Origin of the sequence: Thauera carbonicopians (assembly GCF_025699485.1) — a bacterium.
In the GTDB taxonomy this organism is placed as follows: Bacteria; Pseudomonadota; Gammaproteobacteria; order Burkholderiales; family Rhodocyclaceae; genus Thauera.
Genome location: NZ_JANUXN010000004.1, coordinates 114,409 through 229,227, shown reverse-complemented (window position 1 = coordinate 229,227; position 114,819 = coordinate 114,409). Strand labels below are relative to the sequence as shown.

Annotated in this window: 99 protein-coding genes, 4 tRNA genes, 1 other RNA gene and 1 pseudogene (2 of these 105 cut by a window edge); 36 read left to right on the top strand and 69 right to left on the bottom strand. The window is 66.0% G+C overall.

Annotated elements, in window-relative coordinates; translation table 11 throughout:
• The 34 genes from rplF to NX068_RS08260 all read right to left on the bottom strand — a co-directional run.
• On the bottom strand, positions 1-472 hold the 5' portion of the coding sequence (gene rplF, locus NX068_RS08425; RefSeq protein WP_263460826.1) for a 50S ribosomal protein L6. 62 nt of this gene lie to the left of the window's left edge; only the first 472 of its 534 coding nucleotides appear in the window; its start codon is at positions 470-472; the stop codon falls past the left edge of the window.
• Positions 473-484: 12 nt separating this feature from the next.
• Positions 485-880, bottom strand: a complete 396-nt coding sequence (rpsH, locus tag NX068_RS08420; RefSeq protein ID WP_263460825.1) for a 30S ribosomal protein S8 — start codon at positions 878-880, stop codon at positions 485-487.
• 13 nt (positions 881-893) lie between these two features.
• Complete coding sequence (gene rpsN / locus NX068_RS08415; protein ID WP_263460824.1) at positions 894-1,199, bottom strand: 30S ribosomal protein S14; 306 nt, start codon at positions 1,197-1,199, stop codon at positions 894-896.
• Positions 1,200-1,206: 7 nt separating this feature from the next.
• Complete coding sequence (rplE, locus tag NX068_RS08410) at positions 1,207-1,746, bottom strand: 50S ribosomal protein L5 (protein WP_004258233.1); 540 nt, start codon at positions 1,744-1,746, stop codon at positions 1,207-1,209.
• A gap of 9 nt (positions 1,747-1,755) precedes the next feature.
• Positions 1,756-2,073 carry a 50S ribosomal protein L24 gene (gene rplX / locus NX068_RS08405; protein WP_263460823.1) on the bottom strand — a complete coding sequence of 106 codons (318 nt, stop codon included), beginning with the start codon at positions 2,071-2,073 and terminating at the stop codon, positions 1,756-1,758.
• Positions 2,074-2,084: 11 nt separating this feature from the next.
• Positions 2,085-2,453 carry a 50S ribosomal protein L14 gene (gene rplN / locus NX068_RS08400; protein ID WP_004332368.1) on the bottom strand — a complete coding sequence of 123 codons (369 nt, stop codon included), beginning with the start codon at positions 2,451-2,453 and terminating at the stop codon, positions 2,085-2,087.
• A gap of 152 nt (positions 2,454-2,605) precedes the next feature.
• A complete protein-coding gene (rpsQ, locus tag NX068_RS08395; protein ID WP_068638399.1) occupies positions 2,606-2,875 on the bottom strand; it encodes a 30S ribosomal protein S17 in 270 nt (89 codons plus the stop codon).
• On the bottom strand, positions 2,872-3,066 hold the full coding sequence (gene rpmC, locus NX068_RS08390; protein ID WP_068638397.1) for a 50S ribosomal protein L29: 195 nt from the start codon (positions 3,064-3,066) through the stop codon (positions 2,872-2,874). Before rpmC ends, rpsQ begins: the two co-directional genes overlap by 4 nt.
• Positions 3,067-3,068: 2 nt before the next feature.
• A complete protein-coding gene (gene rplP, locus NX068_RS08385) occupies positions 3,069-3,485 on the bottom strand; it encodes a 50S ribosomal protein L16 (protein WP_068638402.1) in 417 nt (138 codons plus the stop codon).
• On the bottom strand, positions 3,485-4,255 hold the full coding sequence (rpsC, locus tag NX068_RS08380; RefSeq protein WP_068638395.1) for a 30S ribosomal protein S3: 771 nt from the start codon (positions 4,253-4,255) through the stop codon (positions 3,485-3,487). Before rpsC ends, rplP begins: the two co-directional genes overlap by 1 nt.
• 9 nt (positions 4,256-4,264) lie before the next feature.
• Positions 4,265-4,594, bottom strand: coding sequence for a 50S ribosomal protein L22 (gene rplV / locus NX068_RS08375; protein ID WP_263460822.1), 330 nt, complete (start codon positions 4,592-4,594; stop codon positions 4,265-4,267).
• 10 nt (positions 4,595-4,604) lie between these two features.
• Positions 4,605-4,880, bottom strand: coding sequence for a 30S ribosomal protein S19 (gene rpsS / locus NX068_RS08370; protein WP_002931587.1), 276 nt, complete (start codon positions 4,878-4,880; stop codon positions 4,605-4,607).
• 10 nt (positions 4,881-4,890) lie between these two features.
• A complete protein-coding gene (gene rplB / locus NX068_RS08365; protein ID WP_263460821.1) occupies positions 4,891-5,718 on the bottom strand; it encodes a 50S ribosomal protein L2 in 828 nt (275 codons plus the stop codon).
• A 6-nt stretch (positions 5,719-5,724) separates the two neighbouring features.
• Positions 5,725-6,030 (bottom strand): 50S ribosomal protein L23, encoded by a 306-nt coding sequence (gene rplW / locus NX068_RS08360; protein ID WP_263460820.1) that lies wholly within the window; start codon positions 6,028-6,030, stop codon positions 5,725-5,727.
• On the bottom strand, positions 6,027-6,647 hold the full coding sequence (rplD, locus tag NX068_RS08355; RefSeq protein ID WP_263460819.1) for a 50S ribosomal protein L4: 621 nt from the start codon (positions 6,645-6,647) through the stop codon (positions 6,027-6,029). The genes rplW and rplD overlap by 4 nt, the downstream gene beginning before the upstream one ends.
• 10 nt (positions 6,648-6,657) lie before the next feature.
• Positions 6,658-7,296, bottom strand: coding sequence for a 50S ribosomal protein L3 (rplC, locus tag NX068_RS08350; RefSeq protein WP_263460818.1), 639 nt, complete (start codon positions 7,294-7,296; stop codon positions 6,658-6,660).
• A 112-nt stretch (positions 7,297-7,408) separates the two neighbouring features.
• Positions 7,409-7,720: a 30S ribosomal protein S10 gene (gene rpsJ / locus NX068_RS08345; protein WP_002931577.1), complete on the bottom strand. Its 312-nt coding sequence runs from the start codon at positions 7,718-7,720 to the stop codon at positions 7,409-7,411.
• A 63-nt stretch (positions 7,721-7,783) separates the two neighbouring features.
• The gene (gene tuf, locus NX068_RS08340) at positions 7,784-8,974 is read right to left on the bottom strand and encodes an elongation factor Tu (RefSeq protein WP_263460809.1); all 1,191 of its coding nucleotides are present in this window, start codon (positions 8,972-8,974) and stop codon (positions 7,784-7,786) included.
• A 45-nt stretch (positions 8,975-9,019) separates the two neighbouring features.
• Positions 9,020-11,119 carry an elongation factor G gene (gene fusA, locus NX068_RS08335; RefSeq protein WP_263460817.1) on the bottom strand — a complete coding sequence of 700 codons (2,100 nt, stop codon included), beginning with the start codon at positions 11,117-11,119 and terminating at the stop codon, positions 9,020-9,022.
• Between the two features lie 108 nt (positions 11,120-11,227).
• Positions 11,228-11,698, bottom strand: coding sequence for a 30S ribosomal protein S7 (gene rpsG, locus NX068_RS08330; RefSeq protein ID WP_263460816.1), 471 nt, complete (start codon positions 11,696-11,698; stop codon positions 11,228-11,230).
• 33 nt (positions 11,699-11,731) lie between these two features.
• Positions 11,732-12,109 carry a 30S ribosomal protein S12 gene (rpsL, locus tag NX068_RS08325; protein WP_004258162.1) on the bottom strand — a complete coding sequence of 126 codons (378 nt, stop codon included), beginning with the start codon at positions 12,107-12,109 and terminating at the stop codon, positions 11,732-11,734.
• Between the two features lie 133 nt (positions 12,110-12,242).
• Entirely contained in the window at positions 12,243-16,454 is a 4,212-nt protein-coding gene (gene rpoC, locus NX068_RS08320) for a DNA-directed RNA polymerase subunit beta' (RefSeq protein WP_263460815.1), read from the bottom strand.
• Positions 16,455-16,539: 85 nt separating this feature from the next.
• Positions 16,540-20,673, bottom strand: a complete 4,134-nt coding sequence (gene rpoB / locus NX068_RS08315; protein ID WP_263460814.1) for a DNA-directed RNA polymerase subunit beta — start codon at positions 20,671-20,673, stop codon at positions 16,540-16,542.
• A 191-nt stretch (positions 20,674-20,864) separates the two neighbouring features.
• Positions 20,865-21,239, bottom strand: a complete 375-nt coding sequence (rplL, locus tag NX068_RS08310) for a 50S ribosomal protein L7/L12 (RefSeq protein WP_068639516.1) — start codon at positions 21,237-21,239, stop codon at positions 20,865-20,867.
• Between the two features lie 66 nt (positions 21,240-21,305).
• Positions 21,306-21,806 (bottom strand): 50S ribosomal protein L10, encoded by a 501-nt coding sequence (gene rplJ, locus NX068_RS08305; RefSeq protein WP_263460813.1) that lies wholly within the window; start codon positions 21,804-21,806, stop codon positions 21,306-21,308.
• Positions 21,807-22,066: 260 nt separating this feature from the next.
• Entirely contained in the window at positions 22,067-22,765 is a 699-nt protein-coding gene (gene rplA / locus NX068_RS08300) for a 50S ribosomal protein L1 (RefSeq protein ID WP_263460812.1), read from the bottom strand.
• A gap of 2 nt (positions 22,766-22,767) precedes the next feature.
• Entirely contained in the window at positions 22,768-23,199 is a 432-nt protein-coding gene (gene rplK, locus NX068_RS08295) for a 50S ribosomal protein L11 (RefSeq protein WP_263460811.1), read from the bottom strand.
• A 146-nt stretch (positions 23,200-23,345) separates the two neighbouring features.
• Positions 23,346-23,879 carry a transcription termination/antitermination protein NusG gene (nusG, locus tag NX068_RS08290; protein ID WP_068639512.1) on the bottom strand — a complete coding sequence of 178 codons (534 nt, stop codon included), beginning with the start codon at positions 23,877-23,879 and terminating at the stop codon, positions 23,346-23,348.
• A gap of 1 nt (position 23,880) precedes the next feature.
• On the bottom strand, positions 23,881-24,228 hold the full coding sequence (gene secE, locus NX068_RS08285; RefSeq protein WP_263460810.1) for a preprotein translocase subunit SecE: 348 nt from the start codon (positions 24,226-24,228) through the stop codon (positions 23,881-23,883).
• A gap of 25 nt (positions 24,229-24,253) precedes the next feature.
• Positions 24,254-24,329: transfer RNA gene (locus NX068_RS08280), tRNA-Trp, on the bottom strand.
• Between the two features lie 60 nt (positions 24,330-24,389).
• Positions 24,390-25,580, bottom strand: a complete 1,191-nt coding sequence (tuf, locus tag NX068_RS08275; RefSeq protein ID WP_263460809.1) for an elongation factor Tu — start codon at positions 25,578-25,580, stop codon at positions 24,390-24,392.
• Between the two features lie 102 nt (positions 25,581-25,682).
• Positions 25,683-25,757 (bottom strand) — tRNA-Thr (locus NX068_RS08270).
• Positions 25,758-25,774: 17 nt separating this feature from the next.
• Positions 25,775-25,848, bottom strand: a tRNA-Gly gene (locus NX068_RS08265).
• Between the two features lie 96 nt (positions 25,849-25,944).
• Positions 25,945-26,029, bottom strand: a tRNA-Tyr gene (locus NX068_RS08260).
• Between the two features lie 252 nt (positions 26,030-26,281).
• Between NX068_RS08260 and NX068_RS08255 the strand changes: the two genes are divergently transcribed.
• From NX068_RS08255 to NX068_RS08245, 3 genes are all read left to right on the top strand, one after another.
• Positions 26,282-29,869, top strand: coding sequence for an indolepyruvate ferredoxin oxidoreductase family protein (locus NX068_RS08255; protein WP_263460808.1), 3,588 nt, complete (start codon positions 26,282-26,284; stop codon positions 29,867-29,869).
• A 341-nt stretch (positions 29,870-30,210) separates the two neighbouring features.
• Entirely contained in the window at positions 30,211-30,984 is a 774-nt protein-coding gene (locus tag NX068_RS08250) for a class I SAM-dependent methyltransferase (RefSeq protein WP_263460972.1), read from the top strand.
• Positions 30,985-31,086: 102 nt separating this feature from the next.
• Positions 31,087-31,791 carry a P-loop NTPase family protein gene (locus tag NX068_RS08245; RefSeq protein WP_263460807.1) on the top strand — a complete coding sequence of 235 codons (705 nt, stop codon included), beginning with the start codon at positions 31,087-31,089 and terminating at the stop codon, positions 31,789-31,791.
• 25 nt (positions 31,792-31,816) lie between these two features.
• On the opposite strand, the gene NX068_RS08240 is transcribed toward NX068_RS08245, so the two are convergent.
• Complete coding sequence (locus NX068_RS08240; RefSeq protein ID WP_263460806.1) at positions 31,817-32,461, bottom strand: response regulator; 645 nt, start codon at positions 32,459-32,461, stop codon at positions 31,817-31,819.
• A 161-nt stretch (positions 32,462-32,622) separates the two neighbouring features.
• Between NX068_RS08240 and NX068_RS08235 the strand changes: the two genes are divergently transcribed.
• Positions 32,623-34,572, top strand: a complete 1,950-nt coding sequence (locus NX068_RS08235; RefSeq protein ID WP_263460805.1) for a hybrid sensor histidine kinase/response regulator — start codon at positions 32,623-32,625, stop codon at positions 34,570-34,572.
• Between the two features lie 81 nt (positions 34,573-34,653).
• The gene (locus tag NX068_RS08230; protein ID WP_263460804.1) at positions 34,654-35,073 is read left to right on the top strand and encodes a PhaM family polyhydroxyalkanoate granule multifunctional regulatory protein; all 420 of its coding nucleotides are present in this window, start codon (positions 34,654-34,656) and stop codon (positions 35,071-35,073) included.
• 88 nt (positions 35,074-35,161) lie between these two features.
• Here NX068_RS08230 and NX068_RS08225 read toward each other — a convergent pair whose 3' ends face one another.
• From NX068_RS08225 to NX068_RS08190, 8 genes and pseudogenes are all read right to left on the bottom strand, one after another.
• Positions 35,162-36,352, bottom strand: coding sequence for a CaiB/BaiF CoA transferase family protein (locus NX068_RS08225; protein ID WP_263460803.1), 1,191 nt, complete (start codon positions 36,350-36,352; stop codon positions 35,162-35,164).
• A gap of 61 nt (positions 36,353-36,413) precedes the next feature.
• The gene (locus NX068_RS08220; protein WP_263460802.1) at positions 36,414-37,649 is read right to left on the bottom strand and encodes a phenylacetate--CoA ligase family protein; all 1,236 of its coding nucleotides are present in this window, start codon (positions 37,647-37,649) and stop codon (positions 36,414-36,416) included.
• A 49-nt stretch (positions 37,650-37,698) separates the two neighbouring features.
• Positions 37,699-38,538 carry an ABC transporter ATP-binding protein gene (locus NX068_RS08215; RefSeq protein WP_263460801.1) on the bottom strand — a complete coding sequence of 280 codons (840 nt, stop codon included), beginning with the start codon at positions 38,536-38,538 and terminating at the stop codon, positions 37,699-37,701.
• A gap of 95 nt (positions 38,539-38,633) precedes the next feature.
• Positions 38,634-39,950: pseudogene (locus NX068_RS21255) on the bottom strand (ABC transporter substrate-binding protein).
• 100 nt (positions 39,951-40,050) lie between these two features.
• Positions 40,051-41,115: a branched-chain amino acid ABC transporter permease gene (locus NX068_RS08205; RefSeq protein WP_263460800.1), complete on the bottom strand. Its 1,065-nt coding sequence runs from the start codon at positions 41,113-41,115 to the stop codon at positions 40,051-40,053.
• 30 nt (positions 41,116-41,145) lie between these two features.
• Positions 41,146-42,075, bottom strand: coding sequence for a branched-chain amino acid ABC transporter permease (locus NX068_RS08200; RefSeq protein ID WP_263460799.1), 930 nt, complete (start codon positions 42,073-42,075; stop codon positions 41,146-41,148).
• A gap of 14 nt (positions 42,076-42,089) precedes the next feature.
• The gene (locus tag NX068_RS08195; protein ID WP_263460798.1) at positions 42,090-42,920 is read right to left on the bottom strand and encodes an ABC transporter ATP-binding protein; all 831 of its coding nucleotides are present in this window, start codon (positions 42,918-42,920) and stop codon (positions 42,090-42,092) included.
• Between the two features lie 11 nt (positions 42,921-42,931).
• The gene (locus NX068_RS08190; protein WP_263460797.1) at positions 42,932-44,899 is read right to left on the bottom strand and encodes an AMP-dependent synthetase/ligase; all 1,968 of its coding nucleotides are present in this window, start codon (positions 44,897-44,899) and stop codon (positions 42,932-42,934) included.
• 352 nt (positions 44,900-45,251) lie between these two features.
• On the opposite strand from NX068_RS08190, the gene NX068_RS08185 reads away from it, so the two are divergent.
• A complete protein-coding gene (locus tag NX068_RS08185; protein WP_263460796.1) occupies positions 45,252-46,325 on the top strand; it encodes a flagellar motor protein MotA in 1,074 nt (357 codons plus the stop codon).
• A gap of 3 nt (positions 46,326-46,328) precedes the next feature.
• Complete coding sequence (locus NX068_RS08180) at positions 46,329-47,453, top strand: peptidoglycan -binding protein (protein WP_263460795.1); 1,125 nt, start codon at positions 46,329-46,331, stop codon at positions 47,451-47,453.
• Here NX068_RS08180 and NX068_RS08175 read toward each other — a convergent pair.
• Complete coding sequence (locus NX068_RS08175; RefSeq protein ID WP_263460794.1) at positions 47,440-47,871, bottom strand: DUF2721 domain-containing protein; 432 nt, start codon at positions 47,869-47,871, stop codon at positions 47,440-47,442. The two genes, NX068_RS08180 and NX068_RS08175, sit on opposite strands and share 14 nt — an antisense overlap.
• A 70-nt stretch (positions 47,872-47,941) precedes the next feature.
• The gene (locus tag NX068_RS08170) at positions 47,942-49,576 is read right to left on the bottom strand and encodes a methyl-accepting chemotaxis protein (protein ID WP_263460793.1); all 1,635 of its coding nucleotides are present in this window, start codon (positions 49,574-49,576) and stop codon (positions 47,942-47,944) included.
• 236 nt (positions 49,577-49,812) lie between these two features.
• Between NX068_RS08170 and NX068_RS08165 the strand changes: the two genes are divergently transcribed.
• On the top strand, positions 49,813-50,814 hold the full coding sequence (locus tag NX068_RS08165; RefSeq protein ID WP_263460792.1) for a YcjF family protein: 1,002 nt from the start codon (positions 49,813-49,815) through the stop codon (positions 50,812-50,814).
• A gap of 64 nt (positions 50,815-50,878) precedes the next feature.
• Here NX068_RS08165 and NX068_RS08160 read toward each other — a convergent pair whose 3' ends face one another.
• Positions 50,879-51,682, bottom strand: a complete 804-nt coding sequence (locus NX068_RS08160) for a YggS family pyridoxal phosphate-dependent enzyme (protein ID WP_263460791.1) — start codon at positions 51,680-51,682, stop codon at positions 50,879-50,881.
• A 3-nt stretch (positions 51,683-51,685) separates the two neighbouring features.
• Positions 51,686-52,912: a benzoate/H(+) symporter BenE family transporter gene (locus NX068_RS08155; protein WP_263460790.1), complete on the bottom strand. Its 1,227-nt coding sequence runs from the start codon at positions 52,910-52,912 to the stop codon at positions 51,686-51,688.
• Between the two features lie 110 nt (positions 52,913-53,022).
• On the opposite strand from NX068_RS08155, the gene pdxR reads away from it, so the two are divergent.
• Positions 53,023-54,504 (top strand): MocR-like pyridoxine biosynthesis transcription factor PdxR, encoded by a 1,482-nt coding sequence (gene pdxR / locus NX068_RS08150; protein WP_263460789.1) that lies wholly within the window; start codon positions 53,023-53,025, stop codon positions 54,502-54,504.
• A 223-nt stretch (positions 54,505-54,727) separates the two neighbouring features.
• On the opposite strand, the gene icmF is transcribed toward pdxR, so the two are convergent.
• On the bottom strand, positions 54,728-57,994 hold the full coding sequence (gene icmF / locus NX068_RS08145; RefSeq protein WP_263460788.1) for a fused isobutyryl-CoA mutase/GTPase IcmF: 3,267 nt from the start codon (positions 57,992-57,994) through the stop codon (positions 54,728-54,730).
• Positions 57,995-58,234: 240 nt separating this feature from the next.
• Here icmF and NX068_RS08140 point away from each other — a divergent pair, with 240 nt between their 5' ends.
• From NX068_RS08140 to NX068_RS08125, 4 genes are all read left to right on the top strand, one after another.
• Complete coding sequence (locus NX068_RS08140; protein ID WP_263460971.1) at positions 58,235-59,287, top strand: AraC family transcriptional regulator; 1,053 nt, start codon at positions 58,235-58,237, stop codon at positions 59,285-59,287.
• Positions 59,288-59,417: 130 nt separating this feature from the next.
• A complete protein-coding gene (locus NX068_RS08135) occupies positions 59,418-61,514 on the top strand; it encodes a PAS-domain containing protein (RefSeq protein ID WP_263460787.1) in 2,097 nt (698 codons plus the stop codon).
• Positions 61,511-62,239 carry a response regulator transcription factor gene (locus NX068_RS08130; RefSeq protein WP_263460786.1) on the top strand — a complete coding sequence of 243 codons (729 nt, stop codon included), beginning with the start codon at positions 61,511-61,513 and terminating at the stop codon, positions 62,237-62,239. Before NX068_RS08135 ends, NX068_RS08130 begins: the two co-directional genes overlap by 4 nt.
• Positions 62,240-62,335: 96 nt before the next feature.
• The gene (locus tag NX068_RS08125) at positions 62,336-62,815 is read left to right on the top strand and encodes a VOC family protein (RefSeq protein WP_263460785.1); all 480 of its coding nucleotides are present in this window, start codon (positions 62,336-62,338) and stop codon (positions 62,813-62,815) included.
• Positions 62,816-62,906: 91 nt separating this feature from the next.
• Here the strand turns inward: NX068_RS08125 and ypfJ are convergent, their stop codons facing one another.
• Positions 62,907-63,767, bottom strand: a complete 861-nt coding sequence (gene ypfJ, locus NX068_RS08120) for a KPN_02809 family neutral zinc metallopeptidase (RefSeq protein ID WP_263460784.1) — start codon at positions 63,765-63,767, stop codon at positions 62,907-62,909.
• Between the two features lie 97 nt (positions 63,768-63,864).
• Positions 63,865-65,271, bottom strand: a complete 1,407-nt coding sequence (locus tag NX068_RS08115) for a KamA family radical SAM protein (RefSeq protein ID WP_263460783.1) — start codon at positions 65,269-65,271, stop codon at positions 63,865-63,867.
• Between the two features lie 466 nt (positions 65,272-65,737).
• Here NX068_RS08115 and NX068_RS08110 point away from each other — a divergent pair, with 466 nt between their 5' ends.
• From NX068_RS08110 to NX068_RS08100, 3 genes are all read left to right on the top strand, one after another.
• Positions 65,738-67,618: a methyl-accepting chemotaxis protein gene (locus tag NX068_RS08110; protein ID WP_263460782.1), complete on the top strand. Its 1,881-nt coding sequence runs from the start codon at positions 65,738-65,740 to the stop codon at positions 67,616-67,618.
• 103 nt (positions 67,619-67,721) lie between these two features.
• On the top strand, positions 67,722-69,440 hold the full coding sequence (locus NX068_RS08105; RefSeq protein WP_263460781.1) for an MFS transporter: 1,719 nt from the start codon (positions 67,722-67,724) through the stop codon (positions 69,438-69,440).
• A gap of 65 nt (positions 69,441-69,505) precedes the next feature.
• Positions 69,506-70,621 carry an HlyD family secretion protein gene (locus NX068_RS08100; protein WP_263460780.1) on the top strand — a complete coding sequence of 372 codons (1,116 nt, stop codon included), beginning with the start codon at positions 69,506-69,508 and terminating at the stop codon, positions 70,619-70,621.
• A gap of 104 nt (positions 70,622-70,725) precedes the next feature.
• Here NX068_RS08100 and accC read toward each other — a convergent pair whose 3' ends face one another.
• From accC to scpA, 4 genes are all read right to left on the bottom strand, one after another.
• Complete coding sequence (gene accC, locus NX068_RS08095) at positions 70,726-72,714, bottom strand: acetyl-CoA carboxylase biotin carboxylase subunit (protein ID WP_263460779.1); 1,989 nt, start codon at positions 72,712-72,714, stop codon at positions 70,726-70,728.
• Positions 72,715-72,850: 136 nt separating this feature from the next.
• Positions 72,851-74,383 carry an acyl-CoA carboxylase subunit beta gene (locus NX068_RS08090; RefSeq protein WP_263460778.1) on the bottom strand — a complete coding sequence of 511 codons (1,533 nt, stop codon included), beginning with the start codon at positions 74,381-74,383 and terminating at the stop codon, positions 72,851-72,853.
• A gap of 58 nt (positions 74,384-74,441) precedes the next feature.
• On the bottom strand, positions 74,442-75,452 hold the full coding sequence (gene meaB, locus NX068_RS08085; RefSeq protein ID WP_263460777.1) for a methylmalonyl Co-A mutase-associated GTPase MeaB: 1,011 nt from the start codon (positions 75,450-75,452) through the stop codon (positions 74,442-74,444).
• A gap of 87 nt (positions 75,453-75,539) precedes the next feature.
• Positions 75,540-77,705: a methylmalonyl-CoA mutase gene (scpA, locus tag NX068_RS08080; RefSeq protein WP_263460776.1), complete on the bottom strand. Its 2,166-nt coding sequence runs from the start codon at positions 77,703-77,705 to the stop codon at positions 75,540-75,542.
• Between the two features lie 332 nt (positions 77,706-78,037).
• On the opposite strand from scpA, the gene NX068_RS08075 reads away from it, so the two are divergent.
• Both NX068_RS08075 and NX068_RS08070 read left to right on the top strand, forming a co-directional pair.
• Complete coding sequence (locus tag NX068_RS08075) at positions 78,038-78,733, top strand: GntR family transcriptional regulator (RefSeq protein ID WP_263460775.1); 696 nt, start codon at positions 78,038-78,040, stop codon at positions 78,731-78,733.
• A gap of 273 nt (positions 78,734-79,006) precedes the next feature.
• A complete protein-coding gene (locus NX068_RS08070) occupies positions 79,007-79,678 on the top strand; it encodes a choice-of-anchor E domain-containing protein (protein ID WP_263460774.1) in 672 nt (223 codons plus the stop codon).
• A 63-nt stretch (positions 79,679-79,741) separates the two neighbouring features.
• On the opposite strand, the gene paeA is transcribed toward NX068_RS08070, so the two are convergent.
• The 3 genes from paeA to NX068_RS08055 form a co-directional block, all read right to left on the bottom strand.
• Positions 79,742-81,034: a polyamine export protein PaeA gene (paeA, locus tag NX068_RS08065; RefSeq protein ID WP_268740100.1), complete on the bottom strand. Its 1,293-nt coding sequence runs from the start codon at positions 81,032-81,034 to the stop codon at positions 79,742-79,744.
• 187 nt (positions 81,035-81,221) lie between these two features.
• Complete coding sequence (locus NX068_RS08060; RefSeq protein WP_263460969.1) at positions 81,222-82,898, bottom strand: cation acetate symporter; 1,677 nt, start codon at positions 82,896-82,898, stop codon at positions 81,222-81,224.
• Complete coding sequence (locus NX068_RS08055; protein WP_263460773.1) at positions 82,898-83,218, bottom strand: DUF485 domain-containing protein; 321 nt, start codon at positions 83,216-83,218, stop codon at positions 82,898-82,900. The genes NX068_RS08060 and NX068_RS08055 overlap by 1 nt, the downstream gene beginning before the upstream one ends.
• A gap of 168 nt (positions 83,219-83,386) precedes the next feature.
• Here NX068_RS08055 and NX068_RS08050 point away from each other — a divergent pair, with 168 nt between their 5' ends.
• Positions 83,387-84,169 (top strand): enoyl-CoA hydratase/isomerase family protein, encoded by a 783-nt coding sequence (locus NX068_RS08050; RefSeq protein WP_263460772.1) that lies wholly within the window; start codon positions 83,387-83,389, stop codon positions 84,167-84,169.
• Positions 84,170-84,214: 45 nt separating this feature from the next.
• On the opposite strand, the gene NX068_RS08045 is transcribed toward NX068_RS08050, so the two are convergent.
• Complete coding sequence (locus NX068_RS08045) at positions 84,215-85,654, bottom strand: TolC family outer membrane protein (RefSeq protein WP_263460771.1); 1,440 nt, start codon at positions 85,652-85,654, stop codon at positions 84,215-84,217.
• Positions 85,655-85,863: 209 nt separating this feature from the next.
• Here NX068_RS08045 and NX068_RS08040 point away from each other — a divergent pair, with 209 nt between their 5' ends.
• From NX068_RS08040 to NX068_RS08005, 8 genes are all read left to right on the top strand, one after another.
• The gene (locus tag NX068_RS08040; protein ID WP_327084810.1) at positions 85,864-86,592 is read left to right on the top strand and encodes a transglutaminase-like cysteine peptidase; all 729 of its coding nucleotides are present in this window, start codon (positions 85,864-85,866) and stop codon (positions 86,590-86,592) included.
• A gap of 29 nt (positions 86,593-86,621) precedes the next feature.
• Entirely contained in the window at positions 86,622-88,547 is a 1,926-nt protein-coding gene (locus NX068_RS08035; protein ID WP_263460770.1) for an EAL domain-containing protein, read from the top strand.
• A gap of 211 nt (positions 88,548-88,758) precedes the next feature.
• Positions 88,759-90,957 (top strand): type I secretion system permease/ATPase, encoded by a 2,199-nt coding sequence (locus NX068_RS08030; RefSeq protein WP_442806711.1) that lies wholly within the window; start codon positions 88,759-88,761, stop codon positions 90,955-90,957.
• Positions 90,957-92,372, top strand: a complete 1,416-nt coding sequence (locus NX068_RS08025) for an HlyD family type I secretion periplasmic adaptor subunit (RefSeq protein ID WP_263460769.1) — start codon at positions 90,957-90,959, stop codon at positions 92,370-92,372. The genes NX068_RS08030 and NX068_RS08025 overlap by 1 nt, the downstream gene beginning before the upstream one ends.
• Positions 92,369-93,055 carry a LuxR family transcriptional regulator gene (locus NX068_RS08020; protein ID WP_263460768.1) on the top strand — a complete coding sequence of 229 codons (687 nt, stop codon included), beginning with the start codon at positions 92,369-92,371 and terminating at the stop codon, positions 93,053-93,055. The genes NX068_RS08025 and NX068_RS08020 overlap by 4 nt, the downstream gene beginning before the upstream one ends.
• Positions 93,056-93,128: 73 nt before the next feature.
• On the top strand, positions 93,129-95,834 hold the full coding sequence (locus NX068_RS08015; RefSeq protein WP_263460767.1) for a retention module-containing protein: 2,706 nt from the start codon (positions 93,129-93,131) through the stop codon (positions 95,832-95,834).
• Positions 95,835-95,909: 75 nt separating this feature from the next.
• Positions 95,910-97,136 (top strand): glycosyltransferase, encoded by a 1,227-nt coding sequence (locus tag NX068_RS08010; protein WP_263460766.1) that lies wholly within the window; start codon positions 95,910-95,912, stop codon positions 97,134-97,136.
• A 24-nt stretch (positions 97,137-97,160) separates the two neighbouring features.
• Positions 97,161-97,496, top strand: coding sequence for a hypothetical protein (locus NX068_RS08005; protein ID WP_263460765.1), 336 nt, complete (start codon positions 97,161-97,163; stop codon positions 97,494-97,496).
• Positions 97,497-97,601: 105 nt separating this feature from the next.
• Here the strand turns inward: NX068_RS08005 and NX068_RS08000 are convergent, their stop codons facing one another.
• From NX068_RS08000 to NX068_RS07975, 6 genes are all read right to left on the bottom strand, one after another.
• The gene (locus tag NX068_RS08000; protein WP_263460764.1) at positions 97,602-98,387 is read right to left on the bottom strand and encodes an NF038132 family protein; all 786 of its coding nucleotides are present in this window, start codon (positions 98,385-98,387) and stop codon (positions 97,602-97,604) included.
• 172 nt (positions 98,388-98,559) lie between these two features.
• On the bottom strand, positions 98,560-98,787 hold the full coding sequence (locus NX068_RS07995) for a hypothetical protein (protein ID WP_263460763.1): 228 nt from the start codon (positions 98,785-98,787) through the stop codon (positions 98,560-98,562).
• A gap of 107 nt (positions 98,788-98,894) precedes the next feature.
• Complete coding sequence (locus NX068_RS07990) at positions 98,895-99,551, bottom strand: DUF3299 domain-containing protein (protein WP_263460762.1); 657 nt, start codon at positions 99,549-99,551, stop codon at positions 98,895-98,897.
• Positions 99,552-99,553: 2 nt separating this feature from the next.
• Positions 99,554-100,840, bottom strand: coding sequence for an ABC transporter permease (locus tag NX068_RS07985; protein ID WP_263460761.1), 1,287 nt, complete (start codon positions 100,838-100,840; stop codon positions 99,554-99,556).
• On the bottom strand, positions 100,837-101,574 hold the full coding sequence (locus NX068_RS07980) for an ABC transporter ATP-binding protein (RefSeq protein ID WP_263460760.1): 738 nt from the start codon (positions 101,572-101,574) through the stop codon (positions 100,837-100,839). Before NX068_RS07980 ends, NX068_RS07985 begins: the two co-directional genes overlap by 4 nt.
• A complete protein-coding gene (locus tag NX068_RS07975) occupies positions 101,571-102,173 on the bottom strand; it encodes a DUF2796 domain-containing protein (RefSeq protein WP_263460759.1) in 603 nt (200 codons plus the stop codon). Before NX068_RS07975 ends, NX068_RS07980 begins: the two co-directional genes overlap by 4 nt.
• A 154-nt stretch (positions 102,174-102,327) precedes the next feature.
• On the opposite strand from NX068_RS07975, the gene NX068_RS07970 reads away from it, so the two are divergent.
• Genes NX068_RS07970 through NX068_RS07950 form a run of 5 tightly spaced genes read left to right on the top strand, consistent with a single transcriptional unit; the run spans position 102,328 to position 105,710 of the window.
• Entirely contained in the window at positions 102,328-102,786 is a 459-nt protein-coding gene (locus NX068_RS07970; RefSeq protein ID WP_263460758.1) for a Fur family transcriptional regulator, read from the top strand.
• The gene (locus NX068_RS07965) at positions 102,783-102,980 is read left to right on the top strand and encodes a hypothetical protein (RefSeq protein ID WP_263460757.1); all 198 of its coding nucleotides are present in this window, start codon (positions 102,783-102,785) and stop codon (positions 102,978-102,980) included. The genes NX068_RS07970 and NX068_RS07965 overlap by 4 nt, the downstream gene beginning before the upstream one ends.
• Positions 102,981-102,984: 4 nt before the next feature.
• On the top strand, positions 102,985-103,818 hold the full coding sequence (locus NX068_RS07960) for a metal ABC transporter ATP-binding protein (RefSeq protein ID WP_263460756.1): 834 nt from the start codon (positions 102,985-102,987) through the stop codon (positions 103,816-103,818).
• A 38-nt stretch (positions 103,819-103,856) separates the two neighbouring features.
• Positions 103,857-104,723, top strand: a complete 867-nt coding sequence (locus NX068_RS07955; protein WP_263460755.1) for a metal ABC transporter permease — start codon at positions 103,857-103,859, stop codon at positions 104,721-104,723.
• 33 nt (positions 104,724-104,756) lie between these two features.
• Positions 104,757-105,710, top strand: coding sequence for a metal ABC transporter solute-binding protein, Zn/Mn family (locus NX068_RS07950; RefSeq protein WP_263460754.1), 954 nt, complete (start codon positions 104,757-104,759; stop codon positions 105,708-105,710).
• Between the two features lie 36 nt (positions 105,711-105,746).
• Here the strand turns inward: NX068_RS07950 and NX068_RS07945 are convergent, their stop codons facing one another.
• The 5 genes from NX068_RS07945 to ilvD form a co-directional block, all read right to left on the bottom strand.
• A complete protein-coding gene (locus tag NX068_RS07945) occupies positions 105,747-106,553 on the bottom strand; it encodes a sulfite exporter TauE/SafE family protein (RefSeq protein WP_263460753.1) in 807 nt (268 codons plus the stop codon).
• A 111-nt stretch (positions 106,554-106,664) separates the two neighbouring features.
• Positions 106,665-106,847, bottom strand: a non-coding RNA gene (ssrS, locus tag NX068_RS07940) — 6S RNA.
• A 25-nt stretch (positions 106,848-106,872) separates the two neighbouring features.
• Positions 106,873-107,169: a cell division protein ZapA gene (locus NX068_RS07935; protein ID WP_068635893.1), complete on the bottom strand. Its 297-nt coding sequence runs from the start codon at positions 107,167-107,169 to the stop codon at positions 106,873-106,875.
• 10 nt (positions 107,170-107,179) lie between these two features.
• On the bottom strand, positions 107,180-107,374 hold the full coding sequence (locus NX068_RS07930; protein ID WP_068635894.1) for a hypothetical protein: 195 nt from the start codon (positions 107,372-107,374) through the stop codon (positions 107,180-107,182).
• A 36-nt stretch (positions 107,375-107,410) separates the two neighbouring features.
• Positions 107,411-109,261 carry a dihydroxy-acid dehydratase gene (gene ilvD, locus NX068_RS07925; protein ID WP_263460752.1) on the bottom strand — a complete coding sequence of 617 codons (1,851 nt, stop codon included), beginning with the start codon at positions 109,259-109,261 and terminating at the stop codon, positions 107,411-107,413.
• 98 nt (positions 109,262-109,359) lie between these two features.
• On the opposite strand from ilvD, the gene NX068_RS07920 reads away from it, so the two are divergent.
• The 4 genes from NX068_RS07920 to NX068_RS07905 all read left to right on the top strand — a co-directional run.
• Positions 109,360-110,064, top strand: a complete 705-nt coding sequence (locus NX068_RS07920) for a YceH family protein (protein ID WP_263460751.1) — start codon at positions 109,360-109,362, stop codon at positions 110,062-110,064.
• A gap of 48 nt (positions 110,065-110,112) precedes the next feature.
• Entirely contained in the window at positions 110,113-110,901 is a 789-nt protein-coding gene (gene lgt / locus NX068_RS07915) for a prolipoprotein diacylglyceryl transferase (protein WP_263460750.1), read from the top strand.
• Between the two features lie 143 nt (positions 110,902-111,044).
• The gene (locus NX068_RS07910) at positions 111,045-112,427 is read left to right on the top strand and encodes a malonyl-CoA decarboxylase (RefSeq protein ID WP_263460749.1); all 1,383 of its coding nucleotides are present in this window, start codon (positions 111,045-111,047) and stop codon (positions 112,425-112,427) included.
• Between the two features lie 62 nt (positions 112,428-112,489).
• On the top strand, positions 112,490-114,819 hold the 5' portion of the coding sequence (locus NX068_RS07905) for an EAL domain-containing protein (RefSeq protein WP_263460748.1). It continues 115 nt past the right edge of the window; only the first 2,330 of its 2,445 coding nucleotides appear in the window; the start codon lies at positions 112,490-112,492; its stop codon lies beyond the right edge, outside the window.

The window sequence follows — 114,819 nt, the reverse complement described above, 5'->3', positions numbered from 1 at the left end:
TGTAGGGTTCGGGAGCGCGGTAAGCTCTCACCTCGGCCGCAACCTGGCCAACCTTCTGCTTGTCGCTGCCCTTGATCAGGATCTCGGTCTGCGAAGGCGTTTCGACCTTCACGCCTTCCGGCATCTGGTGCACCACCGGATGCGAGAAACCGAGCGACAGATTGAGCTTGTCGCCTTGAGCCTGGGCACGGTAGCCCACGCCGACCAGGGTCAGCTTGCGCTCGAAGCCCTTGGTCACGCCGGTTACCATGTTGTTCACCAGCGCACGGACGGTACCCGACATCGCGCGGGCATTTTCCACGCCTTCGCGGGCCTTGCAGACCAGTTCGTCGCCTTCGCGCTCGACGCTGACCTGGCCGGTCAGCGGCTGGCGCAGCGTACCCAGGGGGCCCTTGACGGCGATTTCGGCGTCGGAGATCACGACCTCGACACCCTTCGGAATCGCCACCGGATTCTTAGCTACACGAGACATTGCATCTCCCCCTTACGCGACCAGGCAGATGACTTCGCCGCCGACGCGATTTGCACGCGCGCTGCGGTCGGTCATCACGCCGCGCGGCGTGGACACGATCGCGACACCGAGACCGTTCATCACGCGCGGCAGCTCGTCGCTACCCTTGTAGATACGGAGACCGGGGCGGCTGACACGCTCGATGCGCTCGATCACCGGGCGGCCCGCGTAGTACTTCAGCGTCACGTCCAGGGTCGGCTTGCCGGTTTCGTCGTTGACGGCGAAACCGTCGATGTAACCTTCGTCCTGCAGCACTTTCGCGATCGCGACCTTCAGCTTCGACGACGGCATCGACACGGATGCCTTCTGAGCCTGCTGGCCGTTGCGGATGCGCGTCAGCATGTCGGCGATGGGATCGGACATACTCATCTTCGAATTCTCCTTACCAGCTCGCCTTGGTCATGCCAGGCACTTCGCCGCGGAAAGCGATCTCGCGCAGCTTGTTGCGGCACAGACCGAACTTGCGGAACACACCGCGCGGACGACCGGTCAGCGCGCAACGATTGCGCTGACGCGTCGGGTTGGCATTGCGCGGCAGCTGCTGCAGCGCAAGACGGGCCGCCATGCGTTCTTCTTCGGACAGCTTGCTGTCCTGGACCTGCGCAACCAGCGCGGCACGCTTGGCGGCAAACTTGGCCACCAGCTTCGCACGCTTGGCTTCGCGGTTGATCAGAGCGAGTTTCGCCATATCACCCTCAATTCTTGAACGGGAACTTGAACGCACCCAGAAGCGCACGCGCCTCTTCGTCCGTCTTCGCCGTCGTCGTGATGCTGATGTTCATCCCGCGCAGAGCATCGATCTTGTCGTACTCGATTTCCGGGAAAATGATCTGTTCCTTGACGCCGAGGTTGTAGTTGCCACGGCCGTCGAAGCCCTTGGCACCGATACCACGGAAGTCGCGAACGCGCGGCAGCGCGATCGTCACCAGGCGATCGAGGAATTCGAACATGCGCGGGCCGCGCAGCGTCACCATGCAGCCGATCGGATAGCCGTCGCGGATCTTGAAGCCGGCGATCGACTTGCGAGCCTTGGTCGCGACCGGCTTCTGGCCGGCGATCTTGGTCATGTCGCCGATGGCGTGTTCCAGAATCTTCTTGTCGCCAACGGCTTCACCGACACCCATGTTCAGGGTGATCTTGGTGATGCGCGGCACTTCCATCACGGACTTGTAGCCGAACTGCTTCTGCAGTGCCGGCGCGACTTCGTCCTTGTAAACCTGTTGCAAGCGAGCCATCGTCACTCCTTAGGCGTTCACCAGCTCGCCGTTCGACTTGAAGAAGCGGACCTTCTGGCCGTCTTCAAGCGTCTTGATCCCGACGCGATCACCCTTCTGGGTGGCGGGATTGAACAGCGCGACGTTCGAGACATGGATGGGCATTTCCTTTTCGACGATGCCACCCACTTCACCCTTCAGCGGATTCGGGCGCACGTGCTTCTTGACCCGATTCACACCTTCGACCACGACGCGCTCGTCATCGACGCGGCGCAGCACGGTGCCACGACGGCCGCGATCCTTGCCCGTCAGCACCACCACTTCGTCACCCTTGCGGATCTTGTTCATCTAGCGACTCCTCAGAGCACTTCAGGCGCCAGCGAGACGATCTTCATGAACCGCTCGGAGCGCAGCTCGCGCGTCACCGGCCCGAAGATACGGGTGCCGATCGGCTCGAGTTTGTTGTTCAGGAGGACGGCCGCGTTGTTGTCGAACTTGACCAGCGAGCCGTCAGGACGACGAACACCCTTGGCAGTGCGAACCACCACGGCGTTGTAGACGTCACCCTTCTTCACACGGCCACGCGGTGCAGCATCCTTCACGGTCACTTTGATGATGTCGCCGACGCCGGCATAGCGGCGCTTCGAACCACCCAGAACCTTGATGCACATCACCGAGCGTGCGCCGGTGTTGTCGGCCACGTCCAGTCTGGACTGCATTTGAATCATGAAAATATCTCCAACTTATCCCGCATTCGCGGACAGTCTTGGAACCCGTCAGGGTAGGATGCCCCGAGCGAGCCCCGGAGCAAAGAGGCAAAATTATAACAGCCTGACGCCGAAGCGCCAAGCTGTTTTTTCGTTTGCTACTTACTCACCACTCAGATGACGCGTGCCTTCTCGAGCACCTTGGCGACACGCCAAGTCTTGGTGCGCGAGATCGGGCGGCATTCCTCGATTTCGACCAGATCACCGGCCGCGGCCGCGCCGTCTTCGACGTGCGCGTGGTACTTGGCCGAACGCGTGATGATCTTGCCGTACAGCGGATGCTTGACCCGGCTTTCGACCAGGACCGTGACGGTCTTCTGCATCTTGTCGCTCACCACACGCCCAACCAGCGCGCGACGAACCTTTTGAACCTGTTCGCTCATTGCTGACCCGCCTTTTCGCGCAGGATGGTGCGGACGCGCGCGATGTCGCGACGAACCTTCCCGATCTGACTCGTGTTACCCAACTGCTGCGTCGCGTGCTGCATGCGCAGCGAGAACTGCGCCTTCAGCAGTTCGACCAGCTCCGTGTTCAACTCATCAGCGCTCTTGGCGCGGAGTTCACTCGCCTTCATGCTCAAGCTCCCACCATGCGAGTCACGAAGACCGTCTCGATCGGAAGCTTGGCGGCTGCGAGCCGGAATGCTTCACGGGCGAGCGCTTCGTCCACGCCGTCCATCTCATACAGCACCTTGCCGGGCTGGATTTCCGCAACCCAGTACTCCGGGTTGCCCTTGCCGTTACCCATACGCACTTCGGCGGGCTTACGCGAAATCGGCTTGTCCGGGAAGATGCGGATCCAGATACGACCACCCCGCTTGATGTGGCGGGTCATCGCACGACGCGCCGATTCGATCTGGCGCGCGGTCAGGCGACCGCGACCGACCGCCTTCAGCCCGAACTCGCCGAAGGACACCTTCGCACCACGGGTAGCGATACCGGTGTTGCGGCCCTTCTGCTCCTTGCGATATTTCCTTCTAGTCGGCTGCAGCATCATTCACCCCTGCTTTCTTCTTGCCGGCCTTCGCCACGACGGGCGGGACGGCGACCCGGACGGCCTTCACCGTCACGCGGAGCGCCACGGCGGCCACGGCGGTTGTCGGCTTCAGGCTCGGCAGCGACCGGCTGCTCGTTGCGGCCAAGCATCTCGCCCTTGAACACCCAGACCTTGATGCCGATGATGCCGTAGGTCGTCTTCGCTTCCGAGACGCCGTAGTCGATGTTGGCACGCAGGGTGTGCAGCGGCACACGGCCTTCGCGGTACCACTCGGTACGGGCGATTTCGGCGCCGTTCAGGCGGCCCGAGCTCATGATCTTGATGCCCTGGGCGCCGAGGCGCATGGCGTTCTGCATCGCGCGCTTCATCGCACGGCGGAACATGATGCGCTTCTCGAGCTGCTGCGCGATCGAGTCGGCGATCAGCTTGGCATCGACTTCGGGCTTGCGCACTTCCTCGATGTTGACGTGGACCGGCACGCCGACGATCTTCTGCAGATCGCGCTTCAGCGCTTCGATGTCCTCGCCCTTCTTGCCGATCACGACACCCGGGCGGGCGCTGTACAGCGTCACGCGGGCGTTCTTGGCCGGACGCTCGATGACCACGCGGCCGACCGAGGCGTGCGCCAGGCGCTTCTTCAGGTACTCGCGCACCTTCAGGTCTTCGTGCAGCATACCGGCATAATCACGGCTGGAAGCGAACCAGCGCGAACCCCAGTCACGCGTGACGGCGAGACGGAAGCCAGTGGGATTGATTTTCTGACCCATGTTTACTCCTTACTCGCCGACGGTCACGTAGACGTGGCAGGTGGGCTTGAGGATGCGGTTGCCGCGACCCTTCGCACGCGCGGTGAAGCGCTTCAGCGTCATGCCTTCTTCCACGTGAATGGTCTTGACCTTCAGCGCGTCGATATCGGCGCCATCGTTGTGCTCGGCGTTGGCAATGGCCGACTCGACCACCTTGCGGATAATCTTGGCGCCGCGCTTCGGCGAGAACGCCAGGATGTTCAGCGCCTGCTCGACGGACTTGCCGCGAACCAGGTCGGCGACCAGGCGGCCCTTCTGGGCCGACAGCCGAACGCCACGGAGAATTGCTTTGGTTTCCATGTCGTCCCTCTTAGCGCTTGGCCTTCTTGCTGGCAGCGTGACCCTTGAAGGTACGCGTCAGCGCGAATTCACCCAGCTTGTGGCCGACCATGTTCTCGGTCACGAACACCGGGATGTGCTGCTTGCCGTTATGCACGGCAATCGTCAGACCGATGAAATCGGGCAGAACCGTGGAACGGCGCGACCAGGTCTTGATCGGGCGCTTGTCGTTGCTCGTCCGTGCCGCGTCGACCTTCTTCAGCAGGTGCGCGTCGATGAACGGGCCTTTTTTGATAGAACGTGCCATCTTTTACCCCTTAACGCTTGTGACGACGCTGCACGATCATGTTGTCGGTGCGCTTGTTGCTACGGGTGCGATAACCCTTGGCAGGCGTACCCCACGGGCTGACCGGCTCGCGAGCCTCGCCGGTGCGGCCTTCGCCACCACCGTGCGGGTGATCGACCGGGTTCATCGCCACGCCGCGGACGGTCGGGCGGATGCCGCGCCAGCGGTTGGCACCGGCCTTGCCGATCTTGCGCAGACCGTGTTCGCCGTTACCGACTTCACCGATCGTTGCACGGCACTCGACGTGCACGCGGCGGATTTCACCGGAACGCAGACGCAACTGGGCATAGCTGCCCTCGCGCGCCAGCAGCTGCACCGAGGTACCCGCGGCACGGGCGATCTGCGCACCCTTGCCCGGCATCATTTCGATGCAGTGGATCGTCGAACCGACCGGAATGTTGCGGATCGGCAGCGCGTTGCCCGGACGGATCGGCGCTTCGACGCCGCTCAGCAGTTGCTGGCCGACTTCGACGCCACGCGGCGCGATGATGTAGCGGCGCTCGCCATCGGCGTAGCACAGCAGCGCGATGTTCGCCGAACGGTTCGGGTCGTACTCGATGCGCTCGACCTTCGCCGGGATGCCGTCCTTGTTGCGACGGAAATCGACGATGCGGTAGTGCTGCTTGTGACCGCCGCCCTGGTGGCGGATGGTGATGCGACCGCTGTTGTTGCGGCCGGCATTCTTGCTCTGCTTCTCGACCAGCGAGGCGAGCGGACGACCCTTGTACAGGTCGGGATTGACCACCTTGACCTGGGCACGACGACCGGCCGAGGTCGGCTTGAGTTTTACGATTGCCATGATCTATTACTCCCCGGCCGCGAAGTTGATTTCCTGGCCGGGCTTCAGGCAGACGAAAGCCTTCTTCCAGTCCTTGCGGCGCCCCATGGTCTTGCCGAAACGCTTGGCCTTGCCCTTGACGTTCAGCACCTGAACGGACTTGACCTCGACCTTGAACAGCGACTCGACAGCCGCCTTCACTTCGGGCTTGGTGGCGTCGGATGCGACCTTGAACACCACTTGCTCATTCTTGTCGGCGACGAAAGTCGCCTTTTCGGAGATCTGCGGGGCGAGCAGCACCTGCAGCAGACGTTCCTGACTGATCGCGCTCATTGCCACGCTTCCTCCATCTTCGCCAGCGCACCCTTGGTGACCAGCACCTTCGGGAAACGCACCAGCGACACCGGATCCGCTTCGCTGACCGACAGCACCAGCACCTGGTGCAGGTTGCGCGAAGACAGGAACAGGTTCTCGTCGATTTCGTCGGTGATGACCAGGACGGAGTCCAGGCCCATGCCCTTCAGCTTCTGAGACAGCAGACGGGTCTTCGGCGCCTCGACGCTGAAGCTGTCGACCACCGCCAGGCGATCTTCACGCGCCAGTTGCGACAGGATCGCAGCCACACCCGCGCGATACATCTTGCGGTTGACCTTCTGGCTGAAGTTTTCGTCCGGCGTATTCGGGAAGACCTTGCCGCCTCCGCGCCACAGCGGGCTCGAAGCCATACCGGCGCGGGCATTGCCCGTACCTTTCTGGCGGAAGGGTTTGCGGGTCGACTTGGCGACCTCGGAGCGGCCCTTCTGCTTGCGATTACCCGAACGCGCATTGGCGAGATAGGCCGTCACGACCTGGTGCACCAGCGCTTCGTTGTAATCACGGCCAAACAGCACATCCGACGCCTGCAGCGTCGACGCGGCCTGACCCTGATCATTCAAGAGTTTCAGTTCCATTCCGCGCTCCTCAAGCCTTGACCGCCGGGCAGACGACGACGTCGCCACCCTTCGAACCGGGCACAGCACCCTTCACCAGCAGCAACTGGCGCTCGGCGTCGACACGAACGATCTCCAGACCCTGGGTCGTGCGCTGGACGTTGCCGTACTGACCGGCCATGCGCTTGCCCGGAAACACGCGACCCGGATCCTGCGCCATACCGATCGAACCGGGCGAGCGGTGCGAAATGGAGTTACCGTGGGAAGCACGGTTGGACGAGAAGTTGTGGCGCTTGATCGGGCCCTGGAAGCCCTTACCGATCGTCACACCGGTCACGTCGACCTTCTGCCCGACCTGGAACAGGTCGGCGCTGATCACGTCGCCGGCATTGAAGCCTGCGAGCTGGTCTTCGGCGACGCGGAATTCCTTCATGCCACGGCAGGGCTCGACGCCCGCCTTGGCCAGGTGGCCTGCCACCGGCTTGGTGATCCGGCTGGCGCGACGCTTGCCATAAGCGACCTGAACCGCGGCATAACCGTCGGTTTCAGAGGTCTTGATCTGGGACACACGATTATCCGACACGTCAAGCACCGTCACCGGGATGGACCTGCCATCCTCGGCGAAAATGCGAGTCATGCCGACCTTGCGTCCAACAAGGCCTAGACTCATTTTTTTCTCCTGAATCCCGGTTGCGATTGACCGGGGGTCACAATTAATGCGCCAAAAGGCACAAAGGCCGGATTATACCGGCCTGTTCCAAACTTTCGCAAGCAGGGATTGCTTACTGCAGCTTGATCTCGACATCCACACCTGCCGGAAGGTCCAGCTTCATCAGCGCGTCGACCGTCTTGTCGGTCGGATCGATGATGTCCATCAGGCGCTGATGCGTACGGATTTCCATCTGGTCGCGCGAAGCCTTGTTGACGTGCGGCGAACGCAGCAGGTCGAAACGCTCGATGCGGGTCGGCAGCGGTACGGGGCCACGAACGACGGCGCCGGTGCGCTTGGCGGTATCGACGATCTCGAGCGCCGACTGGTCGATCAGGCGATAGTCGAATGCCTTCAGACGGATGCGGATTTTCTGGTTCTGCATGGTATTTCCTAAAGAGCGAAAAGAGCGTTGGGCGGAATCAGGGGATTCCGCCCGCAACGAGTATTACTCGATGACCTTGGCGACGACGCCGGCGCCGACGGTGCGGCCGCCTTCACGGATCGCGAAGCGCAGACCTTCTTCCATCGCGATCGGCGCGATCAGCTTCACCGTGATCGACACGTTGTCGCCCGGCATCACCATCTCGGTGCCTTCCGGCAGCTCGATCGAGCCGGTCACGTCCGTCGTACGGAAATAGAACTGCGGACGGTAGTTGTTGAAGAACGGCGTGTGACGACCACCCTCTTCCTTCGACAGCACGTAGATCTCACCCGTGAAGTGCGTGTGCGGCGTGATCGAACCCGGCTTGCACAGCACCTGGCCACGCTCGACGTCTTCACGCTTGGTGCCGCGCAGCAGCACGCCCACGTTGTCGCCCGCTTGACCTTGATCCAGCAGCTTGCGGAACATTTCCACGCCGGTGCAGGTGGTCTTGACCGTCGGCTTGATGCCGACGATTTCGATTTCCTCGCCGACCTTGACGACACCGCGCTCGACACGGCCGGTCACCACGGTACCGCGGCCCGAGATCGAGAACACGTCTTCGATCGGCAGCAGGAACGGACGGTCGATCGCGCGCTCCGGCGTCGGGATGTAGCTGTCCAGCGCGTCGGCCAGGCGGAAGATCGCCGGTTCGCCGATGTCCGACTGGTCGCCTTCGAGCGCCTTCAGCGCCGAACCCTTGATGATCGGGATGTCGTCGCCCGGGAAGTCGTACTTCGACAGCAGCTCGCGCACTTCCATCTCGACCAGCTCGAGCAGCTCTTCGTCGTCGACCATGTCGCACTTGTTCAGGAACACGACGATGTAGGGCACGCCCACCTGGCGGGCCAGCAGGATGTGCTCGCGGGTCTGCGGCATCGGGCCGTCGGCGGCCGAGCACACCAGGATCGCGCCGTCCATCTGCGCGGCACCCGTGATCATGTTCTTGACGTAGTCGGCGTGGCCCGGGCAGTCGACGTGAGCGTAGTGGCGCGTCGCGGTTTCGTACTCGACGTGCGCGGTGTTGATCGTGATCCCGCGTGCCTTCTCTTCCGGCGCGCTGTCGATCGACGCATAGTCCTTCGCTTCACCGCCGAACTTCTTCGTCAGCACCGTCGTGATCGCGGCCGTCAGCGTCGTCTTGCCGTGGTCAACGTGACCAATCGTGCCAACGTTGACGTGCGGCTTGGTACGTTCGAACTTACCCTTTGCCATGTCTGTGAGTCCTCTGGTTTGTCGTTACTGTGAATCTGTGAATGATTACTTGCGGCTGCTGATGACGGCTTCGGCAACGCTCTTCGGAGCTTCGGCGTAGTGCTTGAACTCCATCGAGTAGGTCGCGCGACCCTGGGTCAGCGAGCGCAGCTGGGTAGCGTAGCCGAACATTTCGGCCAGCGGCACCTCGGCCTTGATTTCCTTCATGCCGCCCGGGATGTCGTCCATGCCCTGGACGATGCCACGGCGGCCCGACAGGTCGCCCATGACGTTGCCCATGTAGTCTTCCGGGGTCTCGACCACGACCGCCATCATCGGCTCGAGCAGCACCGGGCTGGCGCGGCGCATGGCTTCCTTGAAGGCCATCGAACCGGCCATCTTGAACGCATTTTCGTTCGAGTCCACATCGTGGTACGAACCGAAGTGCAGCGTGACCTTGACATCGACCACCGGGAAGCCGGCGAGGATACCGTTGTTGAGGGTTTCCTGGATGCCCTTGTCGACCGCCGGGATGTACTCGCGCGGCACCACGCCGCCCTTGACCGCATCGACGAACTCGTAGCCCTTGCCCTGTTCGGCCGGCTCGAGGTTGATGACGACGTGACCGTACTGGCCGCGGCCGCCGGACTGCTTGACGAACTTGCCTTCGACGTCGTTGGCAGCCTTGCGGATGGTTTCGCGGTAGGCGACCTGCGGTGCGCCGACGTTGGCTTCGACGTTGAATTCGCGCTTCATGCGGTCGACGATGATCTCGAGGTGCAGCTCACCCATGCCCGAGATGATGGTCTGGCCCGACTCCTCGTCGGTACGCACGCGGAAGGACGGATCTTCGGCAGCCAAGCGGCTGAGGGCCAGGCCCATCTTTTCCTGATCGCCCTTGGTCTTCGGCTCGACGGCGACGTGGATCACCGGATCCGGGAAGACCATGCGCTCGAGGATCACCGGCGCGGAAACGTCGCACAGCGTCTCGCCGGTGGTGACGTCCTTCAGGCCGACCACGGCGGCGATGTCGCCCGCCAGCACTTCCTTGATTTCCTCGCGGTCGTTGGCGTGCATCTGCAGCAGGCGGCCGATGCGCTCCTTCTTGTTCTTGACCGAGTTCAGCACGGTCGAACCCGACTCCAGCACGCCCGAATAGACGCGGATGAAGGTCAGCTGGCCGACGAAGGGGTCGGTCATCAACTTGAAGGCCAGCGCCGAGAACTTCTCGTCGTCCCGGGCATGGCGCACGACTTCCTTCTCGTCGTCATCGACGCCGGCGACCGGCGGAATGTCGACCGGCGACGGCAGGTACTGGATCACGGCGTCGAGCATGCGCTGCACGCCCTTGTTCTTGAACGCGGTGCCGCACAGCATCGGCTGGATCTCGCAGGCCAGGGTACGGGCGCGCAGACCGGCGATGACCTCTTCCTCGGAAAGCTCGCCTTCCTCGAGGTACTTGTTCATCAGCTCTTCGGACGCTTCAGCCGCCGCCTCGACCATGTTGGCGCGCCATTCTTCGGCCACGCCGACGATGTCGGCCGGGATTTCGCCGTACTCGAACTTCATGCCCTGGGAAGCTTCGTCCCAGATGATCGCCTTCATCTTCAGCAGATCGACGACACCCTTGAAGGTATCTTCCGCACCGATCGGCACGACGACCGGCACCGGATTCGCCTTCAGGCGGGTCTTCATCTGGTCGACGACCTTGAAGAAGTTGGCGCCGGAGCGGTCCATCTTGTTCACGAAGGCCAGACGCGGCACCTTGTACTTGGTCGCCTGGCGCCACACGGTTTCCGACTGGGGCTGAACGCCACCCACCGCGCAGTAGACCATGCAGGCGCCGTCCAGCACGCGCATCGAGCGCTCGACTTCGATGGTGAAGTCGACGTGTCCCGGGGTATCGATGATGTTGAAGCGGTGCTCGGGATAGGACTGATCCATACCCTTCCAGAAGCAGGTCACGGCCGCCGAGGTGATCGTGATGCCGCGCTCCTGTTCCTGCGCCATCCAGTCGGTAGTCGCCGCGCCGTCATGCACCTCGCCGAGCTTGTGGCTCACGCCGGTGTAGAAGAGGATGCGCTCGGTCGTAGTCGTCTTGCCGGCGTCGATGTGAGCGGAGATACCGATATTGCGGTAGCGCTCGATGGGAGTCTTGCGAGCCACGTTTTACCTGCCTTCTGTTATGCGCGCACTGGTCGCGATCAACGAATTTCTTGCGTTAGAAAACAATCGAGCCCTGTACAGGGCCCGAGATACCGCTACTGACGAGGATCAGAAGCGGAAGTGCGAGAATGCCTTGTTGGCTTCGGCCATGCGGTGTACTTCTTCGCGCTTCTTCATGGCGGCGCCACGGCCTTCGGCGGCCTCGAGCAGTTCGCCGGCGAGGCGCTGGGCCATCGACTTCTCGGCACGCTTGCGCGCGGCTTCGCGCAGCCAGCGCATCGACAGCGCCATGCGGCGCGACGGACGCACTTCGACCGGAACCTGGTAGTTGGCACCACCGACGCGGCGGCTCTTGACCTCGACCACCGGCTTGACGTTGCCGACCGCCGCCGAGAACACTTCCAGCGGATCCTTGCCGGCCTTGGCAGTGATGTGATTGAACGCGCCATAGACGATGCGCTCGGCAACGGACTTCTTGCCCGACTGCATGATCACGTTGATGAACTTCGAAACGTCCTGGCTACCGAACTTCGGGTCCGGCAGGACATCGCGCTTGGGTACTTCACGACGACGCGGCATGACAACCTCTCGCTAAATTTCTTGGGCCAACAATCAGGCTTTCTTCGGACGCTTCGCGCCGTACTTGGAACGCGACTGCTTGCGATCCTTGACGCCCTGCAAGTCGAGGGAGCCGCGAACGATGTGGTAGCGCACACCGGGCAAGTCCTTCACACGGCCGCCACGGATCAGCACGACGGAGTGCTCCTGCAGGTTGTGGCCTTCACCACCGATGTACGAGATGACCTCGAAACCGTTGGTCAGGCGAACCTTGGCGACCTTACGCAGCGCCGAGTTCGGCTTCTTCGGGGTCGTGGTATAGACGCGGGTGCACACACCACGCTTCTGCGGGCAAGCTTCCAGGGCCGGAACCTTGCTCTTCGAAGCTTCCATCTGGCGCGGCTTGCGGACAAGCTGATTGATTGTTGGCATAGCTTAAGAATTTCCCAAAAAACCGAGGCAGCCCACCACGGGCCGCCTCGGGCGGATGATTCCGGCTGCGACCGACTACGATTGGTCGGTCCACAAAAAGAGGCCGGATTCTAGTCCGAGACGGCAGAAAAAGTCAACCGGCCTCGATGTCCTGATTCGGTTCGACGGCGATCTCGGTCGCCCACGCATGTTCCGGTCCCAGATCGACCCCCTGCTCCTGCGCCTTGCGGCTGCGGTGGTAGGCCAGGCCGGTGCCGGCCGGAATCAGACGGCCGACGATGACGTTTTCCTTCAGGCCGCGCAGTTCGTCGCGCTTGCCCATGATCGCGGCTTCGGTCAGCACGCGGGTGGTTTCCTGGAAGGACGCCGCCGAGATGAAGGAGTCGGTCGACAGCGAAGCCTTGGTGATGCCGAGCAGCACGTTTTCGTACTGCGCCGGCAGCTTGCCTTCGGCTTCCATGCGGTCGTTCTCGTCCAGCACTTCGGAGCGCTCCACCTGCTCCTCGCGGATGAACTTGGTGTCGCCGGCATCGGTGATCACGACGCGGCGCAGCATCTGGCGGACGATCACCTCGATGTGCTTGTCGTTGATCTTCACACCCTGCAGGCGATAGACGTCCTGGACCTCGTCGATGATGTAGCGGGCCAGCTCGTTGATGCCCTGCAGGCGCAGGATGTCGTGCGGATCGGCCGGGCCGTCGACGATGAGTTCGCCCTTGTTCACCACCTGGCCGTCGTGCACCATCAGGTGCTTGTCCTTCGGGATCAGGAACTCGTGCGCAGTGCCGTCCGGCTCGGTGATCACCAGGCGCTGCTTGCCCTTGGTTTCCTTGCCGAACGAGACCGTGCCGGTGTACTCGGCGAGCATGCCGGCATCCTTCGGTGCGCGCGCTTCGAACAGCTCGGCAACACGCGGCAGACCGCCGGTGATGTCGCGGGTCTTGGCCGATTCCTGCGGAATGCGCGCCAGCACCTCGCCGACGCCGATCTGCTGGCCGTCCTTGACGGTGATCAGCGAACCGACCTGGAAGGTGATCGCCACCGCGTGGTCGGTACCGGCGATCTTCACTTCCTCGCCGTTCTCGTCCAGCAGCTTGACCTGCGGCCGCACGCCCTTGGCGCTGCCCGTCGCCGAGCGGCGCTTGGAGTCGATCACGACCAGGGTCGACAGACCGGTGATTTCGTCGATCTGCTTGGCGACGGTGACGCCTTCCTCGACGTTCTCGAACTTCACCGTGCCGCTGTACTCGGTGACGATCGGGCGGGTGTGCGGATCCCAGCTCGCCAGCTGGGTGCCGGCTTTGACCGCGGCGCCGTCCTCGACCAGCAGCAGTGCGCCGTAGGGCAGCTTGTGGCGCTCGCGCTCGCGGCCCATGTCGTCGGCAACCACGACTTCGGCCGAACGCGCGATGACGACCTTCTCGCCCTTGGCGTTGGAAACGTAGCGCATGTTGCCGGCGAAGCGGATGGTGCCGCCCGACTTGGCTTCGACGCCGCTGGCCGCCGCCGCCCGCGACGCCGCACCACCGACGTGGAAGGTACGCATCGTCAGCTGGGTGCCCGGCTCGCCGATCGACTGCGCGGCGATGACGCCGACCGCTTCGCCGGCATTGACCATCGAGCCGCGGCCGAGGTCGCGGCCATAGCACTTGGCGCACAGGCCGTAGCGGGTTTCGCAGGTCAGCGGCGTGCGCACCTTGACTTCGTCCACGCCCAGGCCTTCGATCGCGTCGACCGCGCTTTCATCGAGCAGGCTGCCCGCTTCGATCGCGGTTTCCTGCGTGTCGGGGTTGACCACGTCCTCGGCCGTGACACGGCCCAGGATGCGCTCGCGCAGCGGCTCGACGACCTCGCCGCCCTCGATCAGCGCCTTCATGGCGAAGCCTTCGCGGGTGCCGCAATCGTCCTCGATCACCACCAGATCCTGGGTGACGTCGACCAGGCGGCGGGTCAGGTAGCCGGAGTTCGCGGTCTTCAGTGCCGTATCGGCCAGACCCTTACGCGCACCGTGGGTCGAGATGAAGTACTGCAGAACGTTCAGGCCTTCGCGGAAGTTCGTCGTGATCGGCGTCTCGATGATCGAGCCGTCCGGTTTCGCCATCAGGCCGCGCATGCCGGCCAGCTGGCGGATCTGCGCCGCGGAACCGCGCGCGCCGGAGTCGGCCATCATGTAGATCGAGTTGAACGATTCCTGACGGACGGTCTTGCCTTCGCGGTTCACGACTTCCTCGGAACCGAGCTGTTCCATCATCGCCTTGGCGACCTGGTCGCCGCAGCGGCCCCAGATATCGACGACCTTGTTGTAGCGCTCACCGTCGGTCACCAGACCGGAGGTGTATTGCTGAGCGATTTCCTTGACCTCGGCTTCGGCGGCACGGATCAGGTCGTGCTTGGCGGTCGGCACCAGCATGTCCTTGACCGCGATCGACAGGCCGGCGCGGGTCGCCAGGCCATAGCCGAACTGCATCAGGCGGTCGGCGAAGATCACCGTCGCGCGCAGGCCGCAGCGGCGGAACGAGGCGTTGATCAGCTTGGAAATTTCCTTCTTCTTCAGCGGCTTGTCGATGACGCTGAAGGGCAGCCCGGCCGGCAGGATTTCCGACAGGATGGCGCGGCCGGCGGTGGTGTCGTAGCGCTTGATCTTCTCGATGCGCTCGCCGTTGGGGCCGAGGTCGGCTTCCTTCAGGCGCACGGTGATGCGCGCATGCAGCGCGATCTGGCCGGATTCGTAGGCGCGCTTGACCTCGCCGACGTCGGTGAACAGCATGCCTTCGCCCGGCACGTTCACCCCTTCGCGGGTGGCGTAGTACAGGCCCAGCACGATGTCCTGCGAAGGCACGATGATCGGCTCGCCGTTGGCGGGCGACAGCACGTTGTTGGAGGCCAGCATCAGGGTGCGGGCTTCCATCTGCGCTTCGAGCGACAGCGGCACGTGGACGGCCATCTGGTCGCCGTCGAAGTCGGCGTTGAAGGCGACGCAGACCAGCGGGTGGAGCTGGATCGCCTTGCCTTCGATCAGCACCGGCTCGAAAGCCTGGATGCCGAGGCGGTGCAGCGTCGGCGCGCGGTTCAGCAGCACCGGGTGCTCGCGGATCACCTCTTCGAGGATGTCCCACACCACCGGCTCCTGCGACTCCACCATCTTCTTGGCCTGCTTGATGGTCGTGGCCAGGCCCATCAGCTCGAGCTTGTTGAAGATGAAGGGCTTGAACAGTTCCAGCGCCATCAGCTTGGGCAGACCGCACTGGTGCAGCTTGAGCTGCGGACCCACGGTGATCACCGAACGGCCCGAGTAGTCGACGCGCTTGCCCAGCAGATTCTGGCGGAAGCGGCCGCCCTTGCCCTTGATCATGTCGGCCAGCGACTTCAGCGGACGCTTGTTGGCGCCGGTCATGGCCTTGCCGCGGCGGCCGTTGTCGAGCAGCGAGTCGACGGCTTCCTGCAGCATGCGCTTCTCGTTGCGCACGATGATGTCGGGCGCCTTGAGTTCGAGCAGGCGCTTCAGGCGGTTGTTGCGGTTGATGACGCGGCGGTAGAGGTCGTTCAGGTCCGAAGTGGCGAAGCGGCCACCGTCCAGCGGCACCAGCGGGCGCAGGTCGGGCGGCAGCACCGGCAGCACTTCCAGCACCATCCACTCCGGCTTGATGCCGGACTGCTGGAAGGCCTCCAGCACCTTCAGGCGCTTGGAGAACTTCTTGATCTTGGCTTCGGAATTGGTGGTCTCGAGGTCGCCGCGCAGCTTCTCGACTTCCAGGCTGACGTCGAGCGTGCGCAGCAGCTCGCGGATGCCTTCGGCGCCCATCACGGCGTCGAAGTCGTCACCGTATTCCTCGACCTTGGCGAGGTAGTCGTCCTCGGTCAGCAGCTGGCCGCGGTTGAGCGGGGTCATGCCCGGTTCGACGACGACGAAGGCTTCGAAGTACAGCACGCGCTCGATGTCGCGCAGGGTCATGTCGAGCACCATGCCGAGACGGCTCGGCAGGCTCTTCAGGAACCAGATGTGGGCGACCGGCGAGGCCAGCTCGATGTGGCCCATGCGCTCGCGGCGCACCTTGGACAGGGTCACTTCGACGCCGCACTTCTCGCAGATCACGCCGCGGTGCTTGAGGCGCTTGTACTTGCCGCAGAGGCACTCGTAGTCCTTCACCGGGCCGAAGATCTTGGCGCAGAACAGGCCATCGCGCTCCGGCTTGAAAGTGCGGTAGTTGATGGTTTCCGGCTTCTTCACTTCGCCGTAGGACCAGGTGCGGATCTTGTCGGGCGAGGCGAGCCCGATGGTGATCGCGTCGAACTCTTCCTCGTTCGGCAGGGTTTGCTTGAACAGGTCAGCGAGCAGGCTTTTCATCTATCACTCCATCCGGGCCGCCGCATCGTGTGCGGCGGCCCCGGGATTCAATCGCAGGCAGGTTGTTGGCTGGAAATCTCGGTTCTCAGTCGCGGTCGAGATCGATGTCGATCGCGAGCGAGCGGATTTCCTTCACCAGCACGTTGAAGGACTCCGGCATGCCGGAATCGATCTTGTGCTCGCCCTTGACGATGTTTTCGTACACCTTGGTCCGGCCGGTCACATCGTCGGACTTGACCGTCAGCATCTCCTGCAGCGTGTAGGCCGCGCCGTAGGCTTCCAGCGCCCACACTTCCATTTCACCGAAGCGCTGGCCGCCGAACTGCGCCTTGCCGCCCAGCGGCTGCTGGGTGACGAGCGAGTACGGGCCGGTCGAACGGGCGTGCATCTTGTCGTCGACCAGGTGGTGCAGCTTCAGCACGTGCTTGTAGCCCACCGTGACCTTGCGCTCGAAAGCTTCGCCGGTGCGGCCGTCGAACAGCGTGACCTGGCCGCCGACCGGCAGGCCGGCGAGTTCCAGCATCTGCTCGATCTCGGACTCCTTGGCACCGTCGAACACCGGCGTGGCGAAGGGCACGCCCTTCTTCAGGTTGCCGGCGAGATCCAGCACTTCTTCCTCGCTCAGGCCGGCGATGTCTTCCGACTTGCCGCTGCGGTTGTAGATCTGGTCCATGAAGCCGCGCAGTTCGTCGGCCGAGGCCTGCGCCTGCAGCATCTTGTCGATCTGCTGGCCCAGGCCCTTGGCCGCCCAGCCGAGGTGGGTCTCGAGGATCTGGCCGATGTTCATCCGCGACGGCACGCCCAGCGGGTTCAGCACGATGTCGAGCGGGGTGCCGTCTTCCATGTAGGGCATGTCCTCGACCGGCACGATCTTCGACACCACGCCCTTGTTGCCGTGGCGGCCGGCCATCTTGTCGCCCGGCTGCAGGCGGCGCTTGACCGCCAGGTAGACCTTGACCATCTTCTGCACACCCGGCGGCAGTTCGTCGCCCTGGGTGAGCTTCTTCTTCTTGATCTCGAAAGCCTGGTCGAAGTCCTTGCGGGTGTTCTCCAGGCCTTCGCGCACGGCTTCGAGCTGGGTCGCCAGGGTCTCGTCGGCCAGACGGATGTCGAACCAGTGGTAGAACTCGAGCGAGTCGAGGTATTCCTCGCTCAGCTCGGCGCCCTTGGCCAGCTTCTTCGGCCCGCCGTTGACCTTCTGGCCCAGGATCATGCGCTTGATACGGGCGAAGGCGTCGCGCTCGACGATGCGCATCTGGTCGGCCAGATCGGTCTTGAAGCTGCGCAGCTGGTCGTCGATGATCGACTGCGCGCGCTTGTCGCGCTCGATGCCTTCGCGGGTGAACACCTGCACGTCGATGACGGTGCCGACCATGCCCGAAGGCACGCGCAGCGAGGTGTCCTTCACGTCGGAAGCCTTCTCGCCGAAGATCGCGCGCAGCAGCTTCTCTTCCGGCGTCAGCTGGGTCTCGCCCTTGGGCGTGACCTTGCCGACCAGCACGTCGCCGGCCTCGACTTCGGCGCCGATGTAGACGATGCCCGATTCGTCCAGGCGCGACAGCTGCGCCTCGCCCAGCGAAGCGATGTCGCGGGTGATTTCCTCGGGTCCGAGCTTGGTGTCGCGGGCGACGACGGTCAGTTCCTCGACGTGGATCGAGGTGAAGCGGTCGTCGGCGACCACGCGTTCGGAGATCAGGATCGAGTCTTCGAAGTTGTAGCCGTTCCACGGCATGAAGCCGACCAGCATGTTCTGGCCCAGCGCGAGCTCGCCGAGGTCGGTCGAGGCGCCGTCGGCGACGACGTCGCCCTTGGCGATGCGGTCGCCCACCTTCACCACCGGACGCTGGTTGATGTTGGTGTTCTGGTTCGAACGGGTGTACTTGATCATGTTGTAGATGTCGACGCCGACTTCACCCGCCAGGGCTTCGTCGTCGTTGACACGCACCACGATACGGTTGGCATCGACGTAGTCGACCACCCCGCCGCGCATGGCCTGCACCGCAGTGCCCGAGTCGACCGCCACGCGGCGCTCGATGCCGGTACCGACCAGCGGCTTCTCCGGACGCAGGCAGGGCACGGCCTGGCGCTGCATGTTGGCACCCATCAGCGCGCGGTTGGCATCGTCGTGTTCCAGGAAGGGAATCAGCGACGCCGCGACCGACACGATCTGGCCCGGCGCGACGTCCATGTACTGCACCATGTCCGCGGTCGCCAGCAGGAACTCGCCCTTGTGGCGGCACGACACCAGGTCGCCGACGAGTTCGCCGGCTTCGTCGATCTCGGCGTTCGCCTGGGCGATCACGTACTGGCCTTCCTCGATCGCCGACAGGAAGTCGATCTGGTCGGTGACCTTGCCGTCCACCACCTTGCGGTACGGCGTCTCGAGGAAACCGTGGCGGTTGGTGCGGGCATACACGGCCAGCGAGTTGATCAGGCCGATGTTCGGACCTTCCGGCGTCTCGATCGGGCACACGCGGCCGTAGTGGGTCGGGTGCACGTCGCGCACTTCGAAGCCGGCGCGTTCGCGGGTCAGACCGCCCGGGCCGAGCGCCGAGACGCGGCGCTTGTGCGTGATCTCGGACAGCGGGTTGGTCTGGTCCATGAACTGCGACAGCTGGCTGGAGCCGAAGAACTCCTTGATCGCGGCCGAGATCGGCTTCGCATTGATCAGATCGTGCGGCATCAGGTTGTCGGATTCGGCCTGCGACAGGCGCTCCTTGACCGCGCGCTCGACGCGCACCAGGCCGGCACGGAACTGGTTCTCGGCCAGTTCGCCGACCGAACGCACGCGGCGGTTGCCGAGGTGGTCGATGTCGTCGATCTCGCCGCGGCCGTTGCGCAGCTCGACCAGCACGCCGATCACGGCGAGGATGTCGTCATTGACCAGCACGCCCGGGCCGTCCTCGCCCTGCGCGCCGACGCGTTCGTAGAAACGCTTGAGCCAGCCCGGCGCCTTGTCGTCGATCTTCTCGGGATAGGCGCGGCGGTTGAACTTCATGCGGCCGACCGAGGACAGGTCGTAACGCTCTTCGGCGTAGAAAAGGCCGTTGAACAGGCCTTCCACCGCATCCTCGGTGGGCGGTTCGCCCGGACGCATCATGCGGTAGATCGCGACCTTGGCGCCCCACTGGTCGGTGGTCTCGTCGATGCGCAGGGTCTGCGAGATGTAGCCGCCGCGGTCGAGGTCGTTGATGTACAGCGTGCGCAGGTCGGTGACGCCGGCCAGGCGCAGCTTGTCCAGCAGGTCCTCGGTCAGTTCGTCGTTGGCGCGCGCCAACACTTCACCGGTCTCTGGATCGGCGATGTCGTTGGCGATCACGCGGCCGAGGACGAATTCGTCCGGCACGCCGATGGTCTTGACGCCGGCCTGGTCGATCTCGCGGATGTGCTTGGAGGTGATGCGCTTGTCACGGGCGACGATGATCCTGCCGTCCGGCGTGACGATGTCGAAACGCGCCACTTCACCGCGCAAGCGGTCAGGCACCAACTCGAACTGGGCGCCTTCGCCCTGCAGGTGGAAGTTGTCGAAGTCGTGGAAGGTCGACAGGATATCTTCCGGACTCATGCCGATCGCGCGCAGCAGGATCGTCACCGGCATCTTGCGGCGACGGTCGACGCGGAAGTAGAGGTAGTCCTTCGGATCGAACTCGAAGTCGAGCCAGGAGCCGCGGTAGGGAATGATGCGGGCCGAGAACAGCAGCTTGCCCGAGGAGTGGGTCTTGCCGCGGTCGTGCTCGAAGAACACGCCGGGCGAACGGTGCAGCTGCGAGACGATGACGCGCTCGGTACCGTTGATGACGAAGGAACCGGTGGTGGTCATGAGCGGAATCTCGCCCATGTACACTTCCTGTTCCTTCACTTCCTTGATCGTTTCCTTCGGGGCTTCGCGGTCCATGATGACCAGGCGCACGCGCGCGCGCAGCGGCGAAGCGAAGGTGAGGCCGCGCTGCTGGCACTCCTTCACGTCAAAGGCAGGCTCGCCCAGCATGTACTGGACGAACTCGAGCCGAGCGTTACCGCTGTGGCTCGAGATCGGGAAGATCGAGGTGAAGGCCGCCTGCAGGCCCTGGTTGCGCCTTGCCTCCGGCAGGGTTTCGGCCTGCAGGAATTCGGCAAAGGACTCGATCTGGGTGGCGAGCAGGAAAGGCGCATCGAGCACGGCCGCGCGCTTGGCGAAGCTCTTGCGGATACGTTTCTTTTCGGTGTAGGAATACGCCATGGATGCTCCGGCTAGAGGGCTGACATCTAAAAACAGAACACAGCGTCCGCTTCAATCCTGGCCGCCATGCGGCCCGCAAACGCTCTGCTCTGGCTTCGTCCCTGGCCTGCCGGCGACGCCCGCAAGCTTCGGCACAAAGCACGAAAGGGCTGGCATTCCGAAGAATGCCAGCCCCGCTGGAAAGCCGGGTCTTACTTGATCTCGACCTTGGCGCCAGCGTCTTCCAGTTGCTTCTTCAGCGCTTCGGCGTCGGCCTTCGAAGCGCCTTCCTTCACGGTCTTCGGCGCGCCGTCGACGACGTCCTTCGCTTCCTTCAGGCCCAGGCCGGTGGCGGCGCGGACGACCTTGATGACTTCGACCTTCTTGTCGCCGGCGGCGGTCAGCACGACGTCGAACTCGGTCTTCTCTTCAGCGGCCGGAGCGGCAGCGCCGGCACCCGGGGCGGCCACGGCCATGGCGGCGGCGGAAACGCCGAACTTCTCTTCGAACGCCTTGACCAGGTCGTTCAGTTCCATGACGGTCATCGCGCCAACGGCTTCGAGGATGTCTTCTTTGGTGATTGCCATTTCAAAAACTCCAGAATCGATTATGTTCAGTTTGCTTGTGCGAACGAGGCGAAGGAAAGGCTGCGCTCAGGCAGCGGTTTCTTCTTCGCGCTTCTTGGCGAGTGCGGCCATGGCGCAGGCGAAGCCCGACACCGGCGCCTGCATGACGCCCAGCAGGGTCGACAGCAGTTCCTCGCGGCTCGGGATCGAGGCGAGCGCCTTCACACCGGCCTGGTCGAGCGTCTTGCCCGCGTAGGAACCGGCCTTCAGCACCAGCTTGTCGTTGCCCTTGGCAAAATCGTTCAGCACCTTGGCAGCAGCGACCGGATCGGTCGAGATGCCATAGATCAGCGGGCCGGTCAGTTGATCGGTCAGCCCCTCGAACGGGGTACCGGCGATCGCGCGACGGACCAGGGTGTTCTTCAGCACACGCAGGTACACGCCAGCTTCGCGAGCCTTTGCACGCAGCACGGTGAGATCACCCACCTCGACGCCGCGATACTCGGCCACCGCGATCGTCTGGGCGTTGGCCACCTGTGCCGACACCTCAGCCACTACGGCTTTCTTGTCATCCAGATTGAGACCCACAGGTCTTTCCTCCTTTTCAAGTCAACACACGAACCGGAAAGACACGGTTCGCACCCACGGCGACCTGGATCAGGAGCGCGGCTGCATCGCAGCCAGAATCCTGTTCTGGGCACACCATCTGCGCAGGCCGTCCGGAGACGATTAAACGCTCGGCCGAAATCGGATCCCGGCCTCCCGCACCTGCGGTCTTTGACGATCCGTGCCGGAGACCGGCACGGCCCAAAGTTCTGTTCGTGCCGCCCGGAGGCGGCACAGGTTCATCAAGCAGCGTTGACGCTGCCCGGATCGACGCGGACACCGGCACCCATGGTGCTGGAAACCGCGATGCGGCGCAGGTAGACACCCTTGGCCGCGGCCGGCTTGGCCTTGACCAGCGCGTCGACGAAGGCCGACAGGTTCTGCTGCAGCGCTTCGACGCCGAAGGAGGCGCGGCCGATGGTGGCGTGCACCAGGCCAGCCTTGTCGGTGCGGTACTGGACCTGACCGGCCTTGGCGTTCTTGACCGCGGTGGCGACGTCCATGGTCACGGTGCCGACCTTCGGGTTCGGCATCAGGCCGCGCGGGCCGAGGATCTGGCCCAGCTGGCCGACCACGCGCATGGCGTCCGGCGTGGCGATGCAGACGTCGAAGTCGAGCTTGCCGGCCTTGACCTGCTCGGCCAGATCGTCGAAACCGACGACTTCGGCACCCGCGGCGCGCGCGGCTTCGGCCTTGTCGCCCTGGGCGAACACGGCGACGCGGACGCTCTTGCCGGTACCGGCGGGCAGCACCACCGAACCACGGACGACCTGGTCGGACTTGCGTGCATCGACGCCGAGGTTCACGGCGATGTCGATCGACTCGTCGAACTTGGCGGTCGCGCATTCCTTGACCAGTGCCAGGGCATCAGCCACCGGGTAGCTCTGATTGCGATCGACCTTGGCGCGCAGCGCCTGAACTCGCTTGGAAAGTTTCGCCATGATTACAGGCCCTCCACGGTGATGCCCATGCTGCGGGCGGAGCCGGCGATCGTGCGCACGGCGCCTTCCAGATCGGCAGCGGTGAGGTCGGGCAGCTTGGTCTTGGCGATTTCCTCGACCTGGGCGCGGGTGATCGAACCGACCTTGTCGGTATGCGGCTTCGCCGAGCCCTTCTGCAGGCCGGCAGCCTTCTTGATCAGCACCGACGCCGGCGGCGTCTTCATGATGAAGGTGAAGGACTTGTCGGCGAACGCGGTGATCACCACCGGAATCGGCAGGCCCGGCTCGAGACCCTGGGTCTTGGCGTTGAAGGCCTTGCAGAATTCCATGATGTTCAGGCCGCGCTGACCCAGCGCCGGACCGATCGGGGGGCTGGGGTTGGCCTTGCCGGCCGGCACCTGCAGCTTGATGTAGCCAATGATTTTCTTTGCCATTGCGGCTTGCTCCTGTATTGAGTGCTAGCGCACCGGTCAGACCCGGCGCTCCTCGCCTTGCTTGCCGTCTACCAAGCCTCCTGGGCAATCTGCCCGAGACGGCCGTGAACGGGCTACGGCAGGCCAGACGGCCTGCCGCTCGACACTCAGGTCTTCTCGACCTGAGTGAAATCCAGTTCGACTGGCGTCGCGCGACCGAAGATGGTCACGGAAACGCGCAGCTTGCTCTTCTCGTAGTTGGCGTCTTCCACCGAACCATGGAAGTCGGTGAACGGGCCTTCCTTGACGCGGACGACTTCGCCGATCTCGAACAGCACCTTGGGACGCGGCTTGTCGACGCCGTCCTGCATCTGCTGCATGATCTTCTCGACTTCCTTGTCGGAAATCGGCGCCGGCTTGTTGGCCGTGCCGCCGACGAAGCCGGTGACCTTCGGCGTAGACTTCACCAGGTGCCAGCTCTCGTCGTTCATTTCCATCTCGACGAGCACGTAGCCCGGGAAGAACTTGCGTTCGGTGATGCTCTTCTGGCCGCCCTTCATCTCGACGACCTCTTCGACCGGAACCAGGATCTGGCCGAAGAAATCCTGCATGCCCGCGCGGTTGACGCGCTCGATCAGCGCCCGCTGCACCGACTTCTCGAAGCCGGAATAGGCATGAACCACGTACCAACGCTTCGTCATATCACTTCCAACCCAGAACGAGATCGTACAGAACCCATTCCAGGCTCTTGTCGGTCAGCCACAGGAAGATCGCCATCACGACCACGAAGGCGAACACGAGACCCGTGGTCTGAACCGTTTCCTTGCGGCTCGGCCAGACGACCTTCTTCGTCTCGACGACCGCCTCGCGCGCAAACTCGACGAAGCGGCGGCCCGGCGCGGAGAACCACGCCACGGCGATGCCCGCGGCCACGCCCAGCAGGACGGACAGCACACGAAGCACGAGCGGCTGCTCGGAAAGCAGATAGAAGCCGACAACACCGGCAGCCAGCAAAGCCAGAGCCAGCGCAAACTTCAACTTATCGGCCATTGCGGAAAACCACCCGAAAAAATTGTGGCAGGGGCAGAGGGAATCGAACCCCCAACCTTCGGTTTTGGAGACCGACGCTCTGCCAGTTGAGCTATACCCCTGCAGCAGAGACTACGAGGCGCATCCATCAGGATGCGCCTTTGCATCGGTCAGCGAGCGTATTACTCGATGACCTTGGCGACGACGCCGGCGCCGACGGTGCGGCCGCCTTCACGGATCGCGAAGCGCAGACCTTCTTCCATCGCGATCGGCGCGATCAGCTTCACCGTGATCGACACGTTGTCGCCCGGCATCACCATCTCGGTGCCTTCCGGCAGCTCGATCGAGCCGGTCACGTCCGTCGTACGGAAATAGAACTGCGGACGGTAGTTGTTGAAGAACGGCGTGTGACGACCACCCTCTTCCTTCGACAGCACGTAGATCTCACCCGTGAAGTGCGTGTGCGGCGTGATCGAACCCGGCTTGCACAGCACCTGGCCACGCTCGACGTCTTCACGCTTGGTGCCGCGCAGCAGCACGCCCACGTTGTCGCCCGCTTGACCTTGATCCAGCAGCTTGCGGAACATTTCCACGCCGGTGCAGGTGGTCTTGACCGTCGGCTTGATGCCGACGATTTCGATTTCCTCGCCGACCTTGACGACACCGCGCTCGACACGGCCGGTCACCACGGTACCGCGGCCCGAGATCGAGAACACGTCTTCGATCGGCAGCAGGAACGGACGGTCGATCGCGCGCTCCGGCGTCGGGATGTAGCTGTCCAGCGCGTCGGCCAGGCGGAAGATCGCCGGTTCGCCGATGTCCGACTGGTCGCCTTCGAGCGCCTTCAGCGCCGAACCCTTGATGATCGGGATGTCGTCGCCCGGGAAGTCGTACTTCGACAGCAGCTCGCGCACTTCCATCTCGACCAGCTCGAGCAGCTCTTCGTCGTCGACCATGTCGCACTTGTTCAGGAACACGACGATGTAGGGCACGCCCACCTGGCGGGCCAGCAGGATGTGCTCGCGGGTCTGCGGCATCGGGCCGTCGGCGGCCGAGCACACCAGGATCGCGCCGTCCATCTGCGCGGCACCCGTGATCATGTTCTTGACGTAGTCGGCGTGGCCCGGGCAGTCGACGTGAGCGTAGTGGCGCGTCGCGGTTTCGTACTCGACGTGCGCGGTGTTGATCGTGATCCCGCGTGCCTTCTCTTCCGGCGCGCTGTCGATCGACGCATAGTCCTTCGCTTCACCGCCGAACTTCTTCGTCAGCACCGTCGTGATCGCGGCCGTCAGCGTCGTCTTGCCGTGGTCAACGTGACCAATCGTGCCAACGTTGACGTGCGGCTTGGTACGTTCGAACTTACCCTTTGCCATATCGCCATCCTTAAGAATCAGAACCAGAAAAACCAGAACGGCGCCCATTCAGACCGGATTCCGGTCATCTTGGCCGCCGCGCCAGGCCAGGCAGAAAATGAGTGGTGCCCTTGACGTGGATTGAACACGTGGCCTCTCCCTTACCAAGGGAGTGCTCTACCACTGAGCTACAAGGGCGCCGAAAACAGCACATCTGGAGCGGGTGAAGGGAATCGAACCCTCGTCATAAGCTTGGAAGGCTTCTGCTCTACCATTGAGCTACACCCGCACAGCCACTGCATGAACTCGCAGCCGATTCTTCAACCCATTCACTGCTACGCCGACCGGACCGCGAACCGAACGCGCCGTCCGGCGTCTGTATCACTGGTGGAGGGAGAAGGATTCGAACCTTCGAAGGCTGAGCCGTCAGATTTACAGTCTGATCCCGTTGACCGCTTGGGTATCCCTCCACGCGAGAGCCACGCACTATAGGCGACGAGATTATCCATGTCAAACACTTTTTGCAGCTTTCCGCGCCGGCGTCGATCGTCGTCATTCATTCCGCAGCACGCCGGGGAATCTTGCGGGTTTTCCGGCATTGAAAGCGCCACGCGCGTTCGCTTAGCCTGATCGGGCCGGCTCCCTGCTGGCAGCGCCCACGAGGCCTGGCGCAGGCAGCCCGTGCCATTCCGGAAACCAAAGCTCTGGAAGGAGGAAGCGCCATGGCCGTACATGCCCCCCGCCCTGTTCACAAGCCTGCCAGCCTGGACGACAAGTACACCGCCGCCAGCGGCCGCGTCTATCTCAGCGGCTACCAGGCGCTGGTCCGCCTGCTGATGATCCAGAAGGCCCGCGACGAGGCTGCAGGCCTCGACACCGCCGGCTTCGTCTCCGGCTACCGCGGCTCGCCGCTCGGCGGCCTCGACCAGACGCTGTGGAAAGCGCGCCGCCACCTGGAACAGTACGGCATCGTCTTCCAGCCCGGCATCAACGAGGATCTCGCCGCCACCGCGGTCTGGGGCAGCCAGCAGGTGCAATTGTCGCCGGGCGCCCGCCATGACGGTGTGTTCGCGATGTGGTACGGCAAGGGCCCGGGCGTCGATCGCTGCGGCGACGTCTTCCGCCACGCCAATGCCGCCGGCAGCGCCCGTTTCGGCGGCGTGCTGGTGGTCGCTGGCGACGACCACGCCGCCAAGTCCTCCACCCTGCCGCACCAGACCGACCACTTCTTCAAGTCGATGATGATGCCGGTGCTCGCCCCCGCCGGCGTGCAGCAATACATCGATTTCGGCGTCCATGGCTACGCGCTGTCGCGCTATTCCGGCTGCTGGGTCGCGTTCAAAGCGCTCGCCGACACCGTCGAGACCTCCGCCTCGGTGGATATCGATCCCCAGCGCGTGCAGGTCGTGATACCGACCGACTTCGCCCTGCCGGCCGACGGCCTCAACCTGCGCTGGCCCGATCCGCCGCTGGTGCAGGAAAAACGCCTGCTGCACTACAAGCTGTATGCCGCGCTGGCCTACGCTCGCGCCAACCGGCTCAACCGGATCGTCATCGACTCGCCCAGCCCCAGGCTCGGCATCATCACCAGCGGCAAGAGCTATCTGGACGTGCGCCAGGCACTCGACGACCTCGGCATCGACGAGGCGCTGGCGGCCGAAATCGGCCTGCGGGTCTACAAGGTCGGCATGGTCTGGCCGCTCGAGGCCGACGGCGTGCGCAGCTTCGCCGAAGGCCTGGACGAGATCCTGGTGGTGGAGGAAAAGCGCCAGTTGCTCGAATACCAGCTCAAGGAAGAACTGTACAACTGGCGCGAGGACGTGCGCCCGCGCGTAGTCGGCAAGTTCGACGAGAAAGGGGAATGGGCGCACGTCCAGCGCCCGGACGGCACGATAGACCACGGCACCTGGCTGCTGCCTGCCGCCGGCGAGCTGACGCCGGCGATGATCGCGCGCGCCATCGCACTGCGCATCGGCCGCTTCTTCACCTCGGAGCGCATCGAAACCCGCGTCGCCTTCCTCCAGGCCAAGGAGCAGGCCCTGGCGCAGCGCAGCTTCAGCGCCGACCGCGTACCCACCTTCTGCTCGGGCTGCCCGCACAACACCTCCACCCATGTCCCCGAAGGCAGCCGTGCGCTCGCCGGCATCGGCTGCCACTACATGGCAACCTGGATGCCCGAGCGCCGCACCCAGACCTTCACCCACATGGGCGGCGAAGGCGTGCCCTGGGTCGGCCAGGCGCCGTTCACCGACGAAGCACACATCTTCGCCAACCTGGGCGACGGCACCTACTTCCACTCCGGCCTGATGGCGATCCGCCAGGCCGTCGCCGCACGGGTCAACATCACCTACAAGATCCTCTACAACGACGCCGTCGCCATGACCGGCGGCCAGCCCCACGACGGTCCGCTCGACGTGCCCACGATCGTGCGCCAGCTTCAGGCCGAAGGCGTGCACAACATCGTCGTCGTCACCGACGGCACCGAGCGCGCCTACGGCCCCGCCGACCTCGCCCACGTGCCGATCCGCCACCGCGACGAACTCGACCTGATCCAGCGCGAACTGCGCGCCTCGGGCGGCGTCACCGCGCTGATCTACGACCAGACCTGCGCCGCCGAGAAGCGCCGTCGCCGCAAGCGCGGCACCTACCCCGATCCGGCGCGGCGGGTGTTCATCAACGAGGCGGTCTGCGAAGGCTGCGGCGACTGCGGCGATCAGTCCAACTGCATGTCCATCCTGCCGGTCGAGACCGACCTCGGCCGCAAGCGCCGCATCGACCAGTCCTCGTGCAACAAGGACTATTCCTGTCTCAAGGGCTTCTGCCCCAGCTTCGTCACCGTCGAAGGCGGCGGCCTGCGCAAGGGCCAGGCCATCGCCGGCGACGAAGCCAGCCTGCCGCCGCTGCCCGAGCCGCAGCTGCCGGCGACGACCACGCCTTTCGGCATCCTGGTCACCGGCGTCGGCGGCACCGGCGTCATCACCATCGGTGCGCTGATCGGCATGGCCGCCCATCTCGACGGCAAGGGCGTCACCGTGCTCGACATGACCGGGCTGGCGCAGAAAGGCGGCTCGGTCTTCAGCCACATCCGCATCGCCGACCAGCCCGAGGCGCTGCACGCAGTGCGGATCGCCGCCGGCGAAGCCAACGCAGTGATCGGCGGCGACCTGATCGTCAGCGCCAGCGTCGAGGCGCTGGCCAAGATGGCCGCCGGGCGCAGCCGGGCCGTGATCAACACGGCCGAAATCCCCACCTCAGCCTTCGCCCACGACCCCGACTGGGGCTTCCCGCAGCAGCGCATGATCGCCACCCTGCGCGACGCCACCGCGGCCGACAGCGATTTCATCGATGCCCAGCGGCTGGCGCTTGCGCTGCTCGGCGACGGCCTGGCGATCAATCCCTTCCTGCTCGGCTTCGCCTGGCAGCGCGGCCTGGTGCCGGTGTCCGAAGCCGCGCTGATGCAGGCGATCGAACTCAACGGCGCAGCGGTCGACATGAACAGGCGCGCCTTCCGCTGGGGCAGGCGGGCGGCCCACGATCTGCAGAGCGTCGAAGCACTGCTGCCGCCGGCAGGCCCGGAAAAGCTGCCCGCACCGGGCCTGGACGCGCTGATCGAGCGCCGCATGGCGATGCTGGCGAACTACCAGGACGCAGCCTATGCCGAACGCTATCGCCGCCTGGTCGAACGCGTGCGCGAAGCGGAAGCACGCAGCATCGGCGCCGGCAGCACCCGCCTGGCCGAGGCCGTCGCACGCAGCTACGCCCGACTGCTCGCCTACAAGGACGAATACGAAGTGGCCCGCCTCCACAGCGCAGCCGCATTCCGGCAGCAGCTCGACGAGGCTTTCGAAGGCGACTACAGCATTCGCTTCCACCTCGCCGTACCGCTGCTGGCACGCCCCGATCCCCGCACCGGCCACATCACCAAGCGCAGCTTCGGCCCCTGGGTGCTGAGACTGTTCCGCCTGCTCGCTGGCTTCAAACGGCTGCGCGGCACACGTTTGGACATCTTCGGCCATACCGCGGAGCGGCGCGCGGAACGCGCCCTGATCGCGGAGTTCGAGACCGACGTCGAGGAACTGCTGAGCAGCCTGAGCCCGGACCGCCTGCCGCTGGCGATCCAACTCGCCGAACTGCCCGAGCGCATTCGCGGCTTCGGCCACATCAAGACCAGGAACATGGCCTGGGCTGCCCAGCAGCGTCGGCAACTGCTCGCCCAATGGCGGGCGGCCCCGGCGAACGCTGCCGGGCAGCAGAACTCCGGCACGGAAGCCGTTGCGGACACCAAGGCACGAACCGAAGTGACCGCCTGAAGCAGGCTGGCCCACACCGCCAGCCTCCACACTCGGGCCGAACAAGTAACCGAGCCGCCCGAGAAGTCCGGGATATCCCGGACTCCTCGGGCGGGCTGCAGCAGCCAGATGCCGTCTTGATCGTCGAGCGCTCGTTCGGATGATTGCAGCACCAGCGCAACTGTTCGTGGAAGCAGCGCTAGCCGGGGGCGCCGAGCCCAGCAGCATCCGAGGCGGCGGCGAGGCCGTATTCGCGGCTCGGCGCCCCGGATAAAGCCACTCCTACGGAGCCGGTTTCCCTTTTGAGCCGCAGGATGAGCCGGGTTGATAAGATCGGTGACTTTCGTTCCGCCCGCCAACCGATGCCGCCAGCCCTCAAAGCCCTTTGCGCCCAACTGCTCGGCGCCGCAGGCGCTTTCACCCTCGCCCGTGCAGGATTCGTCGGCGGCCTGTGGCCGCTGGTCGCCGCGCAGGCAGTTCTGGCCGCCCTCGCCAGCCTGCTGCTGCGCAGCGAACGCTGGTGGCTGCCGATCCATCTCGGCTTCCTGCCCGCCGCGCTGCTCGGCCATGGGCTGGCGCGGGCGCTGGACCTGCACCCGGGCTGGTTCCTGGCCGGCTTCGTGCTGCTGCTGCTCGTGTATTGGACGAGCTTCCGCAGCCGCGTTCCGCTCTACCTCAGCAACCGCGCGACCGCGGCGGCTCTCGGCCAACTGCTGCCCGCCGCACCGGCTCGCCTCCTCGACATCGGCGCCGGCACCGGCTCGGTGCTTCTCCCGCTCGCCCGCGCCCGGCCGGACTGCCGCTTCACCGGTATCGAGCTCGCGCCCATTCCATGGCTGCTCGGGCGCCTGCTGACACGCCGCCTGTCCAACATCGACTGGCGGCGTGGCGACATGTTCGCCTCGGCGTGGTCGGCTCACGACGTGGTGTATGCCTTTCTGTCGCCGGTGCCGATGGCGGCGGTCTGGGCCAAGGCCAGCGCCGAGATGAAACCCGGCGGCCTGCTCGTCAGCAACAGCTTCGCCGTGCCCGGCATCGCCGCGGAACGGATCGTCGCCGTCGGCGACCGGCGCGGCACGCAGCTCCACCTGTACCGGATCGGCGTCTCGGGCGACAGCGCCGATAGACCGAAATAGCGGGTCGAACCGGCGCTTTTCCACCGCTTGCCGGCGTCCCTGTCCCCGGATAATCCCGATCGTGCGGTCGACCGCGGCCGCCAGCAAAGGATGGACGGATTCATGGCTGAGATCATCTGCGTGATCGGCAACAAGGGCGGCACCGGCAAGACCACGCTATCGCACATGCTGTGCCAGGGCCTCGGCCTGCTCGGCCAGCGCGCCGCCTGCGTGCTCACCGACACCTCGCGCGAACCGCTGTCGCCCGCCGGCCGGCGCTACGTCACCGCCGATGCCCGTACCCGCGAGGCGCTGACCAAGGTCGTGGACAAGCTGCGCGGACTCGACAACTGGATCGGCATCATCGACGGCGGCGGCAACCGCACCGAGATGGACCGCAAGCTCTATGCGCTGTCGGACATCGTGCTGCTGCCGTTTCGCGAATCGCACGAGGACATCCGCACCGTGCTGCGCGACCTCGAGATGTTTCCGCGCGCCTACGCCGTGCCCTCGCAGTGGCCGAACAACGCCTGGCAGCGCGACGCCGCCGACCGCGCCGTCGCGCAGTTGATGCACACCCACCGCCACCGCATCCTGCGCCCGGTCAACGCGCTGTCCTCTTCGAAGCTGCTGCTGCAGCGGCAGATACCGGAACAGCTGCCGACACCGCTGGCCAACGCCTGCCGTTCGATCGCCCGCCAGGTGCTGCAGGTCCTCGAGATCGACTTCGCCGAAGCCGCCGACGACGAACACCTCGACGACATCGAGCCGCTGCCGGCGACGGAGCGGCCCCTGCGCCTGGCCAGCGCGCTGCGGCGCTCCCACTGAGCACCGCAGGACCGCCCGGCTCCGCTCAAAGCCGCGCGCCGCAGCGCGACATCACGACCAGCGCCTGGGCACGGCTCGACACGTCGAGCGCGCGGAAGATCGCCGTCATATGCACCTTGACCGTGCCTTCCGAAACCCCCAGCAGGTCGGCGATCTCCCGGTTGGTCTTGCCCGCGGCGAGCAGTTCGAGCACGCGCCCCTGGGCCGCGGTCAGGCTGTAGCGCTCGCTGGCCGGCAAGCGGGTCCGCTTTGCCGGCTGCGCCGCCGTTTTCGCCTCGGGCAGATGCACTCCGCCTTCGAGCACGTCCCTGACCGCCTGCAGCAGCACTTCGCTGGAACTGGACTTCGACACGTAGCCCGACGCACCGGCCTTGATCGCGCGCCTCACCGACGCCTCGTCGTCGATCGCCGACACCACGACGGCCGGAATCTCGGGAAACCGCTTCGCCATGATGGCGAGCAGGGAGAAGCCGCTCATGTCGGGCAGCATCAGGTCGATCACCGCCAGGTCGATGTCGCCGTCGGCATCGAGGCAGGCCAGCGCCTGGTCGGCGCTGCTCGCTTCGACGCACGTCAGCCCCGTCTGCAGCCGGGCCAGGCTCTGTGCCATGGCTTCGCGGACGAGGGCATGATCCTCGACGATGAGTATCCTGCTTGCATGCCGTTCCACCTGAAACACCACCCTCGCTGTCGTATGCCGGAGAAGAATAGCATGCAGGCCGGCAGGGGTTTTCACCCTGCACGGCCGAAAACGGCGACAATCGCTTCCCCTGTGCCCGGAAGCCGGCTGGCGGCGGCCGCGCGCACCTTGCACCAGGAGGAGAGCAGGCCATGATTTCGGGCTGGGGCGTCCGTTCGCGGGTGATGCTGGCGGCCGTGCTGCCGATGCTGATCCTCGCCGCAATCATGACCACGGTATTCACCGGCCTGCGCCTCTCCGATCTGGACGAGGCGCTCGCCGCGCGCGGCCGCGCCTTCGCGCGCCAGCTCGCGGCAGCGAGCGAACAGGCCATGTTCGCCGGCAACATCAAGGCACTGCAGCAGATCGCCTCGTCCGCGACCGGGGAGGACGACGTCCTGGCCGTGCACATCTTCGACCGCGACGGCCAGTTGCTGGCGCTCAGCCGGCAGTCCACCGACCTGCCGACGCCTCCGCTGCCGGAGCCGCAGCTCGCACCCCCGCTGGAAGCCCGCTCCACCTTGCTGCAGGACGGCATGCTGCTGCGGCTGGTCGAAACCATCCGGCCGATGCCGATCGACATCGACGACGGCATTTCGCTCGCGCCGGCCGCTGCGCCGCACATCGACCTGGTCCGCCCGCAAGGGATCGTGGTGCTCGATCTCTCGCTCGAACGCCTGCAGCAGCGCCGCGCCGAACTGCTGCTGGCCGGCATCGGCTCGATGCTGGTGGTGCTGTTCGCCAGCCTGCTGCTGGCCGCACGCCTGAGCCGCGGCGTCACCGGCCCCATCCGTGCCGTGGCCGACGTCGTGCTGCGCATCGGCCACGGCAGGCTGCACGAACGCGCCGCGGCCCGCGGCGGCGGCAGCCTGCAGCGCCTGGCGCGAGGCGTGAATGAAATGGCCGAGCGCCTCGAGCACGCGCACGACCACATGCGCCGCCAGATCGACGAGGCCACCGCCGAACTGCGTGCCCGCACGGCCGAAGCCGAACATGCCAACGCGTCGAAATCGCACTTCCTCGCCGCCGCCAGCCACGACCTGCGCCAGCCGATGCATGCGCTCAGCCTGTTCATCTCGGAGCTTTCGCAGCAGACGCTCGATGCGCGCAGCCGGCAGATCGTCGATCGCATCACCGCCTCGGCCAGCGCGATGGAGCAGTTGCTCGACAGCCTGCTCGACATCTCGCGCCTGGATGCCGGCGTGCTGGTGCCGGTCATCCGCAGCTTCGACCCCGTCCCCATCCTCGAGCGCATCCGCGACGAACAACGGCCCGCCGCCCGGGCACGCGGCATCCGGCTGTGCCTGCGGCTGCCGGCGACGCAGCAATACGTGCTCAGCGACCCGATGCTGTTCGAGCGGATCGTCGGCAATCTCGTCAGCAACGCCGTCCGCCATACGCGGGACGGCAGCATCCTGATCGCATGCCGCGGCCGCGGCGGCGCCCTGCGCGTGGAAGTGCGCGACAACGGCCCCGGCATCCCGGCCGAATTCCAGCAGGCGATCTTTCAGGAGTTCGTGCAGCTCGGCAACCCCGAGCGCTCACGCGACAAGGGGCTCGGCCTCGGCCTGGCGATCGTGCGCCGCCTGGTCGACCTGCTCGGCCACCGCCTGGAGCTGCGCTCGGCCCCCGGGCGGGGATCGGTGTTCGCCCTCGAGCTGCCCTTCGGCCCCCTCGAAACCGAGACTGCCGCACACGAGGAAGTCCGTGCTCTCGGCAGCCTCAGCGGCGTCCGTGTCGCCGTGGTGGAAGACGATCCGCTGGTGCGGGACGCCATGCTCGGCCTGCTCGTCTCCTGGGGCTGTGAACTGATCGTCGCCAACGACGCCGAGCACCTGCTCGAACAGCTCGAGGACGAAGCCGAACCGATCGAAATCCTCATCTCCGACCTGCGCCTGGGCGGGACGCTCGACGGCATCGAACTCGCATTGAAGCTGCGCCGGGAACGCCAGGCGCCGTCATTGCACGCGGTGCTGATCAGCGGCGACACCACCCCCGAAGCGCTCGCCCGCGCCCGCGCCGCCAGCCTGCCGCTGCTGCACAAACCGTTGCGTCCGGCCAAACTGCGCGCACTGATGCACCGCATGCTCGGCGGCCATTGAACTGCATGAATGCGAATGCAGCAGCGAGACGATCCATCGGTTACTATTCGTTCATCACCATAACTTATCGGGAGCGTGTCAATGTCTCAAGATCACAACGCGCAGGATCCGCTCGAATTCGTTCGCGGCATGTGGAGCAGCATGGGCTTTTCGCTTCCCGGCATGGTCACGCCCACCCTCGACGTCGACGAGCTCGACAAGCGCATCACCGACATGAAGGCAGTCGAAGGCTGGCTGAAGATGAACCTGAACATGCTGCAGATGAGCATCCAGGGCCTGGAGCTGCAGCGCGCCGCGCTCTCCGCGGTCAAGGCGATGAGCACGCGCTCCGACTCGGACGAGGCTCGGTCCGATAGCGCCAACCCCTTTGCCGCAGCGGCGGCGATGTGGCCCTGGAACCTGATGAATCCGACCGAGCAGCCGCAGGCCGACACCGCCACACCCGCCGAAGCCAAGGCGAGCACCCGCAGCACGCGCCGCAAGCCTGCCGGCGACAAGTAAGGCGGGCGCAAGACCTGCACCCGGCGGGCACCGTCCGGCTCCGGCCGGAGGTGCCCGTTTTTTCGCTCTGCCCGCAGCCCGCGTCGCCTCAGATGACGCCCGCCCCGCGCAGGCGGGCAATGTCGGCAGCGCTCAGCCCGACCTCGCCCAGCACCGCGTCGCTGTCGGCGCCCGCCACTATCGGCGCCGGCCGGAAAACCTGTTCCGGCATGCTCGACAGCTTCACCGGCGGGCCGAACTGGCGCACGCCGTCCACCTCGACCACCATGCCGCGTGCTTTCAGCTGGGGGTTTTCCAGGCTTTCCTCCAGGCTCAGCACCGGCGTCACGCAGCAATCCACGCCATCGAACAGCGCCACCCATTCGGCCTGGCGGCGGCTGGCGAAAATCGCCGCGAGTTCGGCCTTCGTCCCTTCCCCGATTTCGCCGGTCGCCAGGTGGAAAGGCTTCAGATCCGACCGTTCCAGCGTGTCGCAGACTAGGTTCCAGAACTTCGCTTCCAGCGCACCGACCGCCATGTAGCGGCCGTCGGCAGTGCGATACACGCCATAACACGGCACCTGTCCGGTCAGCAGGTCCTCGCCGCGCGGCCTCACCTGCCCTCGCGCCAGCACTTCGGCCAGCGGAAAGATGGCGTGGGCCATCACGCCATCGGTCATCGACACATCGACCATCCTCCCCTTGCCGCTCGCCCGGGCATCGACCAGGGCGGTCAGGATGCCGAACAGCGCGGTCATGGTGCCGCCGAGCAGATCGCCCAGTTGCAGATTCGAGAGTGCCGGCGCGCCACCGGCGGTGCCGATCTGGTCGAGCACGCCGGCATAGCCGATGTAGTTGAGGTCGTGCCCCGCGCGCTGCGCATAGGGGCCGCTCTGGCCGTAGCCGGAGATGCTGCAGAACACCAGGCGCGGGTTGATCCGCGCCAGCGCGTCGTAGCCGAGACCGAGCTTGTCCATGACCCCCGGCCGGAAGCCTTCGACCAGGATGTCGGCGCCGGCCACCAGCTTCTCGAACACCGCCCGGCCTTCCGGATGCTTGAGATCCAGGCGCAGGCTGCGCTTGTTGCGATTGACCACCTGATAGAACCAGCTGGTATCGCCGCCCATCGCCCCCATGCCGCGGGCGTAGTCGCCGGCGCCGGTGTCCTCGATCTTGACGACGTCGGCGCCGTAGTCGGCGAGATGCTGGGTCGCCAATGGACCTGGCAGCAGGCGCGTCAGGTCGAGCACGCGCACGCCGGCCAGCGGCAGCCGCGCGCCATCGCGAGAGTCTTCACTCATGGTCATCCTCATGTGACGGCGGCGCCCGCAGGCGCCGCAAGAAGGACAGGATAGCGCGGGCTCAGGCGTAGGTCCGCATGTCGTCGATCACCTTGCCGTCGTTGGCGAGCGCTCCGCCCGGCAGGAAGGCGACCTCGCCGCGCAGCTTGGTCAGCTCGCGCAGGCTGGTGGTGATCGCCGCCGCCAGCGTCTCGCTGCCGCCGCCGGCGACTTCGCACATTAGCGTCATGCGGTCGTTGAGGTCGGGGTTGTCCACCACCAGCCGCGCACGCGTGATCTCGGGATGGCGCTTGACGACCTGGGCGATCTGCCCCGGATGGACGAACATGCCCTTGACCTTGGTCGTCTGGTCGGCTCGGCCCATCCAGCCCTTGATGCGCAGGTTGGTCCGCCCGCAGGGCGAAGCGCCGGGCAGCAGTGCCGACAGGTCGCCGGTGCCGAAGCGGATCAGCGGATAGTCGGGATTGAAGGTGGTCACCACCACTTCGCCCACTTCGCCGGGCGCGACCGGGTCGCCGGTGCCGGGACGGACGATTTCGACGACGACGTCCTCGTCCACCACCAGGCCTTCACGCGCCTCGGTCTCGTAGGCGATCAGGCCGATGTCGGCGGTGGCGTAGGCCTGGAAAGCCTGGATGCCGCGCGCGGCGAAAGCGTCGCGCATGCTCGGCGGAAAAGCTTCGCCCGAGACGAAGGCCTTGGTGAAGGGCGGCCTGACGCCGAACTCGTCCGCCTTCTCCAGCAGGATGCGCAGGAAGGACGGCGTGCCGACGTAGGCATTGGGCTGCAGATCGGCGATCGCCGCCAGTTGCTGCTCGGTCTGGCCGGTGCCGGCCGGAAAGACCGTGCAGCCCAGTGCATGGGCCGCCGTCTCCATCATCGAGCCGGCCGGCGTGAAATGGTAGGAGAAGGTGTTGTGCACCAGGTCGCCGGCACGGAAGCCGGCCGCGAACAAGGCGCGGGCGAGACGATAGTAGTCGGCACGCGCGCCCTCGGGTTCGTACAGCGGTCCGGGCGAAGCGAACACCCGCCGGCAGCCCGCGCCCCAGCCGACCGCGGCAAAGCCGCCGAAGGGCCGCGCGGCCTTCTGCAGCTCCAGCAGTTCCGATTTGCGCGTGACCGGCAACGCGGCGAGCGCGGCGCGGCTCGACACCGCGGCGGGGTCGACGTCGGCGAGCAGCCTGGCGAAAGCCGGCGCGTTCGCGCGCGCATGGGCGATCTGTGCCGGCAGGCGCGCCATCAGCTCGCGCTCGCGTTGGTCTGGATCGCGGGTTTCCCGCTCGTCGTAGAAATTCATCTCGGCATCCCTGTTCGCTGCGTTGTGGAGTTCGCTGCGGCGCCCGTGCTCAGCTCAGCCAGCGCTTGCGGCGGCGGTAATGCTTGACCTCGCGGAAGCTCTTGCGCCCTTCGCCCGACAGGCCGAGGTAGAACTCCTTGACGTCCTCGTTGCTTGCCAGCTCCTGCGCCGCGCCTTCCATGACGATGCGGCCGTTCTCGACGATGTAGCCGAAATCCGCATAGCGCAACGCCACCATGGTGTTCTGTTCGGCGAGCAGGAAGCTCACCTTTTCCTTGGCGTTGAGGTCCTTGACGATCTCGAACACCTCTTCGACGATCTGCGGCGCCAGGCCCATCGAAGGCTCGTCCAGCAGCACCATGTTCGGGTTCGACATTAGCGCCCGGCCGATCGCGCACATCTGCTGCTCGCCGCCCGAGGTATAGGCCGCCTGGCTGCTGCGGCGCGTCTTCAGGCGCGGGAAATAGGTATAGACCTTGTCGAGGTTGGCGGAAATCTCGCCCTTGTCGCTGCGCGTGTAGGCGCCGGCGAGCAGGTTTTCCTCGATCGTCAGGTGGGCGAAGCAGTGGCGCCCTTCCATCACCTGGACGACGCCGCGACGCACCAGATCGGACGGCGACAGTGCTTCGACGCGCTCGCCGCGGTACTCGATCATGCCCTTGGTGACCTCGCCGCGCTCGCCCTTGAGCAGGTTCGAGATCGCCCGCAGCGTGGTGGTCTTGCCCGCGCCGTTGCCGCCGAGGATGGCGACGATGCGGCCTTCCGGCACCTGCAGCGATACCCCTTTCAGCACCAGCACCACGTGGTTGTAGATGACCTCGATGCCGTTTACGTTCAGGAGGATGTTGGACTCGGGAGCCAGAGGCGCATTCGTCGTGGAGGTGTTCATCGTCTCATCCGCTGTTGATGCGGGCGCCGCGCCCAGGCGGCGGCCCGTCCTGATTCATGGCAACCCTGGCCCCGCTGGGGGCCGGGGCGCAAGGCTCAAGCCTTGCAGTCGTCGGCGCTGCGGCGCTGGATGCGCTTCTCGGCGGCGTAACGGTCGGCCGCTTCCTTGACCAGGGGATCGATCACGCTCTTGTCGCCCTCGTACCAGGTCTCGCCCATCACCCACTTGCTGCCGTCCCACTGATGGACGCGCGCCCACGACGACCCCATGTGGTCGTCGCACGAGGTCTTGATCGGGCGCACCACGCCGGCCAGGCCCAGCTCTTCCAGGCGCTTGTCGTCGATGTCGAGGTTCTCGAAGCCCCAGCGCACCTGCTCGGGCGTCACCACCTTGCCCTGACCGTACTGTTCCTGGGCGCGGCGGACGGCTTCCACCGTGAGCATGGAGATGAGCATGCCGCGGGTGTAGAGCACCGAGCCGACCTCGTCGCGCGGGCCGGAGCCCTGGCCGGCGTCATGCACCTTCTTCAGGATGTCCTGGATCAGCGGATAGCCGGTGCCGTTGGGGTTCAGCGCCAGCGCGTTGTAGCCCTTGGCGTTGGCGCCGACGTCCTTGACGTCCGGCTCGGCGCCGGCCCATCACACGCCGTACATCTTCTCGCGCGGGAAGCCGGTGGCCACTGCTTCCTTCAGCGCGGTGGAGTTCATCACCCCCCAGCCCCACAGCAGCACGTAGTCGGGACGGTCGCGGCGCACCTGCAGCCAGGTGGCCTTCTGTTCCACGCCCGGCGCCGTCACCGGCAGCAGGTTGAGTTGGAAGCCGTGCATCTCGGCACGCTTCTGCAGCAGCGGGATCGGCTCCTTGCCGAACGGCGAGTCATGATAGACCAGCGCGATCTTCTTGCCCTTGAGCTTGTCCAGCCCGCCTTCCTTCTCGCCCAGGTGCTGGATCAGGATGTCGGCCGCGGTCCAGTAGCTGCCCATCAGCGGGAAGTTCCACTTGAACACGCCGCCGTCCTGCGACGCCGCCAGGCCATAACCCAGCGTGATCAGCGGAATCTTGTCGATCGGCGCCTTGTCGGTCAGCGCGAAGGTGATGCCGGTGGATTGCGGATCGAACGACGAGGCGCCGCGGCCCTTCAGGCGCTCGTAGCACTCCACGCCCTTGTCGGTGGCATAGCCGGTCTCGCATTCCTCATAGGCGATTTTGACGCCGTTCACGCCGCCGTTGGCGTTCACGTACTTTAGATAGTCCTGCTTGCCATTGGCCCAGGGGATGCCGTTGGGCGCATAGGCGCCGGTGCGGTAGGACAGCAGCGGAATGTACTGCTCCTGCGCCATGGCGGGGGTGGCGAAGGATGCCGCACCCAGGGTGACGAGCGTCGCTGCGAGAGCCAGAGGTTTGAATTTCATGGGTGTCTCCTCGTGTTTTTGGTGAGTGGTACGTACCGCGTACCCGGAAGCTGCAACGAAAACCCGAACTTCGCATCGATTCGGGCACCGCACCGGAAAATCAATGCGGGAAGGGCCATAGCCGCATCTTCTGCTTGCCTACGCTCCACAGCTTGGCCAGGCCGTGCGGTTCGACGATCAGGAAGAACACGATCAGCGCACCGAAGATCATGTGCACCAGATGGGAGACGGTGGCCGTGGAGATGGGAATGCCCAGCCAGTGAGGCAGCTGGTCGAGCACCACCGGCAGCAGCACCATGAAGGCCGCGCCGAGGAAAGCGCCGGAAATCGAGCCCAGGCCGCCGATGATGACCATGAACAGCAGTTGGAAGGAGCGGTCGATCGAGAAGGCGGCCGGCTCCCAGGCGCCCAGATACACGAAGGCCCACAACACGCCGGCCACGCCGACGATGAAGGAGCTGACCGCGAAGGCCGTCAGCTTGGCATAGACCGGGCGGATGCCGATCACCGCCGCCGCCACGTCCATGTCGCGGATCGCCATCCACTGGCGGCCGATGGCGCTGCGCGTCAGGTTCTTGGCCATCAGCGCGAACAGGCACACCACCACTAGGCAGAACAGGTACTTGCTCACCGGCGATTCGATCGGAATGCCGAACACGTTCAGGTTCGCCACGCTCACCGAGCCCGAGGTCGAGTTGTTGGTGAACCAGCCGATGCGCAGGAAGGCCCAGTCGGTGAAGAACTGCGCCGCCAGCGTCGCCACCGCCAAGTACAGGCCCTTGATGCGCAACGACGGAATCCCGAACAGCACGCCGATCACGGTCGCGCACAGCCCGCCCAGCAGCATCGCCACGATCAGCGGCATGCCGTCGATGCGGACCATGAAGTTGTAGGCAGCATAGGCGCCTACCGCCATGAAGGCGCCGGTGCCGAGCGAGATCTGGCCGCAGTAGCCGACCAGGATGTTGAGCCCGAGCGCCGCCAGCGCCAGGATCAGGAAGGGAATCAGGATGGCGCGGAAGAAGTACTCCGAACCCACCAGCGGCATCACCACGAAGGCGACCAGCAGCAGCAGGCCGAGGGCCCAGCGGTCCTGGAGGATGGGAAAGATCTGTTGGTCGGCCGCGTAGCTCGTCTTGAACTGGCCGTTTTCTCTGTACAGCATGCGGAAAGTCTCCCGAAATCGCTGAGGACGTCAGACGCGGTCGATGATTTTTTCGCCGAACAGCCCTTGCGGCCGCAGCAGCAGGAAGCCCAGCGCCAGCACGTAGGCGAACCAGATCTCGATGCCGCCGCCGAGCATGGGCCCGATGTAGATCTCGGACAGCTTCTCGCCCACGCCGATGATCAGGCCGCCGATGATCGCCCCGGGCACCGAGGTCAGCCCGCCCAGGATGACCACCGGCAGCGCCTTCAGCGCCACCAGCGACAGCGTGAATTGCACGCCCAGCTTGGAGCCCCAGATGATGCCGGCGATCAGCGCGGCGAAGCCCGCCACCGACCAGACGATCACCCAGATCCTGTTCAGCGGGATGCCGATCGACTGGGCGGCCTGGTGGTCGTCGGCCACCGCGCGCAGCGCGCGGCCGGTCTTGGTCTTCTGGAAGAACAGCGCCAGCACGATCACCAGCAGCGCGGAAACGGCCGCGGCGACGAGGTCTTCCTTGCTGATCATGACGCCGCCTTCGAACATGCTTTCCATGACGAAGGCCGGGTCCTTCGGCATGCCGACGTTGATGCTGTAGATGTCGCTGCCGAACAGGGTCTGGCCGAAGCCGTCGAGGAAGTAGGCGATGCCCAGCGTCGCCATCAGCAGCGTGATGCCTTCCTGGTTGACCAGCTTGGACAGGCAGAAGCGCTCGATCGCCCAGGCCAGCACCACCATCATCGCCATCGCCGCGACGAAGGCCAGCAGGTTGGCCAGCAGCAGGCTCTCGAAGCCGAACCACTTCGGGAACCACTCGGCGAAGCGCGCCATCGCCAGCGCGGCGAACAGCACCATCGCCCCCTGGGCGAAGTTGAACACGCCCGAGGCCTTGTAGATCAGCACGAAGCCGAGCGCGACCAGCGAATACAACATGCCGGCCATCAAGCCGCCGAACAAGGTTTCAAGAAAGAATCCCATGACTGTATCCCCGCTCAGTGCGACGTGCCGAGGTAGGCACTGATGACGTCTTCGTTGTTGCGCACCTCGTCCGGTGCGCCGTCGCCGATCTTCTTGCCGTAGTCGAGCACCACGACGCGATCGGAAATGTCCATCACCACGCCCATGTCGTGCTCGATCAGCACGATGGTGGTGCCGAACTGGTCATTAACGTCGAGGATGAAGCGGCACATGTCCTGCTTCTCCTCGACGTTCATGCCGGCCATCGGCTCGTCGAGCAGCAGCATCGACGGTTCCGCCGCCAGCGCGCGGCCCAGCTCGACGCGCTTCTGCAGGCCGTAGGGAAGCTGGCCCACCGGCGTCTTGCGCACGTTCTGGATCTCGAGGAAGTCGATGATCTCCTCCACCTTCTCGCGGTGGGCGATCTCCTCCTTCTGCGCCCGGCCCCAGTACAGCGCCATCTGCAGGATGTTGCTCTTCATCATCAGGTTGCGGCCGGTCATGATGTTGTCGAGCACGCTCATGCCCTTGAACAGCGCGATGTTCTGGAAGGTGCGGGCGATCCCCTGGCGCGCCGCCATGTAGGGCTCGAGCCGCTTGCGCTCCTGGCCGCGGTAGAGAATCCTGCCTTCCTGCGGGTGATAGACGCCGTTGATGACGTTCAGCATCGAGCTCTTGCCGGCGCCGTTGGGGCCGATGATCGAGCGGATCTCGTGCTCGCGGACGTCGAAGCTGATGTCGGTCAGCGCCTTCACGCCGCCGAAGCGCAGCGAGATGTTCTGCAGATCCAGGATCACGTCGCCGAAGCGGCGGCCCGAATCCGCGGCAGCATCCGAGGCGGCGGGGTTGATGTCGGTCATGTCCATTCCTCGTCTCCTCAGGCCGCCAACTGGCCGGCCTGCGGCGCAAAAGTCTTCGCTTCCTCGATGCGCAGGTCGGCCGAGACCTTGCCGACACGGCCATCCTCGTAGGTGACCTGGGTCTCGATGAACTGGCGCGCACGGCCTTCGAACAGCGCATCGACCAGCACGGCATACTTCTCGGCGATGAAGTTGCGGCGCACCTTGCGCGTGCGGGTGAGCTCGCCGTCGTCGGCGTCCAGCTCCTTGTGCAGCACCAGGAAGCGCTTGATCTGCGCACCGCTCATCTTCGGATCGGCGGCGAGATCGGCATTGACCTTCTCGACGCAGTCGCGGATCAGCGCATACACGGCATCCTGCGAGGCGAGGTCGGTGTAGCCGGAGTAGGCCATGCCTTTCTTCTCGGCCCAGTTGCCCACCGCCTCGAGGTCGATGTTGATGAATGCGGTGGCGAAATCCTTGCCGCTGCCGAAGGTCACCGCCTCCTTGATGTGCTGGAAGAACTTGAGCTTGTTCTCGATGTAGTTGGGCGCGAACATCGAGCCGTCGGACATCTTGCCGACATCCTTGGCCCGGTCGATGATCTTCAGGTGGCCGTCCTCGTCGAAGTATCCCGCGTCGCCGGTCATGAAGTAGCCGTCGGCGTTGATCGACTCGGCGGTGGCGTCCGGGCGCTTGTAGTAGGCCTTCAGCAGCATCGGCCCCTTGACCAGGATCTCGCCGTTGTCAGCGAGCTTGACCTCGACGAAGGGCGCCGGCTTGCCCACCGAATCCAGCTTGATCTGGCCGTCGGGCTGCAGGCAGACGTAGGCGCAGGTCTCGGTCTGGCCGTAGAGCTGCTTCAGGTTGATGCCGATCGAGCGGTAGAAGCGGAACAGGTCGGGGCCGATCGCCGCACCGGCGGTATAGGCGACGCGGATGCGGCTCATGCCCAGCACGTTCTTCAGCGGGCCGTACACCAGCAGATTGCCCAGCCAGTACTGGAAGCGGTCGCCGCCCGAAACCGGCTTGCCGTCCAGGATGTCGGCGCCGCAGCGGCGGGCGACGTCCATGAAATGGTGGAACATCCGGCGCTTGAGCGCGCTGGCGTCCTCCATGCGGATCATGACCTGGGTCAGCAGGTTCTCGAACACACGCGGCGGCGCGAAATAGTAGGTGGGGCCGATCTCGCGCAGGTCGGTCATCACCGTCTCGCCGGACTCCGGGCAGTTGATCGTGAAGCCGGCCACCGTCGCCTGGGCGAAGGAGAACAGATGATCGCCCACCCAGGCCATCGGCAGGTAGGACAGGATGTCCTCGCGCTCGGTCAGCGCGTCGAACTGGATTGCGCCGCGCGCCGCCGAGATGAAAGCCTCGTGGGTCTGGCACACGCCCTTGGGCTTGCCGGTGGTCCCCGAGGTGTAGAGCATCACCGAGATGTCGTCCGGCGCGCCCTTGGCGATCTCGCCATCGAGAAAGTCCGGCCGCTCCTGCGCCCAGGCACGGCCGGCCTCCTGCAGCGCATCCAGCGCCATCAGGAGGGGCTGGTCGTATTTGCGCAGGCCACGCGCATCGTCGTAGATCACGTGCTGGAGCAATGGCGCCTCGCCGGCGATCTCCAGCATCTTGTCGACCTGCTCCTGGTCCTCGACGATCGCGAACTTGACCTCGGCGTCCTGCAGCACATAGACCATTTCCTGCGCCACGGCGTCCTGGTACATCATCACCGGAATGCCGCCGAGGCACTGGCAGGCCATCACCGACCCGTACAGCCGCGGCCGGTTGTCGCCGACGATGGCCAGGCGGTCGCCGCGCTTGAAGCCGAGCTTCGCCAGGCCGCAGGCGATCGCCCGCACGTTGTCGGCAACCTGGCCCCAGTCGTAGGTCTGCCAGATACCGTATTCCTTCTCGCGCATGGCGGGCTGCTGCGGCCGCTGCCTGGCATGGTGCATCAGGTAGCGCGGAAAGGTATCCAGCCCCGCATCCCGCCGGTCGTTGTCGGACATGCCCTTCTCTCCTCCAGTGTCGTACTGCCTGTCTCCTCGGCCGCTGCTCTGGTTTCGTTCTGCGGTCCGGGTGCGACACGACATGCAGTCCGTGTCGATTCAGGCTGGAGTTTCGCAAGCCATGTTTGCGCAACTGTTTGCGGAATGTAGTGAATTGTTGCAATCGCCGGATTCGCCCCCGGACGTGGTCGGCTGTAGCCGGCGCCAGGCGCCCGGACGCCGTTCGCGCAGCGCTGGCATGCCGAATTCGCGCTAGACTTCAACGGCACGGAGAGTTTGCCCACGAGCGCTGGCCGGCAGGGGCTTGCCCGCCTCGGGCGCCGCCGCGTCCAGCAATGAGGATGTCGTCCCCATGGAACACAAGGTCTTCACCAAGCCGGTCCACGTCACGACCTGGATGGGCGTCTTCCTGGCGCTGGTGGCGCTGCTCGCCGCAGTGCTGGTACCGCAGCTCAAGCATGCCTTTCTCGCCAACCCCGGCTTCAACGGCGTGATCCTGTTCGTGCTGGCGATCGGCATCGCGGTCAATCTGCGCCAGGTCTGGCGGCTGCAGCGCGAAGTGCTGTGGATCGAAGCTTTCCAGCGCCACCCGGAAGCCGCACCAGACCTGCGTCCCGTGCTGCTGGCACCGATGGCACGGCTGCTGTCGAACCGCCGGCGCGGTGAATCGCACCTGTCGCCGGCCTCGATGCGCACCCTGCTCGACAGCGTGCAGATCCGCCTCGAAGAACAGCGCGACCTGTCGCGCTACATCGTCGGCCTGCTGATCTTCATCGGCCTGCTCGGTACGTTCTGGGGCCTGCTCATCACCATCCGCTCGATCAGCGAGATCATCAGCGACATGAGCGTCGGCACCGATCCGGTGGCGATGTTCGAGAGCCTCAAGGCCCATCTCGACGAACCGCTCGGCGGCATGGCGACCAGCTTCTCGACTTCGCTGTTCGGCCTCGCCGGTTCGCTCGTCGTCGGTTTTCTCGACCTGCAGGCGGGGCATGCACAGAACCGCTTCTACAACGAGCTGGAAGAATGGCTGTCGCACATCACCCGGCTGCCCTCCTCGACCGGCCTCGAAGGCGAGGCCAGCGTGCCGGCCTACGTGCAGGCCCTGCTGGAGCAGACCGCCGAAGGCATGGAGCGCATGCAGCGCACCGCGGCCGAATCCGAACGCGAACGCCGCGTCACCGCCGAGCACCTTGCCGAACTCAATACCCAGATCGGCCGCCTGGCCGAACTCATCGGCCGCGAATCGCGCGACCTGTCGGCGCTGTCCTCGTCGCAGGAAGACCTGCGCGGCCTGATCCGCCAGCTCGCCCAGCAGCCGGCACAGAGCACCCAGACCGCCCAGTTCTCGGAAGAACTGCGCGCCGAACTGCGCCTGCTGTCGCGCACCATCGCCGCGGCGCTCGGCGGGCAGAAGGCAAACTGAGCGATGGCCCGCCTGAAACAACGCCGCGCGCTGGACTTCTGGCCCGGCTTCGTCGATGCCCTGGCCTCGCTGCTGATGGTGCTGGTGTTCGTGATCCTGATCTTCGTCATCGGCCAGTTCGTGCTCAGCGACGCGGTCAGCGGACGCGACCGCGCGCTGGCGCGCCTCAACGCCGAGCTGGCGGCGCTGGCGCAGACGCTGAGCCTGGAACAGTCGGCGCGCGAGCGGGCCGACGCGCAAGTCGGCGAACTGAGCGCTTCGCTGGCCGCCACCGAGCGCGAACGCGAAGCGCTGTCCACCGAGTTGTTCAGCGCCCGCGACGAACTCCATGCCGCGCAGGACGAAGCCCGTGCGCAGCGCGAGGAAGCCGCCCGGCTGGGCGCCGACATCGCCGTCCTCGAACGCCTGAAGGCCGAGCTCGAAGCCGAAGTCGCGCGCTTGGCCAGCGATCTCGACACCAGCGAACGCGGCCTCAAGGAACAGACCGAGATGTCCGCCCAGGCCATCGCCCAGGTCGAACTGCTGAACCGCCAGCTCGCCGCCGTGCGCAGCCAGCTCGAACAGCTCAACATCGCGCTGGCCGCCGCCGAAGCGGCCGCGCGCGACAAGGATCTCAAGATCGATGAACTGGGCCGCGAACTGAACCTGGCGCTGGCCGCCCGCGTGCAGGAGCTGGCGCGCTACCGTTCGGAATTCTTCGGCCGCCTGCAGGCCGTGCTCGGCGAGCGCAAGGACATCCAGATCGTCGGCGACCGCTTCGTATTCTCGAGCGAAGTGCTGTTCCCGACCGCCTCGGACGAAGTCAGCGCCGACGGCATGGTCCAGCTCACCCGCCTGGCCGAAACGCTGAAGACGCTGGCCGCCGAGATCCCGGCCGACCTGCCCTGGGTGCTGCAGGTCGATGGCCATACCGACCGCCGGCCGATCTCGACGCCGCGCTTCCCATCCAACTGGGAGCTCTCCACCGCGCGCGCGCTGGCCATCGTCAAGATCCTGCGCGCCCAGGGCATTCCACCGCAGCGCCTGGCCGCCACCGGCTACGGCGAATTCCACCCGCTCGACACACGGACCAGCGACGAAGCCTACGCCCGCAACCGCCGCATCGAGCTCAAGCTCACGAGCCGCTGACTCGCTGGCTTCCATCCTGCTCGCTGCCCAAGGATTTCGCCGATTCCAGATCCCGAACCACCAGCGACAAGGCCTCGGTCGACAGCAGCACTTCGATCAGCGACAGCACCAGCGACAGGGCAAGCGCCAGGATGCTGGTTCCGAACAGCAGCTTGCCCGGCAGGTCGGCTTCCATGAACAGCGCGAACATCGACAGCGCGCACAGCAGGAAGCTGAACACGCCGAAGCCCTGCATGTACTGGGTCAGCATGATGCGGCGCTTGAGCCCGGGCAACTGGCATTGCACCAGTTCGCCGCCACGGTCGGATGACGAGTTCAGTTGGCGAATGACTTGCGCCAGCGTCAGGAAACGGTTGGTGTAGGCGAGCAGCAACAGCGAGATTGCCGGAAACAGCAGCGCCGGAGTGGTCAGGTTCATCATGGCCGGCAGTGTAACGCCGCTCGGCTCGCACAGTCTCGGCTCCCCGGCCCGCCGCCCGGCCCCCGTGTCAGACCTTTATCCGCGCCAGGGCGGCGTCGAGCCCGCAGGACACTTCGGCCAGGCCGCGCGACGCACCGGCAATGCCGCTCACCGCGACCGAGGACTCCCCGGCGCGACGGGCAATGCCCTCGACGCTGCCGGCGATCGAGGTCACCGCGGCCGATTGCTCGCGGGTGGCCAGCTCGATGCCGTCGATCAGGCTCAGGCTGTTCTCGGCCGATGCCCGGATCGCCGCCAGGGCCGCCTGGGTCTCTTCGATCAGGCCGACGCTGAGGCGCACCTGCTTACTGCCGGATTCGGCATTGCCGACCGCAGTCCGGGTTTCGTCGTGCAGCGAACCGATGATGGCGCCGATCTCGCCCGTCGCCGCCGTCGTCCTTTCGGCCAGCTTGCGCACCTCGTCCGCCACCACCGCGAAGCCGCGCCCCCATTCGCCCGCCCGTGCCGCTTCGATCGCGGCATTGAGCGCCAGCAGGTTGGTCTGATCGGCGATCTCCTTGATGACGATGGCGATGTTGCCGATCTCGCCCGAGGCCACCCTGAGCCTGTCCATGCTGGCAGCGGTTTCGCCCACCGTCCGCGCCAGTTGCCCGATCTCGCTCACGGCCCGTTCAGCCTGCGCCATGCCTTCGGCTGCGGCTCGCTGCGTCTCGCGTGCGGCCTCGGCGGAGGCGAGCGCATGCTCGGCCACTTCGCCCACTGCCACGGTCACCTGCTCGACCGCCGCTGCGGTGGACGACGCCGTCTCGCTCATGCCCGCTGCACCGTCCGACACCAGGCCGCTCGACTGCTTCAGCGTATCCGACTGCGCCACGATCCGCTCCGCCGCCTCGCGGACATTGATCAGGATTGCCTGCAGGTTGGCCATCATCGCGTTAAAGGCGTCTCCGATCGCACGCACTTCGCCGCCGCCTTCGACATGGACGACACGGCGCAGATCGCCATCCCGCTGTGCTGCCGACATGGTTTCGCGCAGGCGGGACAGATCCGCGCGCACGCCTCGCATCACGCCGAACTGCAGCCAGCCGATGACTGCGAGGACCACCGCCAGCACCGCCCACAGCCAGGCATCGGGCAAGGCCCAGCCACCGAATGCGGCCAAGGCCAGCAACACCGCACCGGCCGCCGCGACGCCCAGCCCGAGGCCGAAGCGCACCGCCAGCGACCCATCCGACAGTCGCCCCACCAGCCCGGCCCGGACCACGCGCCCGTCACGCACCTCGAAGCGGCCAGGATGGGCGCGCATCCGGCGATAAGCGGCATCGACCTCGGCAATCGTCGCCCGATCGACATGGCGCCGCACGGATTCGTAGCCGATCACCTTGCCGTTCTCGCGCACCGGCGAAGCGAACGCCCGCACCCAGTAGAAACCGCCGTCCTTGCGGCGGTTCTTGACGTAGCCACTCCAGGGTTCGCCCGCCTTCAGCGCCCGCCACAGGTCCACGTAGGCTGCCGACGGCATGTCGGGATGGCGGACGACGTTGTGCGGCTGGCCGATCAGCTCCTCGCGGCTGAAGCCCGACAGGGCGACGAAGAGATCGTTTGCCGCGACGATATTGCCCAGACAGTCGGTCCGGCTGTAGATGAACTCGCCTTCGGGCACCAGTGTCTCGACCGATGTAACGGGCTGGTTGTTTTTCATTCTTGTTTCCGCCAGGGAATGTTTTCAGGGTGCTTGCATCAACGGATGCTAAAACCATTTCTTTAGCAATGGCATTATCCATCTCAAATGCCCATTCTTGGTAATTTCATCTCCAGCTGTTGCCGGCTGGCGGAAACCTTGTACGACTGGATGGAGGAAGTGGAGAATCCGGTATCTTTTTGCCGGCTGCGCGAAATGGTCGGCATGAACGGCAACCCGATGCGACGAGGACTCCGATGCCCCCCGAAGAAACACGCGCCATTCTCACCGTCTGCCTGCTGGCCGCCTATGCCGACGGCGACAAGCACGATCGCGAGCGCGAGCAGATACGCCAGGTGGCACAAGGGCTGGCCGAGGACCAGCAGATCAACCTGCCCGGGCTGTACCAGGAAGTGTTGATGCGCCGCGTGCAACTGGCCGACGTGCTGCCGAAGCTGGCCAGCAGCGAAGCGCGTCAATTGGCCTACGAGATGGCCGTGTGCGTATGCGAGGCAGATGGCCGGACCAGCACGCAGGAGCAGGCCTTCCTGGCCCGGCTGCGTGAAGCGCTGGGCCAGGCGCCGACCGAGTTCGCCGCCCAGGCCGACACGCTGGCGAGCGCGCCGCTGGCTACGGCTGCCGCGGAACTGCCGGAGATCGTCGCGACGGGCGAAACCGCGCCGCACCCCACCGCAGTCGATGCGCTGCCGGACACCGCCGCACAGCGCCGCCCGGGAACGCTTTCCGTTGCCGACATGGACCGCAAGATCCTCAACGCAGCGATCCTCAACGGCGCCATCGAGCTGCTGCCCGAAAACCTGTCAACGCTGGCGATCATTCCGCTGCAGATGCGGCTGGTCTATCAGATCGGCCAGAGCTACGGCTACGAACTGGACGGTGGCCACATCAAGGATCTGCTCGCCACGCTGGGCGTGGGGCTGACCTCCCAGTACCTGGAACAGGCCGGCCGCAAGCTGCTCGGCGGCCTGCTGGGCAAGGCCGGCAAAGGCATCCTCGGCGGCCTGGGCCGCCAGGCCGTGAGCAGCGGCATGAGCTTCGCCGCCACCTACGCGCTGGGCCACGTCGCCAACCAGTACTATGCCGGCGGCCGCAACCTGAACACGCAGATGCTGCGCGACGCCTACCAGCGCGTGATGGCCGATGGCCGCCAACTGCAGGCGCAGTACCTGCCGCAGATGCAGGAAACGGCCCGCGGGCTGAATACCACCCGGATCCTGCAGATGGTGCGCGGCGGCTGAAACACGGGCCCCGGCCCGCACGAAAGGGACCGCCTGGCGGGCATCGGCCGCGGCAAAGCGCGCTTCACGGCTCGTCTGCCGCCGTACCCGCCGGCCAGTAATGGCTGTCCGGCAAGGCCCGCGCGCCGAAGATGGCCTGCCCCACGCGCACCACGGTCGCCCCTTCCTCGATGGCGATCTCGAAGTCGCCCGACATGCCCATCGACAGTTCGTCCAGCACGATGCCGGCCGGCGCCTCCTGGCGCAGGCGCTCGCGCAACTGCCGCAGCAGCACGAAGCAGCGGCGCACCCGCCCGGCCTCGGCGGAAAACAGCGCCAGGGTCATCAGCCCGCGCACGCGCAGCGAGGAAAACGCCGGCAGCTCCCTGAGGAAGGCCGGCACGTCCGCGGGCGCCAGGCCGTACTTGCTCGCCTCGCCCGAGGTATTGACCTGCACGAAGACGTCGAGCGCACGGCCCTCGGCCTGCAGGCGCCGATCCAGCGCGGCGGCCACGCGCAGGCTGTCCAGCGCCTGGAACTCGCTGGCGAAGCGCGCCACCAGCTTCGCCTTGTTGGTCTGCAGATGGCCGATCACCGACCACTGCAGATCGGCCAGATCCTGCATCGCCTCCCATTTGCCATGGGCTTCCTGCACCTTGTTCTCGCCGAACATGCGGCAACCGGCGGCATGGGCCAGGCGCAGGCTGGCGGCCGGCTTGGTCTTGCTCACCGGCAGCAGCCGCACGCCGGCCGGGTCGCGCCCGGCGCGCCGGCAGGCCGAGGTGATGCGGGCCTGCACGGCGGCGAGATTGTGGCGGAAGTCCTCGACCGTACCGGCCTGGGGATAAAGGCCGTGCTGGTCGTGGCGGGTCTGTGTCGTCCTTGTCATGATTCACCCCTTCCTGGTGGCGAGGCCGGCGGAGAGCCTGCGCCACGATGGCTGGCCGTCGAGGACGGCATGGGCCAGCAGGCCGATCAGCAGCCCCCAGAATGCGCCGCCGATGCCGAACATCGTGATGTTGGCGGCCGCGGCGAGAAAGGTGATCAGCGCGGCCTCGCGCGCCTTCGGTTCGGCCAGGGCATTGGCGAGGCTGCCGCCGATGGTGCCGAGCAGCGCCAGGCCGGCCAGCGTGGAGATGAAGGTGGCCGGAAAAGCCATGAACACCGCCGCCAGCGTCACGCCGAAGACGCCGACCAGAATGTAGCAGACCCCCGCGGCGATGCCGGCGATCCAGCGCCTGGACGGATCCTCGTGCGCCTCCCTGCCGGTGGCGATCGCGGCGGTGATGGCGGCGATGTTGAAGGCGTGCGAGCCGAACGGCGCCATCAGCAGCGAACCGAGGCCGGTGACGGCGACGATCGGGTTGGCGCTGGTCCTGAAGCCGTCGTTGCGCAGCACCAGCATGCCCGGCATGTACTGCCCGGTCAGCGTGATCAGGAACAGCGGCAGCGCGACGCTGAGCAGGGCGTTGAGCGAGAATTCGGGCATCGTGAACACCGGCGCGGCGAACTTCAGTTCCAGCCCGGACAGATCGACGCGCTGCTGCAGCAACAGGAAAGCCAGCCCCAGCACCAGGATGCCGACGACGGCATAGCGTGCGGAGACCCGCTTCAGCACCACGTAGGCCACGATCAGCAGCCCAGCCAGCGCAGGGTCCACGCTCATGCCGGCGAAGGCCTTGATGCCGAACTGCAGCAGGATGCCTGCCAGCAGCCCGGCAGCGACGCCCGGCGGAATCAGTCGGATGACGCGCTCGAAACAGCCCGACAGCCCGAGCACGACGAAGGCCGCCGCGGAAATCAGATAGGCGCCCACCGCCTCGGCATACGGCGTCGTCGCCAGGGTGGTGACCAGAAAGGCCGCCGCCGGCGTCGACCAGGCGGTGATGATCGGCTCGCGGGTCGCCCAGCTCAGGATCAGGCCCGTCACGCCCACGCCGATCGAGACCGACCACACCCACGAGGCGGTCAGCTCGGGGCTGAGCCCCGCCACCTTGGCCGCCTGGAACACCAGGATGAAAGTGCCGCCGTAGTTCACGATGACCGAGATCAGCCCGGCCACGACGGGATGGGTGAGATCGCTCCAGCGAAGGGGTGAAGATGAGTCCGGGGATGGCATGTAGGGCTCCATGGAAGTGATTGACCCGGCAGGGCAAGCTGTTTATATGGATTTATACGCCGTCAATGGCCGGATCATTCCTGCCACTTTCACCAAGGAGTGCCGACCAATTGTTCAAGCACGCCCAGCTCGAATCCGTCAAAGCCTGGATCTGCGACCCCGCCCATGGCGCCCTGCCGCTGCATGTCCGGATCCAGCGTGCGGTGCGGCAGCTGATCCTCGACGGTGCGCTCGAGGCTGGCCGGCCGCTGCCGGCGTCGCGCGCGCTGGCCCGCTCGCTGGGGGTCTCCCGCGACACCGTGGAAGCCGCCTACGGCCACCTGCATGCCGAAGGCTTCATCGAGCGCCGCGTGGGCAGCGGCAGCTTCGTGTCGGCGCAGGTACAACGCCTGCCGGGACGCGGCATGCCCAAGCCCGCGACCGTATCCCGGCCCGCGGCACGCCTGAGCCGGCGCGGCAAGGCCATGTTCGCCGGCGGCGGCGTGCGCGACTTCCTGCTGCCGCGCGCCTTTGCGCCCGGCGTGCCTGAAACGCGCAACTTCCCGCTGCACACCTGGGAGCGGCTGCAGCGGCAGGTGCTCAAGGAGTACGGCACCCAGGCGCTGCTGCACAGCCCGCCGCAAGGCGTGGAGCCCTTGCGCCGCGCCATTGCCGCCCATGTGAATCTGGAACGCGGCGCCCGCGCCACGCCCGAGCGCGTGCTGGTGCTGACCAGTTCGCAGCAGGCGCTGACGCTGTGCGCCAAGGTGCTGCTCGATGCCGGCGAGCGCATCTTCATCGAGGACCCGGTCTATCACGGCGCGCGCAAGGCCTTCGACGCCGCCGGCCTGGAGTGCGTGCCGGTGCCGCTGGACGCCGACGGCATGCAGGTGGCGCTGCTGCAGACGGCGCAAGCTGCCAGGGCGGCCTTCCTGACGCCGTCCCACCAGTTTCCAAGCGGCACGACGCTGGCGCTGGAGCGGCGGCTGGCCGCGATCGAGTGGGCGGAGCGGGAGCAGGCCTGGATCATCGAGGACGACTACGACAGCGAATTCCACTACGAAGGCAGGCCCACCGCCTGCGTGCAGGGACTCGATCCGCACGAGCGCACGATCTACATCGGCACCTTCAGCAAGTCGCTGTTCCCCGGCCTGCGCATCGGCTACATGGTGCTGCCGCCGCAGCTGGTGGCGCCGATGACGGTGGCGCGCACCCTGCTGGACGGGCATAGCGCCCCGATCCCGCAGCTGACGCTGGCGCGCTTCATCGAAGGCGGGCACCTGGGCGCGCACGTACGCACCATGCGCACCGTCTATGCCGAACGCCGCGACGTGCTGGCACGGCTGGTACGCGACGACTTGGCCGATTTCCTGGAACCGCGGGTGCCGGCCGGCGGCATGCAGATGCCTTGCGTGTTCACCCGCGCGACTCCCGAACGCGAAGCCGTCGACGCCGCCCGCCGCGCCGGCATCGACCTGCTGGGGCTGTCGACGCTATACGCCTCCCAGCCGCGCGAGACGGGTTTCCTGATGGGTTTCGCCGCCCATGCGCCGAGCGAGCTGGAAGCCGCGGTGGCCAGGCTGGCCGGGGTGCTGTGCGCCCTGCGGCCTTGATCGGGGCAAAAAAGCCCCCTACGCTCCACCGCTGCGCGGATCGCAAGAGGACCAGCTTTGCACAGCCGGCCCGTTCCGCAGGCGCGAAGCACTGCTCCGCGAAACCCCTGCCCCCCGAGGGGGTGTTTTTTTTGCCTTGGGACGGCCCGGCGGCAAAAAAAAAACGGCGCCGAAGCGCCGCATCCCAAGTGGGAGAGGGGAAGACTGAAACTGCCGTGTCCGATTACATGCTGCGGCGGTACTGGCCGCCGACCTTGTACAGCGCCTCGGTGATCTGGCCGAGCGAGCAATGGCGCACCGCTTCGACCAGCACCTCGAAGACGTTGGCATTGTCGATCACCGCCTGCTGCAGCCTGGCCTGCCACTTGGGCGATTCGGCCTTGTTGCGGGCATGGAAGTCGGCCAGGCGCTCGAGCTGGCTCTGCTTTTCTTCCTCGGTCGAGCGCGCCAGCTCGATTTCCTGCTGGACATGGCCCCTGGGGTTCAGGAAGGTGTTAACGCCGATGATCGGGTAGGAGCCGTCGTGCTTCTTGTGCTCGTAGTACAGCGACTCTTCCTGGATCTTGCCGCGCTGGTAGCCGGTTTCCATCGCGCCGAGCACGCCGCCGCGGCTGGCGATGGCCTCGAACTCCTTCAGCACCGCTTCTTCGACCAAGTCGGTGAGTTCCTCGATGATGAAGGCGCCCTGGTTCGGGTTCTCGTTCTTCGCCAGGCCCCATTCGCGGTTGATGATCAGCTGGATCGCCATCGCGCGGCGCACGCTCTCCTCGGTCGGCGTCGTGATCGCTTCGTCGTAGGCATTGGTGTGCAGCGAGTTGCAGTTGTCGTAGATCGCGATCAGCGCCTGCAGCGTGGTGCGGATGTCGTTGAAGTCCATCTCCTGCGCGTGCAGCGAGCGGCCCGAGGTCTGGACGTGGTACTTGAGCTTCTGGCTGCGCTCGTTGGCGCCGTACTTGTCCTTCATCGCCACCGCCCAGATGCGGCGGGCGACGCGGCCGATCACGGTGTATTCCGGGTCCATGCCGTTGCTGAAGAAGAAGCTCAGGTTGGGCGCGAAGTCGTCGATGTGCATGCCGCGCGCCAGGTAGCTTTCGACGTAGGTGAAGCCGTTGGCGAGCGTGAAGGCGAGCTGGCTGATCGGGTTGGCGCCGGCCTCGGCGATGTGATAGCCGGAGATCGACACCGAATAGAAGTTCTGCACCTTGTGATGGACGAAGTACTCCTGGATGTCGCCCATCATCTTCAGCGCGAACTCGGTGCTGAAGATGCAGGTGTTCTGGCCCTGGTCTTCCTTCAGGATGTCGGCCTGCACCGTGCCGCGCACCGTCGACAGCGTCCAGGCGCGGATCTTGGCGTATTCGTCCGCGGTCGGATCGCGGCCGTTGTCGGCCTTGAACTTGGCGATCTGCTGGTCGATCGCGGTGTTGAAGAAGAAGGCCAGGATGATCGGCGCCGGGCCGTTGATCGTCATCGACACCGAGGTCGTCGGCGCGCACAGGTCGAAGCCGTCGTACAGCACCTTCATGTCGTCCAGCGTGGCGATGCTGACGCCGGAGTTGCCGATCTTGCCGTAGATGTCCGGGCGCAGATCGGGGTCGCAGCCGTACAGCGTCACCGAGTCGAAGGCGGTGGACAGGCGGTGCGCCGGCATGCCTTCGGACACTTTCTTGAAGCGGCGGTTGGTACGGAAGGCGTCGCCTTCGCCGGCGAACATGCGGGTCGGATCCTCGCCCTCGCGCTTGAAGGCGAACACGCCCGCGGTGTAGGGGAAGGAGCCGGGCACGTTCTCCTTCATCAGGAACTTAAGCGTCTCGCCCTCGTCCTCGAAGTTCGGCAAGGCCACCTTGCGGATCTTGCTGCCCGCCAGCGAAGTGTGGGTCAGCCTGGTGCGGATCTCCTTGTCGCGGATCTTCACCACGTATTCGTCGGCGGCGTACAAGGCCTTCTCGGTCGGCCACTGTTCCAGCAGCTTCTTCGCCGCCGGGGTGAGTTCGCCGTCCTTCCAGTCGATCAGTTCGTCGAACGAACCCGCGTCCTTGCCGCGCTGCTCGAACAGCGCCTTCGCCGTCTTCAGCGACTGGCGCTCGCGGGCGACGCGGGCCTGCTGCTCGACGTGCTTGTGGTAGTCGCGCACGCTGTCGGCGATCTCGGCCAGGTAGCGGATGCGCTCGGCCGGCACGATGGCCCGGCCGGCGGAGGACGCCTTCACGGCGACCGCCGGCAGCTTGCTCTTGGCCGCTTTCAGGCCCTTGCCGACCAGCGCCGGCAGCATGCACTGGTACAGCGCGGTGACGCCGTCGTCGTTGAAGCGCGCCGCCATGGTGCCGAACACCGGCATCTCGTCCGGGCTCTGGCCGAACAGCTCGCGGTTGCGCTGGTACTGCTTGCGTACGTCGCGCAGCGCGTCCTCGGCGCCCTTGCGGTCGAACTTGTTGATCGCGACGAAGTCGGCGAAGTCGAGCATGTCGATCTTTTCCAGCTGCGACGCGGCGCCGAACTCGGGCGTCATCACGTACAGCGACAGATCGACGAAAGGCACGATCGCGGCATTGCCCTGGCCGATGCCCGAGGTCTCGACGATGACGAGGTCGAAGCCGGCCAGCTTGCAGGCGGCGATGACTTCCGGCAGCGCGGCCGAGACTTCGGAGCCGGTGTCGCGGGTGGCGAGCGAGCGCATGTAGATGTTGTCGTGCTCGATCGCATTCATGCGGATGCGGTCGCCCAGCAGCGCGCCGCCGGTACGCTTGCGCGAGGGGTCGATAGAGACGATCGCGAGCTTGAGCCGGTCGTCCTGGTCGAGGCGGAAGCGGCGCACCAGTTCGTCGGTCAGCGAGGACTTGCCGGCGCCGCCGGTACCGGTGATGCCGAGCGTCGGCACCTTGGTCTTGGCCGCGGCTTCGATCAGCGCCTTCCTGACGTCCTCGCCGTAGCCGCCGTTCTCCAGCGCGGTGATGATCTGCGCCAGCGCCCGGCGGTCGCCGGCGGCGAGCGCCTTCAGCACCGCGGCGGCCTTCTGCGGCGCGGCCGGAGCGAGATCGACGTCGCAGCGTTCGACGACGCTGTTGATCATGCCCTGCAGGCCCATCGTGGCGCCGTCCTCGGGCGAGAAGATGTGGGTCACGCCGTAGCCGTGCAGTTCCCTGATCTCGGCCGGCACGATCACGCCGCCGCCGCCGCCGAAGACCTTGATGTTCTCGCCGCCGTTGGCCTTCAGCAGGTCCATCATGTACTTGAAGAACTCGACGTGGCCGCCCTGGTAGCTGGTGATGGCGATGCCCTGCACGTCTTCCTGCAGCGCGGCCTTGACGATCTCGCCCACCGAGCGGTTGTGGCCGAGATGAATCACCTCGGAACCGGTCGCCTGCAGGATGCGGCGCATGATGTTGATCGATGCGTCGTGGCCGTCGAACAGCGCCGCAGCGGTGACGAAGCGCACCTTGTTCTTGGGCTTGTAGGCTTGCAACTTGTGGGCAACGCTCAGGTCGGTCATGTCGGTCTTCCCCCGGCAGGTGAATGATGCCGCGGCTTCGATGCGCCGCAGCTCTTATGAACGGAATGGTAGAAGGCGAACGGCAGCTTTGCCATTGCGCTTGCCGACGGCAATCGTGCAAAATCCGCCAATCTTCGCAAGCATGCGAATCCGCCCGGAGCACGTGCCGCCATGCCCCAGCCGCCCCTCCCCCGCCCACCTGCCCTGCCGCAGGCAAAAAGGCGCCAGGCCACGGTCGCGATGGGCTTCGTCGATGGCATGTTGTCCGGCATGCGCCGCCGCGGCCTCGATCCGGCGCCGCTGCTCGCCGCCACCGGCATCAGTCTTGCAGATACTGCCAAGCGCATTCCGGTGGACCGCTACGCCGCGCTGTACAACCTGATCATCGCCGAGCTGGACGACGAGGCGCTCGGTCTGTTTCCGCGGCCGATGCCGCCGGGCAGCTTCGAGTTCCTGTGCCGCGGCATGCTGGGCACGGCGACGCTGGCGGAAGCACTGTCGCGCGCCTGCCGCTTCCTGCGCCTGGTGTTGGCGGACTTGCGGGTGGAGGTCAGGCGGCAGGGCAGACATGCCGAAATCGAGATCGTCGAGCTTTCCGCCCCCGGCATGCCTCCGCCTTTCAGCGGCTGCGACGACCCTGCCCGCGTGTTCGCCTTCGAATGGCTGCTGCGCCTGGTCCACAGCGTCGCCTGCTGGTTCGTCAATCGCGGCATCGCGCTGGACGAAGTGCGCTTTCCCTACACCCGCCCCACCCATGCCGACGACTATGCGCTGGTCTATACCGAGCGTTCGAGCTTCGACGGCAGCACGCTGCTCGCGCACTTCCACGACAACCTGCTCGACCTGCCGGTGCGGCGCGACGACACGGCGCTGGCGCACTTCCTCGAAGGCGCACCCGGCCGGATCTCGATGCTGTACCGGCGCGACCGCGAAATGGTGGTGCGTGTCCGCGATCTGCTGCGTGCCGCGCTGCCGGTCAACCTGTCGATCGAGGACGTCGCCTGCCAACTCCACCTGTCGACCCGGACGCTGCACCGCCGGCTCGAAGACGAAGGCTCGAGCTTTCGCCTGATCAAGGAAGCCACCCGGCGCGACATCGCCTGGTCGCGCCTGGCCAAGACCCGCCAGCCGATCGCGCAATTGGCGGCCGACCTCGGCTACGCGGACACATCGGCCTTCTACCGCGCCTTCGTGTCCTGGTCGGGGCAATCGCCCGAGCAGTTCCGCGCCCAGTTGGCCGCACGCCAGAACGGCCATGCCGGGCCCCCGCCTTCACGCCGCAACGGAACGTGAGCCCGCGGTAAACGTCACAAGCGGGCAGCAGGTGCGCCGGCGGCGTGACACCTGCCCCTGCCCAGCACTGTCGAACTGTGCCAGCATTGACCCATAACAATACCGAACAGTATGGAGACGGATCACGACCATGGCGCAGCCACCCGCCGAAAACGACCCTCAACTGCCCGGCCCGTCGCCGGAACAGCGCCGCCGGCACGACCTGCTGATGGCCGGTCTCGACCTGCTCGACCAGGCGATCGCGGTGTTCGACGCCACGCCCAAGCTGGTGACGTGGAACAAGGCCATGCAACGGCTGCTCGACTTTCCCGAACCGCTGTTCCGGGTCGGCACTCCCTTCGAAGCTTTCGTACGCTTCAATGCCGAGCGCGGCGAATACGGCGAAGGTGACACCGAAAAGCTGGTCGCGGCGCGAATGGCCGCGGCGCGCTCCTTCGAGCCTCACTACGTCGAGCGCGTGCGCCCCAACGGCCGGGTGCTGGCTGTGCGCGGCGTGCCGATCCCCAACCTCGGCTTCGTTTCGCTGTGGACCGACATCACCGAGCAGCGCCGCGCCGAAGCGCTGATCCAGGAACAGAACGCCCGCCTCGAAGCCCGGGTTCACGAACGCACTGCCGAACTGGAGCAGGCCAACCGCGAGATCGACCAGATCGCCGGCGCGCTGCGCCTGTCCGAAGGCCGCATGCGGCTGATCCTGGACGCCATTCCGGCGATGATCGCCCATGTCGATGCCGGCCGCCGCTACCGCTTCGCCAACCGCGCCTACGCCGAATGGTTCGGCCTGACCAAGGATGGCATCGTCGGCCGTTCGGTCGAGGAAGTCTTCGGCCCGGAACTCTACCCCGTCATCGACGGCTATCTGCACGAGGCCGAAGCCGGCGAGCGCGTCAGCTACGAGTACGCACGCAAGAACGCCGGCGGCCAGACCGTGCATGCCCGCAGCGTGGTCGTTCCCGACGTCTCGCTCGAAGGCGGCTTTCGCGGCTATTTCGTGATGTCCACCGACATCACCGAGCAGAAGGCCAGCCAGGCCGCGCTGGTGCAGGCCCAGAAGATGGAAGCGGTCGGCCAGTTGACCGGCGGCCTGGCGCACGACTTCAACAACCTGCTGACGATCATCATCGGCAACCTGTCGGCGCTGCAGGGCAGGCTGGCGGGCAGCGACGGCGTCAAATACGTCGATCCCTCGCTGCAGGCCGCACAGCGCGGCGCCGAACTGATCCGGCGCCTGCTCAGCTTCTCGCGCCGCCAGACGCTGGAGCCGGCCGCCATCGAAGTCGGCGAACTGGTGCGCAACATGACGCAGCTGCTGATGCGCACGCTGGGCGAGACGGTCACCGTCGGCCTGAACCTGCCGGACACGCCGATCCACGCCCTCGCCGACCCTCACCAGCTGGAAAACGCCATCCTCAACCTGGCGATCAACGCACGCGATGCGATGGCCGGCAACGGCACGCTGTCGATCGCCGTCCAGCCCCGCCACATCGACGGCGCCCTCGCCCGGCTCGTCGAAGTGGCGCCCGGCGACTACGTGCAGATCGACGTCAGCGACACCGGCAAGGGCATCGAGCCCGCCGTGCTGGCGCGCGTCTTCGAGCCCTTCTTCACCACCAAGCCCTTCGGCAGCGGCAGCGGCCTGGGGCTGTCGATGGTGTATGGCTTCGTGCGCCAGTCCGGCGGCAACATCCGCATCCTGAGCACACCGGGCAAAGGCACCAACGTCCGCTTCGTGCTGCCGATGACGCAGCCGGCCGCTTCCCTCCCTTCGCCGCAGGCTGCCGCGCAGCCTCTCCCCGCCTACGAAGGCGGCCCGGTGCTGCTGGTGGAAGACGAACCCGAAGTGCGCAAGGTCATCCGCATGCAGCTCACCGAGCTGGGCTATCCGGTGATCGAGGCCGGCGACGGCGTCGAAGCCCTGGCGCTGCTGGAGAACATCGACGACATCGCGCTGCTGGTCAGCGACACCGTGATGCCGGGCGGCCTGGATGGCCACGAACTCGCCCGGCGGGCACGCATGCTGCGCCCGGCACTGCCCATCCTGCTCGTCACCGGCTATACCGGCGAACGGCCGGAAGGCGGCGACACCGCCGCGCAGTTGCCGGTGCTGCGCAAACCCTTCGACCCGCCGGCGCTGGCAGCCGCGCTGGCTGCGCTTGCGACGCAGGTCGCCGACACCGACACCTCCATCCACTCCACGAATCCGGCCACGAAGGAAAGCCCGACATGACCACGAGCCTCCCGGACTCCCCCTCGCCGCTGATCTTCGTCCTGGAAGACGAGCCGGACATCGCCCGCCTGATCTGCGCCAGCCTGGCGGAATACGGCTTCCGCCACGAACACCTGAGCACCGGGCGCGAGCTGTTGGCACGTGCCCGCGTCCAGTCGCCCGACCTGTGCATCGTCGATCTCGGCCTGCCCGACATGGACGGCATGCAGGTCGTGCGCCAGTTGCAGGACGGCACGCCCTGCGCGGTGCTGATCCTGACCGGCCGCAACGACGTCACCGACCGCGTGCTCGGCCTCGAGCTCGGCGCCGACGACTACATCGTCAAGCCTTTCGAGCCGCGCGAGCTGATCGCCCGCGTTCGCTCGATCCTGCGTCGCTACCAGCGCTCGGCCGCGCCGGAAGGCACGGGAGAAACGCACATCGCCCGTTTCGCCGGCTGGGAATTCGACGGCAACCGCCACACCCTGACCGCCCCCGATGGGCGCGAGATCAGCCTGTCGGCCGCCGAGGCCGGCCTGCTCGCGACCTTGCTGCGCCGCCCCAACAAGATCCTGTCGCGCGAGCAGTTGCTGGGCGAACGCGACGTCGATCCCTTCGACCGCAGCATCGACGTGCGCATTTCGCGGCTGCGGCGCAAGCTCGACGACGACCCGCACAATCCGAAGCTGATCAAGACCGTCTACGGCGCAGGCTACCTGTTCGCCGCACAGGTCGCCTGGCGTTGAGGGTCATGTCCCAGGGCTTCCAGGCGCCGCAGTTTTCAAGCGCGGGCTTCCGGTTCATAATTATGAGTTATTGATTAACGAACTTCGGAGTCCTGCATGCCCTCCCCGCGCCCGTTCAAGATCCTCGGTATCCAGCAGATCGCCATCGGCGGCCCCAGCAAGGAAAAGCTCAAGACCCTGTGGGTCGACATGCTCGGCCTGGAAGTGACCGGCAATTTCGTCTCGGAGCGCGAGAACGTCGATGAGGACATCTGCGCGATGGGCAGCGGCCCGTTCAAGGTCGAAGTCGACCTGATGCAGCCGCTCGATCCGGAAAAGAAGCCGGCCGTGCATGCCACGCCGCTGAACCACGTCGGCCTGTGGGTGGATGATCTGCCCAAGGCAGTGGAGTGGCTCGGCGCCAACGGCGTGCGCTTCGCCCCCGGCGGCATCCGCCGCGGCGCCGCCGGCTACGACATCACCTTCCTGCACCCCAAGGGCAGCGACGAGTTCCCGATCGGCGGCGAAGGCGTGCTGGTCGAACTGGTGCAGGCGCCGGCGGAAGTGGTAGAAGCCTTCGCCAGGATGGCAGGCTGAACGCCGCGGCAGAACGCGCCGCGGATGATCGGAAGAAGGGCTCCCGCCACCACCGGGGGAGCCCTTCTTCTTGCCCTGCCCGAAGCCCGGTTTACAGCGCAGCCGCCGAGAAGGTGTCGCACTCGCGCAGATCGCCCCGCTCCAGCCCGGTGCGGAACCAGCGCACCCGCTGCGCAGCGCTGCCGTGGGTGAAGCTGTCGGGCACGGCGTAGCCCTGGGTCTGCTTCTGGATGTGGTCGTCGCCAATGACCGTGGCAGCGCGCAGCGCCTCTTCGACGTCCCCCTCCCTCAAGATGATCTGCTGCTGACGCACGGCATGGTGGGCCCACACGCCGGCTAGGCAGTCGGCCTGCAGTTCGAGCCGCACCGACAACTGGTTGCCCTCGCGCTCCGGCAGGCGCTGGCGGGCCTGCTGCACCTTGCCCGAGACGCCCAGCAGGTTCTGCACATGATGGCCGACTTCGTGCGCGATCACGTAGGCTTGGGCGAAATCGCCAGGTGCTCCGAAGCGCCGGCTCAGTTCGTCGAAGAAAGACACATCCAGATAGAGCTTGCTGTCGGCCGGGCAATAGAACGGTCCCATCTGGGCTTGCCCCACGCCACAGGCGCTGCGCGTCGCCCCCGTAAACAGGACCAGCGTCGGCTCCTGGTACCGCTGCCCGGAAGCGCGGAAGATCGCCCCCCAGGTCTGCTCGGTTTCGGCCAGCACCTTGGCAGAGAAGCTGGCAAGCTCGTTCTCGGCTGCCGGCCGCCTGGCATCGGGCTGAATCCCCGAAGGCGACTGCACCACCGCAGCGTTGTCGAGCACCACGCTCGGGTCGACGCCGAAATACATCGCCACCAGCGCCAGCAGGATGGTGCCGATGCCGATCTTGCCGCGTCCGCCCAAGCCGGCGCGCTGGCCGCGCCTGTCCTCGACGTTGCGGCTTTCCCTGCCGTTACGAAAATCCATCGCTCGCTCCCGCATGCACGTGGGCGGATGCTACTCCGCCGCCGCGCAATGCGGGAGAGGGAAAAGCCCCGAACACTCGGGACCGAGCACTACTGCTCTATTCGGCGAGCCCGGCCGCAGCGAGCTTGTCGCTGCGGATCGCTTCGTACTCGTCTTCCCAGAACCACTTTTCCTCACCGAAGGCGGGCTTCAGGTGGTGCAGCCAGGTCGCCTCCTCGTCATAGCGGGCGAAGAAGGGGCGCTGCACCCAGTCCGGGTTGCGCCCCTGGATGAAGCGCAGCACGAAGACTTTCTCGCCGGCGATCTCGGCCACGCCCTGAATCTCGACCTTGCCGGGGCTGGCGCTCATGCTCGGGCCGCGTGCGGTGCGGCCGAGGCCGGACACCTGCTGCATGGCCTCGCGGTAGATTTCCCATGCACGCGCCAGCGGCACTTCGAAGTAGGCGCGCGCGCCGGTGTCACGCTCGGCGAACATGTAGTAGGGCACGATGCCGAGCCTGACCTGCAGCTTCCACATCTTCGCCCACACCGCCGGATCGTCGTTGATGTGCGCCAGCAGCGGGCCTTGCGCACGGATCACCGCGCCGGTGCTGCGGATGCGCTGGATCGCCGCCTGCGCGGCCTCGGTGTCGAGCTCCTTCCAGTGGTTGTAATGCGCCATCAGCGCGACGTGCTTGCCTGCCTCGGCCAGTTGCGTCAGCAGCCGGATCAGGTCGTCGGCATCCTCCGCGCCCAGGAAGCGGTGCGGCCAGAAGGTCAACGCCTTGGTGCCGATGCGGATGGTCTGGATGTGGTCGAACTCGGGCTTGAGCAGCGGTTCGAGATAGTCGCGCAGATGACGCGTCTTCATCACCATCGGATCGCCGCCGGTGAACAACAGGTCGGTGACTTCGCTGTTGCGGCGCAGATAGTCGTGCAGGGTCCTGGCCTCGGACGCGGCGATGCGCAGTTCCTTGTCACCGACGAACTGCGCCCAGCGGAAGCAGAAGGTGCAGTAGCTGTGGCAGGTCTGGCCCTGGCTGGGGAAGAACAGCACGGTCTCGCGGTACTTGTGCTGGATGCCGTCGAGCCGGTTGCCATGCTCGTCGCGCGGCATGTTCATTTCCATCTGGTCGGCCGGATGGGGATTGAGCTCGTGGCGGACTTCGGCGATGGCCTGATCCAGCTCGGCCTTGTCGGCGCCCTTGCGCAGCAGCGCGGCGATGCGGTCGAAATGTTCCGGCGCGAGCATGCCGCGCTGCGGGAAGGTGAGCTGGAAGATCGGATCGGCCGGTATGTTGCTCCAGTCGATCAGTTCGTCGATGACGTACTGGTTGACGCGGAAAGGCAGCACCGAGGACACCACCTTCATTTCGAAACGCCGTTCGGCGGAGAGCCTGCCAAGCTGCACGATGCGATCGAGATCGCGCTGGGTATATACCTTGAACGGCACCGGCTCGAAAGCTGCCTGCGCCGCCTCCTCGATGCTCCAACGCGGCTTCAGGGTCTGCACTTGCGCATTCATCTATCGTCTCCTTTCAGTCTGGTCTGACGATGCGCGGGCCGCTGCGGATACGGCGCCCACAGCTCCACTACCGGGGCCGTTCGGGCTCAGGCCTGGCAGTCGTCAGGGAGTAGGGAGGCAGTCCGGCGGCGCAAATGAGAGAGGCACCAGAGTCCGGACCAGCATGCGCCCGCGTTGCGGGCTTGATGGAAACGGGCGCATGTTATTTCACAAAGTATATTTGTGTAAATGCGACTGATGAGCCAGCGTTTGGTTCCGCATGCCACATTAACCGGCCCGGCTCATCGCCGTAACGCCCGTCCGCGTGACCCACTTCACGCCCGGCCGCCGAAAAATGCCGGCTTCGCGCGGCTTTCGCAGGCCGACCTAAAGCCCGCACGAATCGGGCCGATAAGCTGTCGGCCGGGACCCTGCATCCGTCCCGCCGCCACACCAACTCCGTCCCCTGCCTCCCAACGGAAACGCCATGAAAATAGCCCACAAGGTCGGCATTGCAGCCGCCACCGTCCTGTTCCTCACCACCAGCCTGCTGTCGCTGACCCAGGTCGGCCAGGTGCGCGACACCCTGCACGGCCAGACGGAATCCAGCATCGCCGAAACCAGCGCCACCCTCGCCCGCCAGATCGAGAACTGGCTCAACGCCAAGCTCCGCCTGATCGACCTGGCGGCGCAGACCATTGACAGCAGCTACAGCCCCGAGGAAAACCGGCGAGTCTTCAGCGCTCCGCTGCTGAAGGACGAGTTCATCCTGGTGTTCGGCACGCTGGAAGCCGACGGCAAGCCCATCGGCAACCTCGACAGCTGGAAACCCTCGGCCAGTTGGGACGGACGCCAGCGCCCCTGGTACGCCACCGGCAAGAACAACAGCCAGGCGGTGCTGACCGAGCCTTACGTCGATAGCACCACCAACGAACTGCTGATCTCGGCCGTGGCCAGAATCAGCGACGCCGGCCGCTTCCTCGGCGTGTTCGGCGGCGACATCCGCCTGCAGCAGGTCGCCGACGCGATCAACACGCTCGATTTCAACGGCGCCGGCCATGCCTTCCTGCTCAATCGCTCGGGCAAGATCATTTCCCACCCCAGGGCCGAGATGAACGGCAAGCCCTACGCCGAACTGTTCGACAGCGCCTCGCCTGCGCTGGACGGCGCGCTGCGCGAAGTGTCCGGCGGCGGCAAGACCCTGCTCGTCTCCTTCACCCCGCTGACCAGGCTGCAGGGCATGGACTGGTACATCGGCGTGGTGCTGGACAAGAGCATCGTCATGGCCGAGGCCGACCGGCTGACCAGGATGGCGGTCATCGGCACCGCCATCGGCGTCGTCGTCAGCCTGGTGCTGCTGATCCTGCTCGTGACCCACCTGCTGCGCCCGCTCGGCTGCGAGCCGGGCGAGGCCGCGGCGATCATGGAGAAAGTGGCGAGCGGCGACCTCACCACTCACATCGCCCAGGCCCGGCCCGGCAGCCTGCTGCACACGCTCGGCAACATGGTCGTCTCGCTACGCGGCATGATCAGCGAAATCCACCGCGACGCGACCCAGTTGGCTTCGGACGCGCAGCGGATCGCCAGCGCCTCCGACGACGTGGCCAGCGCGGCCGAGCAGCAGTCCGACGCCACCGCCTCGATGGCCGCCGCGATCGAGGAGTTGACGGTCAGTTCCAGCAACATTTCCGACAGCGCCCGCGAAACCGCGCAGGACTCCGTCGCCGCGGTCGAGCTTTCCGGCCAGGGAACGGAACGCGTCGGCCAGGCAAGCCAGTCGATCCAGCAGATCGCCAGCACGGTCACCGACGCCTCGGCCCGCATCCGCGCACTCGACGAACGCGCCCGCCAGATCTCCGATATCGCCAACGTCATCAAGGAAATCGCCGGACAGACCAACCTGCTGGCACTCAACGCCGCGATCGAGGCCGCCCGCGCCGGCGAGCAGGGCCGCGGCTTCGCCGTGGTGGCCGACGAAGTGCGCAAGCTGGCCGAACGCACCTCGACCGCGACCACCGAAATCGAGCAGATGATCGTCGGCATCCAGAGCGATACCGTGGGCGCGGTCGACGCCATGAACGCCGCCTTGCCGGAAGTGCAGCAGGGCGTCGAACTGGCCGCCTCGGCGACGGCATCGCTGAACGCCATCGAACAAGGCGCGCGGCGCACCCTCGAACGCATCGGCGACGTCGCCGACGCCACCACCGAGCAGAGCGCGGCCAGCACCGCGATCGCCCAGCGCGTCGAGCAGATCGCCAAGATGGTCGAGGAAACCACCGCCACGATCCAGAACACGGCCACGACCGCACACGATCTGCAGGGCATCGCCACCAACCTGCAGGCGCTGGTCAGCCGCTTCCGCATCTAGCCCCGCCGGGCGCACACTCGCCCGGCGGGACGGCCGACAGGGCCGTTCCTTTCCGGGCGACATCAGGCATCATGGCGGGTCCAGACAGTCGTCCGCACCGACCATGAGCGCTCCCGTCTATCTGCGCCGCCCACCCGACTGGGAAGAGCACGAGAAGCCCACGCTGCCCGGCTCGCCGGCGATGATCGACCACCCGCCCTGGGAGCGGGCCTGCTACGCGCTGGTGGCCGTGCTGGTCGGCCTCGCCGGCGGGCTGGGCAACGCGCTGTTCACCGCCAACCTGCCCACCATCCAGGGCCAGGCCGGACTGACGCCCAGCGAGGCGATGTGGCTGCAGGGCGCCTACATCGGCTTCAACGTCACCGCCAACCTGCTGATCTACAAGTTCCGCCAGCAGTACGGCATGCGCTTGTTCACCGAGCTCGGCCTCGGCGCCTATGCGCTGCTGTCGGTGCTGCACCTGCTGCTCGGCAGCCCGCAGAGCCTGCTGCTGCTGCGCGCCGCGAGCGGATTCGCCGCAGCGGCCTGCACCACCTTGTGCACGCTGTACATGCTGCAGGCCGCGCCGCGCATCCACGTGCCGAAGATGCTGGTGCTCGGCATCGGCATCACCCAGCTGGCCGCGCCGCTGGCCTGGATCATCTCGCCCGGCCTGCTCGACCACGGCCAATGGCACAACCTGTACCACCTCGAAGCCGGCCTGGCGCTGATCGCCTTCGCCGCCGTGGTGCTGCTGAAACTGCCCACCGGCGTCCACATCCAGAGCTTCGAGCGGCTGGATTTCCTCACTGCGGCACTGCTGATTCCCGGCGTGGCACTGCTGGTGGCGGTGCTGGTGCAGGGCACCACGCGCTGGTGGTTCGATGCACCGGAACTGGCCTGGATGCTGGTCGGGGCGATCATCCTGCTGACCGCCGGGCTGTACCTGGAGCACCATCGCCGCAACCCCATGCTGCAGACGCGCTGGTTCACCCAGAGCGCCAGCGTGCGCTTCGTCATCGGCGCCATCGTGCTGCGCTTCCTGACCACCGAGCAGAGCTATGGCGTGGTCGGCATGCTGCGCACGCTGGGCATGACGGCCGACCAGATGCAGCCGCTGTTCGGCGTCATCCTGGCCGGCACGCTTGCCGGGATCGCCGTATCGGCCCTCACCATCAGCATGGAAACCATGCGCCGCCAGTTGATCGCGGCCCTGCTGCTGCTCGGCACCGCGGCGCTGCTGGATTTCGACCGCAGCAGCCTGGACCGTCCGGGGGATTTCTACCTCAGCCAGTTCCTCGCCGCCGTCGGCGCCGGCATCTTCATGGGGCCGCTGATGCTGCTCGGCCTGGTGCAGGGGCTCAAGCAGGGCCAGAACTACATGATCACCGTCATCATCACAATCTCGATGACGCAGACGCTGGGCGGCCTGGCCGGCTCCGCCGCGCTCGGCACCTACCAGATCTACCGCGAACAGGCGTATTCGGTCGCCATCACCCGGCACCTCAACCCCGCCGATCCTCAGGTCGCCGCCCGCCTGCAGCAACAGCAGCAGGCACTCGCCAGCCAGATCACCGATCCGGCGCAGCGGGCCGCACAGGGCACAGCCCAACTGGCGCGGATCGTGCGGCAGGAGGCCAACGTGCGCGCCTTCAACGACGTCTTCCACGTCGTCGCGCTGATCGGCTTCGGCTACCTGGCCTGGGCGCTGTTCCAGGCCCGCCGGGCCAAGTGGGCTGCCGGCATCGCGGCCCTGCGCAAGCGCTGGCGTCCCTCCGACGATGCCGAGATCGGCACCGACGCCACACCGGTGCAGGCGGCCCCGCCAGCCCCTGTGCGATAGTACAAATGCATGCCCCCTGCGCTTCCCGCCCCTCATCCGCTCTCACCACATAACTCCAAGACATCATGAGCGACGACACCCGACAGCCCCCGTCCCCGGCCTCCGCGCCCGCCTCGTCCCCATCGCCCACGCCCAAGAAGCTGCGGCCGACACTGGCCAGTGCGCTGGTCGCCGTCCTCATCGCCACGGTCGGCATCCTGCTGGTGCTGCGCGCCTGGAGCCTGCCGCCCTTCCAGACCGGCCGCATTTCCACCGACAACGCCTACGTGCGCGGCCAGGTGACGGTACTGGCGCCGCAGGTCAGCGGCTACGTGAGCGAAGTCCTGGTGCAGGACTACGAGCAGGTCGAGACCGGCCAGGCGCTGGTGAAGATCGACACCCGCAACTACGAAGCGGCGCTGGCGCTGGCACAGGCCCAGCTCGCCAACGCCAGGGCGCAGTTGGCGAACTCCGAGCAGACCCAGGCGCAGAACCATGCCGCCTTGCAGGCCAGCCGCGCCGCGCTGGCCGCTGCCGAGGCCGAAGCCGAGCGCGCCCGGACCGACCTGAAGCGCAGCGCGGTGCTGGCCAAGGATGGTGCGGTATCGGTCAGCCAGCTCGACCACGCCCGTGCCGCCGCCCGGCAAGCCGACACCCGCGTCGAACAGGCTCAGGCCGACATCGCCATCGCCAGCGAGCGGATCAAGGCCACCATGGTGAATCGCGATGCGCTGCAGGCCCAGGTCGAAATGGCCGACGCCCAGCTAGAACGTGCCCGCCTCGATCTCGACAACACCACCGTGCATGCGCCCAGCGACGGCCAGGCCAGCGAGATCGGCGTGCGCAAGGGCCAGTACGTCACCGCAGGCTCGCAACTGCTGTTCGTCGTGCCGCGTACGTTGTGGGTGATCGCCAACTTCAAGGAAACGCAGATGGCCCGCGTGCAACCGGGCCAGCCTGCCAGCTTCACCGTCGACGCGCTGGAAGGCGCGCGGCTGAGCGGCCGGGTGCTGGAAATCGCGCCCGCCACCGGCTCGGAATTCAGCGTGCTGAAGGCCGACAACGCCACCGGCAACTTCACCAAGGTCGTGCAGCGCCTGCCGATCAAGATCGCCCTCGATCCCGATCAGCCGCTGGCCGAACGCCTGCGCCCCGGCATGTCGGTGATCGCCGAGGTCGATACCCGCGGCGCGGCGCAGTAGCCACAAAAAAACGGGCCTGCTTGCGCAGGCCCGCTGATCCGACAGGCACCCGGACTGACGTCCGGATCTCCCTCCCTATCGATCAAAAACGTCCATCGCTCGACTCATTCGAACTCGACGATGACTTCGTCCACCGACAGGCTGGCGCCCGGCCTGGCGACGATCTTCTTGACCTTGCCGTCCTGCTCGGCCCTGAGCAGGTTCTCCATCTTCATCGCCTCGATGACGGCGAGCTTCTCGCCCGCCTTCACTTCCTGGCCTTCGGCCACGGCGACTTCGCGCAACAGGCCCGGCATCGGCGACAGCAGGAACTTCGACATGTCCGGCGGCAGCTTCTCGGGCATCAGCGACAGCAGATGGGCGGCACGTACCGTCATCACCATCGGCTCGACCTGCAGGCCGAAGTGCGAGATGCGGTAGCGCAGGCCGCGGCGCTCGATCTGCAGCGCAAGCGGCTTGCCGTTGACGGTGCCGGTGAACAGCAGGTTGCCGAAGGTCCAGTCGGACAGGATGTCGTAGGTCCTGCCTTCGTAGGTGATCGACAGGCCGCCATCGATGTGCTGGGCCGTCACCGGATAGTGCTTGCCGCCCATCACCACGACCCAGTTCTTCGGCACCTTGCGGCCATGGCCGGCGAGCTGGTTGTCGATCTGCACCGCGCGCTCGATGTAGCGCATGCGGGCGAAGGTGGCGACCGCCGCCAGCAGCGCCGGATCGTCGTGCGGCACCATCGAGGCGTCGAAGCCCTGGGGGTACTCTTCGGCGATGAAGCCGGTGTTGAAGTTGCCCGAGCAGAAGCGCGGATGCTGCAGCAGCGCGGCCTGGAAGGGGATGTTCGAACTGATGCCGCGAATCACGAAGTGGTTCAGCGCGTCGCGCATCAGTTGGATGGCTTCGTTCCGGTCCTTGCCGTGCACGATGAGCTTGGCGATCATCGAGTCGTAGTACATCGAGATCTCGCCGCCTCCATACACGCCGGTGTCGACGCGCACGCCATTGCCTTCGGCCGGCGGCTGGAACTTGACCAGGCGGCCGGTGGAGGGCAGGAAGCCGCGGAACGGGTCTTCGGCATTGATGCGGCATTCCATCGACCAGCCGTCGAGCTTGACGTCGACCTGCCCGAGCGGGAGCTTCTCGCCATGGGCCACGCGGATCATCTGCTCGACCAGGTCGAGACCGGTGATCAGTTCGGTGACCGGGTGCTCGACCTGCAGGCGGGTGTTCATCTCCAGGAAGTAGAACTCCTTGGTCGCGCCGCTCACCACGAACTCGACCGTACCGGCCGACTCGTAATTCACCGCGCGCGCCAGCGCCACGGCCTGTTCGCCCATCGCCTTGCGCATCGCGGGGTCGACGAAGGGGCTGGGCGCCTCTTCGATCACCTTCTGATGGCGGCGCTGAATCGAGCAATCGCGCTCGTTCAGGTAGACGTAGTTGCCATGCGAATCGCCCAGCACCTGGATCTCGATGTGGCGCGGCTCCAGCACGTACTTCTCGATGAACACACGATCGTCACCGAAGGCGTTGCGTGCCTCATTGACGCAGGCGGAGAAGCCTTCGTGCGCCTCCTTGTCGTCGAAGGCCACGCGCAGGCCCTTGCCGCCGCCGCCGGCCGAAGCCTTGATCATCACCGGATAGCCGATCTTCTTCGCGATCTCGACCGCCTCGTCCGGGCCGGAGATGGCTTCGTTGTGGCCGGGGATGGTGTTGACGCCGGCTTCGATCGCCAGCTTCTTGGATTCGATCTTGTCGCCCATCTTGGCCACCGAGTAATGCTTGGGGCCGATGAACTTGATGCCTTCCTCTTCCAGACGGCGGGAAAACTCGGCGTTCTCGGACAGGAAGCCGTAGCCCGGATGCACCGCCTCGGCGCCGGTCTGCTTGCAGGCGGCGATGATCTTGTCCATCACCAGGTAGGATTCCTTGGACGGTGCCGGGCCGATGCACACGCCCTCGTCGGCCATTTCGACGAACAGCGCATCCTTGTCCGCCTCGGAATACACCGCGACGGTGGCGATGCCCATCCTGCGGGCGGTCTTGATGACGCGGCAGGCGATTTCACCGCGGTTGGCAATCAGTATCTTTTTAAACATGCGTGGTCTCCGCGGTGAAATCGCTGCGTGCTTCGCCCGCAAGGCAATGTGACTTCGTCGCTGCGCCGCTTCGCGGCTGGTCACCGCGGTTTGCGATCAGAATCTTCTTAAACATGAATATGTCCTCGTGCGCGGATCAGAGCGGGATGTTGCCGTGCTTGCGCCACGGGTTTTCCAGTTCCTTGTCCTTCAGCATCGCCAGCGAACGGCACACGCGCTTGCGGGTTTCGTGCGGCATGATGACGTCGTCGATGAAGCCGCGCGCGCCGGCCACGAAGGGGTTGGCGAAGCGCTGCTTGTACTCGGCTTCGCGCTCGGCGATCTTGGCGGGGTCGTTCTTTTCTTCGCGGAAGATGATCTCCACCGCGCCCTTCGGCCCCATCACCGCGATCTCGGCGCTCGGCCAGGCGAAGTTCACGTCGCCGCGCAGGTGCTTGGACGACATCACGTCGTAGGCGCCGCCGTAGGCCTTGCGGGTGATGATGGTGACCTTGGGCACCGTGCATTCGGCGTAGGCGTAGAGCAGCTTGGCACCGTGCTTGATGATGCCGCCGTATTCCTGCGCGGTGCCGGGCATGAAGCCGGGCACGTCGACCAGCGTCACCACCGGGATGTTGAAGGCGTCGCAGAAGCGCACGAAGCGCGCGGCCTTGATCGAGCTCTTGATGTCGAGGCAGCCGGCCAGCACCAGCGGCTGGTTGGCGACGATGCCCACCGGCGAGCCTTCCATGCGGGCGAAGCCGATGATGATGTTCTTGGCATAGTCGGGCTGCAGCTCGAAGAAGTCACCGTCGTCGACCATCTTGAAGATGACTTCCTTCATGTCGTACGGCTGGTTCGGGTTGCTCGGCACCAGGGTGTCGAGCGACTGGTCCAGGCGGTCGGCCGGATCGATGGCCGGCACCGCGGGTGGCTTCTCGCGGTTGCTGCCGGGGATGAAGCCGACCAGGCGGCGGGTCATCATCAGCGCTTCGACGTCGTTCTCGAAAGCGAGGTCGGCCACGCCCGACTTGGTCGTGTGGGTCACGGCACCGCCCAGCTCCTCGGCGGTGACTTCCTCGTGCGTCACCGTCTTCACCACTTCGGGGCCGGTCACGAACATGTAGGACGAGTCCTTGACCATGAAGATGAAGTCGGTCATCGACGGGCTATACACCGCACCGCCGGCGCACGGCCCCATGATCAGCGAGATCTGCGGCACCACGCCGGACGCGAGCACGTTGCGCTGGAACACGTCGGCATAGCCGCCGAGCGAATCGACGCCTTCCTGGATGCGGGCGCCGCCCGAGTCGTTGAGGCCGATCACCGGCGCGCCGACCTTCATCGCATGGTCCATGACCTTGCAGATCTTCTCGGCGTGGGTTTCGGACAGCGAGCCGCCGAACACGGTGAAGTCCTGCGAGAACACGAACACCAGACGGCCGTTGACGGTGCCGTAGCCGATCACCACACCGTCGCCCGGCGTGTGGTCGGCATCCATGCCGAACTCGCTGCAGCGGTGCTCCTTGAACATGTCCCACTCTTCGAAGCTGTCGTCGTCGAGCAGCAGCTGGATGCGTTCGCGGGCGGTCAGCTTGCCCTTGGCGTGCTGCGCGTCGATGCGCTTCTGGCCGCCACCGAGGCGGGCCTTCTCGCGCTTCTCCTCCAGTTGGCGAATGATGTCTTGCATTGATGATCTCCTGTCAGATCGTATGGATCGGGTGCCTGTGGCCCCCGCTTTCTTCGATTCAAAGATGGCCGAGCAGGCGCTGGGCGGCGAGCGAGGGCGTGGTGCTGCCCTCCTTCACTGCGCGCGCCAGTTCGGGCAATTCCTGCTTCACCAGCGGGTGGTTGCGGAAGCGGCTGCGCAAGCCCGAGTCGATCAGCTCCCACATCCACGCCATGGCCTGCTGCTGGCGCTTGGCGGCGAATTCGCCCGACGCAGTCAGCGCCTTGCGGTAATCCGTCACCGCCGTCCAGAACTCGGTGACCCCCTGGTTGTGCAGCGCCGACAAGGTCAGCACCGGCACCGTCCAGTTGGGGCTGGCCGGGCGCAGCATGTGCAGCGCGGTCTTGATCTGCGAGCGGGCCCGCATCGCCGCGGCCGGGTCGATGTCGGCCTTGTTGATGACGATCAGGTCGGCGATCTCCATGATCCCCTTCTTGATCGCCTGCAGGTCGTCGCCGGCATTGGGCAGTTGCAGCAGGCAGAAGATGTCGGTCATGCCGGCCACCGCGGTCTCGCTCTGGCCGACGCCGACGGTCTCGACGATGATGACGTCGAAACCCGCCGCCTCGCACACCAGCATCGACTCGCGCGTCTTCTCGGCCACGCCGCCCAGGCTGCAGGCCGAAGGGCTGGGGCGGATGAAGGCGGCGGGGTTCTGGCTGAGCAGCTCCATGCGCGTCTTGTCGCCGAGGATCGAGCCGCCGGTGACCGAGGATGACGGGTCGACAGCCAGTACCGCGATGCGCAGGCCCTGCTCGATCAGGTACAGCCCGAGCGCCTCGATGAAGGTCGACTTGCCCACCCCCGGCACGCCGGAGATGCCCACCCGCATCGCCTTGCCGGTATGCGGCAGCAGGGCTTCGAGTACGCGCTGGGCGCGCAGCTTGTGATCTTCGCGCTGCGACTCGATCAGCGTGATGGTCTTGGCCAGCGGACGCAGCTGGCCCGCGGTCACGCCCTCGACGAGGCTGCGGTCGGCGGCATCGAGACCGGCGTTCGCGGTGTTCGTTGGGGACGGAAGTTCAGGCATGTTCATCGGCTTCGGGGCTGCTGGTGCATCGGTCGGCGCAGGCCGCGTGGGCAGTTCAGCCTCACGCGACCATCGGCATGCGCCGGCTCAGGCGCCCTTGCGTGCGGCGCGGATCTGCTTCAGCACCTCGCGGGCGGCGGTCGGGATCGGCGTGCCCGGGCCGAAGATGCCCTTGGCGCCGGCGGCATACAGCGCATCGTAGTCCTGTGCCGGAATCACGCCGCCGACGAAGGTGATGATGTCGTCGGCGCCCAGCTTCTTCAGTTCGTTGACGATCTGCGGCACCAGGGTCTTGTGGCCGGCGGCGAGGCTGGAGCAGCCTACCGCATGGACGTCGTTCTCGACCGCGTGGCGCGCGGCTTCTTCCGGCGTCTGGAAGAGCGGGCCGATGTCGATGTCGAAACCGAGGTCAGCGAAGGCCGAGGCCACCACCTTGGCGCCGCGGTCGTGGCCGTCCTGGCCGAGCTTGGCGATCATCACCCGCGGGCGGCGGCCCTCTTCGGCGATGAAGGCTTCGATGTCGGCCTTCAAGGCCTTCCAGTCTTCCTGTTCTTCCACGACGGCTCCATAGACACCGGACACGGCTTGCGGGTTGGCGCGGAAGCGGCCGAAGACCTTTTCCATTGCATCCGACACCTCGCCCACCGAAGCGCGCAGGCGGATCGCCTTCACCGTCAGGTCGAGCAGATTCCCCTCGCCGGCCTCGGCGCACCTGGTCAGCGCATCCAGCGCAGCCTGCACCGCGGCACTGTCGCGCGTCGCCCGCATCTTGTTGAGGCGGGCGATCTGCGCTTCGCGCACCGCATGGTTGTCGATGTCGAGAATCTCGATCGGGTCTTCCTTCGCCAGCTTGTACTTGTTGACGCCGACGATGACGTCCTTGCCCGAATCGATGCGCGCCTGCTTGTCGGCCGCGCACTCCTCGACCTTCATCTTGGCCCAGCCGGACTCGACCGCCTGGGTCATGCCGCCCATGGCTTCGATCTCCTCGATCAGCGCCCAGGCCTTGTCGGCCATGTCCTGGGTCAGCTTTTCCATCATGTAGGAACCGGCCCAGGGATCGACAACGTTACAGATGTGGGTTTCTTCCTGGATGATGATCTGGGTGTTGCGCGCGATGCGGGCCGAGAACTCGGTCGGCAGCGCGATCGCCTCGTCCAGCGCGTTGGTGTGCAGCGACTGGGTGCCGCCGAACACCGCCGCCATCGCCTCGATGGTGGTGCGGACGACGTTGTTGTACGGATCCTGCTCGGTCAGCGACCAGCCCGAAGTCTGCGAGTGGGTGCGCAGCATCATCGACTTGGTGCTCTTGGGATTGAACTGCTTCATGATCCGCCACCACAGCAGGCGCGCGGCGCGCATCTTGGCGATCTCGAGATAGAAGTTCATGCCCACCGCCCAGAAGAAGGACAGGCGGCCGGCAAAGGTGTCAACGTCCATGCCCGACCTGATGCCGGTGCGCACGTATTCCAGGCCGTCGGCCAGCGTGAAGGCCAGCTCGATCGCCTGGTTCGCGCCCGCTTCCTGGATGTGGTAGCCCGAGATCGAGATGCTGTTGAACTTGGGCATGTGCTCCGACGTGTACTTGAAGATGTCGGCGATGATCTTCATCGATGGCGTCGGCGGGTAGATGTAGGTGTTGCGGACCATGAACTCCTTGAGAATGTCGTTCTGGATGGTCCCCGACAGCTTGTCCTGCGGCACGCCCTGCTCTTCGGCGGCGACGATGTAGCCGGCCAGGATCGGCAGCACCGCGCCGTTCATCGTCATCGACACCGAGATCTTGTCGAGCGGAATACCGTCGAACAGGATCTTCATGTCCTCGACCGAGTCGATCGCCACGCCGGCCTTGCCGACGTCGCCGGTCACGCGCGGATGGTCGGAGTCGTAGCCGCGGTGGGTAGCGAGGTCGAAGGCCACCGACACGCCCTGGCCGCCGGCGGCGAGCGCCTTGCGGTAGAAGGCGTTGGAGGCCTCTGCAGTGGAGAAGCCGGCATACTGGCGGATCGTCCACGGCTTCACGGCATACATGGTCGGCTGCGGACCGCGCAGGAAAGGCTCGAAGCCGGGCAGCGTATCGGCGTGCAGCAGGTTCTCGGTATCGGCCTTCGTATACAGCGGCTTGACGCTCAGGCCTTCGGGCGTGATCCAGTTGAGCTTTTCGATGTCGCCGTCGGGGGCATGCTTGGCGGCGGCCTTCTTCCAGGCCTCCAGATCGGGCTGGGGGTAGATCGGCTCATTGGCGTTCGACATGGAAACCTCTTGGACTCAGGCGCCGCTACTGCGGCAGTTCAATATCAGGGTGGTGACGCAACCCGGTCGGCGCTTGCGGCGACGGCGCCGCTCGCGGCGCGATGCCACGAGCGGCCGTCGACGCCCCATCGCACTGCACGGTCCCTCTCCTGCTCGCCGGTTCATCGCCCGACGCCTCCCATGCCGTGCAGCGTGAGGGAGTGACTGGTTGCAAACCCTTGAATAATACTTTATCCATAATTATGAACGCAAACACGATGCAACAGGGCGATAATGGCTACCTCCAAAAGCCGGCCAAGACACGGTAAACACTCTCTGTCCACATGCCACCCATGAAAGCATCCCGCATCGCTCCACTCGCCCTCTATCAGGAAGTCGCCGAACGCCTGCGCGAACGGATCTTCTCGCATGAACTCCCTCCCGGCACCTGGGTGGATGAACAGGCGCTGGCCGAGCACTACGGCATCTCGCGCACGCCGCTACGCGAAGCGCTGAAAGTGCTCGCCTCCGAAGGACTGGTGACCCTCAAGCCGCGCCGCGGCTGTTACGTGACCGAGATATCGGAGCGCGACCTGGACGAGGTGTTCTCCGTCATGGCACTGCTCGAAGGGGAATGCGCGCGCACGATCGTGGGCCGCGCGAACGACAAGCAACTGGAAGAGCTCAAGACGATACATGCGGAACTCGAGCGTGCTGCCGCAGCCCATGACATCGAAGGCTTCTTCGAAGCCAACCAGAGCTTTCACCGCGCCATCCAGGAGTTCGCCGACAACCACTGGCTGATGCACGTGATCGAGGACCTGCGCAAGGTCATCAAGCTGTCGCGCCACCACTCACTGTTTTCGGAAGGCCGGCTCGAACAGTCGCTGGCCGAGCACCGCGCCATCCTCGGCGCACTGACGGCCCGCGACGCCGACGCGGCCGAGTCGTTGATGCGTGCCCACATCCGCAGCGGCCGCGAGGCCGTGGCACGCATCGCGGCCGCCCGAACGAAGCAGCCCGAGCGTGTCGCAACGCCGGATGGCTAGGCGGTGCCGCGCCAGTTCTCTTCATTGGCATGATTGAAATGCTGACGCCAGCCGGATTGCATCACGCGGCAAGACAGCGTCACCTGTGACAGGCACATTCGGCATGAACGGAGATCGATGTCGGCTTTCTTTACAACGAGAGCATCTGAATCTCATGCCAAAAAAATAAACCATTTGCCAACAAGCACTTAATAAATATGGCACGGTCCATGCTTAGATGAGCCAGCATTCCACTCAACGGCCCTGAGCCATTTGAACAGGTACCAAAAAGTCATGAAAAAAACCGCTTTTGCCATCGCTCTCGCCACCCTGGCTGCCGGAGCCAACGCTGCCGTGATCTCGTACGACGTTCCGCTGTCGCTGCAGACCACTGAAATCAATCAAAATCTCGGCCTTAGCCAGTTCGACTCCAGCCTTGGCACGCTCAACTCGGTTTCGATCGAACTGTTCGGTCAAGCCATTTCGTCGGCTTCGATTCTCAACAGCGCAGCCCAAGCCCAGAACTTCGGCTTCACCAGCACACTGTTCCTGACTTTCTCGGGCAGCTCCATCGGCGACATCATTTCGCTCGAGCTGTTCAACACCGGCACCATCCCGGGCTCGAACGCGCTCGGCCAGATCAGCATCGCTGCCGGTCAAACTTACGACTTGGGTACGACCGATGTCAGCGACTCGGTCATCCTGAGCGTTGACGCCGCAAACTTCGCTGCATTCATTGGCAGCGGCGCTCTCGATCTGAAGTGCGAAAGCCTGGTGAGCAACAACCAAGTCGGTGGTGGCGGCAACATCACTGTGACGCAAGAAACCGTTGCCGGTTGCGGTGCCAAGGTGACCTACACCTACGACGATACCCCGCCGACCAACAACGTGCCGGAACCCGGTTCGCTGGCTCTGCTGGGCCTCGGTCTGATCGGCCTCGGCGCCCTGCGTCGCAAGAAGGCCTGACAAGCCAGCCGCGACAGCGCAGCAAAAACCGCCCTCTCGGGGCGGTTTTTTTTCGTCTACGGCTCACTCGACCGGCCCCGCCTCCCGCGTCACCAGCACTTGGTCGATGCGGTAGTTGTCGATATCGACGACTTCGAATTTGTAGCCCGCATAGAGCACCGAATCGGTTCTGCGCGGCACCTTGCGCAGGCGGTACATCAGGAAGCCGGCCACCGTCTCGTAGTTCTCGAAACCCTCGAAGACCTCGATATCGAGCGCCTGCATGACGTCCTCGATCGGCGTGACGCCGTCGATCAGCCAGGAGTGGTCGTCGCGGCGCACGATCAGTTCTTCCTGGAAGGGGCTGACCAGATCGCCCATCACGGTGTTCATGACGTCCTGCAGCGACAGCAGCCCGACCACCAGCGCATATTCGTTGATGACCAGGGCGAAATCCTCCTTGGCGTCGCGGAAGCGCTCCAGTGCCTCGAACAGGGTCAGCGTATCCGGCAGCATCAGGATCTTGCGCACGATCGGCTGGGTGCGCAGCGACAGATCCTGGCCCTGCACGATGCGCGGCAGGATGTCCTTGGAGTCGACGTAGCCGATCACGCTGTCGATGCCGGTTTCGCATACCGGGAACTTGCCGTGCGGATGCTCGGCGATCTTGCGCCGGATACTCTCCTCCGATTCGGACAGGGTCAGGAAGACGATGCTCTCGCGCGAAGTCATGGCCGAGGGCACGATGCGCGAGTCGAGTTCGAACACGTTGCTGATCAGGTGCTGCTCCTGGCGTAGCAGCGCGCCGGTCTGCGCGCCGGCGTCGGCCATCGCGACGATGTCGTCGGCGGTGATGTCCTCGACACGCACGCTGGGCACTTTCAGCCAGCGGAAAAGCGCGTCGGCAATGCCATTGAAGATCCACACCAGCGGCGCGAACACCCACACGCACACGAGCATCGGCCGCACCACGGCGACGGCGATGCGCTCGGGCCTCACCATCGCCAGCCGCTTGGGCATCAGGTCGGCGAACAGCACGAACAGGGAAGTCACGAAGACGAAGGACAGGGCGAAACTCAGCGTCCCCAGCATCGGACCGTCATACAGCGGCCGCAGCAGGCCCTCGACATGCGGTGACAGCGCCTGCTCGCCGACGATGCCGCCGAGGATACTGACCGCATTGAGCCCGATCTGCACCACGGTGAAGAAATTGCCCGGGCTGTCCTGCAGCGCGAGCACGCGCTGCGCGTTGACGTCGCCGCCCTCGGCCATCAGGCGGAGCTTGACCTTGCGCGATGCTGCCAGCGAAATTTCGGACATCGACAGGAAGGCGCTGACTGCGATGAGCAGCAGGATGAACAGCAACTGGTCGAACAGCACGATGGCTCCTTCGGGATGGACCTCTGGATGGATCGCCCGGAAGTCTATCACCCCGCCATCCGGCCCTCTCCGGGCGCTCCCGGCGCATGGCTCCATGACTGCAAAAGCCCGCCGCACATTGTCGTGCGGCGGGCTTTCCCGATCAGCAGCGCGGGGCAGCAAGGCCTCCGCGCCGGATGCAGCATCAGTGTGCCGAAGCCGTGGCTGCGCCGACACCCGTCTGGGCGCGCACGTACTGGTCTTCGAAGGCTTCGATCTCGGCCTTGGCCTCGGCGCTGCTGTCCATCTTCGACACCAGGATGGTGGCGAGGAAGGCGAGCGGCATCGAGAACAGCGCCGGCTGGGTGTAGGGGAAGATCGGCGAGGCGAAGCCCAGCACGTCGACCCACACCGACTTCGACAGCACGACGAAGGTCACCGCGCTGAACAGGCCCAGATAGCCGCCGGCCAGCGCGCCCTTGGTCGTCAGCCCCTTCCAGTACATCGACAGGATCAGCACCGGGAAGTTGGCCGAAGCGGCGACGCCGAAGGCCAGCGCGACCATGAAGGCGACGTTCATCTTCTCGAAGGCCATGCCCAGCAGCACGGCGACGATGCCCAGGCCGATGGTGGCGAACTTGGAGACCTTGATCTCGGTCGTTTCGCTGGCCTTGCCCTTCATGATGACGCGGGCGTAGAGGTCGTGCGAGATCGCCGAAGCGCCCGCCAGCGCCAGGCCGGCCACCACCGCCAGGATGGTGGCGAAGGCCACGGCCGACAGGAAGCCCAGCAGCAGGTTGCCGCCGACCGCCTGCGCCAGGTGCATGGCAATCATGTTGCCGCCGCCGATGACCTTGCCGCCGATCTCGCCGCCTTCGAAGAACTGCGGGTTCTGGCCGACGATGAGGATCGCGCACAGGCCCATGATGGCGATGACGTTGAAGAAATAGGCGACGATGCCCGACGCGTACAGCACCGACTTGCGCGCTTCCTTGGCGTCGGTGACGGTGAAGAAGCGCATCAGGATGTGCGGCAGGCCGGCAGTACCGAACATCAGGCCCAGGCCGAGCGAGATCGCGGTGACCGGATCGGCGAGCAGGCTGCCGGGGTTGAGCAGCTTCTCACCCAGCTTGTGCACTTCCATCGCACGAGTGGTCAGTTCGTCGAACGAGAAGCCGAACTGGCTGAAGGCCAGCACGCCCACCGTGGTGCCGCCGATCAGCAGCATGCAGGCCTTGATGATCTGCACCCAGGTCGTCGCCACCATGCCGCCGAAGGTGACGTACACCATCATCAGAGCACCGACCACGAACAGCGCGATGTTGTAGTCCAGGCCGAACAGCAGCTTGATGAGCTGGCCGGCGCCGACCATCTGCGCCACCAGGTAGAAGCACACCACGGTCAGCGAGCTGATCGCCGCCATCGTCCGCACCTTGCCCTGGTTGAGGCGGTAGGCGGTGATGTCGGCGAAGGTGAACTTGCCCAGGTTGCGCAGGCGTTCGGCCATCAGGAACAGGATGATCGGCCAGCCGACGAAGAAGGACAGCATGTAGATGTAGGCATCGACGCCCTGCATGTACATCATCGCCGTCAGGCCCAGCAGCGTCGCGGCGGACATGTAGTCGCCGGCGATCGCGAGGCCGTTCTGGAAGCCGGTGATGCCGCCGCCCGCGGTGTAGAAGTCGGATGCCGACTTGGTGCGGCTGGCCGCCCAGTAGGTGATGCCGAGCGTCAGCAGCACGAAGACGAAGAACATCACGATGGCGTGCAGGTTCAGCGGCTGCTTCTCCACTTCACCGATGGCCGGTTTGGCCAGCGCGAGCGCCGGAATGGACAGCGCGAGCAGGCTTGCGCCGAGGCGCGATACGAATCGGGTATTCATCATTTTTCCGCCTTCCATGCAGCCTGGACGATTTCCTTGTTGATGTCGTCGAATTCGCCGTTGGCGCGACGGACATAGACCAGGGTCAGGATCCAGAAAACGATGAACTGCACCAGACCAGCGACGATGCCGAAAGTCCAGTTGCTGCCTTCGGACAAACGCATGCCGATCAAGTCGGGGGCGAACGCCACCAGCAGGATGAAACCGTAGAACACCACCAGAACGATGGCCGCCAGAACCGCCGCGAAGCGGGTCCGCTTGGCCACCAGTTCCGTGAACCGTGGATTGCGCCTGATGTGCGCATAGACTGAGCTAGACACTTTCTCCCTCCTCAAGGAAAAGCAACGTTGTGAAACGCCGCCCCCTCCACCCCTCCTTTGTCCGGGCAACCGTCTGACGCAGCGTCCCGATCCGGCGGATGATATATCATTCATAAGATTCCATACACGTCCGTATGGAAATTTTTTATTTGTTTGCACGCACATACCATGGATTCGAACATTTCACTCGACTGCGTCGAGGGCGTCGCCACCATCGCGCTGAACAACCCGGCCAAGCTCAACGCGGTGAATGCGGCGATGTGGCGCGGCCTGTCCGCCGCCATGCAGCGCGTGGCGGACGACCCGTCGATACGCTGCGTCATCCTGCGCGGTGCCGGCGACGAAGCTTTCGCCGCCGGCGGCGACATCGAGGAATTCCTGACCGTGCGCGCCACGGTGGACGACGCCCTGCACTACCACGAGGAACTGGTCGCCGGCGCGCTGGAGGCGGTCCGCAATTGCGCGGTGCCGACGGTGGCGGCGATCCGCGGCGCCTGCATCGGCGGCGGGCTGGAGATCGCCGGCTGCTGCGACATCCGTATCGCCGGCGAGTCGTCGCGCTTCGGCGCGCCGATCAACCGGCTGGGCTTCTCGATGTATCCGGGAGAGATGGCCGGCCTGCTGGCGCTGGTCGGTCCGGCGGTGGTGCTGGAGATTCTGCTCGAGGGCCGCATCCTCAGCGCAGGCGAGGCCCTGCAAAAGGGCCTGCTGTCACGCGTCGTCGAAGACGGCAAGGTGTTCGACGACGCGGCAGCCTGCGCCGCGCGCATCTGCGCCGGCGCGCCGCTGGTGGCACGCTGGCACAAGCAATGGGTGAAGCGGCTGATGGGTGGTTCGCCGCTATCCGCAGCGGAGAAGCGCCAGGCCTTCGACTTCCTGGCAACGGACGATTACCGCGAAGGGCTGGATGCCTTCCTGAACAAGAGAACGCCCCGATTCACGGGGCGTTGATCCCAGCTACGAGACGGAACGAATGGCGGAGGAAATGACGGACGCTCAGCGCTCGCCAGCTTCCCTCAGCGCGGCCCGGAACAAGGCCTCCTTGTCGATTTCCAGCGGCAGCGGCGCATCCGGCGGGCAGATCGTTGCCGGATCGATCGTCTCGTCCTCTGCATTCAGCTCCGCCGGCGTCGGCATGTTGTCGCGAGCGATGTCGAGCGTGCTCATCAGGCTGCCCATGCCGTTGAGCGTGCGCGCCTGGGCCACGGACAGGTCGTAGCGGGCATTCACGTAGGCCCGCCGGGCCTGGAAATACTCGTTCTCGCTGTCGAGCAGATCGAGCAGCGTGCGCTGGCCGATGTCGAACTGCGCCCGATAGGCTTCACGCGCCTTCTCGATCGATAGTTGATGCTGGTCCAGATACGTCAATTGCTCCTGCAGGCGCTGGCTATCGTTGTAGGCGATCGACAGCGTCTGGCGCAGATCGCGGCAGGCTTTCTCGCGCAGATCCTTGCTCATGTTCAGCTCGTCGGCCGCCTGGCGGATGCGCGCCTGATCGGCGCCGCCCCGGTACAGGTTGTAGGTGAACACCAGCTCGACCACGCCTTCGCGGGTATTGCCCCGCACGCCGTCGAGGTTCCGGTCCAGCGCCTGGTGGGCACGCAGATCGAGACGCGGATGGTTGGCCGCACGGCGGACATCGACCATCGCCTGGCTGGCGCGCACGTTCTCCACCGCGGCGTAGAGTGCCGGATTGATCGTGAATGCGGTACGCAGCGCCTCGCGCGCCGAGGCCGGCAGCTTGTCGCGCCCGAGCACCTCGGGCAGCGCAGTCAGGGTCTCGTCCGGCTCGATGCCGACGATGCGCAGGTAGCGGGTGCTGACGTCGTGCAGGTTGGACACTTCGGTCAGCAGGTTCGACTCGGCCAGCGCCAGACGCCCGGTCGCCTGCTCCAGGTCGACCCGCCGTCCCACGCCCGCATTGGTGCGTTCGGCGATCTGATCGTGCACCCGCTTGTGCTCGACATAGTTCTGCTTGGCCAGCGCCACCAGTTCGCGGTAGCGGAGCACGTCGGCATAGGCACGCACGGATTCCAGTGCGGCGTTCTCGGCCGCATCGACCAGCTCGTGGTAGCGCACCAGCCGGGCATGGCCGAGGTGCTTGACCTGATTGCGGGTGAAGAAGCCGTCATAGACCATCTGCTTCAGCGACAGCATCGCACCGCGGCGGGTATAGGTTTCGGTGTCCTCGCCCGGGCGCTTCAGCCTGTCGCGCCCGATGCCGGCAGCCAGATCGACTTCCGGCAGATAGCCGCCGCGGGCGGCATCCTGCTCGGCCCCCGAGGCGTTGAAGGCGTTCCAGCGTGCCTGCACTTCGGGGTTCGACACCACCGCCTGACGCGCCGCATCGCGCAATTGCTCCGGCACCTGGGCCGCAGACAACGAAGGCAGCGCCGCCAGCACGGCAGCCGAAATCAACGTATATAGTCTTTGCATTTTTCTTGTTTCCCCTGGGTACTCGTCCGGCGCACATCGCACATACGCCATGCGCATGAACCCGCAGCAAGCATCGGCAACGATGGTAATGGCCAGATCCTGGAGCATCTGCCAATTAATTAACGTCGCCGCTCAACTAGGGACAATGCCACGATTCCGTCGCCGCGCCGATCCACCATAATCGCCCCCACAGCCCTCCTCCCCCGTCCATGCCTGTCACCGCCACCACCCGCCGCCGCTCAGGACTCGCTCCGCCAGCGTTCGCGGCCTGGCTGTGCGTGCTGAGCTTCAGCGCTCTCGTCGACGCAGTCCCCTCCTTTCCGGGCTTCGAGCGCATGCAGCAGATCGCAGCGCAGCGCTACGAGCCGTCGGCGGTGAAAGCCGTGCTCGCCTGGCGGCAGTTGCTCACCGATCTGCAGCAGGAGGAGCATTCGGTCGACGACAAGCTTGCGCGCGTGAATACCTTCTTCAATGCACGCATCCGCTTCGACGACGACATCGCGGTATGGCGCGTGGCCGACTACTGGGCGACCCCGCTCGAAACACTGGCCCGCGCCGCCGGCGACTGTGAAGACTTCACCATCGCCAAATACATGACGCTGCGCCTGCTCGGCATCGACGACAGCCGCCTTCGCCTGATCTACGTACGCGCCCGCATCGGCGGCCCGGGCAGCCAGGTATCGCAGGCCCACATGGTTCTGGGCTATTACCCCGAGCCGGGGGCGGAACCGCTGATCCTCGACAACCTGATCCGCGACATCCGGCCGGCCGCGCGGCGCCCCGATCTGTTCCCGGTATTCAGCTTCAACGCCGATGGCCTGTGGGTGGCCGGCGCCCGGCAGCCGTCGGCCGACCCCGGCGCCCGGCTGTCGCGCTGGCGTGACGTGCTCGACCGTGCCCGCGCCGAAGGCCTCGTTCTTCCAGACAAACAGCCATGACCGCCCATTTTTTCCGGAGCCGCCGCACCATGTCCCTGATCAAGCAACTCTGGCTCGCGATCGCCCTGGTCACCGCGCTGTCGCTCGGTGGCAGCTTCATCGTCAGTACCTTGTCGGCCCGCCACTACCTACAGCAGGAGCTGGCGCTCAAGAACATGGACAACGCCACCTCGCTGGCCCTGTCCCTGTCGCAGATGCCCAAGGACGACGTCACCGTCGAACTGCAGATCGCCGCCCAGTTCGACGCCGGACACTATCGCCTGATCCGCTTGACGAGTCCGGGCGGCGACGTGCTCGTCGAACGCGAATACAGCGGCGAGGCGGCAAAAGCGCCACGCTGGTTCATGACCCTGGTGCCGATCGAAACCCATGCCGGCATTGCCCAGGTGCAGGACGGCTGGCGCCAGTTCGGCACGCTGCAGGTCGAGACGCACGACCGCTACGCTTACGACTCGTTATGGGCGGCAAGCCTGCAACTGCTGGGGTGGTTCCTGGGAGGCGGCCTGCTGACGGGGCTGATCGGCACCCTTGCTCTGAAGCGCATCACCCGCCCGCTCGCAAGCATGGTCGAGCAGGCAGAAGCCATCGGCAATCGCCGCTTCATCACCATCCCCGAACCTCGCACCCTGGAGTTTCGCAGCGTCGTGCGCGCCCTGAACGCCTTGTCCGAACGCATCCGCACGATGCTGACCCAGGAATCGCAAAGGCTGGAGCAATTGCGCCGCCAGACCCAACACGACGAACCGACCGGCCTGTTCAACCGCTCGCAGTTCCTGAATCAGCTCGACGCCGCCCTGTCGCGCGACGACGCCGATGCCAGCGGCTTCATCTACGTGCTGCGGATCACCAACCTGGTCGAGCTGAACCGGCACGCCGGGCGCGCCAGGGTGGACGAAACACTCGTTCGGCTGGCGGCCGCGCTGCGCGCCTTCCCACTCCCCGCCGCCCGGCTCGACCATGGCCGCCTGAACGCATCCGAGTTCGCGCTGCTGACCCAGGGTGAAGGCGAAGACAGCCTCGGCATGCTCGACACCCTGACCGCGCAATTGCATGCGCTCGTGCGCGAGCAATTGCCGGAAGCGGAGCTCTTCGCCGCGAGCGCCCACTACACCGCCGGCGAGGCACGCGGACCGCTGCTGGCATGTCTCGACGGCGCCCTCGCCAGGGCTGAACAGAGCGGCGCCCGCCACAGCGTGATCGCCGACGCACGACCACCGCTATACACCAGCGTCGACGCCTGGCGGGCGGCCATCGTCGAAGCGCTGGAGCACGACGGCCTGGCCCTGCATCGCTTTCCGGTGCTCGACATGGGAGGCCAGGTGCTCCACTACGAATCTCCGGTCCGGCTCCGCCTGGCAGGCAACTGGCTCGATGCCGGACAGTTCCTGCCCTGGGCTGCCCGCTGCGGCCAGGCCAAGCAGATCGATGCGCGCGTGCTCGCCGCGGCTTGCGCAACACTCGCCAGAGACCCTGCCTGCCCGGGGCTGGCGATCAACCTCTCCACCGAGGCGCTCGGCCACACCGGCATGCGCGAGCACTTCATCTCCACCCTGCAGGCCCATCGCCAGATCGCCCACCGGCTGTGGGTGGACGTGCAGGAATGCTCCGCGCTCCGCCACCCGACCGAGTTCCGCATGCTCTGCGCCGCGCTGGGCGCGCTCGGCTGCAAGGTCGGACTGAAGCATGCCGGGCAGGACTTTGCCCGTTTCCCCGAGCTGCACGAACTGGGGCTCGATTACATCAAGATCAGCGCAGCCTTCATCCGCGACATCGACCACACCCCGGGCAATCAGGCCCTGGTGCGCAGCTTATGCACGCTCGCCCACTCCATCGGCCTGAAGGTGATTGCCGAGGGCGTCGGCAACGGCGACGAAGCCTCGGCCCTCGCCGGACTCGGCCTGGACGGCATGACCGGCCCCGGTCTGCCGGCTGCTCCCGCCCGAAGCATGCCCTGAGCCCACGCAGATACCCCGGTCCACGATGGCGACAGCGCCTTTCTTTGCCCAGCCGAGGAACACGATCACGCTGTGCGATGGCAGCCGCATGCCAGAATTCCGGGTGTAGCCGGCACTTCCCGGCAACACCCGGCCGATGCCACGGACATCGCATCGGGTCGTGCCCGAACGTGCTTGACTCACCATTTCTTTCTGAAAGGTTGCCTGACTCGTGGCTGAAGGATCTGTAGCGGACTTCCCGCTCGAGGTGACACCGCCGGAGCCCGCCGGAGCGGCTGCAGACGCGCCGTCCGGCACCACCGACGACCTGCTCGACTGCCTGTTGCTGGTGGCGCGCACCCACGGCCGCGCGACGACGCGCGACGCGGTCCTCGCCGGCCTCCCCGTCGGCGCCGAAGGCCTGAAGCCTTCGCAGTTCGAGCGCGCAGCCAAGCGGGCCGGCTTCACCAGCCGCATCGTGTGCAAGCCGCTCGACAGGCTCAACGACGCACTGCTGCCGACCATCCTGCTGCTGCACGGCAACACCGCCTGCGTGCTGATGGGCTGGAGCGAGGATCGCAGCCATGCCCGCGTGGTCTTCCCCGAGCTCGGCGAAGCGGTGGTCGACCTCCCCTTGCCGGAATTGCAGGCGCGCTGGAGCGGCCGCGCGATCCACATGCGGCCGAAGATGCATTTGGATGCGCGAACCCCGGCCGTGCGCAGCCACCGCGGCGAACACTGGTTCTGGGGCGCGATCATCGAGAACCGCTCGCTGTACCGGGACGTGCTGCTGGCCGCCTTCATGATCAACGTCTTCGCGCTCGGCGTGCCGCTGTTCACGATGAACGTGTACGACCGCGTGGTGCCCAACAACGCGGTCGAAACCCTGTGGGTGCTTGCCGCAGGCGTCATCGTCGTACTGGTCGGCGACCTCGTGCTGCGCACGCTGCGCGGCTATTTCGTCGACCTGGCCGGCAATCGCGCCGACCTGCGGATCTCGGCGCTGATCATGGAGCGCGTGCTCGGCATGCGCATGGAAGAGCGCCCCGCCTCGGCCGGCTCCTTCGCCGCCAACCTGCGCGCCTTCGAATCGGTACGCGACTTCATCGGCTCGGCGACGGTGGTGGCCTTCATCGACGTGCCCTTCGCCGTGGTCTTCCTGGTGGTGATCGGCTGGATCGCGTGGCCGATGCTGCTGCCCTTCGTCGTCGGCGTCGCCATCGTGCTGCTCTACGCGCTGAGCGTGCAGCACCGTATGCACGAGCTGTCCGAGCTGACCTATCGCGCCGGCGCCCAGCGCAACGCCACGCTCATCGAAGGCCTGGTCGGACTCGAAACCGTCAAGTCGCTCGGCGCCGAGGCGCCGCTGCAGCTCAAGTGGGAAAAGAGCGCCGCGCTGCTGGCCCGGGTCGCAGCCCAACTGCGGCTGCTGTCGGCCACCGTCAGCAACGGCACCTCGACGGTGCAGCAACTGGTCAACGTGTCGATGATCGTGCTCGGCGTCTATCTGATCGGCCGCGGCGAACTGTCGATGGGCGGCCTGATCGCCTGCTATCTGCTGTCATCGCGCGCGATGGCGCCGATCGGCCAGGTCGCCGGCCTGCTGATCCAGTACCACAATGCCTCCACCGCGCTCGAATCGCTCGACCAGATGATGAAGCGCGAAGTCGAGCGCCCCGAAGGCAGCAGCTTCATCAGCCGCGGCAGCTTCCGCGGCGAGATCGAGTTCCGCGACGTCAGCTTCACCTACCCGGGCCAGGAAACCGAGTCGCTGCGCGCGGTGTCGCTGCGCATCCGTCCGGGCGAGCGGGTCGGCATCCTCGGCCGCATCGGCTCGGGCAAGACGACGCTGGAAAAGCTCATCCTCGGCCTGTACCGGCCCACCGCCGGCGCAGTGCTGATCGACGGCATCGACCAGCGCCAGCTCGACCCCGCCGAGCTCCGCCGCCACATCGGCTACGTGCAGCAGGACAGCACGCTGTTCTACGGCACCCTGCGCGAGAACATCGCCATCGCGGCGCCGCAAGCCGACGATGCGGCCGTCATCCACGCCGCCGAAACGGCCGGCATCCTCGACTTCGTCAACTCGCATCCGCGCGGCTTCGACATGCTGATCGGCGAACGCGGCGAATCCCTCTCCGGCGGCCAGCGCCAGGGCGTCGCCATCGCCCGCGCAGTCATCAACGACCCGCCCATGCTGCTGCTCGACGAACCGACCGCGTCGATGGACCACTCGAGCGAGGAAACGATCAAGCGCCGGCTGGCCGAATTCGCCCGCGACAAGACGCTGCTGATCGTCACCCATCGCACCTCGCTGCTCGACCTCGTCGATCGCGTCATCGTGCTCGACGGCGGGCGCATCGTCGCCGACGGGCCCAAGGCCCAGGTGGTCGAAGCCCTGCGCCAGGGCCGCATCGGGAGGGGCGCGTGATGGGAGCCATCGAAGAACGCGCCTTCAAGCGCATCGGCGAGCTCTCCGGCCGCCCCGCAAATGCCGGCAGCCGGGTGTTCAGCGGGCTGCTGTCGCGGCTGAGCGCGATCGAGCGCGACGACAGCCTCGACTGGTCGAGCGATGCCGACTGGGCCCGCCTGCAGCAGGAACCACTGCGCGCCCGTGTCCTGCTGCGTATCGCCGCGGTGGTGGTGCTGTTGCTGCTGATCTGGGCGGCCTTCGCCAAGGTCGATGAAGTCACCCGCGGCGAAGCCAGGGTCATCCCGTCGCGCCAGTTGCAGATCGTGCAATCGGTCGACGGCGGCGTGGTCGACAGCATCGAGGTGCGCGAAGGCCAGGTCGTCGAAGCCGGCGAACTGCTGCTGAAGGTCGACCCCACCCGCTTCATGTCCTCGCTGCTCGAAAACCGTGCCGAATATCTCTCGCTCGAGGCCAAGCGCACGCGGCTCGAGGCGCTGACCCAGGGCACCCCGTTCTCGCCGCCGGCGGAAGTCGAGCAGGAAGCAGCGGACATCGTCGCCCACGAACGCCGGCTCTACGAGTCGTCGCAGGCCGAGATGGAGGCACAGCTTTCGATCGCCCGCGACCAGCGGCGCCAGCGCGAACAGGAGCTGAACGAGGTCCGGGCGCGCCATTCGCAAGCCAGCAGCGCCCTCGGCCTCGCCCAGCAGGAACTGAAGGTGACCAAGCCGCTGGCCTCGTCGGGCGCGGTTTCCGAAGTCGAACTGCTGCGCCTGGAACGCGACGTCGCGCGCCTGCGCGGCGAGCGCGACCAGGCTGCGGCGCAGATATCGCGGGTGCAGTCGGCGATCGCGGAATCGACGCGCAAGATCCAGGAGGTCGAGCTGAACGTCCGCAACCAGTTGCGCGGCGAACTCTCCGAAACCATGTCGCGGCTGAGCAGCCTGTCACAAGGCAGCCGGATGCTGGCCGACCGCGTCAAGCATGCCGAGATCCGCTCGCCGGTGCGCGGCACCGTGCAGCGCCTGCGGGTGAACACCGTCGGCGGTGTGGTCCAGCCGGGCAAGGAAGTGGTGGAGATCGTGCCGCTCGACGATGCGCTGATCCTCGAAGCCAGGATCAAGCCGAGCGACATCGCCTTCCTGCGCCCGGGCCAGCAGGCGCTGGTCAAGTTCTCCGCCTACGACTTCGCGATCTATGGCGGGCTCGAAGCCGAGGTCGAGCACATCTCGGCGGACACCGTGGTCGATGAAAAGGGCAACGCCGCCTATGTCATTCGCGTGCGCACGCACGAATCGACGCTGGGCGAGGACCTGCCCATCATCCCGGGCATGATGGCCGACGTCGATATCCTCACCGGCAAGAAAACCATCCTTTCCTATCTGCTCAAGCCCGTGCTGCGGGCAAAAGCCAACGCGCTGACAGAACGATGAACCGAGACATCTTCATCAGCGGCCATGCCATCGCGGCCGCTCGCTGGCAACAAGCCCTCCCCCACGCGCTGATCGCCGAATCCGGCCGCGGCTTCGGCATCGGCCCGAACGATCTGGTCTGGTTGAGCGCCGAGCTGCCCGACTGGCGCAGCCGGATCGCCGAGCTGGTCAGGCAGAACGGCTGCAGCGTGGTGGTGCTGTCGCTGCAGCCCGACCAGCACGAAGCGATCGCCGCGCTCGAACTGGGCGCCCGCGGCTATGCCCATGCCCTCGCCGCGCCGTCCCTGCTGCGCGAGATCGCCACGGTGGTGCGGCACGGCGGCCTGTGGGTCGGCGAGGAACTGATCAGCCGGCTGCTGGGCGCGCTGCAATCCCGCCTGCCGGCGGCGAACCACGGCACGCTCGCCGCGCTGTCGCAGCGCGAACGCGAAGTGGCGCAGGCAGTGACTTCCGGCATGAGCAACAAGGAGGTCGCACGCGTGCTCGGCATCACCGAGCGCACGGTCAAGGCCCATCTGGGCGCCATCTTCGAGAAGCTGGGCGTACGCGACCGGCTGCAACTGGCACTGCGCGTCGGCGCCGCCGCCACGATGCCGGCCGGCAGCGCCCCGGCGCCGGTTTCCGGCGCAAGCTCCCCTGCCCTGTCCTTTGGTCCAATGGCCCTGGCCGCCGGCGCGGCATAGGATCGGATCATATTGAAATCCTGACCGGGCGCACTGGTGCCCGGGTCGCTTCCAACTCCAGAAGAGGCGTGCAATGGCTACCAGCCTTCCTCCCGTCGCAACCGTCGTCACGATCCATGGCGCTGCATTTGCGCGCGACGCCGACGGCAACACCCGTCCACTCAAGACCGGCGATACGCTGCGCGAAGGCGAAACCCTCGTCACTTCCGCCGGCAGCCGCGTCGAACTGGCCATGGCTGACGGCAGCCAACTGGCAATCCCCGAAAACCAGACCATCGCCATCGGCACCGAGATGGACGAGAGCACTCGCCCGGCAGCGGCCGACGCCCAGCTTGCCAGCGCAGACATCGAAAACGTGATCCAGGCGCTGGAACAGGGCGGCGATCTCGGCGACGCGCTCGAAGACCCGGCGGCCGGCCTGGCCGGCGGTGGTGGCGGCGAAGGCAACAACTTCGTGCGCCTGCTCCGCATCGCCGAAGGCGTGGCTCCACTCGAATTCGAGTTCGGCATCCTGCCGCCGGAAGAGCCGCTGTTCTTCCTGGGCGGGCCGGACGGCTCCGACGACACGCCGGAACCGCCCACCACCCTGGTGCCACCGTCGACGGAGAACGTCACCGAAACCATCACCGTCACGCTCACCGACACCATCACGCTGACCGAGACCGTCACCCAGCCGGTCACCGACACCGTGAGCGGCATCATCACCGACACGATCACCGGACAGGTCACACAGACGACGGCTTCCACGGTGACCGAAACCGCCACCATCACCGAAACCGGCACCAGCACCATCACGGATACCGTCACCAGCACGGCCACGCAGACTGCCGCCGGCCCGGTCGTCACCGAAACCATCACCGCCACTGCAAGCAGTACCGGCACCGTGACCGAGACCGGCACTGCCACCGTCACCCAGACCGCCGCCGGCCCCGCCGTGACTGAAACCATCACCGTCACCGCGACCAGCACCGGTACCGTGACCGAAACCGGCACCGCCACCGTCACCCAGACCACCGCCGGCCCGGCCGTGACCGAGACCGTCACGGTCACGGAAACCAGCACTGGCACCGTGACCGAAACCGGCACCGCCACCCAGACCGCCAACGGCCCCGACCTCACCGAAACCGTCACCGCGACGGCGACCGGCACCGCCACCGTGACCGAAACCGGCACAGCCACCGTCACTCAGACCGCCAGCGGACCGGCCGTCACCGAAACCGTTACTACGACCGAGACCAGTACAGGTACCGTGACCGAAACCGGGACCACCACCGTCACTCAGACTGCCAACGGTCCCGCCGTCACCGAAACCGTCACTGCCACGGAAACCAGTACCGGCACCGTGACCGAAACCGGGACCGCCACCGTTACCCTGACCACCGCCGGTCCTGTCGTGACCGAAACCATCACCACGGAAACCGAGACCGTTACCACGACCACAACCCCGTTCATCTCCGAAGAGCACGCAATCACTTCTGAAGGGCGCATCGAGACCGGGGATTTCAACTTCGCATTCACATCGGCCGGCCCCGGCAATATTCATGTCAATAACGGCTGGCTAGGGATCTCCCAACTCCCCGAGGACACGCAAATTGGCCGCGGCGAAGCGGTGAGCGTTGCCATTACCGATAATGATGGCAACCCCGCAAACATTCGTTCCGTGGTGCTGAAGGTCGAGGCCGAAGGCATGGAAACCGTGTTCACAGTAACGGTGAACGGCATCCCCCAGACCTACACCCTGCCAAAGGGTGAACACAACATCGTCATCTCTTCCAATACGCCTTTCAGTGACTTCCGTATCGAGCATGAAAAAGGCAGGTTCAGAGTGGGAGCTCTCCAAGCCGGTGAGCGGGAAGTCACGGAAACCGAAACCGTCACTGCTACCGCCACGCAAACGACCACCGGACCGGCCGTGACCGAAACCGTCACCGCCACCGAAACCACCACCGATACCGCGACCGAAACCGGGACCGCCACCATCACGCAGACCACCACCGGACCGGTCGTCACCGAAACCGTCACCGCCACGGAAACCAGTACCGCTACCGTGACTGAAACCGGAACCACCACCGTTACGCAGACCGCCACCAGCCCGGCCGTCACCGAAACCGTCACCGCCACGGAAACCAGTACCGGCACCGTGACCGAAACCGGCACCACCACCGTCACCCAGACCGCCACCAGCCCGGCCGTCACCGAAACCGTCACCGCCACGGAAACCAGTACCGGCACCGCGACCGAAACCGGTACCGACACCATCACGCAAACCGCGACCAGCCCGGCCGTGACCGAGACCGTCACTGTCACCGAAACCAGTACCGGCACCGTGACCGAAACCGGCACCGACACCATCACTCAGACCGCCAGCGGCCCGGCCGTGACAGAAACGGTGACCGCCACGGAAACCAGTACCAGCACGGCGACCGAAACCTTCACCGACACCGTCACGCAGACTGCCACCGGCCCCGAGATCACCGAGACCGTCACCGAATACACCGAGACCGTCACGCTCAGCCAATGGACCGAGACGGTGACGCTGCCAGCAGCCACCGAAACGATCACCGATACCGCAACCGTGACCAGCACGGCGACCGATACGGTACAAAGCCAGACCGTCACCGGAGAAGCGCTGTCGGCAAGCGACCTGCTGCCCCAGGACGATGTCCTTGCCGGCGGCAGCGTCTCCAGCGGCAGCAGCGGCGCAGGCCCCGACGTCTTCGTGGCCTTCCACTCGGACCCGGCCAGCCAGTTGCTGCAGAACACACCGACGGTCGAATGAAACGCGACGCTTCGCGTTGAATGGCGGCGGGCTCCGGCCCGCCGCCGCATGCTTTTCCGAAGAGGCGAAAGATCGATGAGGATTCTGTTCATCCACGAGGGACTGGGCCAGTTCCAGACCCTGCACGAATACCTGAACAGCCAGGGGCTGGCACATTCCTGGTTCCTGTGCAGCACCGGCGTCCATAACGCCAACAAGGACAAGATCCCCAACCTGGTCCCGTTCGCCGTCGCCAGCGAGAATCCGGACAGCTACTTCTATACCAAGAACCTGGAAGCCCGCATCCAGCGTTCATTCCTGATCAAGCAGGCAATCGGCGAACTGCTCAAGAAGACCGGCATCGACCTCATCGTCGCCCATGGCTCGGGCGGTTTCCCGCTGCAGCTCTTCGACGAATTCGACATTCCCATCATCAGCTACATCGAATTCCCGTCCTTCGGCCATCACGGCCACGACCCCAAGTATCCGCAGCCGGACTACGCCACTTTCCGCGACAAGGTGTTCGAGATGACGAGCTATCACCAGGCGCTGAAGAGCGACCTGGTGATCGTGCCCAGCGCCTACGCCAGGGAGATGTTCCCGGCCTGTCTGCGCGAGCGCATCGTGCCGCAGATGGAAGGTTTCGACATCAAGCGCAAACCCTCGACCTTCGCCAAGGAAGAAGGCGTATTCCACATCGGCTTCTCTGCCCGCGACCTGTCCTCGGCAAAGGGCTTCGAGCAATTCATCCTGATCGCCAAGGAAATTCTCAAGCGCCGGCCGCAGGTTCGCTTCGTTTTCTGCGGCGCGCCGAAAGTCCTCTACAGCTACGAGGAAAACTTTCTGCAGAACAGTTTTCCCGCCGAATCGCGGCCGGAATCCTTCATGCAATACGTGCTGCAGCGCGAAGGCATCACGCTGGGCGAAGGATCGAGCTTCCAGCACGTCAGCTTCGCCGGCTACGACGACTTTGCCAGCTACGTCGAGGCCATGGACATGTTCCTCTACCCGCTGCAATTCGGCTCGGCCAACTGGGGGCTGTTCGAACTGCTGTTCCGCGGCAAGACGATCGTCGCCAGTGATCGCTGCTTCGTGCCCGAAGTCATCCACCACGGTCATAACGGCCTGCTGTGCAAATACGACGACATCGCCAGTTGGGTACGCTACGCCACCGAGATCATCGACGCCCCGCAGGACTTCGTCCATCTGGGCGAGAACGCACTGGCCGATGCCCACCAGCGCTTCCACATCAGCAAGGTCGCGCCGCGCTATCTGTCGATCTTCGACACCGTGATCCAGCGCCGCAAGCTCGGCGTCTTCTGAACCGACACAGCCACGGAGGCCCACATGCCGTACGTCGAGCGGAATTCCAGCGGAAAAATCATTGCAGCCCGGCTGACGCCCTCGGCAAGCGCCCTGGAATGGGTCGATGCCGGAAACCCCGAACTCGCCGCCCTGACCGGCAAGCCGATCCCGGAGGACACACGTGCGTCCCTCGAATACACGGATCAGGGGCTCATCCGCGTGCTCGAAGACCTCATCGACACCTTGCTCGCCAAGGACGTGATCCGCTTCACCGACCTTCCTCTCCCCGCCCAGAACCGTCTCCTGCAAAGACGCTCGCTGCGCGATTCGCTCAACCGCAATGCGGATCTGCTCGACGACGACGGAGGATTGCTTTAGGCGCGCGGATCACGCCAAAGAACAAAAGCCAGGCGAATGAAGGATCCGCCTGGCTTTCTTTTTTGGGCAGTGCCCCACAGGCACTGCCCCGCGCATGCTGCGTGATCAGACGATCTGGCGACGGCGCCCCCAGGCCAGCCCGGCAAGCCCCAGGCCGAGCAGCGCCAGCGAGGCGGGCTCCGGCACCTGCGAGTCGCCACCGACGGTGATACCGTCGAAGGCCAGACCGGAGTGATAATCCATGTCGCGCCAGCCCGAAACACCGAACTCGAGAATGTAATCGCCGGCATCGGCGATGTCGAAGCTCATATTGAGCCAGCCGGTATAGCCGCAGCCAATATCAAAGCACTCTCCGGAGTCTGCGCCCAACGGCGACCAAACAGGTGCCCCGCCAATAATGGACACATTCGACGAACCCTGGCTTTGCGCACCGGTAAGATCATTTCCATCCGGCGTAGTGCGAACGGTAAGCAACATCGTGGACTGGGTCAGATCGGCAGACAGCAAACGCACCCAAGCGTAATCGGCGTAGCGCCCACCGTCGGACGTGATGTAGTTGAAGTCGAACGACAGCCTGTCGCCCGCATTGACGGAGAACACACTAGTCTGCACGAAAGATCCCCCGACGCTACCGCCTCCGGGCAAGGTCGTGCCATTGACTCCACCATTCGTCGACACCCAGCCATAGGCGCCGCCGTTGGGCGAGGCCGTCACCACCCCATCCTCGCCCGAAGTACCGTAGCCACCCATTCCCGTCCAGCCGCCCGGAAGTCCTCCGTCGAACGACGCCAAGGGCGCAGCAGAGGCCATCGCCGAAAAGCACAGCGTTGCCGCCGCAACCAGGCTCGAAACTGCAGCCGATTTCGACGCCAAACAGTTTTTATAAGACATGGACAAGCTCCTGATAATTGTTCGTTCAAAGCAGAGCAACTGATTTGCCCAACTATCAGCAACAGGCGTGCCACCATTTTTACGCCGAATCGAAAAAACCCCGAAAACTCTGCCACATGTCCTGCAACGCCCTGATCCTATGAAAAACAGGTCTTCCAAACAATTGATTTCATTATTCGATTTCGAGGGCCGTGATCTCTTTCACGAAGACATGCGGAAAAGTCCAAAGGCAAATCTTCATGAGTCTTGCCGATGCCTTTTCCAAGGCAACTGTAAATCTTTCCGACGCTTCGAGAGGCTGCGGCCCTTGCTGGAGCACGAGCGGAAAAGCATCTGCCAGGGCGCCGAAGACCTGCTGGAGCACGAGCGGAAAAGCATCTGCCAGGGCGCCGAAGACCATGTCCGCATCGCCAATCCCGAGCTACCTCCGCGGCGCCTGAAAACAGTGCAGTGGCCGGCGTCGGCCGCATACCCGATTGCCGGTTCAAGGCCCGCCCAGCGCCGGCCTCATTCCGACAGCGGTTCCGTATATTCCTCGACCCTGATGCCGCGCATCCGGTAGCCTGCACTGCCCATTTCGGAATCGATCCGGCCCACGTTCAGCACGCCATCCACCCACACCGGCGACATGTTCATGCCGGCCGGCACCGGCTTGTCCGGGATCACATGGATGAGCTGGTTCGCCGGCGGCGGCGGCACATGCACGCAGGCGCCGAAATAGGGTACGAGCAGGAACTCGCGGATCGTCCTGCCGTCGCCTTCGAGCGGGACGACGAAGCCGGGAATGCGCACCGACTGGCCCGCCAAGCGCTCGACCACCGGCGCGCGGTCCCACTCCTCGCGCATCCGCGTCATGATCTCCATCGCACGCGGATCGTTGTCCTGCAGGTCGTCGATCTGCAGGTCGGCGAAGAACTTCTGCGGATCCCAGTCGGCAGGGATGAGATCGTCCCAGCTTATCTCGCGAAAAGGCGTTGCCGCGCCCTTGCCGGCACTCTTGCCCGCTTTCTCCTTCGCCGGCTCGAGCCGGTCGCCGACCTGATAGTCGCCGCCGGACTGCGCGAACACGGCCGGAGCCGGGCCAAAACCGCCGGCCAGGGCGAGCGCGCCGGCCAGGATGCCGACACGGAGGGAAGGCAGGGAAAACCGGGGCAATACAGACATCTTCATATCCTGATCGTCAAGCCATCAGCCAGGGAATAACGGTAGGCGCGCCATGCCGGGACGAGGCTGGCCGCCAGGCTGGCGCCGAGCACCGCACCCAACAGGCGCCATTCACCCGCCGACGGCCAATCCGGTGCGAGATTCAGGCCGTATTGGGCGGACAGCCACGGCGCCGCGACGACGACCACACCATACAGCAGCGCGAGCCCGAGCACGATGCCCGCCAGCGACAGCAGCAGGCTTTCGAAGGCGAGCAAGGCGAAGATCTGCAGCGGGCTGGCGCCGAGCGCACGCAGGATCGCCAGTTCGCGCCGGCGCTCGCCCAGGCTGGCGACGACCACTGCCACCAGGCCGGCCAGGCCCACGGCCACGACCAGCGCCGACACCGCCAGCAGCGCGCGCTCGGCCATGCCCACCAGCGACCACAGCTCCTGCAGCGTGGCGCCGGGCAGGATCGCCGTCAGCGGTTCGCCGGCCATGGTGTTGATCTGGCGCTGGACACGGAACACCGCGATGCGGCTGTCGAGGCCGACCAGCGCGGCGGTGACCGACTTCGGGCTGAGGTCGAACTTGCGCACCTGCTCGGGCGCGATCGACAGCCCCGGGATCGGTGCGCCGCCGTGCCAGTCGATATGGATCGCCTCGATACCTTCCAGGCCCACCAGCACGCTGCGGTCGACCGGCGTGCCGGTGCGCGCCAGCACGCCGACGATGGTGAAGGGTTTGTCGGCATGGTCGGCGAAGCGCGGCCCGCCCTCCCCGCCCAGGCTGCCGTGGCTGAGCACGATCCTTTGGCCGGGGCGATAACCGAAGCGCGCTGCCACTTCGGCACCGACGACCGCTTCGAAGATGCCGTCCGGCGCCACGGCAAAGACGCGCCCCTGTCCAAAAGCCAGTGCGCGATCAGCGCCGTGGCGGTAATGTGCGAAGAAATCCGCCGTGGTGCCGACCACCCGCATGCCGCGATGCGAGTCGCCCAGCGAGATCGGCACCAGCCATTTCACCTGCGGCAGCGCGGCGATGCGCTCCATGCTCTGCCACGACACGTTGTTGCTCGCGTTGCCGATGTGGAACACCGAATACAGCAGCAACTGCACCGCGCCGCCGCGCGCGCCGACGACCAGATCGGTACCCGAAATGGTCTGCGCGAAGCCCTCGCGCGCGTCGTTGCTCAGGCGCTCCACGCCCAGCAGCAGGGCGACCGACAGCGCGACCGCGATCACCGTCAGCACCACCGACAGGCGGCGGTTGCCGATGCTGCGCAGGCTGAGCGCCAACACCGGCGTCATGTTCCAGCCTCCGCGGCCGCGGCATGGTTGATCTGCGCCAGATCGAGCACGCGGTCGAAATGCGCCGCGAGCCGCAGGTCGTGGCTGACGAACAACAACGCCGCGCCCGAGGCCGCGCATTCGCCCAGCAGCAGGTCGACGAAAGCCTGTTGGCGGTCGGCATCGAGCGCCGAAGTCGGTTCGTCGGCGATGATCAGGCCGGGCCGGCCGATCAGGGCGCGCGCCGCGGCGACACGCTGCTGCTGGCCGACCGACAGCTCGGCCGCAGGACGTTCGAGCGCCCCGGCGTCGAGGTCGAGGCGGCTGGCGAGGCGTGCAGCCTCGGCCTGGGCCGACACCCCCGCGGCGCACAGCCGCGCCCGCCGCGCGGCGGAAAAGCGGCAGGCGAGCAGGATGTTGTCGCGCGCGGACAGATAGGGCAGCAGGTTGAAGAGCTGGAAGACGAAGCCGATGTTGTCGGCCCGGAAGCGGTCGCGCGCGCCGGTCGACAGGCGTGACAGCGGCTGGCCGGCGACGCTGACCTCGCCCGCCTGCGGCTGGATCACGCCGCCGACCAGCGACAGCAGCGTGGTCTTGCCGCTGCCGCTGGGGCCGCGCAGGAATACGCGCTCGCCGGCCACCAGCGTCAACGCGTCGATCGCCAGGCAATCGGCGTGCGCCTTCGGCCAGCGATAGCGCAGCCCACTGACTGCGACCGCGGCGCAGCCGGCGCCAGGTGCCGCATCCGAGGTCACAGCGGCAGTTCGGTCTTGCCCGGGGTCAGCACAGCGGCGCCCTGGCCGGAAGCCGTCGCCCGCTCGGCACGCACTTCACGCAGGCGCGGGAAGCTGTCGAACAAGCGGGCATTCAGGCTGTCGAGCCGGTCCGGCGAGCTGCACTCGAAGCGATAGCTTGCCGTCAGATCGGCATGGCCTTCCTGTGCCGCCGCACCCTGCACGTCGCTGTGCCCGTGGCCATGGTCATGGCCGGGCTGCTCACTCTGCAGCCACGGCGAGTCGAGCTTCGCCCCCAGCAACTGGCAGCCGGCCGCGGCCGGCAGGCTGAACAGCGCGGCGCCGTCGCGCAGCAGCGTTTCGGCATCGGCCATGGCCTTGCGCTGTTCGTCGCTGCGCGGCTCGTGCTCGAAGCCCACCAGGTTGTCGAGCGGGCTGAGGAACTCGATCACCAGCGCCTTGCCGGCGCTCGCCACCCGCAGCGTGGCCACGCCATGTTCGTGCGCTGCATGGGCGTGATGGTCATGCTCATCGTGGTGATCATGGGCGTGCAGGACGTGGAAAGGCATCGCGCAGAACAGCGCGCTGGAGACGATCAAAACAAGGCGTGCAGGTTTCATTGTTCCTCCGGAAACGGATCGGGCTGGATCGAGCCGTCTTTAATGCTACAATGTTGCATCAAAAACGGACAAGCTCCTTTCCATTTCCTTCGTTTCCGTTTCTGTCCACTCGACTCTGTCCGTTCCTGCCGCCCGACAGGCCCCCATCACCGCAATGCCAGACCGCCCGTCTTCCGCCTTCGTTCCCGCCCGTGACCTGATCGCCGCTCATGGCGGCCGGGTCACGCGCACGCGCGTGGCCGTCATCGAAGCGCTGCAGGCCAGCCCGCATCCGCTGTCGCACGACGAGATCGGCGCCACGCTGGCGGCCGCCGGCATCGCACACGACCGCGTCACGCTTTACCGCGCGCTCGACTGGCTGGTCGAGCAAGGCATCGCGCAGCGCATCGCCGGCGGCGAGCGGGCTTGGCGCTTCGAGATCCGCAGCGACGGCGAGCACCGCCACGCGCACTTCCATTGCGACCGCTGCGGCCAGATCCTGTGCCTGGAAGACGTGCCCGCCGGCCCCGATCCGGCCTTGCCGGCCGGCTTCGAGCTCGCCCGCAGCGAACTGGTGTTCCACGGCGCCTGCGCCGACTGCGGGCGCGAAGGTGCCAAGGTGGCCAAGCGATGAGTACCCATGACCACGGCAGCGCCGACGCTGCCACGCCTGCACACTCGGCTCGGCCCCGGGCCCCGCAGGACTCACGCGCCTACCCCCCGTACCCACCTCGCAGCCTGCTCGGCGTCGGCGTCCTCGCCCGCCTGGGCGTCGCTGCGCTCGCCACCGGCCTGCTGTGGCTGACCGTGCTGTGGGCACTGGACTGAAGACATGCATCCCGCCCCGCCTCCGCTGATCCGCATCGAGAACCTGACGCTCGGCTACGACCGCCATCCGGCGGTGCACCACCTGAGCGGCGACATTCCGGCCGGTGCCCTGGTCGCCGTCATCGGTCCCAACGGTGCAGGCAAATCGACCCTGCTGAAGGGCATCGCCGGTGAATTGCGGCCAATCGGCGGCCGCATCTTGATGCCCGGCCTGTTACCGGGCGCACTGGCCTACCTGCCGCAGCGCGGCGAGATCGACCACAGCTTCCCGGTTTCGGTGTTCGACGTCGTCGCGATGGGCCTGTGGCGCGAGATCGGCGCTTTCGGCGGCCTGTCGCGCCAGCAGCGCCAGCGGGTGCGCGAGGCGCTGGCCGCGGTCGGCATGTCCGGCTTCGAGGCGCGCCCGATCGGCTCGCTGTCGGGCGGCCAGCTGCAGCGCGCGCGCTTCGCCCGGCTGATGCTGCAGGATGCGCCGCTGATCCTGCTCGACGAGCCCTTCGCCGCCATCGACAGCCGCACCGTGGACGATCTGGTGCAGCTCATCCTCGGCTGGCACCGCGAAGGCCGCACGGTGCTGACCGTGGTGCACGACTTCGAGCAGGTCCGCCGCCACTTCCCCACCTGCCTGCTGCTGTCGCGCGAACCCGTCGCCTTCGGCCCCACCGCCCAGGTGCTGACGCCGGAGATGCTGGCGCGCGCGCGCCGCCTGTCCGAGGCCTTCGACGAGGACGCGCCGGAGTGCCACATCGAGCAGCCGGCCCAGGCCTTGCCGCCGGATGCCGGCCCACATGCCCACGGGCATGCTCATCACCACGAACACGGCTCGCACCGGCATTGATCCGCAGCCGCTGCGCTGCCAACGCTCATCCTTTCATCGTGACCGAATTCCTGCTCGCCCCCTTCACCGACTTCGCCTTCATGCGCCGCGCGCTCGCCGGCTGCCTGGCGCTGGCGCTCGGCGCCACGCCGGTCGGCGTGTTCCTGCTGCTGCGCCGCATGAGCCTGATGGGCGACGCGATGAGCCACGCCATCCTGCCCGGCGCGGCGCTCGGCTACCTGGCCTTCGGCCTGTCGCTCGGCGCGATGACGATCGGCGGCATCGTCGCCGGCATCGTCGTAGTGCTGGCCGCCGGCCTGGTGACGCGCGCCTCGGTGCTGAAGGAGGACGCCAGCCTCGCCGCCTTCTACCTGCTGTCACTGGCGGCCGGGGTCATGATCGTGTCGCTGCGCGGCCGCAACCTCGACCTGCTGCACGTGCTGTTCGGCTCGGTGCTGGCGCTCGACGACGGCTCGCTGCTGCTGATCGCCTCGATCGCCAGCGTCACGCTGTTCTGCCTCGCCGTGCTGTTCCGGCCGCTGGTCATGGAGTGCTTCGATCCGGCCTTCCTGCGCGGTATCAGCCGCTGGTCGCCGGTGGCGCACTACGGCTTCCTGATGCTGGTGGTGCTGAACCTGGTCAGCGGCTTCCATGCGCTCGGCACGCTGATGGCGGTCGGCATCATGATCCTGCCTTCGGCCGCGGCGCGGCTGTGGGCGCGCGGGCTGCCGGCGCTGCTGCTGCTGGCGGTGCTGTTCGCCTTCGGCAGCGGCGTGGCCGGCCTGCTGCTGTCCTTCCATGCCGACGTGCCGGCCGGACCGGCGATCGTGCTGGTGTGCGGCCTGGTCTATTTCGTTTCGCTGCTTGCCGCGCCCGGCGGCCTGCTGGTCGCCCGCCTGCCGGTGCGCCACCACCTCGAATCCTGAATTCCTCCAACGCCCCGTAAGAAAGGCACCGCCATGAAAGCTTTCCGCCCCTCAGTGCGCCGGCTCGCCGGCCTGCTCGCACTCTTCGCCCTGACCACCTCCGGCGTACAGGCGCAGGCCGAGCCGCTCGACGTCACTGCCAGCTTCAGCATCCTGGGCGACATGGTGCGCGAGGTCGGCGGCGACAGGGTCCGTGTGCGCCCGCTGGTCGGCGCCAACGAGGACGCCCACGCCTTCCAGCCGCGGCCGTCGGACGCACGCCAGATCGGCAGTTCGGCGCTGGTGGTGGTCAATGGCCTCGGTTTCGACGACTGGATGGCGCGACTCGCGCGTTCAGGCGGCTACAAGGGCACCGTCGTCGTTGCCAGCGAGGGGGTGAGCACGATCGAGATGGCGGATGACGATCACGACCATGATCATGATGACCACCACGGCCACGATCACGACCATGGCCACGGCGCCGACCCGCATGCCTGGCAGGATCTCGGCAACGCCCAGCGCTACGTGGCCAACATCGCCGCGGCGCTGGCGGCGGCCGACCCGGCCCACGCCGACAGCTACCGCGCCAATGCGGAACGCTACCAGGGCGAGCTGAAGGTGCTGGACGCCGAGATCCGTGCCGCCTTCGCCGCGCTGCCGGCCGAACGCCGCAAGGTCGTCACTTCGCACGATGCCTTCGCCTATTTCGGCAAGGCCTACGGCATCCGCTTCCTGGCGCCGGTGGGCGTGTCGAACAATGCCGAACCCACGGCCAGGGGCGTCGCCCGCCTGATCATTCAATTGAAGGCCGAGAAGATTCCCGCGGTGTTCATCGATAACATCGCCGATCCGCGCCTGATCGAGCGCATCCGCGCCGAAAGCGGCACGCGCATCGGCGGCACGCTGTATTCGGACGCGCTGTCGGCCGCCGACGGCCCGGCCCCGGACTACCTGTCGATGATGCGCAGCAACTTCAAGGTGCTGCACGAGGCGCTGTCGGCGCCGTAAGCCGCTTGACCGCCGGCTGAAGCGAACTGTGGGACCTCAGCCGAAGATGCTGTGCAGCATCTTGGCGCACAGCGCCATCAGCACACCGGCGAAGATCTTCTTCAACGTCGCCACCGGCAGCCGGTGCGCCAGGCGGGCGCCGACCGGCGCCACCCACATGCTGACCAGCGACACCATGACGAATGCCGGCAGGTAGACGTAGCCGAAGCTCAGCGGCGGCGTGCCGGGCACGCTCCAGCCGTTGACGAGGTAGCCGATCGTGCCGGCCAGCGCGATCGGCAGGCCGATCGCGGCCGAAGTGCCGATGGCGTTCTGCACCTTGACGTTGCACCAGGTCATGAAGGGCACCGACAGCGAGCCGCCACCGATCGCGACCAGTGCCGAAATGCCGCCGATCCCCAGCCCGACGCCCGTCATGCCGATCGGGCCGGGCAGGTCGCGGCTGGGCTTGGGTTTGATGTTGAGCAGCATCTGGATCGACACGTAGGCCATGAACACGGCGAAGAAGATCGCCAGCGCCGCCGTATTCACCCGCGAAGCGATGAAGGTGGCGCAGAAGGTGCCGACCAGGATGCCGGGCGTGATCGTGCGCACCACGTCCCAGCGCACCGCGCCGTGCGCCTGGTGGGCGCGCAGGCTGGACACCGAGGTGAGCACGATGCTCGCCATCGAGGTGCCCAGTGCCATATGCACCACCTGTTCGTGCGGAAAGCCCTGGGCGAGGAACAGCGTGGTCAGCATCGGCACCATGATGCCGCCGCCGCCGACGCCGAGCAGGCCGGCGAAGAAGCCGACGACGGCGCCGAGTACGGGATAAGTGAACCACCAGATATCGAAAGTCATGCTGAACGATCCATCATGTGTTGTGCGTCGCCACCATCGGCGCCCGCCCCGCATGGACGAAAGGCGAAAAAGCGAAAAAAGGCGCAACCGCGATGGCTGCGCCTTTTTGTCTGGCCCCCCGCCTGTGCCGTCTCCGCCGGGCATCCTGAACCATGGGTTCAGGGAGGTCGCATTCCTTCCGCTTCAGGATCACCCGCAAGGGGCGTTCACACCAGCGGCCTTGATGGTCAGCAACCGAGTCTCTCGACTATTGGTTCAAGGAATCTACGGCTTCAACGAACACTGCAGGGGATTGATCGGTATTGCGCCAAGCATGTCCTCAGAACAGTTTTTCCTGCTGGGCCAGCACCCCGTCGAGGCGTGCTTTCATGAGTCCGATTCTACGCTTCGCACCCGGCATGTCAAACCCGTTTCCACGCTGATGCTGCAGGAATTCATGGGCGATGTTGAGCGCGGTCATGACTGCCAGCTTCTCGCCCGACGCATTGGTCCTGCCGCCCAGCTCGCGCAGCTTGTCGTCCAGGTAGGCGACGGTGGCGAGCAGGTCGTCCCGCGTCTCGGGCGTGCAGGAAACCCGGTACTCCTTTCCGAGCAGCATCACGTCCAGATGATCCATCGACACGTTTTCAGGCCTCCGGGAGTTTGTCGAGCAGCGCTTCGAGACGATCGACCGCCAGCCTGAGCTTGGCTTCGAGCTGGCGGTTCTCGGCGTCGAGCTGGGCGACGCGGCCATGCAGGCCGACGTTGTCGGCCTTGAGCCGGTTGTGCAGGCCGATCAGTTCCTCGATCTGCGCTTCGAGTTGAGCAAGTTCGCTATCCATGGTGCCGATCGTAGACAGTGGCCTCGAAGCGGTCAATCAGCGCTGGACCTGGCTGACGTCACGCACCGCGCCGGTGTCGGCCGAAGTCGTCAGCGCGGCGTAGGCCTGCAGCGCCGCCGAGACCACGCGCTGACGGTTTGCCGGCTTCCAGGCCGCGGCGCCCTTCGCCTCCATCGCCGCGCGTCGGGCAGCCAGCTCGGCATCGCCGATCGCCAGGTGGATGCGGCGGTTCGGGATGTCGATCTCGATCGTGTCGCCGTCCTCGACCAGCGCGATCGCGCCGCCGCAGGCGGCTTCGGGCGAGGCGTGGCCGATCGACAGCCCGGAAGTGCCGCCGGAGAAGCGGCCGTCGGTGAGCAGCGCGCACTCCTTGCCGAGGCCGCGGCTCTTCAGGTAGGAGGTCGGGTACAGCATCTCCTGCATGCCGGGGCCGCCCTTCGGGCCTTCGTAGCGGATGATGACGACGTCGCCGGCCTGCACCTGCTCGCCGAGGATGCCTTCGACCGCGTCGTCCTGGCTCTCATACACCCGCGCCTTGCCGGTGAACTTCCAGATCGACTCGTCCACACCCGCGGTCTTGACGATGCAGCCCTTCTCGGCGATGTTGCCGTACAGCACCGCGAGGCCGCCGTCGGCGGTGAAGGCGTGCTCCTTGCTGCGGATCACGCCGTGCTCGCGGTCGCTGTCGAGTTCGTTCCAGCGCCGATCCTGGCTGAAGGCGACCTGGGTCGGCACGCCGCCCGGCGCGGCGCGGAAGAAGGTATGCACGGCTTCGTCGCTGGTGCGCGTGATGTCCCACTTGTCCAGCGCTTCGGCCATCGTCGCGCAGTGCACCGTCGGCACCTTCGTGTGCAGCAGGCCGGCGCGGTCGAGCTGGCCGAGGATGGACATGATGCCGCCGGCGCGGTGCACGTCCTCGATATGCACGTCGGCCACGGCCGGCGCGACCTTGGACAGGCAGGGCACGCGGCGGCTGACACGGTCGATGTCCTTCATCGTGAAGTCGACCCCGGCCTCGCGCGCGGCCGCCAGCAGGTGCAGCACAGTGTTGGTCGAGCCGCCCATCGCCACGTCCAGGCTCATCGCGTTCTCGAAAGCCTCGAAAGTCGCGATCGAGCGCGGCAGCACCGAGGCGTCGTCCTGCTCGTAATAGCGGCGCGCGAGCCCGACGATGCGGCGGCCCGCTTCCTTGAACAGGCGTTCGCGGTCGGCGTGGGTCGCCAGCGTGGTGCCGTTGCCCGGCAGCGACAGGCCGAGCGCCTCGGTCAGGCAGTTCATCGAGTTGGCGGTGAACATGCCCGAGCACGAGCCGCAGGTCGGACAGGCCGAACGCTCGATCGCATCCACTTCCTCGTCCGAACAGCTCTTGTCGGCGGCCTTGACCATCGCATCGACCAGGTCGAGCGAGATGACCTTGGCTTCCCACTTGACCTTACCGGCCTCCATCGGCCCGCCGGAGACGAAGATCGCCGGGATGTTCAGCCGCAGCGCGGCCATCAGCATGCCCGGGGTGATCTTGTCGCAGTTCGAGATGCACACCAGCGCATCGGCGGTGTGGGCGTTGCACATGTATTCGACGCTGTCGGCGATCAACTCGCGCGACGGCAGTGAATACAGCATGCCGCCGTGGCCCATGGCGATGCCGTCGTCGACCGCAATGGTGTTGAATTCCTTGGCGACGCCGCCCGCGGCCTCGATCTCGCGCGCGACCAGTTGGCCCAGGTCCTTCAGGTGGACGTGGCCAGGCACGAACTGGGTGAAGCTGTTGGCGATGGCGATGATCGGCTTGTCGAAATCACCATCCTTCATGCCGGTCGCGCGCCACAGGGCGCGGGCTCCCGCCATGTTGCGGCCGGCGGTGGATGTGCGGGAACGATACTGGGGCATGGGGGCGCTCCGGAAACTCTGCAGTAAAGCATGTGATTCTAACGCGCGTAGCGAAGCATGCGTATCATCCCTGCTCTCGCCTTTTGCCAGGAGTCGCCATGACGGAGCCCGCCAACGCCGCCAACGCCCCCCCAGCCGATGCCGATACCGATGCCGGCTTCGACCTCGACGCCGCCGAGATCCGCATCCTCGGCGTGCTGATCGAGAAAGCCTTCGTCACGCCCGACGCCTATCCGATGTCGATCAACGCCATCGTCACCGGCTGCAACCAATTGACCGCGCGCGAGCCGGTGATGAACCTGTCCGAAGCGGAAACCCAGGCCGCCATCGACAGCCTGGTCGGCCGCCGCCTGGTCGCCCGCCGCGACCAGCCCAGCGCCCGCGTCGCCAAGTACGAACATCTGGTCCGCCTGCGCCATTCGCTGCCGCCGGCCGAACAGGCGGTGCTGGCGACGCTGATGCTGCGCGGCGCCCAGACCGCGGGCGAACTGCGCCAGCGCTGCGAACGCCTGCACCGCTTCGACGACATCGCCGCGGTGGATGCGGTGCTGGAACACCTGGCGGAGAAATATCCGCCGCTGGTGACTTCGCTGCCGCGTGCGCCCGGCACCAAGGAAGTCCGCCATGCCCATCTGCTCGGCGGCCAGGCGGCCGTCGCCGAAATGGCCGAAAGCCAGCACGGCGGCGGCAGCGCGGGCGGACGCGGGCGCAGCGCGGAACTCGAAGACGAGATCCGCCGTCTGCGAGAGGACTTCGACCAGCTCCGGCGCGAGTTCGACATCTTCCGCCAGCAGTTCGACTGATTCCGGCAACCGGCACCGTCCCCGCCAGCCCCGACCCCGATCACGCCCATGCTGACCCACCCGCAGTTCGATCCGATCGCCTTCTCCCTCGGCCCGCTCTCGGTGCGCTGGTACGGGCTGATGTACCTGATCGCCTTCACGCTGTTCATCGTGCTCGGCCGCCTGCATGCGCGCCGCCGCCCGGAACTGGGCTGGAACGCACAGATGCTGGACGACCTGCTGATGTACGGCGTGCTCGGCGTCATCCTCGGCGGCCGCCTCGGCGAAGTGCTGTTCTTCCAGCCCGGTTACTACCTGCAGCACCCGGCCGAAATCCTCGCGATCTGGAAAGGCGGCATGAGTTTCCACGGTGGCTTCCTCGGCGTGCTGGCGGCGATGTGGCTCTATGCCCGCCGCCACGGCAAGTCCTTCTGGCAGGTGACCGACTTCATCGCCCCGCTGGTGCCGACCGGCCTCGCCGCCGGACGCATCGGCAACTTCATCAACGGCGAACTGTGGGGCCGCCCGGTGGACGGCGAACTGCCGTGGGCGATGGTCTTTCCCTGGGTCGATGCATTGCCGCGCCATCCTTCCCAGCTCTACCAGGCGCTCGGCGAAGGCGTGCTGCTGTTCGCCGTGCTGTGGTGGTATTCGGCCAGCCCGCGGCCGCTGCGCGCGGTATCGGCCATCTTCCTGATCGGCTACGGCAGCCTGCGTTTCGCCGCGGAATTCTTCCGCACGCCGGACCCGGGCATCTTCGGCACGCTGTCGCTCGGGCTATCGACCGCACAATGGCTCTGCCTGCCGATGATCGTATTCGGCATCGTGCTGGCAGCACGGAATCACCGCCCCACCTGAATCTCGATCACATCGTCCACGAGACCGATAACAGGAATTCCCCAACGCCGTGACATAATTCCTTACCAATAGGACCGACAGCCCTGCTCGCATGACATCAGACGCTATGATTGTCGGTTCGGGCATAACGATTCGGGGACAGCATGGCGGGGAACGGACTCGTGTCACGCAGCTTGTCACGCATGCGGCAACTGATGAGCGGCCGCAGCGCACAGCAGGTGGAACCCACCGAACGCGATCTGGAAAGGATTCGCAGCCAGCTCCATGAATGCGCGGAAGGCCGCGGCGGCGAAATCTCGACACGCCAGCGCGCCGCGCGCCTGGCCGAAGCCTATCTTCGCCTGGACGACAGCGGCCGCCAGGCGATCCTGCGCATGATCGCGCTGGAGTTCGGGCCGGACCCGGCGCGCATCGAAGCCGCCCACGGCGCCTACCAGGCCGCGGTCGGCACCCCCGCGCAATGGGATGCCGAAGCCCAGTTGCGCGCCGCGATGCGCTCGAGCCGGTTGCGCATCCTGACCCAGTTCAACTCCATTCCGCAGGGCGTCAAGTTCCTCGTCGACCTGCGCGCCGACCTGCTTCGCTTCGTCGCCGACGACCCGCTGCTCAAGCCGCTCGACCGCGAACTCGAAGCCCGGCTGTCGGCCTGGTTCGACGTCGGCTTCCTCGAACTGCAGCGCATCACCTGGACTTCGCCCGCCGCGCTGCTCGAAAAACTGGTGAAGTACGAAGCGGTGCACGAGATCCGCTCGTGGGACGACCTCAAGAACCGCCTGGACTCCGACCGCCGCTGCTACGCCTTCTTCCATCCGCGGATGCCGCTCGAACCGTTGATCTTCGTCCAGGTCGCGCTGCTGGAAGAACTCGCCGACGACGTCCAGCGCCTGCTCGACATCGAAGCGCCGCTGGCCGATGCCAGCAAGGCCACCACCGCGATCTTCTATTCGATCAGCGCCACCCAGACCGGCCTGCGCGGCGTGTCCTTCGGCAACTTCCTGCTCAAGCGCGTGGTCGAGGATCTGCAGCGCGACTTTCCGCGCCTGGACACCTTCGCCACGCTGTCGCCCATCCCCGGCCTGTTGCGCTGGGTCCAGCGCAACCCACAGGAACTGGCGGAAGCCTTCACTGCGGCAGACTGGAAACGCCTTGCCGCCGTCGGCGTCGAAGGCCCGGACTCGCCGCTGTTCACCGAACTGCTCGAAGGCGGCAGCGCCTGGTCGTCCGAATCCCGGCTCGCTCAGGCCTTGCGCGAACCGCTGCTGCGCGTCGCCGCCCGCTACCTGCTGGACGCCAAGCGCGACGGCAAGCCGGTCGATGCCGTGGCGCGCTTCCACCTCGGCAACGGTGCACGCATCGAACGCCTGAACTGGCTGGCCGATACCTCGTCGAAGGGCTTCGCGCAATCCTGGGGCCTGATGGTCAACTATCTGTACGATCCCGATCGCATCGAAACCAACCTCGAAGCCTTCGCCAGCGAAGGCCGTGTCGACGCTTCGGCCACGGTCAAGCGCCAGGCGAAGCGCTGAACCATGGTCGCGGCACGCCACCTCATGACCTCTGCATCGCACGGCAGCACTGGACGCTCCTGATGTTCCTCCGTTTCCGACACGCTTCGATCCGTTTCCGCCTGCTGCTGGCGAGCACCACGGTACAGATGGTGCTGCTGAGCCTGCTGCTGGCCAACAGCGTGCGCCTGATGAACAACGCGGCGTCGGCCAGCCTGGACACCACCATCAGCCAGAACTCCAGCATGCTGCACGCGATGGCCACGACCTACGGCGAGCAACAGCGCTATGGCGAGCTGCAGGACATCCTCGGCGAGCTGCTCCTCGGCGCCAACGAGGGCCTGGTCTATGTCCGCATCGTCGCCCCCGACCAGACACCGCTGGTCAGCGCGGGCCGCCCCGACATCGACACCCTGCCCGAGCCCACGGTGATCCGCACCGGCTTCTTCGAAGGCGTGCTCGGCAACGAGATCGTGCATGTGCGCCACCCCCTGCTGCTGCCGCGCAACGAAGTCGGCCTGCTGCAGTTCGGTGTATCGGTGTCCGGCCTGGCGGCGGCCCGCCGCGCGATCACCGAGCAAGGCCTGGCGATCGCGCTGTCAGAGATCGTGCTGACCTTCCTGCTGCTGTCGACCATCGGCTACCTGCTCACCCGCAACCTGGGGCAGCTGCTCGCCGGCAGCAAGGCGATCGCCGACGGCCATCTCGAGCACCGGGTGCCGTCCAAAGGCCATGACGAACTATCCGTCATCTCGCGCCACTTCAACATCATGGCGGCCACGCTGCAGCGCCGCGTGGCCGAGCTGCAGGACACCGCGACCCGGCTCAGGATCAGCGAGGAACGCCATGCCCTGGCACTGCGCGGCGCCAACGACGGCCTGTGGGACTGGGACATTCCCGCCGGCACGGCCTACTACTCCGACCGTTTCTGCGAAATCCTCGGCCTGCCGCCCGGCGGCCTCGCCAGCTCCCCGGAAGCCTTTCTCGACTACGTCCACCCCGACGAACTGACTGAATACCGCGAGCGCATGATCGAGCACCTGAAAGGCGACAGCGCGCAGTTCATGATGGAGCACCGCGTCCGCCTGCCCGACGGCAACTACCGCTGGGTACTGACCCGCGGCGTCGCCCGCCGCAGCAACACGCCCCGCATCTCGCGCATGGCCGGCTCGATCAGCGACATCGACATGCGCAAGCGGGCGGAAGAGCAGCTCATCCACGACGCCCTGCACGACGGCCTGACGGGGCTGCCGAACCGGGCACTGTTCATCGAGCACGTCAACCACGCGCTTGCCCAGCGCCGGCGCGACAGCGACGACATGGTCGCGGTCGTCGCCATCAACCTCGAACGCTTCAGCCTGGTGAACGATAGCTACGGCCATGCCGTCGGCGACGAACTGCTGCGCCGCGCCGCAGCCCACATCAAGGCTTCGCTGCGGGAAGGGGACGTGGCAGCGCGCGTCGGCGGCGACCAGTTCGCCGTGCTGCTGAACGACTTGGCGAGCTCGGCCGACGCGCTGCGCATCAGCGAGACGCTCATTGCGCTGCCGTCGTTCGCGGTACCGACGGCCGACCGCATCCTGCACCCCCGCTGCCGGATCGGCATCGCCCTGAGCGAAACCGAGGGCGAGGATGCCCAGGCCATGCTTCGCGACGCCGACAACGCCCTGCACAAGGCGCGCCAGAGCGATACCTCGCCGATCGAGTTCTTCCACGCTTCGATGCACACCCAGGCCGTCCGCGCCCTGCAGCTCGAATCAGATCTGCGTTGGGCGCTCGCCCATGGCGGCCTGGCCGTCCATTACCAGCCGATCGTCACCCTTTCGGACCGGCAGACCGCGAGCTTCGAAGCACTGGTGCGCTGGCCTCATGCGACGCACGGCCTGCTGGCGCCATCCGAATTCATCCCGCTCGCCGAAACCCTGGATCTGATCCACGATCTGGGCATGGAAGTCCTGCGCATCGCATGTGCGGACATGCGCAACTGGAAGAACCGCCCCGAAAGCCTGCGCGCGCGCGTCAGCGTCAACCTTTCCGCCCGCCAACTGGCCCGCCCGGCGCTCGCCACCGAACTGCTGGCAATCATCGACCGCAACGGCCTGCCGCACGACCAGGTCCGCTTCGAAGTCACCGAAAGCCTGCTCGCCCGCCCCGACAGTCCCGCCACCCGCAGCCTGCGGGAGTTGCGCAACGTCGGCATCGAGATACTGATCGACGACTTCGGCACCGGTTATTCGACCCTGAGCTATCTGCATACGATGCCCTGCAACCAGGTCAAGCTCGACGGCTCCTTCGTCAGCTCGATCACCGAGGATCACCGCCTGCAGGCCATCGTCCGTCGCAGCATCGAGCTCGCCCACGACCTCGGCATGACCGTCGTCGCCGAATGCATCGAGGACGCGCGCCAGTTCGA

What these genes read in the sequence shown, in the direction of transcription:
- NX068_RS08155 (WP_263460790.1), bottom strand. Translation starts at nt 52,912, where the DNA reads ATGCCATCCCCGGACTCATCTTCACCCCTTCGCTGGAGCGATCTCACC.
- rpsN (WP_263460824.1), bottom strand. Translation starts at nt 1,199, where the DNA reads ATGGCGAAACTCGCTCTGATCAACCGCGAAGCCAAGCGTGCGAAGCTG.
- NX068_RS07910 (WP_263460749.1), top strand. Translation starts at nt 111,045, where the DNA reads ATGGCGGGGAACGGACTCGTGTCACGCAGCTTGTCACGCATGCGGCAA.
- NX068_RS08215 (WP_263460801.1), bottom strand. Translation starts at nt 38,538, where the DNA reads ATGAACACCTCCACGACGAATGCGCCTCTGGCTCCCGAGTCCAACATC.
- rplK (WP_263460811.1), bottom strand. Translation starts at nt 23,199, where the DNA reads ATGGCAAAGAAAATCATTGGCTACATCAAGCTGCAGGTGCCGGCCGGC.
- NX068_RS07985 (WP_263460761.1), bottom strand. Translation starts at nt 100,840, where the DNA reads ATGACGCCGGTGTTGGCGCTCAGCCTGCGCAGCATCGGCAACCGCCGC.
- rplP (WP_068638402.1), bottom strand. Translation starts at nt 3,485, where the DNA reads ATGCTGCAGCCGACTAGAAGGAAATATCGCAAGGAGCAGAAGGGCCGC.
- NX068_RS08090 (WP_263460778.1), bottom strand. Translation starts at nt 74,383, where the DNA reads ATGCAAGACATCATTCGCCAACTGGAGGAGAAGCGCGAGAAGGCCCGC.
- NX068_RS07965 (WP_263460757.1), top strand. Translation starts at nt 102,783, where the DNA reads ATGAGTACCCATGACCACGGCAGCGCCGACGCTGCCACGCCTGCACAC.
- rpsC (WP_068638395.1), bottom strand. Translation starts at nt 4,255, where the DNA reads ATGGGTCAGAAAATCAATCCCACTGGCTTCCGTCTCGCCGTCACGCGT.
- NX068_RS08105 (WP_263460781.1), top strand. Translation starts at nt 67,722, where the DNA reads ATGAGCGCTCCCGTCTATCTGCGCCGCCCACCCGACTGGGAAGAGCAC.
- NX068_RS08195 (WP_263460798.1), bottom strand. Translation starts at nt 42,920, where the DNA reads ATGGACATGACCGACATCAACCCCGCCGCCTCGGATGCTGCCGCGGAT.
- NX068_RS07950 (WP_263460754.1), top strand. Translation starts at nt 104,757, where the DNA reads ATGAAAGCTTTCCGCCCCTCAGTGCGCCGGCTCGCCGGCCTGCTCGCA.
- rpoC (WP_263460815.1), bottom strand. Translation starts at nt 16,454, where the DNA reads ATGAAAAGCCTGCTCGCTGACCTGTTCAAGCAAACCCTGCCGAACGAG.
- NX068_RS08235 (WP_263460805.1), top strand. Translation starts at nt 32,623, where the DNA reads ATGATTTCGGGCTGGGGCGTCCGTTCGCGGGTGATGCTGGCGGCCGTG.
- rpsG (WP_263460816.1), bottom strand. Translation starts at nt 11,698, where the DNA reads ATGCCGCGTCGTCGTGAAGTACCCAAGCGCGATGTCCTGCCGGACCCG.
- rpsL (WP_004258162.1), bottom strand. Translation starts at nt 12,109, where the DNA reads ATGCCAACAATCAATCAGCTTGTCCGCAAGCCGCGCCAGATGGAAGCT.
- NX068_RS08015 (WP_263460767.1), top strand. Translation starts at nt 93,129, where the DNA reads ATGGCTACCAGCCTTCCTCCCGTCGCAACCGTCGTCACGATCCATGGC.
- NX068_RS08250 (WP_263460972.1), top strand. Translation starts at nt 30,211, where the DNA reads ATGCCGCCAGCCCTCAAAGCCCTTTGCGCCCAACTGCTCGGCGCCGCA.
- nusG (WP_068639512.1), bottom strand. Translation starts at nt 23,879, where the DNA reads ATGACGAAGCGTTGGTACGTGGTTCATGCCTATTCCGGCTTCGAGAAG.
- NX068_RS08110 (WP_263460782.1), top strand. Translation starts at nt 65,738, where the DNA reads ATGAAAATAGCCCACAAGGTCGGCATTGCAGCCGCCACCGTCCTGTTC.
- NX068_RS08200 (WP_263460799.1), bottom strand. Translation starts at nt 42,075, where the DNA reads ATGGGATTCTTTCTTGAAACCTTGTTCGGCGGCTTGATGGCCGGCATG.
- rplA (WP_263460812.1), bottom strand. Translation starts at nt 22,765, where the DNA reads ATGGCGAAACTTTCCAAGCGAGTTCAGGCGCTGCGCGCCAAGGTCGAT.
- rpmC (WP_068638397.1), bottom strand. Translation starts at nt 3,066, where the DNA reads ATGAAGGCGAGTGAACTCCGCGCCAAGAGCGCTGATGAGTTGAACACG.
- NX068_RS08020 (WP_263460768.1), top strand. Translation starts at nt 92,369, where the DNA reads ATGAACCGAGACATCTTCATCAGCGGCCATGCCATCGCGGCCGCTCGC.
- NX068_RS08125 (WP_263460785.1), top strand. Translation starts at nt 62,336, where the DNA reads ATGCCCTCCCCGCGCCCGTTCAAGATCCTCGGTATCCAGCAGATCGCC.
- NX068_RS08130 (WP_263460786.1), top strand. Translation starts at nt 61,511, where the DNA reads ATGACCACGAGCCTCCCGGACTCCCCCTCGCCGCTGATCTTCGTCCTG.
- NX068_RS08190 (WP_263460797.1), bottom strand. Translation starts at nt 44,899, where the DNA reads ATGTCCGACAACGACCGGCGGGATGCGGGGCTGGATACCTTTCCGCGC.
- NX068_RS07935 (WP_068635893.1), bottom strand. Translation starts at nt 107,169, where the DNA reads ATGGATCATCTGGACGTGATGCTGCTCGGAAAGGAGTACCGGGTTTCC.
- NX068_RS08035 (WP_263460770.1), top strand. Translation starts at nt 86,622, where the DNA reads ATGTCCCTGATCAAGCAACTCTGGCTCGCGATCGCCCTGGTCACCGCG.
- NX068_RS07970 (WP_263460758.1), top strand. Translation starts at nt 102,328, where the DNA reads ATGCCAGACCGCCCGTCTTCCGCCTTCGTTCCCGCCCGTGACCTGATC.
- tuf (WP_263460809.1), bottom strand. Translation starts at nt 8,974, where the DNA reads ATGGCAAAGGGTAAGTTCGAACGTACCAAGCCGCACGTCAACGTTGGC.
- NX068_RS07975 (WP_263460759.1), bottom strand. Translation starts at nt 102,173, where the DNA reads ATGAAACCTGCACGCCTTGTTTTGATCGTCTCCAGCGCGCTGTTCTGC.
- NX068_RS08070 (WP_263460774.1), top strand. Translation starts at nt 79,007, where the DNA reads ATGAAAAAAACCGCTTTTGCCATCGCTCTCGCCACCCTGGCTGCCGGA.
- rpsJ (WP_002931577.1), bottom strand. Translation starts at nt 7,720, where the DNA reads ATGCAGAACCAGAAAATCCGCATCCGTCTGAAGGCATTCGACTATCGC.
- NX068_RS08045 (WP_263460771.1), bottom strand. Translation starts at nt 85,654, where the DNA reads ATGCAAAGACTATATACGTTGATTTCGGCTGCCGTGCTGGCGGCGCTG.
- NX068_RS08160 (WP_263460791.1), bottom strand. Translation starts at nt 51,682, where the DNA reads ATGACAAGGACGACACAGACCCGCCACGACCAGCACGGCCTTTATCCC.
- NX068_RS08245 (WP_263460807.1), top strand. Translation starts at nt 31,087, where the DNA reads ATGGCTGAGATCATCTGCGTGATCGGCAACAAGGGCGGCACCGGCAAG.
- NX068_RS08005 (WP_263460765.1), top strand. Translation starts at nt 97,161, where the DNA reads ATGCCGTACGTCGAGCGGAATTCCAGCGGAAAAATCATTGCAGCCCGG.
- rpsS (WP_002931587.1), bottom strand. Translation starts at nt 4,880, where the DNA reads ATGGCACGTTCTATCAAAAAAGGCCCGTTCATCGACGCGCACCTGCTG.
- rplB (WP_263460821.1), bottom strand. Translation starts at nt 5,718, where the DNA reads ATGGCAATCGTAAAACTCAAGCCGACCTCGGCCGGTCGTCGTGCCCAG.
- NX068_RS07990 (WP_263460762.1), bottom strand. Translation starts at nt 99,551, where the DNA reads ATGTCTGTATTGCCCCGGTTTTCCCTGCCTTCCCTCCGTGTCGGCATC.
- ilvD (WP_263460752.1), bottom strand. Translation starts at nt 109,261, where the DNA reads ATGCCCCAGTATCGTTCCCGCACATCCACCGCCGGCCGCAACATGGCG.
- NX068_RS08050 (WP_263460772.1), top strand. Translation starts at nt 83,387, where the DNA reads ATGGATTCGAACATTTCACTCGACTGCGTCGAGGGCGTCGCCACCATC.
- NX068_RS08010 (WP_263460766.1), top strand. Translation starts at nt 95,910, where the DNA reads ATGAGGATTCTGTTCATCCACGAGGGACTGGGCCAGTTCCAGACCCTG.
- NX068_RS08165 (WP_263460792.1), top strand. Translation starts at nt 49,813, where the DNA reads ATGCCCCCCGAAGAAACACGCGCCATTCTCACCGTCTGCCTGCTGGCC.
- meaB (WP_263460777.1), bottom strand. Translation starts at nt 75,452, where the DNA reads ATGCCTGAACTTCCGTCCCCAACGAACACCGCGAACGCCGGTCTCGAT.
- rpsH (WP_263460825.1), bottom strand. Translation starts at nt 880, where the DNA reads ATGAGTATGTCCGATCCCATCGCCGACATGCTGACGCGCATCCGCAAC.
- tuf (WP_263460809.1), bottom strand. Translation starts at nt 25,580, where the DNA reads ATGGCAAAGGGTAAGTTCGAACGTACCAAGCCGCACGTCAACGTTGGC.
- NX068_RS08230 (WP_263460804.1), top strand. Translation starts at nt 34,654, where the DNA reads ATGTCTCAAGATCACAACGCGCAGGATCCGCTCGAATTCGTTCGCGGC.
- NX068_RS08140 (WP_263460971.1), top strand. Translation starts at nt 58,235, where the DNA reads ATGGGCTTCGTCGATGGCATGTTGTCCGGCATGCGCCGCCGCGGCCTC.
- rpsQ (WP_068638399.1), bottom strand. Translation starts at nt 2,875, where the DNA reads ATGAGCGAACAGGTTCAAAAGGTTCGTCGCGCGCTGGTTGGGCGTGTG.
- NX068_RS08255 (WP_263460808.1), top strand. Translation starts at nt 26,282, where the DNA reads ATGGCCGTACATGCCCCCCGCCCTGTTCACAAGCCTGCCAGCCTGGAC.
- NX068_RS08220 (WP_263460802.1), bottom strand. Translation starts at nt 37,649, where the DNA reads ATGAATTTCTACGACGAGCGGGAAACCCGCGATCCAGACCAACGCGAG.
- secE (WP_263460810.1), bottom strand. Translation starts at nt 24,228, where the DNA reads ATGGCCGATAAGTTGAAGTTTGCGCTGGCTCTGGCTTTGCTGGCTGCC.
- rplV (WP_263460822.1), bottom strand. Translation starts at nt 4,594, where the DNA reads ATGGAAACCAAAGCAATTCTCCGTGGCGTTCGGCTGTCGGCCCAGAAG.
- NX068_RS08185 (WP_263460796.1), top strand. Translation starts at nt 45,252, where the DNA reads ATGGAACACAAGGTCTTCACCAAGCCGGTCCACGTCACGACCTGGATG.
- NX068_RS07945 (WP_263460753.1), bottom strand. Translation starts at nt 106,553, where the DNA reads ATGACTTTCGATATCTGGTGGTTCACTTATCCCGTACTCGGCGCCGTC.
- NX068_RS08225 (WP_263460803.1), bottom strand. Translation starts at nt 36,352, where the DNA reads ATGAGTGAAGACTCTCGCGATGGCGCGCGGCTGCCGCTGGCCGGCGTG.
- NX068_RS08175 (WP_263460794.1), bottom strand. Translation starts at nt 47,871, where the DNA reads ATGAACCTGACCACTCCGGCGCTGCTGTTTCCGGCAATCTCGCTGTTG.
- NX068_RS08025 (WP_263460769.1), top strand. Translation starts at nt 90,957, where the DNA reads ATGGGAGCCATCGAAGAACGCGCCTTCAAGCGCATCGGCGAGCTCTCC.
- rplX (WP_263460823.1), bottom strand. Translation starts at nt 2,073, where the DNA reads ATGAACAAGATCCGCAAGGGTGACGAAGTGGTGGTGCTGACGGGCAAG.
- NX068_RS08135 (WP_263460787.1), top strand. Translation starts at nt 59,418, where the DNA reads ATGGCGCAGCCACCCGCCGAAAACGACCCTCAACTGCCCGGCCCGTCG.
- rplL (WP_068639516.1), bottom strand. Translation starts at nt 21,239, where the DNA reads ATGGCAATCACCAAAGAAGACATCCTCGAAGCCGTTGGCGCGATGACC.
- rplC (WP_263460818.1), bottom strand. Translation starts at nt 7,296, where the DNA reads ATGAGTCTAGGCCTTGTTGGACGCAAGGTCGGCATGACTCGCATTTTC.
- accC (WP_263460779.1), bottom strand. Translation starts at nt 72,714, where the DNA reads ATGTTTAAAAAGATACTGATTGCCAACCGCGGTGAAATCGCCTGCCGC.
- scpA (WP_263460776.1), bottom strand. Translation starts at nt 77,705, where the DNA reads ATGTCGAACGCCAATGAGCCGATCTACCCCCAGCCCGATCTGGAGGCC.
- NX068_RS07960 (WP_263460756.1), top strand. Translation starts at nt 102,985, where the DNA reads ATGCATCCCGCCCCGCCTCCGCTGATCCGCATCGAGAACCTGACGCTC.
- NX068_RS07930 (WP_068635894.1), bottom strand. Translation starts at nt 107,374, where the DNA reads ATGGATAGCGAACTTGCTCAACTCGAAGCGCAGATCGAGGAACTGATC.
- lgt (WP_263460750.1), top strand. Translation starts at nt 110,113, where the DNA reads ATGCTGACCCACCCGCAGTTCGATCCGATCGCCTTCTCCCTCGGCCCG.
- icmF (WP_263460788.1), bottom strand. Translation starts at nt 57,994, where the DNA reads ATGACCGACCTGAGCGTTGCCCACAAGTTGCAAGCCTACAAGCCCAAG.
- rplN (WP_004332368.1), bottom strand. Translation starts at nt 2,453, where the DNA reads ATGATTCAAATGCAGTCCAGACTGGACGTGGCCGACAACACCGGCGCA.
- NX068_RS08000 (WP_263460764.1), bottom strand. Translation starts at nt 98,387, where the DNA reads ATGTCTTATAAAAACTGTTTGGCGTCGAAATCGGCTGCAGTTTCGAGC.
- NX068_RS07920 (WP_263460751.1), top strand. Translation starts at nt 109,360, where the DNA reads ATGACGGAGCCCGCCAACGCCGCCAACGCCCCCCCAGCCGATGCCGAT.
- rplE (WP_004258233.1), bottom strand. Translation starts at nt 1,746, where the DNA reads ATGGCTCGCTTGCAACAGGTTTACAAGGACGAAGTCGCGCCGGCACTG.
- NX068_RS08060 (WP_263460969.1), bottom strand. Translation starts at nt 82,898, where the DNA reads ATGAATACCCGATTCGTATCGCGCCTCGGCGCAAGCCTGCTCGCGCTG.
- NX068_RS08115 (WP_263460783.1), bottom strand. Translation starts at nt 65,271, where the DNA reads ATGAATGCGCAAGTGCAGACCCTGAAGCCGCGTTGGAGCATCGAGGAG.
- rpoB (WP_263460814.1), bottom strand. Translation starts at nt 20,673, where the DNA reads ATGGCGTATTCCTACACCGAAAAGAAACGTATCCGCAAGAGCTTCGCC.
- NX068_RS08100 (WP_263460780.1), top strand. Translation starts at nt 69,506, where the DNA reads ATGAGCGACGACACCCGACAGCCCCCGTCCCCGGCCTCCGCGCCCGCC.
- rplW (WP_263460820.1), bottom strand. Translation starts at nt 6,030, where the DNA reads ATGAGCGCGATCAGTCAGGAACGTCTGCTGCAGGTGCTGCTCGCCCCG.
- NX068_RS08205 (WP_263460800.1), bottom strand. Translation starts at nt 41,115, where the DNA reads ATGCTGTACAGAGAAAACGGCCAGTTCAAGACGAGCTACGCGGCCGAC.
- NX068_RS08040 (WP_327084810.1), top strand. Translation starts at nt 85,864, where the DNA reads ATGCCTGTCACCGCCACCACCCGCCGCCGCTCAGGACTCGCTCCGCCA.
- NX068_RS08075 (WP_263460775.1), top strand. Translation starts at nt 78,038, where the DNA reads ATGAAAGCATCCCGCATCGCTCCACTCGCCCTCTATCAGGAAGTCGCC.
- rplD (WP_263460819.1), bottom strand. Translation starts at nt 6,647, where the DNA reads ATGGAACTGAAACTCTTGAATGATCAGGGTCAGGCCGCGTCGACGCTG.
- NX068_RS07995 (WP_263460763.1), bottom strand. Translation starts at nt 98,787, where the DNA reads ATGGTCTTCGGCGCCCTGGCAGATGCTTTTCCGCTCGTGCTCCAGCAG.
- NX068_RS08180 (WP_263460795.1), top strand. Translation starts at nt 46,329, where the DNA reads ATGGCCCGCCTGAAACAACGCCGCGCGCTGGACTTCTGGCCCGGCTTC.
- ypfJ (WP_263460784.1), bottom strand. Translation starts at nt 63,767, where the DNA reads ATGGATTTTCGTAACGGCAGGGAAAGCCGCAACGTCGAGGACAGGCGC.
- NX068_RS08170 (WP_263460793.1), bottom strand. Translation starts at nt 49,576, where the DNA reads ATGAAAAACAACCAGCCCGTTACATCGGTCGAGACACTGGTGCCCGAA.